Genomic DNA, 115,343 nt, shown 5'->3' with positions numbered 1-115,343 from the left:
ACGACGAAGTCCTCGCCGTGGTTCTTGAACGCCTCGACCGGACCGGTCGCCCCCTTCTTGACGCGACCGAGCAGCAGCCTGAGGTCCTTGCCGGTCATGTCGGGGTTCTGCTCCGAGCCGGAGAGCGCGAACTCCTTCTCGATGATCGACTGGGTCAGGATGTACCAGGTGTGGTCGTGACCGGTGCCGAGGATGTGCTTCAACGTCGCGAGGGTGTCGAAGCCGGGGAACAGCGGTACCGGCAGTCGCCGCCCGGTCGCGTCGAGCCACAGCGACGACGGACCGGGGATGATCCGGATCGCATGGTTCGGCCAGATCGGGTCCCAGTTGACGATGCCCTCGGTGTAGTGCCACATGCGGTCCCGGTTGACGATGTTGCCGCCGGCCGTCTCGGTGATGCCGAGCATCCGGCCGTCGACGTGTGCGGGCACGCCGGTGATCATCCGCTCCGGGACGCGGCCGAGCCGGTCGACGGGCCAGTTCTTCTTCACCAGCTCGGGGTTGCCGCCGATGCCGCCGGACGTGACGATCACCGCCTGCGCGCGCAGCTCGAACTCCCCGGCCCGGTCCCGGTTCGACTTCACGCCACGCGGTTCGGTCGACGGCGCGAGGACGGTGCCGCGCACGCCGACGGCCGCGCCGTTCTCGATGATCAGGTCGTCGACCTGATGCCGGTAGCGGAACGTCACCAGCCCGCGGGCCGCCGCGGCGAGCACCGGTTCGCGGAAGACCCGGACCACCTCGGGTCCGGTGCCCCAGGTGATGTGGAAGCGCGGCACCGAATTGCCGTGCCCCGTGGCGAGCCCGGAGCCCCGCTCGGCCCAGCCGACGTTCGGCATCACCCGCAACCCGAGGTCGTGCAGGTAGGGCCGCTTGTCTCCGGCCGCGAAGTCGACGTACGCCTGCGCCCACTGCCGCGGCCAGTGGTCCTCGCGGTCGCGGTCGAACCCGGCGCTGCCGAACCAGTCCTGCAGCGCCAGCTCGCGCGAGTCCTTGATGCCCATGCGGCGTTGTTCCGGGCTGTCGACGAGGAACAGGCCGCCGAGCGACCAGAACGCCTGGCCACCCAGGTTCGCCTCGTTCTCCTGCTCGACGACCACGACGGACCGGCCGGCGCGGGTCAGTTCGTAGGTGGCGACCAGGCCGGCGAGCCCGGCCCCGACGACGATGACGTCGGCTGTCTCGGACATGTGGACCTCATTTCTCTTCGCTGGGACTGCTGTTCTCGCTGTAACTGCGCAGCACGTGCACGTACAGGTCCGTGCGTGCCTCGAGAATTCGGGGGTCGTCCGGTTCCATCAGCACCTGGACGGCGGTCCCGTCGTGGACGGCGACCAGCGCGCGGCCGAGCGCCTGCGGGTCGGTCATCCGCCGGCCTGCCCGCGCCAGCGCGGACGCGACGATCGGCAGGATGGTCGCCTGGATCGCGGCTTCGCGGGCCGCCATCACCGACCGCAGCTCGGGGTTGCGCAGTGCGTGCGCGGTGAACTCGGCCGTCACGCGGTACCAGCGGTCCTCGACCGGGATGGCGGCGAGGATCCGGGTGGCGGCCCGGCGGAGGTCGAACGGTTCGACGTTCGCGGCGGCCTCGGCGGCGCCGACGGCCTCGCGGATCCCGGCGAGCATCGCCCGCGACCGCTGCTCCCACATCGCGAGGAACAGCTCGTCGAGCGAGGCGAAGTTGGAGTAGAACGCACCCCGCGTGAATCCCGCACGCTCACAGATCTGTTCGACGGTCGAGCGGCCGAACCCCTCCTCCGCGAACACGTCCAGCGCGGCCGCCAGCAGTCGCTCCCTCGTCTGCGCTCGACTCCTGGCCACGTTCGATACATTAATGTATCGAACGTGGCCGTGGGTGGGATGGCGACAATGTCGCGCGGACTCAGCGCGGGGTGAGGACCACGATCGGGATCGCGCGGGTGGTGTGCCGCTGATACGCGCTGTACCGGTCGCCGTTGTTGGCGTCGGCGGCGGCGAACAGCCGCGCGTAGTCCGGGTCGCCGGGGCCGAGCAACCGGGCGGTGACCGGAATCCTCGTCGTGCCGACCCGGATCGACGCCTCCGGGTGCGCCTTCAGATTGAAGTACCACCCCGGCGACTGCGGGGCACCACCCTTGGAGGCCACGACGACGTAGTCCGCGCCGTCGCGCGCGTACGTCAGGCTGCTGACGCGCGGCTGCCCGGTCTTGGCGCCGACGGTGTCGAGCAGCAGGCACGGCACCCCGAGGATGCGGTGACCGATCCGGCCGTTCGTGCGCTCGTACACCCACTGATGGAAACGCAGCACCTGCACTCCGGCCCTCTTGACGATCGGGTTCTCCTCGATCTTCACGACACCACCTCCGCATTGTGTATGTGACCGAACGGAACGGACTCATCCGGCGCCGACGGTACGCGGCTGCCCTGCCCGACATTGTCCGTCCGCGCGACGACCCGACGCCCCGGACGCGGCGTCCCTCCGTCCGAGATGACGGGCATTCCTGCCGGCGGGGGCGCGGCGTGCTGCACACTGGGGCGATGAAAGCCTGGTTCGCCGTCGGCGCCACCACCGCGTTCACCGGTCGCTACGTCCTGCTCCGGGTGCTGCTGCGCAAGTTCCAGCGGGACGTCGCCGCGCTCAACGCCGGCGACCACCGGCCGCTGCTGCGTTCCTATCGCAGCGACGCGGTGCTCCGGTTCGCGGACGGCGACCACCGCTGGGCCGGGCTGCACGTGGGGCGGGACGAGATCGACGCCTTTCTGCGCAGCTTCGTCGACGCGGGCCTGCAGGGTGAGATCACCGAGGCGTACTTCGGTGGCCCGCCGTGGCGGATGACGGTGCTGGTGCGCTTCAACGACCACGCCACCGGACCCGACGGGGAGGTCGTGTACCGGAACCGGACGGTGCTGCTGGTCCGCACCCGGTGGGGACGCATCGTCGAGCAGGAGGACTTCTACGAGAACACCGCCCGCATCGAGGCGTTCGACGCCCGCCTGCGCGAACTCGGGCTGGGGAAGTAGGCGAAAACGCCGGTGGGCGCGGGAACCTCGACAGGTTCACGCGCCCACCGGCGTTCGTGCGGCGATCGTCAGATCACGGGAGCGGGCCGCCGGCCGCGATCGCGGACAGCGTCGCGAACTCGTCGGCCTTGAGCGAGGCCCCGCCGACCAGACCGCCGTCGATGTCGGGCTGAGCGACGAGCTCGCCGACGTTCTTGGCGTTGACCGATCCGCCGTAGAGCACGCGCACGTCGGCCGCGACTTCCGCGGACGCCAGCTCCGCGAGCGTGGCACGCACGGCCTTGCAGACCTCCTGCGCGTCGGCGGCGGAGGCGACCTTGCCGGTACCGATGGCCCACACCGGCTCGTACGCGATCACGAGCTTGCCGATCTGGTCCGCCGACAGGCCCGCGAGGGAGCCCTTCAGCTGTGCGACGTTGTACGCGACGTGGTCGCCGGCCTCGCGGATGTCGAGGCCCTCACCGATGCACACGATCGGGGTCAGCCCGTTCGCGAGCGCCGCCTTCGTCTTGGCGAGCACGACCTCGTCGGTCTCGGCGTGGTACTGGCGACGCTCCGAGTGCCCGACCACCACGAAGGTGCAGCCGAGCTTCGCGAGCATCGACCCGCTGACCTCACCGGTGTAGGCGCCGGACTCGTGAGCGGAGACGTCCTGTGCACCGTAGGTGACCAGGAGCTTGTCGCCCTCGACGAGGGTCTGCACGCTGCGGATGTCCGTGAACGGCGGGATCACCGTCACGTCGACCTTCTCGAAGTACTTCTCCGGCAGCGAGAAGGCGATCTTCTGCACCAGCGCGATGGCCTCGAGGTGGTTGAGGTTCATCTTCCAGTTGCCGGCGATGAGCGGCTTGCGTGCCATCTGTCAGGCCTCCAGAACGTCGAGGCCGGGCAGCGTCTTGCCCTCGAGGTACTCGAGGGAGGCGCCGCCACCGGTGGAGATGTGCGAGAAGCCGTCCTCCGGCAGGCCCAGCAGCCGCACGGCGGCCGCGGAGTCGCCACCGCCGACGACGCTGAACGCGCCCTTGCCGGTGGCCGCGATGATCGCCTCGGCGACACCCTTGGTGCCTGCGGAGAACTTCTCGAACTCGAACACGCCCATCGGGCCGTTCCAGAACACCGTCTTGGCGCCGGACAGGATCGCCGCGAAGCGCTCCACCGACTCCGGTCCGATGTCCAGACCCATCCAGCCGTCCGGGATCTCGAGCACCGACACCGTCCGGGACTCCGCGTCGGCGGAGAACGAGTCGGCGATCACCACGTCCTGCGGGATGTGGATCACGTCGGCGTACCGGTCGAGCAGCGACTTGCAGGTCTCGATCATCGACTCCTCGCACAGCGAGTTGCCCACCGAAACTCCCTGCGCGGCAAGGAAGGTGTAGTACATGCCGCCGCCGATGACGAGGGTGTCCGCGCGCTGCGCGAGCGCCTCGATCACGGCCAGCTTGTCGGAGACCTTCGAGCCGCCGAGCACGACCGCGTACGGCTTCTCGGAGTCCTGCGTCAGCTTCTGCAGGACCTCGACCTCCGTCGCGACGAGGGTGCCTGCGTAGTGCGGCAGCAGCATCGCCACGTCGTAGACGGACGCCTGCTTGCGGTGCACGACCCCGAACCCGTCGGAGACGAACGCCCCACCCATGTCGGTCAGCTCGACGAGCGCCTTGGCGAGCGCGAGCCGCTCCGCGTCGTCCTTGCTGGTTTCGCGCGGATCGAACCGGATGTTCTCGAGCAGCAGCACGTCACCGTCGGTCAGGCCCTCGGCACGCGCCAGTGCGTCCTGGCCGACGACGTCGCCGGCGAGCTGGACGTTGCGGCCGAGCACCTCACCGAGCTTCGCGGCGACCGGCGCCAGCGACAGCGCCGGATCCGGCTCGCCCTTCGGGCGGCCCAGGTGCGCCATCACGATGACCTTGGCGCCGGCCTCGGCGAGCGCCGAGATGGTCGGCGCCGAGGCGATGATCCGACCCGGGTCGGTGATCGTGTCGCCGTCCAGCGGGACGTTGAGGTCCGAACGCACCAGCACGGCGCGGCCCGCGACCCCCTCGTCCAGCAGGTCCTTCAGCGTCTTGACTGCCACCGCTATCAGAGGGACTTCGAGACGAGACCGATGAGGTCCGCGAGACGGTTCGAGTAGCCCCACTCGTTGTCGTACCAGGAGACGATCTTGACCTGGTCGTCGATCACCTTGGTCAGGCCCGCGTCGAAGATCGACGAGTGCGGGTCGGTGACGATGTCGGAGGAGACGATCGGGGCCTCGGTGTACTTCAGGATGCCCTTGAGGGTGCCCTCGGCGGCCGCCTTCATCGCGGCGTTGATCTCCTCGACGGTGGCCTTCTTCGCCAGGTTGGCGGTCAGGTCGGTGACCGAACCCGTCGGGATCGGCACGCGCAGGGCGTAGCCGTCCAGCTTGCCGAGCAGCTGCGGGAGCACCAGGCCGATGGCCTTGGCGGCGCCGGTGCCGGTCGGGACGACGTTCAGCGCGGCGGCGCGGGCGCGACGCAGGTCGCTGTGCGGGCCGTCCTGCAGGTTCTGGTCCTGGGTGTAGGCGTGGACCGTGGTCATCAGGCCCTTGACGATGCCGAACTCGTCGTCGAGCACCTTGGCGATCGGGCCGAGGCAGTTCGTGGTGCACGAGGCGTTCGAGATGATGTTCTGGCTGCCGTCGTACTTGTCGTCGTTGACACCCATCACGATGGTGATGTCCTCACCCTTGGCGGGCGCGGAGATGATGACCTTCTTGGCGCCGGCCTCGAGGTGACCCTTGGCCTTGGCGGCGTCGGTGAAGATGCCGGTGGACTCGACGACGACGTCGACACCCAGCTCGCCCCAGGGCAGCTCGTTCAGCGGGCCGCGGTGCGCGAGGGCCTTGATCTTCTGGTCGCCGACGACGATGGTGTCGTCGCCCTCGAGCGAGACGTCGTGCGGCAGCCGGCCGAGGATCGAGTCGTACTTGAGCAGGTGTGCGAGGGTCGCGTTGTCGGTCAGGTCGTTGACCGCCACGATCTCGATGTCGGTGGTGCCGAGCGCCTTCTGCGCATCGACCGCCCTGAAGAAGTTACGTCCGATACGACCGAAGCCGTTCACGCCTACCCGGACAGTCACAATTCGCTCCTTTTCGACCATTCTCGTGTGCATGGATCAGATGTGTGCCCCAGCCTAGTGGGCGGGCCCGGGGACCCCCACATCTCCCCCACCGGCCGGGACCTCGAGGTGCAGCGGCGGCGCCGACCGCCCGCCCGCCCGGCTCAGGCCTCGTCGAGCAGCTCCGCGGTGACCGCGGACTCGGTGTCCGGGATCCCGGTCTCCTTCGCCTTGCGGTCGGCCATCGACAGCAGTCGCCGGATCCGGCCCGCGACCGCGTCCTTCGTCATCGGCGGGTCCGCGAGCTGTCCGAGTTCCTCGAGCGACGCCTGCCGGTGCTGCACGCGCAGACTGCCTGCCGCGGCGAGGTGGTCGGGCACCTCGTCGCCGAGGATCTCGAGTGCCCGCTCCACCCGGGCCGCGGCCGCGACCGCGGCCCGCGCGGACCGGCGCAGGTTGGCGTCGTCGAAGTTGGCGAGCCGGTTCGCGGTCGCCCGCACCTCCCTGCGCATCCGGCGTTCCTCCCAGGTCAACCGCGTGTCCTGGGCACCCATCCGGGTCAGCAGTGCGCCGATCGCGTCGCCGTCGCGCACGACCACCCGGTCGGCGCCGCGCACCTCGCGGGCCTTCGCCGCCACACCGAGACGGCGGGCCGCTCCGACGAGCGCGAGCGCCGCCTCCGGACCGGGGCAGCTGATCTCGAGCGCCGAGGACCGGCCCGGTTCCGTCAGCGATCCGTGCGCGAGGAACGCCCCCCGCCACGCGGCCTCCGAGTCGACGACGCTGCCACCGACGACCTGCGCCGGCAGTCCCCGCACGGGCCGGCCGCGCAGGTCCAGCAGTCCGGTCTGACGGGCGAGGGCCTCGCCGTCCTTCGAGACGCGGACGATGTAGCGGGCACTCTTGCGGAGTCCGCCCGCACCGAGGACGTGCACGTCCGCGCCGTAGCCGTAGAGGTCGTGGATCTCGCCGCGCAGGCGGCGGGCCGTGGAGCCGAGGTCGACCTCGGCTTCGACGACGACCCGGCCGGCCACGATGTGCAGGCCGCCGGCGAACCGCAGCAACGACGACACCTCTGCCCTGCGTGCGGACACCTGGGTCACGACGAGCCGACTCAGCTCGTCCTTGACCTCCGCTGTCATTGCCACGAAGTGGGCTCCCTTCCCGTGTGTGACGATTCCGGCGTCACGGACGCGATGCGGTCGATCGCGGCCGCGAGCTTGCCGGGGTGGTGGGTGGCGGTTCCGGTCCGCGCGACGTCGGCGTACCCGACCGTGGCGCCGAGGCGGGCGGCGGCGCGACACAGGTGGTCGCGTTCGCGTCCCTCAGGGACCGAATCCGAGTCGACCAGGACGTCGTCGACGCGCAGGTCGGGCGCGTGCTGCGCGAGGACGTGCAGGTGTCGTTCGGCGGAGAACCCCGCCGTCTCCCCCGGCTCCGGCGCCAGGTTCAGGATCAGTGCCTTGCGCGCGGAGGTGTTCTGGAGGGCGGCCGCGAGGTCCGGCACCAGCGCGTGCGGGATGACGCTCGTGAACCACGACCCGGGACCGAGCAGCACCAGGTCGGCACGTTCGATCGCGGCGACCGCGTCGGGGGTGGCCGGCGGATCCGGCGGCAGCAACCGCACCCGGCGCACCTGCCCGGGGGTCGTCGCGACGGCGACCTGCCCGCGGATCGTCCGGCACACCCGCGGGTCGGCTTCGAGTCCGGCGACGTCCGCCTCGATCGCCAGCGGTATCGGCGACATCGGCAGCACCCGGCCACGGATGCGCAGCACGCGGGCCACCTCGTCGAGGGCACTGACCGTGTCCCCGAGCACCTCGGTGAGTCCGGCCAGGATCAGGTTGCCGACCGTGTGCCCGGCGAGCGCGCCGGTCCCGCCGAAACGGTGCTGCAGAGTCGTCGTCCACGTCTTCACGTCCGCGTCCTCCGCGGCGAGCGCGGCCAGTGCCATCCGGAGGTCACCCGGCGGGATGACACCCAGTTCGGCCCGCAACCGGCCCGACGATCCCCCGTCGTCGGCAACGGTGACGACCGCGGTGACGTCGTCACTGAGCCGGCGCGCCGCGCTCAGCGTCGCGTACAGCCCGTGTCCGCCGCCGAGAGCGACGATCGACGGTCCCCGACCGTCGCTGTCCTGCACTGACATTCCCGCCTCCGACCGCGGCGCGGTTCGTCCCGGCTCCGACTGCGACTGCGACTGCGACGCTGTCATTCGCGCCCTAGGTCGCGGTGCACGATCTTGACCGTGATCCCGGTGTCCGCCTCGAGCCGGGCCGCGAGGGCCTCCGTCATCGCGACGCTCCGATGTTTGCCACCGGTGCATCCGACCGCGATCGTCATGTAGCGCTTGCCCTCCCGGCGGTAGCCGTCCGTCGTCAACTCGACGACGTGGTGATACGTGTCGAGGTAGTCCTGCGCGCCCTCCTGGGAGAGGACGTAGTCGCGTACCGGCGCCTCGCGCCCGGTGTGGTCCCGCAGCCCCGGAATCCAGTGCGGGTTGGGCAGAAACCGTACGTCGCAGACCAGGTCCGCGTCCATCGGCAGCCCGTACTTGAAGCCGAACGACTCCACCGTCACCGCCACCGACGGCACCGAGCCGCCACCGAACGCGTCCTCGACGCGGTGCCGCAGTTCGTGCACCGACAGCGACGAGGTGTCGATCACCAGGTCCGCGTCGGCCCGGACCGCGGCCAGTCGCGCCCGCTCGGCGGCGATGCCCTCGATCAGGGTGCCGTCGCTGCCCTCACCCTGCAGTGGGTGGCTGCGCCGGTTCTGCTCGAACCGCCGCACCAGCACCGGGTCGGCGGCGTCGAGGAACAACACCCGCGTCTGCGGCGCCTTCTCCTCGACCTCCGTGACGACGGTGGCGAGGTCGCCACTGAACCGTCGGCTGCGCATGTCGATGACGACGGCCAGTTTCGGGATCCGCGACGACTCCTCCGATCCCAGGTCCACCATCCGGGTGATCAGCTCCGGCGGCAGGTTGTCGGCGACGTACCAGCCGAGGTCCTCGAGGACCTTCGCCGCGGTGCTGAGGCCGGCGCCCGACAGTCCGGTCACCAGCGCGACCTCGATGTCCGGCTGGACGTCAGCGCGTTCGGTCACCAGGCGCCCGCCTTCCTCGACTCGATTGCATCCGATTCGGCCCCATCATCCCCCATGCGGACCGAATCGTCGGTTTCATCGGCCTGGGTGTCCTCGGTGCGGCCCGCCGCGGTCCCTTCGGCGAGGGCCGCGAGCACGGCCCGAGCCGTCGCGACCCCGATCCCCGGCACCGCGGTGATCTCCTCGACCGTCGCCTGCTTCAGCTTCGCGACCGACCCGAAATGGGTGACGAGCGCCGTGCGCCTCGTCTCCCCCAGGCCCTTGACCGAGTCCAGCGCGGACGCGGTCATCCGGCGGGAGCGTTTGCTGCGGTGGAAGGTGATCGCGAACCGGTGCGCCTCGTCGCGGACCCGCTGCAACAGGTACAGCGCGTCGCTCGTGCGCGGCAGGATCACCGGGTCGTCCTCGCCCGGCACCCACACCTCCTCGAGCCGCTTGGCGAGACCGACGACCGCGACGTCGGTGACGCCGAGTTCGTCGAGGACCGCCGCCGCGGCGGTCACCTGCGGCTTCCCGCCGTCGACGACGAACAGGTTCGGGGGGTACGCGAACCGTCGCGGCCGGCCGGTCTGCGGGTCCAGTGCCGCCGCCTGCGCCGGATCCCCGCCGTTCGACACGGCAGCGACGTCCGCGTCGCCCGACTCCCCCCGATCCGCGTCGCCCGGCTGCCGCCCCGCGTCCTGGGCGTGCCGCAGGAACCGGCGCCGGGTGACCTCCGCGATCGACGCGACGTCGTCGGAGCGACCCTCCCCCGCCGCCTCCTTGATCGCGTAGTGCCGGTAGTCGGACTTGCGCGGCAGACCGTCCTCGAACACCACCAGCGAGGCCACCACGTCGGTGCCCTGCACGTGACTGATGTCGATGCACTCGATGCGGAGCGGCGCCTCGTCCAGGTCGAGGGCCTCCTGGATGCCCTGCAACGCCGCCGACCGGGACGTCAGATCCCCGGCCCGCTTGAGCTTGTGTTGGGCGAGGGCCTCTTTCGCGTTGCGTTCGACGGTCTCGGCGAGGGTCTTCTTGTCCCCGCGCTGCGGCACCCGCAGCGACACCGCCGAGCCGCGCAGTCCGCTGAGCCACTGCTGCAGGTCGGCCGCGCCGTCCGGCAGCACCGGCACCAGCACCTCGCGCGGCACGACGGTGCCGCGGTCGGCCTGCAGCCCCGGCTGATCGGCCATCGCAGCCTGTTCGCCGTAGAACTGGGTCAGGAACTGCTCGACCAGATCGGCGGTGCCACCGTCTCCGGAGTGTTCGACCACCCAGCCGCGCTGGCCGCGCACGCGGCCGCCGCGCACGTGGAACACCTGTACCGACACCTCGAGTTCGTCGGCCGCGAACGCGACGACGTCGGCATCGGTGCCGTCCCCGAGGACGACGGCCTGCTTCTCGAGGGCCTTGCGCAACGCACCGAGGTCGTCGCGCAGGCGGGCGGCGCTCTCGAAGTCGAGGTCGTCGGAGGCGCGTTGCATGCGGGCCTCGAGTTCGCGGACCAGCTTGTCGGTGCGGCCGGCGAGGAAGTCGCAGAAGTCCTCGACGATCAGCCGGTGCTCGGCGGCGCTGACCCGGCCCACGCACGGGGCGGAGCACTTGTCGATGTAGCCGAGCAGGCAGGGGCGGCCGATCTGGTTGTGCCGCTTGAACACCCCGGCCGAACAGGTACGGGCCGGGAACACCCGCAGCAGCAGGTCGAGGGTCTCGCGGATCGCCCAGGCATGCGAGTAGGGGCCGAAGTAGCGGACCCCCTTGCGCCGCGGTCCGCGGTACACGAACAGCCGCGGATACTCCTCGTTCAGCGTGACGGCCAGGACGGGGTAGGTCTTGTCGTCGCGGTAGCGGACGTTGAACCGCGGGTCGAACTCCTTGATCCAGTTGTACTCGAGCTGGAGGGCCTCGACCTCCGTGCCGACCACCGTCCACTCGACGCTGCCGGCCGTGGTGACCATCTGCCGGGTCCGCGGATGCAGCGACGCGACGTCCGCGAAGTACGAGTTCAGCCTGCTGCGCAGACTCTTCGCCTTGCCGACGTAGACGACCCGGCCGTGCGGATCGCGGAACTTGTACACGCCCGGTTCCGTCGGAATGGTTCCGGTGGCGGGACGGTAGGTGGCGGGATCGGGCACCCCACCAGGCTAGTCGCCCCCACCGACCGGTCCGCCGGGAGCAGCGTCGCGGGTTGCCCGCACTGTTAGCGTGGGTGTGGCGCGGCACACATGGACCACTGGCGAGGTGATCGCGGTGCGGACGGGCGGGGCGGGACGGGCGGCGGCGGCCGCGATGTCGGTGACGCTGGCGCTGGCCGCGGGATGTGCGACCGATCCCGGGTCCGGCCCGGCCGCGGCATGTTCCGTCGCACCCAACGGCACCCCGATCACGACGGCGCCCACCGCACCGGGGGGCCGCGACATCGCCACCGCCCCGGAGATCCCCACCGGCTACCGCACCGGGATGACGCCGGTGCGCACGGCGACGTACGCCGCCGCCACCGCCAACCCGGTGGCCACCGAGGCCGCGTGCCGGGTGCTCGCCGACGGCGGGTCCGCGGCGGACGCCCTGATCGTCGCGCAGACGGTGCTCGGCCTGGTCGAGCCGCAGTCCTCCGGCATCGGCGGCGGCACCTTCCTGCTGTACCGGGACGGTGCGACGGGGTCCGTACAGGCCTACGACGGCCGCGAGACCGCCCCGGCCGCCGCCACCGCCGACTATCTGCGCCGCATCTCGCCCGCCGACCCCGCGCCGCCCGCACCCTCCGCCCGGACCAGCGGGCGCTCGATCGGGGTGCCCGGGGTGCTACGGATGCTCCAGTCGGCGCACACCGAGCACGGCCGGATGCCCTGGGACGAGTTGTTCGATCCGGCGATCCGGCTGGCCGACAACGGGTTCGAGATCAGCCCACGGATGGCGGCCGCGATCGCCGACGCCGCCGCCGACCTCGCCCGCGACGAGCAGGCCCGCGACTACTTCCTGCGCCCGGACGGGAGCGCGAAACCGGAGGGCACCGTGCTGGTCAATCCGGCGATGGCGAAGACGCTCGGCGCGGTGGCGAGCGAGGGCGCCGACGCCTTCTACACCGGTGCCGTCGCCGAGGACGTCGTGGCGGCCACCGCCGACACCTCGGGCGGGCGCACGGCGGGAGCGCTGAGCACCGCCGACCTGGCCGGCTATCGCGCGATCGAGCGCACCCCGGTGTGCACCGGCTACCGCGACCGCGAGGTCTGCGGGATGCCGCCGCCGTCGTCGGGCGGGATCGCGGTGGCCGCGACGCTCGGCATGCTGACCGGCACAGACCTGGCCGCGCTTCCCCCACGCGACGTCGATGCCGACGGCGGGGTCCCGGACCCGCGGGCCGTGCACCTGATCAGCGAGGCGGAGCGTCTCGCCTACGCCGACCGCGACGCCTACGTCGCCGACACCGACTTCGTGCCGCTGCCGGGCGGCTCACCGGACGCGCTGGTCGATCCCGGCTATCTGGCGGGGCGGGCGGCGCTGATCGACCCCGGCCACAGCATGGGCACCGCGCGGCCGGGCGAGTTCGCCCCGGCCGCCGCGCGACCCGGCGAGGAGCACGGGACCAGTCAGATCACCGTCGCGGACCGGTACGGCGACGTCGCCTCGATGACCACGTCCATCGAGTCGGCGTTCGGCTCGTTCCACATGGTCGACGGGTTCCTGCTCAACAACCAGCTCACCGACTTCTCCGCGGAGCCGGCCGCGCCGGACGGCACGCCGGTGGCCAATCGCGTCGAGCCCGGCAAGCGCCCGCGCAGTTCGATGGCCCCGACGCTGGTGTTCGAACGGAACCCCGACGGTGGCCGCGGCGCGCCGGTGCTCGCCACCGGTTCGCCCGGCGGCGCGGTGATCATCCAGTTCGTGGTCAAGACCCTGGTCGCGCTCCTCGACTGGGGCCTCGATCCGCAGCAGGCGGTGTCGCTGGTCGACTTCGGCGCGGCCAATACGCCGCGCACCAACGTCGGCGGCGAACACCCCGGCATCGACGGCGCCGACAACGGCGCCCACGATCCGCTGGTGCAGGCGCTGACCGCGCTCGGACACCAGGTGTCCACCGCGCCGCAGTCCAGCGGGCTGAGCGTGTTGCTGCGCGGCACCGACGGCTGGATCGGCGGGGCCGATCCGCGCCGCGAGGGCGCGGTGACCGGCGACCTGCGGTGAGTGGTCAGCCGGCGGTGCCGGAGTCGCCGTGCGCGTACCGCGACTCCAGAGCGCGGAACCTGCGCACCGCGTCGACGGCGTGGCCGCGGTCGTTGGCCTGGATCGCCATCACCGGGATGTACTCGTCGTCGGGCAGTTCGATGCGCGCCCAGGCGGCGCCGTCCGGGAAGGACAGCCCCTGGACGAGGTCCCAGTCGACGCGCCGCTCGCCGAACGCGTTGCGCACGAGCACGCCGTCCGCGTTCGCCCGCAGCCGCGGCCGGGTCAGCAGCAGGACGCCGCCGGCGAGGGCGATGCCGATGCCGATCATCGAGAGCTGATCGACGAGCCGGAAGTACACGCCCGTCGGGGTGTTCCGCAGCAGCACGCCGAGCACCACGAACAGCGCGACGCAGACGACCGCCACGCCGATCGCGTACCGGGCGGACTTGTGCGAACGGACGTCCAGCTCCCAGGCGGTCACCGCCCGGCCGCCCGCTCACGCAGCGTCTTGAGGGTGACGGCGGTGTCGATCGCCGCCGCGCACGCCTGCCCGCCCTTGTCCTCCACCGAACCCGGCAGGCCGGAGCGGTCCCGGGCCTGCTGTTCGGTGTCGGTGGTCAGGACACCGTTCGCGACGGGGGTGCCCTCGTCGAGCGACACCCGGGTCAGCCCGTAGGTGACGGCGTCGCACACGTACTCGAAATGCGGTGTGCCGCCGCGGATCACGACACCGAGCGCGACGACGGCGTCGTGGGTGCGTGCCAGCTGCTGCGCGACGACCGGCAGTTCGATCGCGCCGGCGACCCGAACGAGCGTGACGTCGTCGATCTGCGCCTGCTTGGCCACCCGCTTCGCCCCGGCGATCAGCGCCTCCGAGATCTCGGGATGCCACGATCCGGCGACGACCGCGAGCGAGAGGTCCTTCGCCTGACCGAGTTGCAGGTCGGGCAGTCCTTCGCCGCTCACACCGCACCGCCCTTCTCGAACTCGTCCAGACCCGCCAGATCGTGACCCATCCGATCCCGCTTCGTCCGCAGATACGTCAGGTTCTCCGCATTCGCCCGCAACGGCATCGGCACCCGCTCGAGAATCTGCAAGCCGTACCCGTCCAGACCCACCCGCTTCGCCGGATTGTTCGTCAACAACCGCATCGACGTCACACCCAGATCCACCAGGATCTGCGCACCGATCCCGTAATCCCGGGCATCCGCGGGCAACCCCAACTCCAGATTCGCATCCACGGTGTCCGACCCCGCGTCCTGCAACTGGTACGCCTGCAGCTTGTGCATCAGACCGATACCGCGGCCCTCGTGACCACGCATGTACAGCACCACACCACGACCCTCGGCCGCGACCATCTCCAACGCCGCGTCCAACTGCGGACCACAGTCGCACCGCAACGACCCGAACACGTCCCCGGTCAGGCACTCCGAATGCACCCGCACCAACACATCCGAACCGTCCCCGTCCGGACCCGCCAGATCCCCCCGCACCAGCGCCACGTGCTCGACCTCGTCGTACACGCTCTGATACCCGACGGCCTTGAAATCGCCGTGCGGGGTCGGGATCCGCGCCTCCGCGACCCGCACCACATGCTTCTCGTGCTTGCGCCGCCACGCGATCAGGTCCGCGATCGAGATCATCGCCAGATTGTGATCGTCCGCGAACACCCGCAGCTCGTCGGTCTGGGCCATGTGACCCTCGTCCTTCTGGCTGACGATCTCGCAGATCACACCCGCCGGACGCAGGTCCGCCATGCGCGCCAGGTCCACCGCCGCCTCGGTGTGCCCCGGCCTGCGCAACACGCCCCCCTCCTTCGCCCGCAGCGGCACCACGTGACCCGGACGGGTGAAATCGGCCGCCCCGGTCTCCGGGTCCGCCAACAGCCGCATCGTCGCGGCCCGGTCGGACGCCGAGATCCCCGTCCCGATGCCCTCCTTCGCGTCCACCGTCACCGTGTACGCCGTGCCGTGCTTGTCCTGGTTGGACGAATACATCGGCGGCAACCCGAGCCGGTCACAGTCCTCACCCGCCAACGGCACACACAGATACCCCGAGGTGTACCGGACCATGAATGCCACCAGCTCCGGCGTCGCCTTCTCGGCCGCGAAGATCAGGTCACCCTCGTTCTCCCGGTCCTCGTCGTCGACCACGACGACCGCCTTGCCTGCCGCGATATCGGCGACTGCGCGCTCGATACTGTCGAACCTGGTCACGTGCTGCGCTCCATCAGTCTTGAATGTCCGTACACCCACGAGGTGCACCTCAACAGTACGACCCCACGATTGTGAGGCCGCCACCCTGCCCTACCGGACGGCACCCACGGGGCCTACCGGCCCGCGTTCTGCAGTCGCTCCACGTACTTGGCGATCACGTCGACCTCGAGGTTGACGAGGGTGCCCGGGGTCGCGGTGCCGAGCACGGTCAGCGCGAGGGTGGTCGGGATCAGCGAGATCTCGAACCACTCCTGCTCCCCCTCGCCGCCGAGCGCCGACACGGTCAGCGAGACGCCGTCGACCGTGATCGACCCCTTCTCCACGACGTACCGCGAGATCGAGGCGGGCAGGGAGATCCGCACGACCTCCCAGTTCTCCGACGGCGACCGGCTGACGATCGTGCCGGTGCCGTCGACGTGACCCTGCACCAGGTGTCCGCCGAGCCGGCTGTTCAGCGCCGCGGCACGTTCGAGGTTCACCTTGCTGCCGACCTGGAGGTTGCCCAGGCTCGACCGGTCGAGCGTCTCGGCCATCACGTCGGCGGTGAAGCTGTCACCGTCGACGACGTCGACGACGGTCAGGCAGACACCGTTGACGGCGATCGAGTCGCCGTGCCCGGCGTCGGAGGTGACCAGCGGACCGCGGACCGTGAAGCGGGCCGCGTCGGCCAGGTCCTCCTTGGCGACGATCTCGCCCAGTTCTTCGACGATGCCGGTGAACACTGTCTCTTCTCTCCTCTGTCGGGTGGTTCTTCGATGATCAGGATCGGACGGGGACCAGGTTCAGCAGCAGGTCGGGTCCGACGGTGTCGACCGATTCCCGCTCGAACCGCAGTGCGTCGGCGATGGTGCCGACACCAGCATCCTCCACCGCGGCGGCGCCCGCGCCGAGGAGTACCGGTGAGAGGAACGCCTGGACGCGGTCGATCAATCCCGCCGCGAGGAAGGCCCCGGCCAGGCGCGGGCCGCCTTCGAGCAGGACGTCGGGGCGGTCGGCCAGAGCGGCGACCACCTCGTGCGGGTCGCGGGTGCGCAGCACCAGGGTCTCGGCGGCGTCGTCGAGGATCCGGGCGGACGCCGGGATCTCGCGCTCGCCGACGACGACGCGCAGCGGCTGGCGCGCCGCGAGGGTGCCGTCGGGGCGGCGGGCCGTCAGCCACGGGTCGTCGGCGAGGACGGTGCCGGTGCCGACGACGATCGCGTCCAGTTTCGCCCGCTCGGCGTGCACCCGGGCCCGGGCCTCGGGGCCGGTGATCCACTGGCTGGTGCCGTCGGCGGCGGCGCTGCGCCCGTCGAGACTCGCCGCGAACTTCCAGGTCACGTGGGCGCGGCCGGCGCGCTGCCGATGCAGCCACGCCCGCAGCGGACCCCGTTCGACGAGATCTGCGCCGACGCCCGCGACGACGTCGACCCCGGCCGTGCGCAGCGTCTCGGCGCCGCCGGCGGCCGACGGGTTGGGGTCGCCGACCGCGTACACGACACGGGCGATCCCGGCCTCGAGCAACGCCAGCGCGCACGGTCCGGTGCGGCCGACGTGGTTGCACGGCTCGAGGGTGACGACCGCGGTGCCGCCCCGGGCTCGGGGGCCGGCGGCGCGCAGCGCCAGCACCTCGGCGTGCGGCCCACCGACCGGGCTGGTGGCGCCGATGCCGGCGATCGCGCCGTCCGCGTCGAGGATCACGGCGCCCACCGGCGGGTTCGGGCTGGTGGTGCCGCGGACCCGCTCGGCGGCGTCGACCGCCATCCGCAGCGCGGTCAGCTCCTGTGCCGTGTCCGGCACGTCACACGGCCAGGGTCAGGTGCGGCGACACCGCCGCGGCCTGCGCGCGGAGCTTGCGCACCGCCTCGGCGGGGTCGGCGGCACCGTAGACGGCGGAGCCGGCGACGAAGCAGTCGACGCCGGCCTCGGCGGCGGCCTCGACGGTGTCGGTGTTGATGCCGCCGTCGATCTCGACGATCAGGGTCAGCTCACCGGAGTCGACGAGCTTGCGGACGGCGCGCGCCTTGCTGAGCACGTCCGGGATGAAGGACTGGCCGCCGAAGCCGGGCTCCACGCTCATCACGAGCAGCGTGTCGAACTCCTTCAGGATCTCGAGATACGGCTCGATCGGGGTGCCCGGCTTGACCGACAGGCCCGCCTTCGCGCCGGCCGCGCGGATGTCGCGCGCGACGGAGATCGGGTCGTCGGTCGCCTCCGCGTGGATCGTGACGTTGTACGCGCCTGCCTCCGCGTACGGCGGCGCCCAGCGACCCGGGTTCTCGATCATCAGGTGGCAGTCGAGCGGGATGTCGGTCGCCTTCAGCAGCGACTCCACGACCGGCAGCCCCAGTGTCAGGTTCGGAACGAAGTGCGCGTCCATCACGTCCACGTGCAGCCAGTCGGAGCCGGCCACGGCGGCGGCCTCGTCGGCGAGTCGAGCGAAATCGGCGGACAGAATGGACGGAGCGATCATCGGGTGAGCCACACCCGCGAGTTTAGAGGGTGCCCGAGGTGCCCCGACCGAGGCTGGCCTGCAGTCGCTTCGGTGCCTTCCGGCGCCACGACTCGGTCAGCAGTTCGGCGAGCTGGTCGCGCTCGACCCGCTCGAGGTCCACCAGGATCGCACCGTGTCCGTCGTAGTGCGGGGTCGTGTAGAAGGCCGGGTCACCCGACGCGAGCAGAGCCTGCTTCTCGTCGAGCCCGCACATCAGCACCAGCCCGCCCTCCGCCTCCGTGCGCAGCCTCGCGAAGCCCTTTCCCGCGACCTTCAGCGCGGGGGTCCGGTACCAGGTCGATTCCTCGACTTCCGGCAGCCGGCTCGCGACCGCGACGACGTCCTTCCAGGTGTGCACGAGTCGAGTGTGCGCCGACCCGTCCAAGTCCGCCTTGGACGAACGGGAAGCCGGTACCGACCCGTCCGCTGCGGTCGGCCTCCCCGGCACCACCCACCGGTCGTCATCGTCGTTCGGGCGGCCCGGTGCCGGGTGACGTCTCCGGCCCCGCCTCGATCGGTCCGACGACGAGGATGTAGGTGCTGATCAGCAGGACCCACGTCGGGAACGCCAGGGTGGCCCACAGGCTGAGACTGACGACCAGCAGCAGGGCGAGGGCGACCAGATACGTGACGGCCACCATCACCCGCGGCATGACGCCGGTACGCCACCAGATCGTCGCGAGCGAGATCATGAACACCGCCGCCATGCGGACGGCGTACACGTTGCCGATCTGCAGCATCACCTCGCGACCGAACGACACCACCGGGTCCGTATCCGTGTCGATGTGCCGGGAATAGGCCAGCACCGCGCCCGCCGTCGCCGACGACGCGAAGAACAACGCGAGGAACAGCAGGCCGCTGCCCAGGACCACGGTCGCGAAGAACCGGTCCTCGAGATCACCGAGCCGGTCCCGGACCACGCCGACGAACCACAGGAACGCGATCCCCGCCAGCGGCGCCAGGACCAGGGCCGTGGTGATGCGCGACTGGCCGCGCCACGGCGCGAACGGATTGTCCGGCAACGACACCCGCAACAACACCAGGCTGGTCCCGAACAGCACCGCGAACACGATGCCGGCGACGGCCGCGGCTCTCGGCGTCGTCAGCGGACGCAGGCGCGGTGCGCCCCGTCGGTCGGACATACCTCGATGATGACCCACGCCGGGGCTTCGCATCCACCGAAACGTGCAGACGACGCGACGGTCGCCGTCGGATGATGGAAGGGCGTGGACGGGAGGCAGCCATGAAGCGCGACATCCACGGCGACGCGCGGCCGAACGCCGGCAGCGTCGCTCGCGACCACCTCGCCAACGAACGCACCTACCTGGCGTGGCACCGCACCGGGATCAGCGTGGCGGCACTCGGTGTGGCGGTCGCGAAGTTCGCCCCCGATCGGGGTGGCCACGCGGTGGCCGCCGGGCTGATCCTGGTCGCCGCGGGCGTCCTCGTCTCCGCGTACGGGACCTACCGGTACCGAACGATCGGCAGGCTGCTCGACGCGGGGGTGTACGCCCCCGCGTCCTTCGGTGCGATCGCGGCCGCCAGCGTCGTGACCGTGCTCGCCCTGCTCGCCGTTCTGGTGCTGGTCTGACCGCTCGCGGCTGCTGGTCTGACCGCTCGCGGCGCGAGGTCAGTCCGGCTTGCGCAGCGCCGCCATGAACATCGCGTCGGTGCCGTGCCGGTGCGGCCACAGCTGCACCCCGGGTCCGTCGCCGAGGTCCGGGACGCCGGGCACGAATTCGCGGGTGTCGAGGGGCTGGACGCCGTGCCTGCGCACCGCGTCCGCGACGACGGCGACGGTCTCCGACAGGTGCGGCGAGCAGGTCGAGTACAGCACGACCCCACCGGGCCGGAGCAGGGAGATCGCGGAGGCGAGCAGTTCCCGTTGCAGCGCGACGAGCCCGGTGACGTCCTCGGGCCGGCGGCGCCACCGCGCCTCGGGGCGGCGCCGCAACGCACCGAGCCCGGTGCAGGGGGCGTCGACGAGGATCCGGTCGAAGCCGGGTTCCAGTCCGGGGTCGCGGCCGTCGGCGACATGCACGTCGACGGGCAGGCCGCGGGTGGTCTTGCGGACCAGGTCGGCGCGATGCGCGGCGGGTTCGACGGCGTCGACGCGGGCGCCCTCGATGTCGGCGAGCGCGCCGAGCAGTGCCGCCTTGCCGCCGGGTCCGGCGCACAGGTCGAGCCAGCGGCCGCCGTCGGCGCCGGTGACGGGGGCCAGGGTCAGCGCGCGGGCGACGAGCTGGCTGCCCTCGTCCTGCACCGCGGCGAGCCCCTCGCGGACGGCGTCGAGTTTGCCGGGGTCGCCGCCGTCGAGGTGCACCGCGTACGGCGAGTACGGGCCGACCTCGCCGCCGGTGATCAGCGCGAGTTCCTCCGCGGAGATCTCCCCCGGACGCGCGACCAGATGCACCGCCGGGCGGGCGTCGTCCGCGGCGAGGACCTGTTCGAGTTCCCCGGCGCCTGCGCCGAGGGCGTCCGCGAACGCCTGCGCGATCCAGAGCGGGTGCGCGTATCGGAACGCGAGGTGCCCGATCGGGTCGCGGGAGGCGTCGGGGGCGAGTTCGGCAACCCACTCGTCCTCGGTCCGCTCGGCAACACGACGCAGTACCGCGTTGACGAATCCCGCTCGGCCCCCACCGAATTCGGTGCGCACCAGGTCGACGGAGGTGTCCACCGCGGCGTGCGGCGAGATCCTGGTCCGCAGCAACTGGTAGGCACCCAGGCGCAGCACGTCGAGGAGCGGGCCGTCGATCTCGTCGACGGGCCGGCCCGCACCGGAGGCGATCACCGCGTCGAGCAGTCCCTGCGCGCGGCACGCGCCGTAGGTGAGTTCCGTGGCCAACGCGGCGTCGCGGCCGTCGAGGCCGCGTTCGCGCAGCAGGGCGGGCAGGACCAGGTTCGCGTAGGCGTCGCGCTCGCGGACCGCGCGCAGCACGTCACGGGCCGCGAGCCGGGCCCGGTCGACGCCGGCGCCGTCGGGCCGCTTCGGTTGCCGCGGGCGGGTGTTGGGCCGCTTGGAGTCTCGGCCTGCGGCACCGGCGCGGGCGGTACCCGCATCCGGACGCGGGCCGCCACGGTGGCCGCGCGAGGGTCGACGGGACTCGGTCACTGTGCACGCACCTCGTGGTCGAGGCGCGCCCCGCGCGCCCAGTCTGCTGCCGCCATGAGTTTCTTCCCCTGGGGCTGAACCTGACTCAGCCGGACCGCGGCGGTCGCGGTGCCGACGTAGCAGCCGTCCTTGCGGACCAGCAACTGTCCGGGTTCGAGCGGCTCCGGCAGCACGCCGTCGCCGACCGGGGTGACCGGCCCGACCTTCAGGCGCAGGTCCCCGACCTGCGTCCACGCGCCGGGCGCGGGGGTCACCGACCGAACGAGCCGGTCGATCACCTGCGCCGGGTGGTCCCAGCGGATCCGCGCCGACTCGACGGTGACCTTCGGGGCATGCGAGATCCCGTCGAGCGACTGCGGCACCGCGGTCAGCGCGCCGTCCTCGATGCCGTCGAGCACCGATTCGAGCAGCACGGCCCCGCTGTCGGCGAGCCTGCCGAGGAGGGTGCCCGCGGTGTCCGTGCCCTGGACCCGTTCCGTGGTGACGCCGAACACCGGCCCGGTGTCGAGGCCCTCCTCGAGTTGGAAGACGCTGGCGCCGGTCATGTCGTCGCCGGCGGCGACCGCGGCCTGCACCGGCGCCGCGCCGCGCCATGCGGGCAGCAGCGAGAAGTGCAGGTTCACCCAGCCGTGTTTCGGCACGTCGAGCACCGGACGCGGCAGCAGCGCCCCGTACGCGACCACCGGGGCACAGTCCGGCGCGATCTCCCGTAGCCGGGCCAGGAAGTCGGGGTCGGACGCGCGAGTGGGCGTGAGCACCTCGATGCGGTGTTCGTCGGCCAGGGCGCCGACGGGCGAGCGGGAGACCTTGCGACCGCGGCCCGCGACGGCGTCGGGGCGGGTGACCACCGCGACGACCTCGTGCCGCGGCGAGGCGAGCAGCCGGGCCAGGGACGGCACGGCGGGGTCCGGGGTGCCGGCGAAGACGATCCGCATGTCAGCGACCTCCCGCGGCGACACCGGCGCCGAACCAGTCCGATTCCCGGATCGTGCGCATCGCCTCCTTGCGGTCGGCCGGCGCCATCCGGGACAGGAACAGCACGCCGTCGAGATGGTCGGTCTCGTGCTGGACGCACCGGGCCATGATCTCGGCGCACTCGAACGCGACCGGCTCGCCGTGCACGTCCACACCGCGCACCCGCACGTTCATCGCCCGCCCGATATCGGCACGCACACCCGGAATGGACAGGCAGCCCTCGGGGCCGATCTGCTCCTCGGTTCCGACGACCTCGTACGTCGGGTTCACCAGGTGCCCGGCCATCCCGCCGCACTCGTAGGCGAAGACCCGCAGCGACACCCCGATCTGCGGAGCCGCGATCCCGGCTCCGCCGCTGTCGCGCATCGTGTCGGTCAGGTCGGCCACCAGCTGCTCCAGCTCGCGGTCGAAGGTGACCACCTCGTCCGCTCGGGTCCGCAGGACGGGATCGCCGAACAGGCGAACGGGCTGGATGGTCACGAGGCGGCTCCGGCTTTCGATGGGTGAATGCGGGTGCCCGCGGTCGCCGCGGGTCGGTGCACGAACAGTCTGTCGGTTCACGAACAGTCTAGGGAAGCCGACGTGCCACCCCGCCCGGACCCGCCCGCGTGAATCGTCGGCGAACACGGCGCGGCGGTCCCACACCTCGGCCGGGTCCCGGTGTTGACTGGCACGTGTTGTTCGACCGGCGGTGCGCGGGACTCGAATCGCGGCCGTCGGCCCGAGAGAAGTCACGCACACACCTGGAGGTTTGCATGGCCGGCACCGACAACAAACTGATCAAGGCCTGGGAGGGCAAGTCCGTCGAGGAGATCGCCAAGGCGCCGGTCACGGCGCTGCAGGGCGTCAGCGACGGCGACGCCGAGAAGCTCGCCGCGGCGTTCAACATCAAGACGGTCGGCGACCTCGGCACCAACAAGTTCTTCCTGTGGGCCCAGGCCTTCACCAAGCTCGCCGAGTAGACGCGGGGCCTCAGCGCCCGACCATCCCGATCATCCCCGTCCCGAGCGGCACCGGTGTGCACGCGGGGGCGGGGATGTTCGCGTCGCCGGTGTCCGGGTCGGTGGTGCCCGGGTCGAGGGCCTGCATCACCAGCCCGAGGGTGAACGGGTCGTAGACCATGTTCATGTGCCCGGTCATGTCCTGCGGGCACCGGTCCTGGACCAGGACGTTCGTCGCACCCGGGCCGTGCAGGGCGACGTTCGTCCAGGGCTGGATCATCTCGTCGTATCGGGTCCCGATCGTCGTGTACCGCACCCCGGCGACCGTGTCGCCGCCGCCGTTGAGGTCGGCGAGGAAGTCCGAGCCCTGGGCCTGTTGGGCCACCGCGGTCGTCGTGAACAGACTCACCACGTCCCGACCCCCGGGCACCGCGTCGGCGGCCGGGACCAGCCCGTAGAAGATTCCGCCGTAGCTCGGCGAGGCCACCCCCACCCACCGGTCCACGACGGCCGCGCCGCCGAGCTTGTTGACGAAGTACCGGGTCACCGTCGCACCCTGTGAGAAGCCGACGAGGTCCACCTTCGCCGCGCCGGTCCCGGCGCGGACCCGATGCACGAAATCCGCGATCTGACCGGCGCTGAGGTACATGTCCTCGGTGCCGAACGTCGTCGATCCCGGTGTGCCGCCGTAGTTCACCGCGAAGACGCAGTATGCGGCGGCCTTCAGCCGCGGTGCGAGGTCGGCCCAGTCGGAGTACGCGTTGGAGTCACTGCCGTGCGCGAGCACCACCGGGTTCGGGTGGTCCGCGGTCGGCCGGCAGGTGAAGTCGTTGGCACCGGGCGGGACGCTGCCCGGGTGGGCGTCGCCGTAGTCGGCGGCGGCCGCATGGGTGGCCTGCGGCGGGCCGGGCAGCATCGGCGTCTCGGCGACGGAGGCGGTGCCGACCGTGGACATCCTGGCGGTGCCGACCGGGGACACCCTGGCGGTGGCGACCGTCGACGACCCGGCGCCACCGGGACCGGGCGCCGCTCCCACGGTGCCCGCGGCGGGTCCGGCCAGCAGCGTCAACGATGCCGCCCCCACCAGCGCGATCCTCCTGATCCCCATCCCCGCCTCTTCGATTTCTCCGGTGCGCAGGCGTCCATCATCGCGCAAATTCGGGCGCGCACGCGGTGTTCTGTCACTCCGCCCTGTTCGCGTCGTCCGCGCGGTCGGTGGCGATGGGCTCGTCGGCGAGTATCCGATAGATCGACCGTCGCGCGGAGGTGAGCACCTCACCGGCGGCCGCGGCCTGTTCCGGGGTGCCCACGGCCGCGACCTGGCGGACCGCACCGGTCAGCTGGGTGAGCAGGGCCCGCAGTTCCTGTTCCGGCCTGCCGACGGCGGCGCGGACCTCGTCCCAGGGGTTGCCGAGTTCGTCGCGGTGTTCGTCGACGTAGGCCGCTCCGGCCTCGGTGAGGCGGGCGGTCTTGCGGCCGGCGATCTTCTCGATCAGCACCAGCCCCTCGTCCTCGAGTTGCGCGAGCGCCGGGTAGATCGAGCCGGGGCTGGGCCGCCAGACCCCGTCGCTCCGCTCGGCGATCTGCTGGATCAGCTCGTAGCCGTGCATCGGGTTCTCGCCGAGCAGCAGCAGGACGGCGGCCCGGACGTCACCGCGCCGCCCGCGTCCCCCGCGCCCGCGACCTCGTCCGAGGTGCGGCCCGCCCCGATGACCCGGCCCGAGGTCCGGCCCGAAGTCCGGCCCGAATCCTTCCCGCCTGCGGTCGCGCCCGACCCGCCCGGGCCGTCGCGCTCCGCGTCCGTGTGCTCGCTGGTGGTTGTCCATTCGAATTCCTCTGATCTCTCGTCAGCCTCCTGTGGCTGATCCAATCGATGACAGTTCAACGATATATCGGCAATAGGTCTACGACACCACCGTCGAGACATCTGAGGTCTGATCTCTGCTAGGGTCGCCGAGACGACGGGAGTGGAGATGAACGCGACACTGGGCCGCGGCCCGCTGGTCCCCCAGCTCGAGAGGCTGCTGCGGGACCGCATCGCGACGGGCACCTGGACCGCCGGGCAGCGCCTGCCGCGGGAGGCCGATCTGGCGGCCGAACTCGGCGTCGGACGCTCCTCGTTGCGCGAGGCCATCCGGTTGCTCGTCCACGACGGGGTGCTCGACGTGCGTCACGGCGTCGGCACGTTCGTCGCCGAGGCCGCTCCGGCCCCCGACGTCGAGACCGTGCTCCGCCGCGCCCGGCTGCTGGAGGTCTTCGAGGTCCGCCGCGCACTCGAGGTCGAGGCGGCGCGTCTGGCCGCCGCGCGCGCCCGCCCCGACGCGCTCGACCCACTGCGCGAGGCCCTCCGGGAGCGAGATCACCGCCGGGGCGGTGATCTCGCCGAGTTCGTCGCGGCCGACCTGGATTTCCACGCCGCGGTCGTGGCGCTGTCGGGCAACCCGATCCTGGTGTCGCTGTTCGCCTCCGTGCGCCCCCAGCTGCACGCAGCGCTCGTCGAACTGGAGCGGCACGAGAGAGAACTGCCCGACACCTCCGCCGCACACGACGCGCTGCTGCACGCCGTCGAGGCCGGGGACTCCGACGCCGCGATCGCGGCCACCACCGCGAACATCGACGTGGTGATCGCGGCGCTGCGCCCGGAGGCGGACCGGTGAGCGCGCCGATCCTGCGGACCGACTCGGTGTCGGTGGTGCGCTCCGGCCGGGCCCTGATCGCGGACGTCTCGGTGTCGATCGAGCCGGGCCAGCACTGGGTGTTCCTGGGCCCCAACGGCGCGGGCAAGAGCACCCTGCTCGGTCTGCTCGGCGCCCACACCCACCCGACGACCGGCACCGTCGAGGTGCTGGGGCACCGCCTCGGCCGGGTGGACATGCGCGCGCTGCGCTCGTCGATCGGCCACGTGAACCCACGTCACCCGCTGGACTACCCGCTGCGGGTGCGGGAGGTGGTGCTGACCGGACAGCCGGGCACGGTCGACCTGCCACCGCGGTGGACGCCCGACCCGGAACACCTGGAGCGGGCCGCGGCGCTGATCGACGCGTTCGGCATGACCGCGCGCGCCGAGGCCCGCTGGGACACCCTCTCCCAGGGCGAGCGGGGCCGGGCCCTGATCGCCCGCGCGCTGATGCCCGAGCCACGGCTGCTGCTGCTCGACGAGCCGGCCACCGGCCTCGACCTGACCGCGCGCGAGCAGCTGCTCATCGCGCTCGACCAGGTCCGCCGGGACCATCCCACGCTCGCGAGTGTGCTGGTCACCCACCACATCGAGGAGATCCCGGCGTCCACGACCCACGCGATCCTGCTCCGCGACGGTCGCGTGCTCGCGCAGGGCGCGGCCGAGTCGGTGCTGTCCACCGACAACGTCAGCGAGTGTTTCGCGCACCCGATCCGGATCACCCGCGACGGCGGCCGGTGGAGCGCCCGCACGGCGATGCCCGTCTGACCGGACCGTCACCACGGCACTCACCGCCGCCCGCACCAGCCGATATCTCATATTCGAGATACCCTCGGTGCCATGTCGACCGAGTCTCGCCGCACCCCGCCTCCGGGCCTCGACCAGCGACGCCGCGACCTGATGGACGAGCTGAGCGCGGCCCGCCGCGCACACGGCCTGAGCCAGACCGCGATCGCGGCGCGCATGGGCACGTCGCAGTCCGCGGTCGCACGGCTCGAACGTGGCGACCTCGACCCGCGGCTGTCCACCCTCGAGCGGTACGCGGCCGCGGTGGACCGCACGGTCGACTGGCACGTCCGCCCGCACAGCACGATCAGTGAAACCGGTGAGTCCCCATGACCATCTGGCCGCCCCCGCAGATTCCTCCGTTCCCGCCGGTGCGCACCCCGTGGCGCACGGAGCCGCGGCCGTCCGCCCCGGCCCCGATGTCCACGCAGGTCGCCGCCGCGCCCGGCCCACTGGCCGACCGCCTCCTCGACCACCGCATCATCGCCCTGACCGGGAACCTCGACCGGGACGCGTCGGGGCGCACGGTCGCCGCCCTCGCCCTGCTCGACGCGTCCGGTGACCAACCCGTCCGGCTCCGGCTGACCGACGTCGCCGCCGACCTCGACACCGCGTTCACCGTCCTGGACGCACTCGACCTGATGCGGGCCGAGATCCATGTCACCTGCCTCGGCACGGTGGCCGGCGGCGCCCTCGCCGTCCTTGTGCCCGCGCGACACCGGATCGCGTCCCCGCACAGCCTCTTCCACCTGTGCGAGCCCGACGCCGTGTGCATCGGGGTCGGGATCGAGGCGGAGGCGGCCCGGCACCGCGACCGGATGCGGACGCTGACGGCTCGGATCGCGGACACCTGCGGGCGCCCGGAGTCCGACGTCGCCGCCGACATGCGAGCACACCGCATCCTGACCGCCGACGAGGCGCGGGACTACGGCCTGATCGACACCGTCACCGGCGCGCACCCGGCCTGACCCGCGCCGTCACCCGCCCCGCGCCACCGGTCCCGGTCACTCACCGGTGTCGGTCAGCGCCGCCTGCACCCGTTCCGTGTCCGCCCGCGTCCAGCCGTCGGTGGGCAGGATCTGCGCCCACATCTGCGCGGCCTCCGGGCCGTAGGCGTGGCCGTGCCCGGCGGGCACGTCGGCGGAGAACACCATGTCGAGCGTGACCTGCCAGAAGGTGACCAGCGGCAGCCACCGCATGTCCGGGTCGACGTCCCGGCCCCGCGGCTCGGTGAGCCAGTCGGGTTCGTTCAGCAGCAGCGAGGGTGACCACCACACGATCGGGTCGCTGGCGTGCTGCCAGTACACGATCCGGCGCGGGCCCCATTCGGTGCCGAGATCGAGATCCACCGGGTCGGCCGCGAACCGCACGGACCGGCCGGCGTCGACCACGGGCCGGATCTCGCTCGATCCGGGGTCCCGGTCGGCCGTCACCTCCTGCCACTGCGGCGTGAAGTTCGGAGTCCCCACCCACAGGCCGCCGTCGACGCGGGTGGCCATGTCCTGGTAGCCGGCGAACGCGTTCTGCCCGCCGTACGAGCCGAGGCTCTCGCCGAACACGACCAGCTTCGGCCGGCTGTCGGTCGGCAGGTCGATCCAGCGGGCGAAGACCGCGTTGAACAACGCCCGGCCCGCGACCTGCGGGGTCTCGCGATCGGCGATGAAGGCCAGCGGACTCGGCAGGAACGAGTACTGCATCGACGCGATCGCGGTGTCACCGCCCTCGAGGTACTCCAACGAGGAGGCGACGTCCTGGTTCACCCACCCGCGGCCGGTCGTCGTGTTGACGGCGAGCACCTTGCGCTCCCACGCGTGGGTGCGATCCAGTTCCGCGACCACCTCGTCCGCGACGCCGGCGACGGTGTCGGCGGCCTCGCGGCCGGCGTAGACGCGAATCGGCTCGATCGCCGGGCGGCCGGTCACCGCGGTGATCGCGGCGGCGTCGGGCCCCATTCCGACGAACGTCCGCCCCTCCTTCCCGAGCGTGTCCCAGGCCTGCGCGGACGCCGGAGATCCGCTGCGCTCGGGCGCGGTCGGCGCCACCACGCCGGGCGCCGTGTCGTGGTCCGCACCCGAGAAGGTCCAGTTCGCGAACGCGACGAGCCCGTTGTAGAGGGCGCCGTTGACGAGCAGCACGCCGAGCACCACCGCGATCACCAGCCCGGTGACGTTCGCGGCGGGCCGGGGCACGAACCGGCCCACGAACGCGCTGACGCGGCGGGTGCCGGACCGGATGCCGCGCGCCGCCGCGAGGAGGACGAACCACACCGCAACCGCGATGGCGAACACCAGCAGCACGTTCGCCTCATTGGTCTGCTCGACCGACACCAGATCGCGAATGTGGTTCTGCCACACCGCCCCGAGCACCAGGAACACCGGCACCAGGACGGCGGCCGCGACCCCCAGCAGCCACCAGCCGATCCGCCGGGTGCGGGCCGACCAACGCGGCGTGACGCCACACGAGCGGACCAGCCAGGCACCGGCACAGCCGAGGCCGTAGCCCAGCGCGACCGAGATCCCGGTCGCGACTCCCTGCAGGTACCAGACCCGCGGGAGCAGAGAGGGACTCATCGACCAGGTGAAGAACAGGAGCGCCGTCGCGAGCCCCACGGGGTGGAGCCGACGGGCGTAGCCCCGCAGCCGTACTCGCAGCCGCCTGGTGTCCGTCGTGGTCGGGGTCGGGGCGCTCGGGTCGTCGCGCTCGAGGACTGCCGTCATGGATGACACAGTAGGGGGTCGGGCGCGGGTCCGGCGGTCAACCGTTCGGCGGTGGATCCGTCGGCACGGGAACCGATCCCGGCGTCCGATGCGCGCGGCGTTCGGTCACGGTCGCAGCCCGGACAGCAACTCGAGGATCACCCGGGCCGCCTGCTCGCGCGCGAGCGCGGGATCGGCCGCGCGCACCGCGGCGAGGGAGATCTCGGTGATCGCACCGAAGACGGCCGCGGCGACGAGCTCGTCGGGGTGTGGGCGGATCGCCCCGGACTCGCGCAGGGCCCGCACGTCGTCGAGAACCAGTCCGCCCAGGTGCCGCCGATCCAGCTCGCGCCACCTGTCCCACCCGAGCGCCACCGGACCCTGCAGCAACACGATCTCGCGGTAGTCGGGCTCGGCACAGATCGCCAGGAACGCGTCGAGGCCGGCCGAGTGTCGCCGCCACACGTCCTGGTGCGCGGCCATCGCGGCGACCACCCGTTGCGCCGCGCGTTCCTCCTGCTCCTCGAACACGGCCTCGAACAGGCCCTGCTTGCCGTCGAAATGGTGGTACAGCGCACCCCGGGTGAGCCCGGCGGTCGCGACCAGCTCCTCCGCCGACACCGTCCCGTAGCCGCGCTCGACGAACAGCGCGACACCGGCGTCGAGCAGCGCCCGACGGGTGCTCTCCGCGTACTGCGCGCGCCGCCCGACCTTGACATTCGCCATGCACCTTGTATAACACATACAGACTGTATGTGACATGCACCACGCATGAGAGGAGTGGACGAGATGAATCACACCGAGGTGGACGTGGCGATCGTCGGAGCCGGCGTGGCCGGCCTGGTCGCGGCCCGCGACCTGGTGCGCGACGGGCACGACGTGACCGTGCTCGAGGCGCGGGACCGGGTCGGCGGACGACTGCTCAACGAGCGGCTGCCGGACGGCCGACCGATCGAGGTCGGCGGACAGTGGGTGGGCCCCGGGCAGGACCGGGTGCTCGCACTGCTCGCCGAACTCGGACTCGACACGTTTCCCACCCACGACACCGGCCGGCACATCGCCGAGTTCGCGGGCACCAGCACCACGTACACGGGCCGCGTCCCGAAGCTGAATCCGATCGCGCTCGCCGACATCGCGCAGGCGCAGTACCGCATCGACCGCGCCGCGCTCCGGATCGTGGTGGACGCGCCCTGGTCCACCCCCGGCGCCGCCGGCCTCGACGGCCAGACGTTCGGCACCTGGCTCGGGCGGCGGGTGCACACCCGCGCCGGCCGCTCGTTCATCCGGTTCCTCTCCCAGGCGGTCTTCTCGGCCGACCCGGAGGACCTGTCCGCGCTGTCGGCGCTGTTCTACATCGGGGCGGCCGGAGGCCTGGATCCGCTGATCAACACGCGCGGCGGCGCCCAGCAGGATCGGGTGGTCGGCGGCACCCAGGCCCTGCCCCTCGCGCTGGCCGCCGAACTCGGGGACCGGGTGGCGCTCGACTCACCGGTGACCACGATCGACTGGGACGAGTCGGGCGCACGCCTGCACACGGCCGGCGGCACCGTCGTCGCCGCGCGGCGGGTCGTGGTCGCGGTGCCACCCCCGCTCGCCGCCCGGATCCGCTACACCCCCGGACTGCCCGCCGATCGCGACCAACTCCTCCAGCGCATGCCGATGGGCCGGGTGATCAAGATCAACGTCGTCTACGACGAGCCGTTCTGGCGGTCCGAGGGGCTCAGCGGACAGGTCACCAGCGATCGGCGTGCGTTCGGACTCGTGTTCGACAACACCCCGCCGTCGGGATCGCACGGTGTGCTGGTCGGCTTCCTGGAGGGCACCCACGCCGACGAGGCCGCGCGCCGCACGCCCGCCGACCGCCGCGCGGCCCTGCTCGACGACCTGGTGGCCTACTTCGGGCCGGCCGCGGCCCACCCGATCGACTTCATCGAAAAGGACTGGGCCGCAGAGGAGTTCTCCCGCGGCGGGTACGGCGCGTTCATGACGCCGCGCGCCTGCACGCGGTTCGGCGCGGCCCTGCGCGCGCCGGTCGGGCCGCTGCACTGGGCCGGGAGTGAGACCGCCACCCGATGGTGCGGCTACATCGACGGCGCCGTGGAGTCCGGCCACCGCGCCGCGCGGGAGGTGCACCGGGCCGAGCGCCCGGCGACCCGCTCGGCCGCAGGCTAGCCGATCCGGAGCGGGTCGATCTGGATCCGCACCGTCCCGGGCTCGCGTCGGGCGCTGCGCACGGCCTGTGCGGCGGCGAGCGCCCGCGCGAGCGCTCCCCCGGCCGCCCGCGGTGCCCGCAGCAGCATGCGCTCGACCTCGCCGGATTCGACGCCCTCACCCGCGGACGGAGGCCGTTCCCCCGGAGGCAGCGGCACCGGGCCGAGGAGCTCGACGTCGCCGGGCAGCTGGGCGGCGGCGAGCAGGGACTCGATCGCGGCGTGGTCGCCGTCGACCGCGGCCATGTGCACGGTCGGCGGGAACCGGACCTCGGCGCGCTGCTCGAGCTGGGCTCGCGCCGCCCCGACCGGGTCCCAGCGCACCAGCGACTGCACGACCGGAATCGACGACTCCGCGACCACGACGACCCGCCCGCCGTCCGTCGCCGGGCGCACCAGCGCGCCGGCGGTCATCCACCGCCGCAGCGTCTCCTCCTCGGCCCGCAGGTCGGCGCGGCCGAGCAGCGCCCAGCCGTCGAGCAGCAGCGCGGCGCCGTAACCGCCGGGCATCACCGGTTCCGCACCGACGGTCGACACCACAAGGGCCGCACCGGGTTTCACGGTCGTCAGGACCTCGCCGCCGCCGGAGGTGCGCACCGGGAAGCTCGGGAACGCCCGGCCGAGCTCCTCGGCGGTGCGGCCCGCACCGACGACCACCGCCCGCAGTTGCCGGGACCCGCACACCCCGCACCGGTGGGTCGCGTCCGCGACACCGCACCAGCGGCAGGCGGGTGTCCCGGCACCGTCCGGCCCGGCCGCGGACGGCAACGCGAGCGGACCGTTGCAGCGCCGGCACCGCGCGGGGGCACGGCACTTGCCGCACGCCAGCGACGGCACGTACCCGCGGCGCGGAACCTGCACCAGGACGCCGGCCCCGGCGGCCAGCGCCTCCCGCGCGGCGGCGAACGCGATCGCAGGCAGCCGCGCCGCGCGGGCGCCGGGGTCGCGGGCGAGGGCGTGGTCGCTGTCGGCGAGCGCGGTCACCTGCGGGGCTCGTTCCCGGACCGTCGCCCGCTCCGCGACCAGGTCGTTCGCCCACCCCGAGTCGACCAGCGCCTGCGCCTCGACGGTGCGGGCGTGGGCCCCGACCAGGGCCGCGCATCCGGTCGCGTGGGCGCGCAGCAGCGCCACCTCCCGGGCGTGCGGGTACGGCGCCCGGGGCTCGGCGTACAGGTCGTCGCCGTCGTCCCACACCGCGATCAACCCGAGGTCGGGGACCGGCGCGAACACGGCACTGCGCGTTCCGACGACCACCTTCGCGGTGCCGCGCAGGGCGGCCAACCACCGGCGGTACCGCACCGCGGGCCCGAGACCGGCGGCGAGCGGGGCCACCAGGGCGTCGCCGAGGACGTCGGTGCACGCCTGCGCGACCCGGTCGAGGTCCTTCTGGTCGGGTACGACGAGGACCGCCGACCGTCCCCGGTGTGCGACCGCGGCAGCCAGCTCGGCGAGCCGGCGGGGCCAGTCCTCGCCCGGCAGCGCCTGCCACACCGCGCGTGGGCCGCGACCGGCCGTCACCGCCGACAGGTAACTCTCGCCGTACCGGTACGCCGCCCACGGCTGCGGGTCGATCTCGCCGGCGAGGGCCTCCGCCGGGACCGGCGGCGGCTCGGCCTCGACGCGGGCGTGCCGGGGCGGGATCGCCAGGCGCAGGACGTCCGCGCGGGTGCCCGCGTAGCGGGCGGCGACCGCGTCGACGAGCACGACGAGTTCGGGCGTCAGGACCTGCTCGGCGGACACCACCCGGTCCAGCCAGCCGAGCTTGCCGGTGTGGGTGCTGGATTCGGCGCGGGCCAGCAGGTACCCGTCGACGAGCCGTCCGGCGAACCGCACCCGCACCCGCACGCCGGGCCGGGCCTGCTCGTCCAGTTCCCGCGGGATCAGGTAGTCGAACTCCCGGTCCAGGTGTGGGAGCGGCAACAGCGGCAGGACCCGCGCGACCGGCAGCTCGGCGGCGGCCTCGCGGGCCGCCGTCACCCGGCCCACCCGGCGGAATGACGCGAGCCGCCCACCGGTTCCGGTGGGCGGCTCGACGCGCGCTGCATCTACCTACAGACCGGCGGCCGCGCGCAGCTTCTCGGCGCGGTCCGTGTGCTCCCACGGCAGGTCGACGTCGGTGCGGCCGAAGTGGCCGTACGCCGCGGTCTGCGCGTAGATCGGACGCAGCAGGTCCAGGTCGCGGATGATCGCGCCGGGCCGCAGGTCGAAGATCTCCGAGATCGCGGACTGGATCCGGGCCGGGTCGGTCTTCTCGGTGCCGAACGTCTCGACGAACAGGCCGACTGGGGCGGCCTTGCCGATCGCGTACGCGACCTGCACCTCGATGCGGTCCGCGAGACCCGCCGCGATCGCGTTCTTCGCGACCCAGCGCATCGCGTACGCGGCCGACCGGTCGACCTTCGACGGGTCCTTGCCGGAGAACGCGCCGCCACCGTGACGGGCCATGCCGCCGTAGGTGTCGACGATGATCTTGCGGCCGGTCAGACCGGCGTCACCCATCGGTCCGCCGAGCACGAACTTGCCGGTCGGGTTGACCAGCAGGCGCACGTCGGAGGTGTCGAGGGTCTCGCTGGCGAGGTCGGTGAGCACCGAGCCGAGAACCTTCTCCCGGATGTCCGGGGTGAGCAGGTTGTCGAGATCGATGTCGGCGGCGTGCTGGGTGGACACGACGACGGTGTCGAGACGAACCGGCCGGTCGCCGTCGTACTCGATCGTCACCTGGGTCTTGCCGTCGGGCCGCAGGTAGGGCAGGACCCCGGTCTTGCGGACCTCGGTCAGCCGACGCGAGAGCCGGTGGGCCAGGGCGATCGGCAGCGGCATCAGCTCCGGGGTCTCGGTGCAGGCGTACCCGAACATCAGGCCCTGGTCACCGGCGCCCTGCCGGTCGATCTCGTCGTCGGCGCTGCCCTCGACGCGGGCCTCGTGCGAGTGGTCGACACCCTGGGCGATCTCCGGCGACTGCGAACCGATCGCGATGTTCACGCCGCAGGAGTTGCCGTCGAACCCCTTCGCGGACGAGTCGTAGCCGATCTCGAGGACCTTGTCCCGCACGATCTTCGGGATGTCCGCGTAGGCGGAGGTGGTGACCTCGCCGGCGACGTGGACCTGGCCGGTCGTGACGAGGGTCTCCACCGCGACACGGCTGTGCGGATCCTGCGCGAGCAGCGCGTCGAGCACGGAGTCGCTGATCGCGTCACAGATCTTGTCCGGATGCCCCTCGGTCACGGACTCACTGGTGAATAGCCGACTACCGGACTTGCTCACAGAACTCCCTCTCACCCACTGACGATGTGTACCGGACACGACCCTAGCGTCTGCTCGGTCTGATACGAACAATTCGAATCGGACAGCCGCGAAGGCCGTTGCCCGATCACGACTTCACCCTACGAGTTTCCGGCGTGACCGGCACCCGCGACCCGCCCTAGGACCCCGCCCCGGCCCGAGCGATCAGGTCGGTCACCGCATCGAGCACCCGGCTGGCCATCAGCGCCTTCGACCCGTGCGCGAGCGCGTGCTCGGATCCGTCCGCGGCGAGCAGCCAGCCGTCGTTGCTGTCCACCTCGAACGCCTTGCCCTCCCCGACCGCATTGACGACGAGCAGGTCGCACCCCTTGCGAGCGAACTTCTCGCGGGCGTGGGTGAGCACGTCGCCGTACTCGTCGCCGGTCTCGGCGGCGAACCCGACGATGCGGGTCGCGGCGGGCAGGCCGCCGTCCCGGCGGGCCTGCACGAGGCCGGCGAGGATGTCGTCGTTGCGCGTGAGCGGGATGGTGTCCGGCTCGCCGGCACCCTTCTTGATCTTGCTGGTGGCGACGGTGACCGGCCGGAAGTCGGCGACGGCCGCGGCCATCACGACCGCGTCGGCGCCGTGCGCGGACTTGTCGACCGCCTCCTTCATCTCCTGTGCGGTCCGGACCCGGATCACGTCGACGGCGGCCGGATCGGCCAATTCGGCGGTGTAGCCGGCGATCAGGGTGACCCGGGCGCCGCGCTGGGCGGCGAGCCGCGCGATCTCGTACCCCTGCTTGCCGGAGCTGCGGTTGCCGAGGAACCGGACCGGGTCGAGGGGTTCGCGGGTGCCGCCGGCCGAGACGACGATGCGACGGCCGTCGAGGTCCCGGGGCAGCGCGTCGGCGCGTTCCATCAGCAGGTTCGCCAGCCCGGCGATCTCGTCGGGTTCCGGCAGCCGGCCCGCGCCGGTGTCCTTGCCGGTCAGCCTGCCGGACGCCGGTTCCATGACGACGACGCCGCGGGAGCGCAGCGTGGCGACGTTCGCGACGGTCGCGGGATGCTCCCACATCTCGGTGTGCATCGCGGGGGCGAACAGGACCGGACAGCGGGCGGTCAGCAGGGTCGCGGTGAGCAGGTCGTCGGCGCGGCCGTGCGCGGCCCGCGCCATCAGGTCGGCGGTGGCAGGCGCGATGACGACCAGGTCGGCCTCCTGCCCGAGGCGCACGTGCGGAACCTGCGGCACGTCGGCGAACACACCGGTCTGGACCGGGTTGCCGGACAGCGCCTCGAAGGTGGCCCGCCCGACGAACTCCAACGCCGAGTCGGTCGGCACCACACGGACGTGATGCCCCGCCTCGGTGAAGCTGCGGATGATCGAACAGGCCTTGAAAGCGGCGATACCGCCGCTCACCCCGACGACGATGCGTCGCGGTGAGCCGGCGGTATCGGAATGCGAATCCGTCACGGACGTCACAGTATCCGTCCGGTCGGGGTCGGGGTGGAGCGGGTCACTCGCCCTCGGTGTGCTCGAGCAGGTCGGAGTGGATCTCGCGCATCGCGATCGACAGCGGCTTCTCCTGCAGGCCCGGCTCGACCAGCGGGCCGACGTACTCGAGGATGCCGTCGCCGAGCTGGTTGTAGTAGTCGTTGATCTGGCGGGCCCGCTTGGCCGCGTAGATCACCAGCGCGTACTTCGAGGAGGTGCGCTCGAGCAGCTCGTCGATCGGCGGGTTCGTGATGCCCAGCGGGGTGTCGTACGCCGGGATGCCGTGACGATCGGTCGCGACTGCGGTGGTTGCGCTCACTGGCAGGTCTCCTACGGTTGAGAATCGAGCGGTTGAGAATCGAGTAGCAGCGACAAGCGGTGTTAGTTCGGGTTGCCGACCAACAAGGATACCAACTCGTCGCAGGCGAGGTCGACGTCGTGGTTGACGATGACCTCGTCGAACTCGCCCTGGGCGTCGAGTTCGGTCCGTGCGGTCTCGAGTCGTCGGGCGACGGCGTCGTCGGATTCGGTGCCGCGGGAGGTCAGCCGCGAGACCAGTTCCTCCCAGCTCGGCGGCGCCATGAACACCAGCACCGCCTCCGGCATCGCCTGCCGCACCGCGCGGGCACCGGCCAGGTCGACCTCGACCAGGACCGGGTGTCCGGCCGCCATCGCGGCCCGGACCGGTGCGGCCGGGGTGCCGGACCGCTGCAGTCCGCCGTGGATCTCCGCCCATTCGAGCAGCTCGCCGTCGGCGATCATCCGGTCGAACTCGGCCGCGGAGACGAACCGGTAGTCGCGTCCGTCCACCTCACCCGGCCTGGGGGCTCTCGTCGTCGCAGACACGCTGAAGACCAGGTCGGGCAGTCGGTCGTGCAGTTTGCGCACCACGCTGGACTTCCCGACGGCGGAGGGGCCGGCCAGTACCACCAGCCGGCCCCTCCGCACTGCGTCGCTCCCGGCCTGGACGGCCGGGTCGGTCTCGCGGTCTGACACGTTGCGTGCGTCAGCCACCTGTGATCTCAGGCCTCGAAATCGAACCTGGTCAGCAGGGCCTTGCGCTGGCGGTCGCCGAGGCCGCGCAGGCGGCGGGTCGGGGCGATCTCCAGCTCGGTCATGATCTCCTGCGCCTTGACCTTGCCCACCTTGGGCAGGGCCTCGAGCAGCGCCGAGACCTTCATCTTGCCGAGGATCTCGTCCTCTTCGGCATCCTTGAGGACCTGCTTGAGGTCGGTGCCGCCGCGCTTGAGGCGCTCCTTGAGCTCAGCCCGGGCCTTGCGGGCGGCAGCCGCCTTCTCCAAAGCAGCAGCGCGCTGCTCATCGGTCAACTGGGGAAGGGCCACGGTTCCTCCGTCTCGTCGTGTGCAATGTCTACAACCCCCGGATAACCAGGGGCGATAGCGACCGTACTCACGCCGGGCGCCGATTGCTAACCCACCCCCGAACTGCGGCGGCAAATCCGGTCGGCTATGCGAGCGCGGCCTCGACGTCGTCGCGAACCCGCCGCGCGGCGTCCCGCAGCGCCTGCACCGCCGGACCGTGCCGCAGAACGTCACGAGAAGTGTTGGGCAACAACAGTTCTCGTGAGTCGGAAAAAATCTCTGCGAGATCGGACACGGTCGCACCCTGGGCGCCGAGCCCCGGCGCGAGGATCGGACCGGTGAACTCCGACAAATCCAGGCCGTGTCCGCGTGTCGCACCGACGACCAGGCCGATCGTGTCGTTGCCGTCCCGATTCTGCGCGACGGCGGCGTCCACGATCGACTGCGCCACCGTCGGCCCCGGCCGGGCAGCGGTGGGCCCCTGCCCAGTGGAAACGCCGTCAGCGGCGGTCCTGGCGGCCTGCAATGCACCACCCTCGGGGTTCGAGGTCCGCGCCAGCGCGAACAGCCCGCGGCCCGTCTCACCCGCCAGCGTGACGGCGGGTTCCAGCGCGCCGAACCCGAGGTACGGCGACACCGTCAGCGCGTCCGACCCCAGCGGCGAGCCGTCCCCGAGCCAGGCCTGCGCGTACGCCGACATCGTCGACCCGATGTCGCCGCGCTTGGCGTCCGCGACCACCAGGGTCCCGGCCTCCCGCAGGGCCGCGATCGTGCGTTCGAGGACGGCGTAGCCGGCGGACCCGTACGACTCGAAGAACGCCACCTGCGGCTTGACCAGCGCCACCTCACCGGCGAACGCCTCGACGCAGATGTCCGCGAAGCGCGCGACCCCGTCCGCCGTCTCGGGCAGGTCCCACGACCGCAGCAACGGCGGATGCGGGTCGATGCCGACGCACAGCCGGCCCCGGCTCCGGACCGCGGTCCGGAGCCGGGTACCCCACGCGGTCCGGCTCACTGTGCCGCTTCGCGCTGCGTGGGCTCGCGCAGGACGGCGTGCAGGTCCTGCAGGGAGCGCACCCCGATGTCGCCGCGGATCCCCGCCTCGATGCCCTGCACGGCCGCCGAGGCGCCCTGCACGGTGGTGATGCACGGGATGCTGGCGGACACGGCCGCCGCCCGGATCTCGTACCCGTCGACGCGCGGACCCGAGTTGCCGTACGGGGTGTTGATCACCATGTCGACGTCACCGGCCTTGATCCGGTCGACGATCGTGACGGCCCCCGCAGGCAGGTCCTCACCGGACTGCTTGTACACCTGCTGGCACTCGATTCCGTTGCGGCGCAACACGTCCGCAGTGCCGACGGTCGCGAGGATCTCGAAGCCGAGGTCGGCGAGCCGCTTGACCGGGAAGATCAGCGACCGCTTGTCCTTGTTCGCGACCGAGACGAAGACCCGGCCGCTGGTCGGCAGCGACCCGTACGCGGCGGTCTGGCTCTTGGCGAACGCGGACCCGAAGTCGGCGTCGATGCCCATCACCTCGCCGGTCGACTTCATCTCCGGGCTGAGCAGCGTGTCGATGCCGGTTCCGTCGGCGCGGCGGAACCGGTTGAACGGCAGCACCGCCTCTTTGACCGCGATCGGCGCGGACATCGGCGCCTCGCCGCCGTCGCCGGTCGCGGGCAGGATGCCCGAGGCCCGCAGCTCGGCGATCGACTCGCCCAGCATCACCCGGGCACACGCCTTCGCCAGCTGCACCGCGGTCGCCTTCGACACGAACGGCACCGTCCGGGACGCGCGGGGGTTGGCCTCGAGGACGTAGAGGACGTCGTCCTTGAGCGCGTACTGAACGTTGAGCAGGCCCTTGACCCCGATGCCCTTCGCCAGCGCCTCGGTGGACCGGCGCACGTTCTCCAGGTCGGCGCGCCCGAGGGTGATCGGCGGCAGTGCGCACGCCGAGTCGCCGGAGTGGATGCCGGCCTCCTCGATGTGCTCCATCACGCCGCCGAGGTACACCTCGGTGCCGTCGCACAGCGCGTCGACGTCGATCTCGACGGCGTCGTCGAGGAACCGGTCGACCAGCACCGGGCGGTCGTCGGAGATCTCGGTGGCCCGGGAGATGTAGTCCCGCAGGGACGTCTCGTCGTAGACGATCTCCATGCCGCGGCCGCCGAGCACGTACGACGGTCGCACCAGCACCGGGTAGCCGATACCGGCGGCGATGTCCCGGGCGCCGTCGAACGTGGTCGCGGTGCCGAACTTCGGCGCGGGCAGGCCGGCCTCGGTCAGGACGCGGCCGAACTCGCCGCGGTCCTCGGCCAGGTCGATGGCCTCGGGGCTGGTCCCGACGATCGGCACCCCGGCCTCCTCGAGCCGGCGGGCCAGGCCGAGCGGGGTCTGGCCGCCGAGCTGCACGATCACCCCGGCGACGGTGCCCGACGCCGACTCCGCGCGGTACACCTCCAGCACGTCCTCGAACGTCAGCGGCTCGAAGTACAGCCGGTCGGCGGTGTCGTAGTCGGTGGAGACGGTCTCCGGGTTGCAGTTGACCATCACGGTCTCGTACCCGGCCTCGGACAGCGTCAGCGCCGCGTGCACGCACGAGTAGTCGAACTCGATGCCCTGGCCGATGCGGTTGGGGCCGGAACCGAGGATCAGCACCTTGGGCTTCTCCCGCTGCTCGGCCACCTCGGTCTCCGCCGCGGGGTCCAGCTCGTACGTCGAGTAGTGGTACGGCGTCCGGGCCTCGAACTCGGCGGCGCAGGTGTCGACGGTCTTGTACACCGGGTGCACGTCGAGCTCGTCGCGCAGCGCGCGCACCGCGTCCTCCGCCGCCCGCTCGTCGCTGCCGAACTGCTGCGGGCGCAGCGCCGCGATCTGGCGGTCGGAGAAGCCGTGGTGCTTGGCGAACCGCAGCTCGGTCTCGCCGAACGTCTCGGCGGCGCGCAGCTTCTCGCCCAGCTCGACGATCTGCTGCATCTGGTCGAGGAACCACGGGTCGATCGCGGTCGCCTCGAACACCTGCTCGACCGTCGCGCCGAGCTCGAGGGCCCGTGCGACCTGGTAGATGCGGCCGTCGGTCGGGACCGTGATCGCCTCGAGCAGCTCGTCGAGCGTGCCCTCCACCTCCGGGCCCGTCCAGTAGCCCGCCCGCTTCGTCTCGAGCGACCGCAGCACCTTGCCGAACGCCTCGGTGAAGTTGCGGCCGATCGACATCGCCTCGCCGACCGACTTCATCGTCGTGGTCAGTGTGCCGTCGGCTCCGGGGAACTTCTCGAACGCGAACCGCGGGGCCTTGACCACGACGTAGTCGAGCGTCGGCTCGAAGCAGGCCGGGGTCTCCTTGGTGATGTCGTTGACGATCTCGTCGAGCGTGTAGCCGATCGCCAGCTTGGCCGCCATCTTCGCGATCGGGTAGCCCGTGGCCTTGGACGCCAGCGCCGACGAGCGCGACACGCGGGGGTTCATCTCGATGACGACGAGACGGCCGTCCTTCGGGTCCATCGCGAACTGGATGTTGCAGCCGCCGGTGTCGACGCCGACCTCGCGCAGGATCGCGATCGAGAGGTCACGCATCTTCTGGTACTCGCGGTCGGTCAGCGTCATCGCCGGGGCGACGGTCACCGAGTCGCCGGTGTGCACGCCGACCGGGTCGACGTTCTCGATCGAACACACGATGACCACGTTGTCGCGGCCGTCGCGCATCAGCTCGAGCTCGTACTCCTTCCAGCCGAGGATCGACTCCTCGATCAGGACGTTCGCGGTCGGCGACGCGGCCAGGCCGCCGCCGGCGATGCGCTCGAGGTCGGCCTCGTCGTACGCCATGCCGGAGCCGAGGCCACCCATCGTGAACGAGGGCCGCACGACCACCGGGTAGCCGAGCTCGGCGACGGTGTCGCGCACCTCCTCCATCGTGAAGCAGACCCGCGAGCGGGCGGACTCGCCGCCGACCTTGGCGACGATGTCCTTGAACTTCTGCCGGTCCTCGCCGCGCTGGATCGCGTCGAAGTCGGCGCCGATCAGCTCGACGTCGTACTTCTCGAGGATGCCGCGCTCGTGCAGCGCGACCGCGGTGTTCAGCGCGGTCTGCCCGCCGAGGGTGGCGAGCACGGCGTCGATCTTGTTGCCCTGCTCGGCTTCCCGCGCGATGACCTTCTCGACGAACTCGGCGGTGATCGGCTCGACGTAGGTGGCGTCGGCGAACTCCGGGTCGGTCATGATCGTGGCCGGGTTGGAGTTGACGAGGGAGACCCGCAGGCCCTCCTCGCGGAGGACACGGCACGCCTGGGTGCCGGAGTAGTCGAACTCACAGGCCTGGCCGATGACGATCGGTCCGGAACCGATCACCAGGATGTGCTGGAGATCTGTGCGGCGTGGCATTACTTCGTGGCTCCTTCGAGCAGGCTGGTGAAGCGGTCGAACAGGTATGCGGCGTCGTGCGGTCCGGCCGCCGCCTCCGGGTGGTACTGCACGGAGAAGGCCGAGCCGTCGAGCAGGCGCACGCCCTCGACCGCACCGTCGTTGGCGCAGGTGTGGCTGACCTGCGCACGACCGAACGGGGTGTCGAACTCCTGGCCGGCCTCGCCCTCGAGCGCGAACCCGTGGTTCTGCGCGGTGATCGCGATCCGGCCGGTCTCGTGCTCGACCACCGGGATGTTGATGCCGCGGTGACCGAACTTCATCTTGTAGGTCCCCAGGCCCAGTGCCCGGCCGAGGATCTGGTTGCCGAAGCAGATGCCGAACAGCGGCAGCCCCTGTCCGAGCACCTCCTTCGTCAGGTGCACGGCACCGTCGGCGGTGGCCGGGTCGCCGGGACCGTTCGACAGGAACACCCCGTGCACGTTCAGGTCCAGGATCTGTTCGAGGCTCGCCGTCGACGGCAACACGTGCACCCGGATGCCGCGCTGCGCGAACATCCGCGGGGTGTTGGTCTTGATGCCGAGGTCGATCGCGGCGACGCTGAAGCGGGCCTCGCCGCCGACCGGCTCGATCACGTACCCGGCGTCGGTGCTGACCTCGCGGGCCAGGTCGGCGCCGAGCATCGACGGCTGACCCTTGACGTCCGCGAGCATCGACGCGTCGTCGACGAGTGCGGACCCGGAGAACACGCCGGCGCGCATCGACCCGCGCGTGCGCAGGTGCCGGACCAGCGCGCGGGTGTCGATGCCGGCGATCCCGACGACGCCCTGCGCGACCAGTTCGTCCTGCAGCGAGCCGGTGGCCCGCCAGCTGGAGGTGGTCCGCGACGGGTCCCGGACCACGTACCCGGCGACCCAGATCTTGTTCGACTCGCCCGACGCCTGCCTGCCTGCGGACAGCGCCTCGCCGTCCTCGCCGTTCCAGCCGGTGTTGCCGATCTGCGGGGCGGTGGCCACCACGATCTGGCGGTGATAGCTGGGGTCGGTGAGGGTCTCCTGGTAGCCGGTCATGCCGGTCGAGAACACCGCCTCGCCGAGGGTCCTGCCGACGGCGCCGAACTCGACGCCACGGAAGATCCGTCCGTCCTCGAGGACCAGGGCCGCGGGCCCACCTTGCACGATGCTCACGCTTTCTCTCCGTTCACCCAGATCGGGTACACACTCTTGTCGTCTCCGCGGAATCCGGTGTCGATCTCCGTTCCGGTGGGCAGTTCCCACCGGATCACCAGGACTGCGTCCTTGCTCATGACCTTGCCCGCCAGGCCGCGTTCGGTCCGGATCGCGCGGATCGACTCCTGCGGGATCCAGATCGCCGCCGCCCCGTCGCGTTCGAGCAGCACGCCCTTCTCGTAGCGGCTCAGGTCGCAGGTCGCGCGAAATCCGAGGTCGCCGACCGCGATCCGGTCCTGCCAGCTCGGGGCGATCGTGCTGCCGACGTAGAGGCCGCTGCTCGGGGCGATCAGCTGTGCACCGAGCACGTCGGGGACGGCGGGCAGCTGCCCGATCCGGTCCCGCTGCCGCTTCGCCCGGCCCCTCCAGCCCCAGTACATCAGCGCGACCATCGCCACCCAGAACAGGACGAAGACGAGGGTCAGCACCGGTCTGCTCATCGCTGCACCACCGAGCCGAGGACCGTGGGACGGCCGCGCAGCAGCGTCGCGGTGACCTTGGCTCCGAACGTCATCGCCTCGTACGGCGTGTTGTTCGCGATCGACGCGAGCGCGGGCCCGTGGACGGTCCATTCGTGGTTCGGGTCCACGAGGGTCAGGTTGGCGGGCTCCCCGACCGCGATCGGGCGGCCCTGGTCGGGCAGTCCGACGATCTCGGCGGGCCGCTCGCTCATCACCCGGGCCACTCCGCGCCAGTCCAGCAGACCGGGCTCGACCATCGTCTGCGCGATGATCGCCAGCGCGGTCTCGAGACCGAGCATGCCGGGCCGGGCCTGCGCGAACTCGCAGCACTTGTCCTGCTCGGCGTGCGGGGCGTGGTCGGTGCCGACGCAGTCGACCGTGCCGTCGGCGAGGGCCGCGCGCAGCGCCTCGACGTCGGAGCGCTCCCGCAACGGCGGGTTGACCCGGTTCACACCGTCGTAGGTCTCGAGCCGGGAGTCGTCGAGCAGCAGGTGGTGCGGGGTGACCTCCGCGGTGATCGAGATGCCTTGCCCCTTGGCCCATTTCAGCAACTCGACGGTCCCCGCGGTCGAGGCGTGGCAGATGTGGACGCGGGCGCCGGCGTCCCGGGCGAGCAGCGCGTCGCGGGCGACGATCGACTCCTCGGCCGCGCGGGGCCAGCCACCGAGCCCGAGCCGTGCCGCGGTCGGGCCCTCGTGCGCGACGGCGTCGACCGTCAGCCGCGGCTCCTCCGCATGCTGGGCGATCAGCACGCCGAGCGCGCTCGAGTACTCGAGCGCCCGCCGCATCATCAGCGGGTCGTGCACGCAGTGGCCGTCGTCGGAGAACATCTTGACCTGCCCGACACCGGCGGCCATCGTCGCCATCTCGGCGAGCTGGGTGCCCGCGAGACCGACGGTGACGGCCCCGACCGGGTGCACGTCGACGAGTCCGACCTCCTGGCCGCGGCGCCACACGTGGTCGGTGACGACGACCGAGTCGGCGACCGGGCTGGTGTTGGCCATCGCGAACACCGCGGTGTAACCGCCGGCCGCGGCCGCGGCCGAACCGGACTCGATCGTCTCGGTGTCCTCGCGACCGGGTTCGCGCAGATGGGTGTGCATGTCCACGAAGCCGGGCAGCAGGATCTGGCCGGCGGCGTCGACGACGGTCGCGCCCTCGGCCGCGGCCGGCCCGGATCCGATCTCGACGATCTCGCCGCCGCGGATCAGCACGTCGGTCGGGTCGCCCTCGCCGTAGAGCAGGGCACCGGCGATCAGCACGTCACGATCGCTCACAGCACGGCCCCCTCTTCGGTCCCGACCAGCAATCCGAACAACACAGCCATGCGGATGTGAACTCCATTCGTAACCTGCTGCAGCACAGCAGTTTTCGGTGAATCTGCGACGGCGGACGCGATCTCCATGCCGCGCAGCATCGGACCGGGGTGCAGCACGACCGCGTGCTCGGGCAGCAGCGCGAGGCGTCGCTCGTTGAGGCCGTAGGTGATCGAGTACTCCCGCGGGGACGGGAAGAACCCGCCGTTCATCCGCTCGGCCTGCACCCGCAGCATCAGCACCGCGTCCAGTCCGGGCAGTTCCGCGTCCAGCGAGTGCGCGACCGTCACCGGCCAGCTCGACACGCCGACCGGCAGCAGCGTCGGCGGTGCGACCAGCACCACCTCGGCGCCGAGCATCGACAGCAGGAAGGCGTTGGAGCGGGCGACCCGGCTGTGCAGGATGTCGCCGACGATCGCGATCCGCTTGCCTGCGATGTCCCCGAGCCGCTGCCGCAGCGTCAGGGCGTCGAGCAGCGCCTGCGTCGGGTGCTCGTGGGTGCCGTCGCCGGCGTTGATCACGGCCGGTCCCCCACCGTTGCCGTCGCCGGTCCACTCGGCGATCCGGTGTGCGGCCCCCGACGCCGGGTGCCGGACGATCAGCGCGTCCGCGCCCGCGGCGTGCAGCGTCAGCGCGGTGTCGCGCAGCGACTCGCCCTTCTTCACCGACGAGCTGGACGCGCTGACGTTGATCACGTCCGCGCTCATCCACTTGCCTGCGACCTCGAACGACACCCGGGTGCGGGTGGAGTTCTCGAAGAACACGGTCATCACGGTGCGACCGCGCAGCGTCGGCAGCTTGCGGACCTCGCGGCCCAGCAGCGCCTGCTGGAATCGTTCGGCCTCGTCGAGCAGCGCGGTGGCCGACTCCGCGGTCAGGTCGGTGACCGAGAGCAGATGCTTCACTGGGCGGTTTCCTCGTTCTTTCCGCTGCTGAGCGTGACGGCGTCGACGCCGTCGTGTTCGACGAGCAGCACGTGGACGTCCTCGCTGCGCGCGGTCGGCACGTTCTTGCCGACGTAGTCGGCGCGCAGCGGAAGTTCGCGATGGCCGCGGTCGACGAGGACCGCCAGCTGCACGGCGCGCGGGCGACCCAGGTCGCGGAGCGCGTCCAGCGCGGACCGCACCGAGCGGCCGGAGAAGAGCACGTCGTCGACGAGGATCACCAGCGTGTTGTCGACGCCGCCCTCGGGAACCGAGGTGCGTTCGAGCGGCCGGTGCGGCTTGGTGCGCAGGTCGTCGCGGTAGAGCGTGATGTCGAGCGAGCCGACCGGCGGGCGGACCCCGGAGAACTCCTCGACCTTCGCGGCGAGACGGTGCGCGAGGATGGTGCCGCGGGTCGGGATGCCGATCAACACCACCCGAGGTGGATCGGTGTCCGCGTCCAGCGCGGTCTTCTCGATGATCTGGTGCGCGATCCGGGCGACCGTGCGACCGACGTCGGCAGCGGAGAGCAATTCCCTGCCGGAGGGTGTGGGTGCCGAGGAGTCGGCAGGCGTGGACAAGCTGGACCTCCTTCTCCGCCTCTCGGGACGGATCGTTAAAGGATGTCTGACGCCGCTCAGCCTATCAGCGTGGCCCGGGCCGACCCGCACCCACGCGGGGTGTGATCAGCCACATCCCGGGCCCCGGGACGACGAACGCCGCGGACCATTCGGTCCGCGGCGTTCGGTGCCTGCGTCGGCGCTCAGGACGCGCCGGACTCGCCCTCGGCGGCCGGGTGCGGCTGCGCGGTCGCGGCGGCCGCGGCCCGCACCTGGGGCGCGACCAGGACCACCTGGCCGAGGATGCCGTTGATGAACGACGGCGATTCGTCGGTCGACAGCTCCTTCGCCAGCTCGACCGCCTCGTCGACGGCCACGACCGGCGGCACGTCGGTGGCGTGGAACAACTCCCACACCGCGATCCGCAGGATCGCGCGGTCGACGGCCGGCAGCCGGTCGAGGGTCCAGCCCTGCAGGTGGTCGGCGATGACCCGGTCCAGCCGGTCCAGGTTCTCCGCGACGCCGGTCACGACGGTGACCGTGTACGGGTTCACCGGCGCCACGGTGTCGTCCTTGCCGGACAGGTCGACCCGTTCGGCGGCGAGGTTCACCGGGTCGAGGTCGCGCGCCTCCGCCTCGAACAGGAAGTCGACGGCACGCTTGCGGGCCTTGTGCCGGGCCCCGAGCTTCTTCTGGCTACCGGACACGCTACGAGTTCACGCGACCCAGGTAGTTGCCGTCACGCGAGTCGATCTTGAGCTTGTCGCCGGTGTTGATGAACAGCGGGACCTGCACCTCGGCTCCGGTCTCGAGGGTGGCGGGCTTGGTGCCGCCGGTGGAGCGGTCGCCCTGCAGTCCGGGATCGGTGTGCTGGACCACGAGCTCGACGGTGACCGGGAGCTCGACGAACAGCGGGGCGTCCTCGTGGGTCGCGACCTGGACCTGCATGTTCTCCAGCAGGAAGCGTGCGCCCTCGCCGACCGTCGCCTCGCCGATCGAGATCTGGTCGTAGGTGGCGCCGTCCATGAAGACGTAGTCACTGCCGTCGTGGTACAGGTACGTCATGTCGCGGCGGTCGACGGTCGCCGTCTCGACCTTCACGCCGGCGTTGAAGGTCTTGTCGACGTTCTTGCCGGAGAGCACGTTCTTGAGCTTGGTGCGAACGAACGCGGGGCCCTTGCCCGGCTTGACGTGCTGGAACTCGATGATCTGCCAGAGCTGGCCCTCGATCTTCAGCACGAGCCCGTTCTTGAAATCACTGGTGTCAGCCACTGGCTTCGCGTCTCCTTGTCAGACGATTGTCAAATCTTTGCTGGTGAGCGTCAGGAGCTCGGGCTCCTGCTCACGAACCACGAGGGTGTCCTCGATCCGCACGCCTCCGCGCCCGGAGAAGTACACCCCCGGCTCGACGGTCACCGCAGCACCGGCTAGCAGTGTACCGGTGCCCGCCTTGCCGATCCCCGGCGCTTCGTGGATCTCGAGGCCGACGCCGTGTCCGAGACCGTGCAGGAACAGCTCCCCGTAGCCCGCGTCCTCGATCACCGACCGGGACGCGGCGTCCACGTCACCGACCGGGACCCCGGGTGCCAGCGCGGCCCGCCCGGCCGCCTGCGCCCGGAGCACGAGGTCGTACAGGTCGCGCTGCCACTGCTGCGCGGCACCGAGCACGTAGGTGCGGGTCATGTCGGAGTGGTACCCGGCGACGGTGGCACCGAAGTCGAGTTTGACGAAGTCCCCGGACGCCAGCACCGCGTCGGTCGGGCGGTGGTGCGGGATCGCCGAATTCGGCCCCGCCGCGACGATCGTCTCGAACGAGATGCCGTCGGCGCCGTGTTCGAACATCAGGAACTCGAGCTCGCGGCCGACCTCCCGTTCGGTGCGGCCCGGGCGCAGGCCGCCGCGTTCGATCAGCACGGCCAGCGCCAGGTCGGCCGCCGCGCACGCCCGGCGCAGCAGGGTGACCTCGTGCTCGTCCTTGACCTCCCGCAACTGCTCGACCAGGGCGGGACTGCGGGTCAGGGTCAGGTCGGGGGTCGCGGACTGCCACCCGGCGAGCGCGTCGACTGTGACGACGTGGCTCTCGAACCCGACCCGGAGACCGGGCCGCTCGGCCGCCCTCCGGATCAGTGCCCCGGCACTCGCGCGGTCGATCACGGCGGGCAGGTCCGGGACCTGCTCCCCCACCTGGATCAGGTACCGGCCGTCGGTGCAGATCAGGGTGCGCTCCTCGGCGCCCTGCTGGTCGGCCGCGTCGACGAGCAGGGCGGCGTTCGAGCCGGTGAAACCGGTCAGGTACCGGATGTTGAGCAGGTCGGTGACCAGCAGGGCGTCGAGGTCGCGGTCGGCGAGCAGACGGCGCAGGGCCGCCCGCCGGGCCCCGTGATCGGCAGTGGACATGGGACCAAACTACGACAGCCCACCCGTGCGCGGCCGCCCGAATCGGCGGTGTCTGTCACTGCTGGTGTCGGTTGAGTCACAGCGGCAGCGTGACGCTCGTTACGCTGTGCGCATGAACCCCTGGATTGTTCGTGGACTCGGTATGACATTCGTGCACGTCATGACGCGCGTCGTGCTCGGTGTCGCCATCACCGCGTGGCCCCTGCACGGCTCGCTGATGCGCTGGCTCGGCATCGTCGTCGTCGTCCTCGCGGCACTGATCTGGGCGGGTCTGGACGGTATCCGTGACGCCCGGGCGCACCCGTCCGAGCGGGAGGAGGCCGACCTGACGATGACCTGGCTGAAGGCCGGTGCGGTCGCGGGCCTGCTCTCCGGCGCGATCTGCTGGGTGATCGGCGCCGTCTCGGATGTCGCTCTCGGCGAGAACACGCTGTTCTTCGAGCTCACGTCGGGTGCGGCGTTCACGCTGCTGCTGGTGTTCGTGCCGGCGATGGCAGCGGTGGCGGTCGGCCGCTTCATCGTGCACCGCGAGACGGACAAGGCCGAGCAGGCGGCCGTCGCCGCTCCGGTGCCGGTCGCGGTCGGCGCTGCGGGCGCCGTCTCCGACGTCGAGGCGACCGAGCAGTGGTCACACGAGACCGGCGACGACGGGTACGCCTTCGCCGAGGGCCCCTACTCGGACGACGCGCCCACGGAGGTGTTCCGGGCCCACGACGCCGGCCAGGCCGGCCACCGCGCCGACGACGACGCCGCCGACACCGAGGTGTTCCGCGCGGTCCAGCCGCCGAAGGAGTAATTGCCGCTGCGCCGACGGTGAGTGATGTTCCCCCACCGGGGTGAACATCACTCACCGCGTCGTCAGCGCTCGGCGAGCAACCTCAGCGCGAGGGCGTAACCCTGAACGCCGGCACCCACGATCACCGCGGTCGCGATCGGGCTCAGGTACGAGTGGTGCCGGAACTCCTCGCGGGCGTGGACGTTCGAGATGTGCACCTCGACCAGTCCCGCGGTCAGTTCCGCGCAGGCGTCGCGCAACACGACCGAGGTGTGGGTGAGGCCGCCGGCGTTGAGGATCACCGGTTCGCCGGCGTCGGCGGCGTCGTGGATCCAGCCGAGCAGCTCGCCCTCGTGGTCGGACTGCCGGACCTGCACCTGCACGCCCAGGTCGGCGGCGGTCCGTTCGCACAGCGCCACCAGGTCGGCGTGCGTCGTGGCGCCGTACACCTCGGGCTGGCGTTTGCCGAGCCGACCGAGGTTCGGCCCGTTGACGACCTGGATCCTCACAGCAGCACCGTACCGGCGGTCCCGCCGGGCTCGCGCGAGATCGCCGCGTACGCGGCGGCGAGCAGCGTCGGGTCCGGGCCCTCCAGCCGGCTCGGCTTCGCGAGACCGTCGAGGACGACGAACCGCAGCATCCCGGCCCGGTTCTTCTTGTCGGTCTGCATGCCCTTCATCAGGTCCCCGAACGCGTCCGCGTCGTAGCCGGTGGGCAGCCCGATGAGCTCCAGGATGCTCTTGTGCCGGTCGGCGGTCGCGTCGTCGAGACGGCCCGCCAGGCGGCCGAGTTCGGCGGCGAACACCAGGCCGACGGACACGGCGGCGCCGTGCCGCCACCGGTACTTCTCGCGGCGCTCGATCGCGTGCCCGAGGGTGTGGCCGTAGTTGAGGATCTCCCGCAGGCTCGACTCCTTGAGGTCGGCGGCGACGACCTTCGCCTTCACCTCGACGGAGCGGCGGATCAGTTCGGGCAGCACGTCCCCGGTCGGGTCGAGGGCGGCCTCCGGGTCGGCCTCGATCAGGTCGAGGATCTCCGGGTCGGCGATGAACCCGGTCTTGATCACCTCGGCCATTCCGGCGACGATCTCGTTGCGCGGCACCGACTCCAGCGTGACCAGGTCGATCAGGACCGCGGCGGGCTCGTGGAAGGAGCCGACGAGGTTCTTGCCTGCGTCGGTGTTGATGCCGGTCTTGCCGCCGACCGCGGCGTCGACCATCGCGAGCAGCGTCGTCGGGACGTGCACGACCGTGACGCCGCGCATCCACGTCGCCGCGACGAAGCCGGCGAGGTCGGTGGCGGCGCCGCCGCCGAGACTGATGATCGCGTCGCTGCGGGTCAGGCCGATGCGGCCGAGCACCTCCCAGCAGAACCCGGCGACCGCGAGGTCCTTGCCGTCCTCGGCGTCCGGGATCTCGATGCTGTGCGCGTCGACGCCCTTCGCGGCGAGTGCGGCCTTGAGGACGTCCGCGGTCTGCGCCAGCGTCGGCTGGTGGATGATCGCGACGGTGCGGGTGCCGAGGACCTGCGCGACGACGTCGTCGAGGAGTCCGCGCCCGATGATCACCGGGTAGGGGCTCGCGCTCTCGACCTGCACGCGGACGGGTTCGGTCACTGTCTGCCTCTTTCCTTCGGTGGTTCGAGTTTCGCGACGAGCTGCTGCACGACCCGCGCCGGGCTGCGGCCGTCGGTGCGCATCCGGATGGTCGCCACCTGCCGGTACAGCGGCCGGCGCCGGCGCATCAGGTCGCGGTACTTCTGTCGCGGGTCGCCGCCGTTGAGCAGCGGGCGGGTGTTGTTCGCGCCGGTCCGCTTCAGCCCTTCCGCGACGCTGATCTCGAGGTACACGACCGTGTGCCCGGCCAGCCGTTTGCGGGTCGTGTCGGAGAGGATGGCGCCGCCACCGAGCGAGACGATCCCGTCCTGTTCGAGGAGGGCGCGGCGGACCACGTCCTCCTCGATCGTCCGGAACACCGGTTCGCCGTCCTCGGTGAAGATCTCCGGGATGGTGCGTCCGGTCTCGCGTTCGATCGCGGCGTCCGTGTCGTAGATGTCCACGTCGAGCGCCCGGGCCAGGCGACGTCCGATCGTGGACTTGCCTGCGCCGGGCGGTCCGATCAGGACCGCGCGGGGACTCACCGCGCCAGCCGCTCCCGGACGGCCGCGAGGTACCCCTCGACGTTGCGCTGGGTCTCGGCCACCGAGTCGCCGCCGAACTTCTCGAGCGCCGCCTGCGCGACGACGAGCGCGACCATCGACTCGGCCACGACACCGGCCGCCGGGACGGCGCACACGTCGCTGCGCTGGTGGATCGCGACGGCCTCCTCGCCGGTGGCCATGTCGACGGTGGACAGCGCACGCGGCACCGTGGAGATCGGCTTCATCGCGGCCCGCACCCGCAGCGCCTCACCGTTGGTCATGCCGCCCTCGAGGCCGCCGGCGCGGTTCGTGGACCGCAGCACGCCGTCGGGGCCGGGTCGCATCTCGTCGTGGGCGGCGCTGCCGCGGCGGCGCGCGGTCTCGAAGCCGTCGCCGACCTCGACACCCTTGATCGCCTGAATTCCCATGAGCGCGGCGGCAAGTCGCGAATCGAGACGGTTGTCACCGCTGATGAACGAGCCGAGGCCGACCGGCAGGCCCTCGATGACGACCTCGACGACTCCGCCGAGGGTGTCGCCGTCCTTCTTCGCGGCTTCGATCTCGGCGATCATCGCGGCCTCGGCGGTCTTGTCGTAGGCGCGCACCGGGCTGGCGTCGACCGCCGCGAGGTCGTCGGGGCACGGGCCGGGGCCGACGTAGGGCTCGGACGCACCGATCGAGATGACGTGCGAGAGCACCTCCACGCCGAACACCTGGCGCAGGAAGTTGCGGGCGACGGTGCCTGCGGCGACCCGGGCCGCGGTCTCCCGGGCGCTGGCACGCTCGAGAACCGGGCGGGCGTCGTCGAAGCCGTACTTGAGCATGCCGGAGAAGTCGGCGTGCCCGGGACGCGGCCGGGTCAGCGGCGCGTTGCGGGCCAGGTCCTTCAGGAGTGCCTCGTCGACCGGGTCGGAGGCCATCACGGTCTCCCACTTGGGCCATTCGCTGTTCGCGACCTCGATCGCGACGGGGCCGCCCATGGTGCGTCCGTGCCGGACGCCACCGACGACGGTGACGACGTCCTTCTCGAAGCTCATCCGGGCGCCACGACCGTAGCCGAGCCGACGGCGGGCCAGTTGGGTGGCGATCTCGTCCGAGGTGACCTCGACCCCGGCGACCATTCCGTCCAGCATCGCGACCAGGGCGGGTCCGTGGGATTCTCCGGCAGTTATCCAGCGCAGCACGCCGACCATCATTCCACGTGGCAACCACCACAATGCACACCGGTCACATCATGCACCGGCGGCGAGCGCGAGCACCGTGGCCAGGCACATCGACGGCCCGTGCGGCAGGCTCCGGACCCGCCGGCCGAGCACCGGCGCGCCCACCCCCGCCGCCGCGGTCAGCGCGAACGCCCCGACCGCCGCCGCCAGCCACACCTGCGCGCCGGCCACCCCGGTCACCGCGCCGAGCCCGATCGCGAGCTTGACGTCCCCGCCACCCAGCGCCGCGGGCGCGACGAGGTGCGCGACCAGGTACAACCCGGCGAGCAGCACCGCCCCGGTCACCGCCGCCCGCGGATGGCCGGCGACCGCGGCGACCGCGAGGATCACCGCCGCGCCCGGCAGCGTCAACAGGTTCGGCAGCCGCCGCGTCCGCACGTCGATCACGCTGAGCCAGCCGCACCAGGCCACCAGCGCCGTCCACCCGCACATCTCCCCCATGGCGTGCACGCTGCCACAGGACGGCCCGGCCGCCCGGGCAGCGACCTGCGGTTACGCGTCGCCTGTGGATGAACGCTGCAGCGCCTCGGCCATCGCCTCGCGGGGGGCGGGTCGGCCGGTGAACTGCTCGACCTGCCCGAACGCCTGGTTGAGCAGCATCCGCAGTCCGTCCACGACGGTCCCACCGGCGGCCTGCACCGCGGCCGCGAGCGGCGTCGGCCAGGGGTCGTAGATCGCGTCGAGCACGACCGGCGCCTGGGCGACCGCGGTCGCGTACGGGGCGACGGCATCGGCGGGCACGGTGCTGACCACGACCGCCGCCTCCCGGCACACCGCGGTCAGCGCGCCCGGGTCGAAGTCCTGGTGCCGGGCCCGCAGACCCATCACACGGGCGCACTCGAGGGTCTCGGCGGCGCGGTCGGCGGAGCGGGCGACGACGGACACCTCGACGACACCGAGGTCGGCGAGCGCGCGCAACGCGGGCCGGGAGGTGCCCCCGGCCCCGATCACGACCGCCGTCGAACCGCTCAGGTTCACGACCCCGACCTCGGCGAGGGCGCCGGCGACGCCGTCGACGTCGGTGCAGTCGGCGCGCCACCCTCCCCCCGCAGCGCCGTCACCGATGCGGACGAGGGTGTTGGCCGAGCCGACCTGCACGGCCCGCTCGGTGCGTTCGGTGGCGTAGGCCAGGGCGGCGACCTTGCCGGGCATCGTGACCGACAGGCCGACCCATTCCGGACCGAGCGCGTCCACGAAACCGGGCAGCTGGTCACCGGTGCACTCGATGCGGTCGTACGTCCAGTCGGTCAGCCCGAGCGCCCGGTAGGCGGCCAGGTGCAGCTGCGGGGACCGGGAGTGTTCGATCGGCTTGCCGAGCACCGCCGCCCTCCGCGGAGTGTCGGCACGCCCCTGCTGTTCATCGCGCACTGTCGAGGATCCCGCTTTCCTTGGCCTTCTCGATGTTCTTCAGGTGTTCGGCGTAGTCCCGGGTGAACAGGGTGGTGCCCTGCTTGTCGATCGTCACGAAGTACAGCCAGTCTCCGGGCGGCGCGGTTTCGACGGCCTGTACGGCGGCGATGCTCGGCGCCGAGATCGGGGTGGCAGGCAGTCCTTCCTTGGCGTACGTGTTCCACGGGGTGACCCGGGCGCGGTCGGCGTCGGTCGTCGCGACCTCGGTGGTGTCGAGGGCGTAGTTGACGGTCGAGTCGAACTCGAGCTTCTGGGGCACCGCGAGCCGGTTGACGATCACCCGCGCGACCTTGCCGAAGTCGGCCGGGAGGGACTCGCGTTCGACGAGGGACGCGGCGATCAGCACCTGGTACGGGTCGAGCCGGACGCCGGTGCCCGCGGTGCGGATGCCGGTGGACTCGTACTTGGCCGCGCTGCCGCTGACCAGGCTGCGCAGGATCTCGGTGGGACCGGCGGCGGGGTCGAAGTCCCAGCTGCCGGCCGCGATCAGCCCCTCGAGCTGACGGGTCCTGTCGGGGACGCTCCGCACCTGAGCGAGTGCCCAGTCGGGGACGCCCAGGCCGGCCAGGTCCGCACCCGCTCCGGCGGTTTCCAGGTCGGCGACGCTGACGCACTTCGGCAGGCCGTCGCCGCCGGGCAGGCAGCTGGCCTGCGAGATCAGGGTGTAGATGCCGCGTTTGACCGCGCCCGTGCTCGCGTCGCGGGTGTCGTGCAGCTGCCGACCCTCGGAGATCACCAGCGATCCCACGCGGGACGCGGGGTCGACCAGCGCGGACACCGCGTCCGCGGCGGGCAGTTTGGAGGCCAGGTGGTAGTAGCCGGGCTGCAGCGAGTTCATCGCCGTGCTCCGCACGGCCGCGTTGTAGAACGCGGAACTGCTTGCCACGACATCCTTTTCGGCCATCTGCTCGCCGATCTGGGTGGCGGTGTCGCCGGGATTGACGACGACCACCACCTCGGGCCCGGCCTCGCCGGCCTCGTAGTCCGGCGGCAGGTCGTCGCCGAGCAGCCCCTTGACGAGGTAGCCGACGCCGCCGAGCACGGCGAGCCCGATCACCGCGGCGACGGCGACGAGCACGTGACGTCCGCGTTTGCGCCGAGCAGCCGCGGCCTCCCGGGCCTCCCGCGCGCGGCGGGCCTCCGCCCGGCTCTGGTACTCCCGCCCCTGATGGGTCACTCGTGGTCCTCCGTCGACGACTCGGGGGCGTGCGCCGAACGCAACACCTCGGCCCGCTGGTCCAACCATCCCTGCAGGATCGCGACGGCCGCGGCCTGGTCGATGACCGACCGCTGCCCCTTGGCCTTGACCCCGCTCTCCCGCAACGCGCGGGACGCGGTGACCGTCGTGAACCGTTCGTCGGTCATCCGTACCGGCACCGGCGCGATCCGTTCCCGCAGCTGGTCGGCGAAACGGGACGCCAGCCCGGCGGCGGAGCCGCGCTCCCCCTTCAGGGTCTGCGGCAGTCCGACGATGACCTCGACCGCCTCGTACTCCGCGACGATGGCGGCGAGTCGGGCGAGGTCAGACGTGTCGGCTCGGGACTTGGCTCGCGGCACCGTTTCGACCGGGGTGGCGAGGATGCCGTCGGGGTCGCTTGCGGCGACCCCGATCCGGACGCTGCCGACGTCGACGGCGATCCGCCTGCCCCGCCCGGGATCGTCGACACCGGGACGATCGACACTGGGACCGTCCGGCGCCGGCCGGCCGGGGTGACTCACCCGGCGATCTCGGCGACGCGGGCGCGGACGGCGGACAGTGCCGCCGGAATGCCGTCGACGTCGCTTCCGGAGCCCTGCGCCATCTCCGGCTTGCCGCCGCCGCGGCCGCCGATCGCGGGACCGAACGCGGCCACCAGGTCACCGGCCTTGACGCCGAGCTCCTGCGCCGCCTTGTTGGCGCTGACCACGAACGGCACCTTGCCGTCGGTCGCGCCGAACAGGACGACGACCGCGGGATCGGTGCCGAACCGGCCGCGGACGTCGGTGACGAGGGTGCGCAGGTCTCCGCCGGACACGCCGTCGGGCGCCTGCTCGGCGACGAGCAGCAGCCCGCCGATCCGCTGCGCCTTCTCGACGAAGCCTGCCGCGGACGCGAGCACCGCGGCGGCCTTGGTGGCCTCGAGTTCCTTCTCCGCGACCTTGAGCCGCTCGACGAGCTGCTCGACGCGGCCGGGCACCTCCTCGGACGGCACCTTCAGCGCGGTCGCGACACCGGCGAGCAGCGCGCGCTCCTTCGCCAGGTAGCGGTAGGAGTCGAGCCCGACGAACGCCTCGACGCGGCGCGCCCCGGAGCCGACCGACGACTCGCCGAGAATGGTGATCTGGCCGATCTGCGCCGAGGACTGCACGTGGGTGCCGCCGCAGAGTTCCATCGAGAACGGTCCGCCGATCTCGACGACGCGGACCTCGTCGCCGTAGTTCTCGCCGAACAGGGCCATCGCGCCCATCGACTTCGCCTTGTTCAGGTCGGTGACGAACGTGTTGACGGTGTGGTTGGCGGCGACGGCCTCGTTGGCGACGGCCTCGATGTCGGCGAGCTGATGCGCCGACAGCTGGTTCTGCCAGGCGAAGTCGAACCGCAGGTAACCGGGCTTGTTCAGCGAACCCTTCTGCGTCGTGTTCGGGCCGAGGACCTGCCGCAGCGCGGCGTGCACCATGTGGGTGCCGGAGTGCCCCTGGGTGGCGCCGGACCGCCAGGCCGGGTCGACCTGCGCGAGGATCGCGTCGCCCTCGGTGAGCTGCCCCTCCTCGACGGTGACCTTGTGCACCCAGACCTTCTTGGCGATCTTCTGCACGTCCCGCACCCGCACCCGGAGGCCGGGACCGGTGATGACGCCGATGTCGGCGATCTGACCGCCGGACTCGGCGTAGAGCGGGGTGCGGTCGAGGATCACCTCGACCTCCTGCCCCGCCGTCGCGGTGGGCACCCGGACGCCGCCCGAGATCAACGCGAGAACCGTTGCCTCCGAGGTCAGTTCGACGAAGCCGGTGAACTCGGTCTCACCGCGGTCGACGAACTCCTTGTAGATGGTCAGGTCGGCGTGCGCGTGCTTGCGGGCCTGCGCGTCCTCCTTGGCCCGCTTGCGCTGCTCGGCCATCAGCGAGCGGAAGCCGTCCTCGTCGACGGTCAGGCCGGCCTCGGCGGCCATCTCGAGGGTGAGGTCGATCGGGAAGCCGTAGGTGTCGTGCAGGACGAACGCCTCGTTGCCGCCGAAGACCTTCTTGCCCGCCGCCTTGACGTCGTCGGCCTCGGCCTCGAACATCTTCGACCCGGACGCCAGGGTGCGCAGGAACGCGGTCTCCTCGCCGACCGCCACGCCGAGGATCCGCTCGAAATCGGTGTCGAGGACCGGGTAGGACGGCGACATCGTGTCGCGGACGACGGTCACGAACTCGCTCATGCTGGGCTTGTCGGCGCCGAGCAGCTTCGCGGAACGAACGATGCGGCGCAGCAGCCGGCGCAGCACGTAGCCGCGGCCCTCGTTGCCGGGGTTGACGCCGTCGGCGATCAGCATCACCGCGGTGCGGGCGTGGTCGGCGATCACCCGGAACCGGACGTCGGACTCGTGGTCGGCGCCGTAGGCGCGGCCGGTCAGATCCTCGGCCTTGGTGATGACGGGGCGCACCAGGTCGGTCTCGTACACGTTGTCGACGTCCTGCAGCAGGAACGCGACCCGCTCGACGCCCATGCCGGTGTCGATGTTCTGCTTGGGCAGCGGGCCGAGGATCTCGAAGCTATCCTTGCCGGTGCCCTCGCCGCGCTCGTTCTGCATGAACACGAGGTTCCAGATCTCGAGGTAGCGGTCCTCGTCGGCCTCGGGCCCGCCCTCGACACCGTATTCGGGGCCGCGGTCGTAGTAGATCTCCGAGCAGGGGCCGCAGGGGCCGGGAATGCCCATCGACCAGTAGTTGTCGGCCATGCCGCGGCGCTGGATCCGCTCCTCCGGGATGCCGGCCTCTTCCTTCCAGATGTCGCGGGCCTCGTCGTCGTCGAGGTAGACGGTGACCCACAGCCGCTCGGGGTCGAAGCCGTAGCCGCCGTCCTCGACGCTGTTCGTCAGCAGCGCCCACGCGTGCTTGATCGCGCCGCGCTTGAAGTAGTCGCCGAAGCTGAAGTTGCCCGCCATCTGGAAGAAGGTGTTGTGCCGGGTGGTGACGCCGACGTTCTCGATGTCACCGGTGCGCACGCACTTCTGGACGCTGGTGGCGGTGGCGTAGGGAGGGGTCTGCTGGCCGAGGAAGAACGGCTTGAACTGCACCATGCCCGCGTTGACGAACAGCAGGTTCGGGTCGTCGAAGATCAGTGAGGCGCTGGCCACCTCGGTGTGACCCGCCTTGACGAAGTGGTCGAGGAATCGCCTGCGGATCTCGTGGGTCTGCACCTGGTTGCCCTTCGCGTGTGAACGGTGTCGTTCCGTGTCTCGTCTGCCCGTCGATGTCACCGCGCACGGCGAATCGACCCTTCACAAGCTTAACGTCCGCGTCAGGTCGGCTTCTCCCGCCGCCTCCGCGCGCCGACCGGCGCCACTCAGCCTCGGACGATCCGCCGCAACTTGGTGACCCGCGCGGCGATCTCGCGTTCGACCCCGTGGGTGGTGGGGTCGTAGTAGTCGACGCCGACGAGTTCGTCCGGCGGGTACTGCTGGGCGAGCACCCCGTCCGAGGTGTCGTGCGGGTACTTGTAGCCGATCGCGTTGCCCAGCTTCTGCGCGCCCGCGTAGTGGCCGTCGCGCAGGTGCGCCGGCACCGCACCGGCCTTGCCGGCGCGGATGTCCGCCATCGCGGCGCCGAGCGCGGCGGTCACCGCGCCGGACTTCGGAGCCGTCGCGACGTGAATCGTCGCCTGCGCGAGCGCGAGCTGCGCCTCCGGCAGGCCGACGAGCTGAACCACCTGCGCGGCCGCGGTCGCGGTCTGCAGCGCCGTCGGGTCGGCCATGCCGACGTCCTCGCTGGCCTGGATCATCAACCGCCGTGCGATGAAGCGCGGGTCCTCGCCCGCGACCAGCATCCGAGCCAGGTAGTGCAGGGCGGCGTCGACGTCGGATCCGCGCAGCGACTTGATGAACGCACTGGTGACGTCGTAGTGCTGGTCGCCGTCGCGGTCGTATCGGACCGCGGCCTTGTCGACGCTCGACTCGACGGCCTCGAGGTCGACCACGTCCCCTCCTCGGTCGAGGACGGTCCCCGACGCCGCCTCGAGCGCGGTCAGCGCCCGCCTCGCGTCGCCCCCGGCGAGCCGGATCAGGTGGTCGGTGGCCTCCCCGGTCAGGGTCACGGCGCCGCCCAGTCCACGCGGATCGGCCGCCGCCCGCTCGAGCAACTGGCGAATGTCCTCGTCCGTCAGGGACCGCAACTGCAGGACCAGCGACCGGGACAGCAGCGGCGACACCACCGAGAACGACGGATTCTCGGTGGTCGCGGCGACCAGGAGCACGATCCGGTTCTCGACGGCGGCGAGCAGCGCGTCCTGCTGGGTCTTCGAGAACCGGTGCACCTCGTCGATGAACAGCACGGTCTGTTCGCCCGCCGTGAGCCGGCGGCGGGCGAGATCGATGACGGCGCGGACGTCCTTGACCCCCGCGGAGAGTGCGGAGAGCGCCTCGAACCGGCGTCCGGTCGCGCGGGAGATCAACGACGCGAGGGTGGTCTTCCCGGTGCCGGGCGGTCCGTACAGCAGGACGGACGCCGCACCCGACCCCTCGACGAGGCGTCGCAGCGGCGCGCCGGGTCCGAGCAGGTGGTCCTGGCCGAGCACCTCCCCGAGTGTCTCCGGGCGCATCCGCACGGCCAGGGGCGCGTCGGGCCGGGAGGGCGGCAGCGCCCCGGCCATGGGTTCCGGATCGGCGCCCGCACCCTCGAGCAGGCCCGCGGCCTCGAACAGGCCCGCGGCCGTGTCCGCCGGGGCCGGATCACCGAAGAAATCGCTCACGCCCCGACGCTACCGGCCGCCGCCGACGCATCACCGGGCCGCCGGGGCGGGCCGTGCACCACGCGGAGTCGGCCGGCCGGCGACCGGCGGCCGAACACTGCGTGAACTCGGAGTCCGTCCGCCCCGCCGGGATTGAACGGTCGTCCAGCTTCGGGTGTCATCGCAGCCATGCCCGAGTCTCGTCTGTCCCGCCGCGCCCTGTTGCGCGGCTCCACCCTCGCCGCCGGTGCCGCGCTGCTGCCCGGCCGGGCGGTCGCCGCGACCCCCGGCGCCGTGTTCGCGCACGGGGTCGCGTCCGGGGATCCGCTGCCGGATGCCGTGATCATCTGGACGCGCATCACCCCGGCCCCCGACGCCACCGCCGGTTCGGGTGTGGGACAGCCCGTTTCCGTGCGCTGGGAGGTGGCCACCGACGCCGGGTTCGCGGCGGTCGTGCGGTCCGGCGCGGCCGCGGCGACCGTGGATCGCGATCACACGGTCAAGGTCGACGTCACCGGCCTCGCCGCGGCCACCACCTACCACTACCGGTTCACCGCGCCGGACGGCACACGGTCTCCGGCGGGCCGGACCCGGACCGCCCCGGGGCCCGACACCGACGTGCCGCGACTGCGGTTCGGGGTGGTGTCGTGTTCGAACTGGGAGGCGGGGTACTTCGCCGCCTACCGGCACCTCGCCGCACGCGAGGACCTCGACGCGGTCGTCCACCTCGGCGACTACATCTACGAGTACGGCCGCGGCGAGTACGGCGCCCGCGGCGGATCGGTTCGGCTGCACGACCCGGCGCACGAGATCGTCTCGCTCGCGGACTACCGGATCCGGCACGCGCAGTACAAGACCGACCCCGACCTGCAGGCCCTGCACGCCCGGGTGCCGTTCATCGCGACGTGGGACGACCACGAGTCCGCCGACAACGCGTGGCTCGGCGGTGCCGAGAACCACACCCCGGGAGTCGAGGGCGACTGGGCGACCCGGCGCGCGAACTCCGCCCGCGCCTACCTCGAGTGGATGCCGGTGCGGGTGAGCGGAACCGGGCCCGACGTGACGCTGTACCGGCGGTTCCGGTTCGGCCGCCTCGCCGAACTCTCGATGCTCGACCTGCGCAGTCACCGCGACGCGCAGGTGCCCGCGACGTCGAAGGCCGTCGACTCCCCCGACCGCACCATCGCCGGACGCGCCCAGCTCGACTGGTTGTCGTCGGGTCTCGTGTCGTCGCCGACCCGCTGGAAACTGGTCGGCAATCCGGTGATGATCGCGCCGATCCTGCTGCCCCCGCTGGACGTGCACACCACACGGGCCCTGACGGACGCCGTCGGGATGCCGAGTGCCGGGGTTCCGTTCAACGCCGATCAGTGGGACGGCTACACCGCCGACCGGCGGCGGCTGTTCGACGCGCTGGCCGCGAACGCGGTGACCGACACCGTGTTCCTGACCGGCGACATCCACTCCTCGTGGGCGGCGGAGCTGCCGCTGGATGCGGCAGCCGTGCCGGTGAGTCCGACGGTGGGCACCGAGTTCGTGGTGCCGTCGGTCACGTCCCCGAACATCGACGACTCGCTCGGGGTGCCGCCGCGGACGGCGTCGCCGGCCGCGGAGTCGGCGCTGCTGGCGACGAACCGGCATCTGCGCTACGTCGAGCTGGACTCGCACGGTTTCGGCATCCTCGACGTCGACCCGGAGCGCACGCAGATGGACTGGTGCTTCGTCTCCGACCCGGTCGACCCGCGTGCCGGGGTCCGGGTCGGCGCGAGCATGGCGACCCGCTCCGGTACCCAGCGCCTGGTCCCGGCGCCGCCGCTCACCCCGTAGGCGTGAGCGGCGGCGCGGTCAGCCGAAGAGGTCAGTGAGCCGTTCCGTGGTCTCGCGGGCGTGGTCGGCGACGACGGACACCTGTGCGCGTTCGGCGAAGTCGCCGAGCGCGCGCCACCGCGCGACCAGCGCCGTCGACCGCGGTGCGGACAGCTGGTGTTCGCGGACCGCGGCGATCCGGGCGTGGTCCTCCGGCAGGAACCAGAGGGTCGACAGCCACACCCACACCAGCTGCGCGTCGAGGAGGCGGGAGTACAGGGTCCGGTCGTCGGCGAGCTGCGGCCACATGCCCACGACCTCGGCGCGCCAGGCCTCGATCATCGCCTGGGCTCGCTGCGTGGACAGCTCGAAACTGCACAGGCAGCCGGGGAACGAGATCAACGCGTAGGCGAGGTCGAGGGTGGCGTCCCGGAAGCCGCCCCACTCGTAGTCGAGGAACCGGACGCCGTCGTCGTTGACGATGATGTTGTCGGGGCACAGGTCGGACGGACTGAAGGCACGGTGCCTGCCGCCGCTGAACAGCGTCGTCGCCCGTTGCGCGATCTGCGCGACCTCGGGCCGCGTCGCGACGCCGAGGTCCCGCTCGAGCAGGTCGGGCACGTCGGGGATCGTGGTCGCAACCTGGTCGGCGACGACGTTGCCGAGGTGCCCGACGCCGGAGCGGCGCAGCAGCGCGGTGAAGTCCTCCTCGCGGCCGACGGTGGCGGCGTGCATCCGGCCCATCGACTGCGCGAGCGCCATCAGCGAGTTGGTCACCGCCGCCTCGTCCGGCCGCTGCAGCAGCCGGGCGATCGGAGTCGCGTCGCCGAGGTCGGTGAGGATCAGCAGCCGCTCGGGCAGGTCGTACGCGATCAGCGACGGCCCGGGCCGGCTGTCCGTCGCGAGGGCGGTCGCGAACTGGTAGGACACCGCCTCACGGAGGAACGCGGTGTCGGCGACCTCGCCGGGCAGCGCGTCACCACCGCTGAAGGTTTCCTCCGGGTAGACGGCGACGCTGCGGGCGTGCGCGACCTCGGACAACTCGCGGACCTGCTTGATCACCAGGGTCCGGGGCAGGGAGAAGGGGTTCGCCGCGCACCGGACCCGCAGGACCACGGTGCGCCCGCTGCCTCCGAGATCGACGGGATCGACGAGGGTCACCGGGGCTCCGGTTCGTCGCTCGAGCAGCCGTTCGGCTGCGGCAACCACCTCTGAAACTGGGTCGGCCAATAGTGCGGTCATAGCGCCACACAACCTACCTGTCGTATCTGACGAACAAGGCGCGGTCGAGGTTTCCCACGGCCCCGACTATACCGCCGACCCCGGGGCCGACCAGCGAAAACAGACCAATACGTACGGAATGTTGCGAATAGGTCACGGTCGACTCCGGGGCGTGGCGGTGTGCCGGTCTCCGCAGCTCAGGCCTGCGGGGGCTCCGGCGTGAAGTCGATGCCCGACTCCTTGCGCTGCAGCTCGGTGATCGGTGCCGGCGCCTCGGTGAGGGGGTCGACGCCACCACCGGACTTCGGGAACGCGATCACCTCGCGAATCGAGTCGACGCCCGCGAGGAGCGCGGTGATGCGGTCCCAGCCGAACGCGATGCCGCCGTGCGGCGGCGCGCCGAACGCGAAGGCGTCGAGCAGGAAGCCGAACTTCTCCTCCGCCTCCTCGTGTGAGATGCCCATCACCTTGAACACCCGCTCCTGGACGTCCTTGCGGTGGATACGGATCGAGCCGCCGCCGATCTCGTTGCCGTTGCAGACGATGTCGTAGGCGTACGCGAGCGCCGAGCCCGGATCGGTGTCGAAGGTGTGCAGCGACTCCGGCTTCGGCGAGGTGAACGCATGGTGCACCGCGGTCCACGCGCTGTAGCCGAGTGCGACGTCGCCGCTGGCGGTCGCCTCGGAGGTCGGCTCGAACAGCGGCGCGTCGACGATCCACACGAACGCCCACTCGTTCGGGTCGATCAGCTCCTGCTTGCGGGCGATCTCGCCGCGCGCGGCGCCGAGCAGCGCCCGCGACGACTTGGTCGCGCCGGCGGCGAAGAAGATGCAGTCGCCGGGCTTCGCGCCGACGTGGTCGGTCAGCCCCGCCCGCTCGGTGTCGGTCAGGTTCTTCGCGACCGGCCCGGTCAGCTCGCCGTCCTCGCCGACGAGCACATACGCCAGACCCTTCGAGCCGCGCTGCTTGGCCCACTCCTGCCAGGCGTCGAGCTGGCGCCGCGGCTGGCTCGCGCCGCCGGGCATCACGACCGCGCCGACGTACTCGGCCTGGAACACCCGAAACGTGGTGTCCTTGAAGAACTCCTTGCACTCGACGAGCTCCACCCCGAACCGCAGGTCCGGCTTGTCCGAGCCGTACCGGCGCATCGCGTCGGCGTACGTCATCCGCTTGATCGGCGTCGCGATCTCGTAGCCGATCAGCTTCCAGACGTTCCGGAGGATCTCCTCGGCCAGGAGGATCACGTCGTCCTGGTTGACGAAGCTCATCTCGATGTCGAGCTGGGTGAACTCGGGCTGACGGTCCGCGCGGAAGTCCTCGTCGCGGTAGCAGCGCGCGATCTGGTAGTACCGCTCGATGCCACCGACCATCAGCAGCTGCTTGAACAGCTGCGGCGACTGCGGCAGCGCGTAGAAGTTGCCGGGCTGCAGCCGCGCCGGAACCAGGAAGTCGCGCGCGCCCTCCGGGGTGGAGCGGGTCATCGTCGGGGTCTCGACCTCGACGAACTGGTGGTGCGCGAGCACTTCCCGGGCGGCGGCGTTGACCTTGGACCGCAGCCGGATCGCGCGGGCCGGACCCTCGCGGCGCAGGTCCAGGTAGCGGTGCTTGAGGCGCGCCTCCTCGCCGGGGTTGTCGTCGAGCTGGAACGGCAGCGGCGCGCTCTCGTTGAGCACCTCGAGATGCGTCGCGTTGACCTCGATCGCACCGGTGGGGATCTCGAAGTTCTGGTTGCCGTCGGGGCGCACCTCGACGACGCCGACGACCTTGATGCAGTACTCGGCGCGCAGCTTGTGGGCCTGCTCGAGCACGTCCTCGCTGCGGAACACCACCTGCGAGACCCCGGACGCGTCGCGCAGGTCGATGAAGATGACGCCGCCGTGGTCGCGCCGCCTCGCGACCCAGCCGGTGAGGGTGACGGTCTGGTCGGCCTGCTCGGCTCGCAACGAGCCGGCGAGATGGGTGCGCAGCACGGGGTTCCTTTCACACACTACGAATCGCTCGGGTTTTCCGGGACTTCTGACCTGTGATCCTACGAAAGCCGCCCGGTCGGCGACACAACGCATCGGTGCAACGCGAACCGGTCACCAGCGTGCCAAGCTGAACCGTCGGACAGGCACGTCGAGAGCACAAGGGGTGGAGATGACCTTCGACGACGGCGCTCGCATGGATCCGGGCCGGGTCCAGGTCGGCGGCGGAGGCGGCGGCCGGGGCGGAAAGTTCGCCCTCGGCGGCGGCGCCGGCGGCCTGATCGTGCTGGTCCTGGCGCTGCTGTTGGGCGGCGATCCGGGTTCGCTGCTCGGCGGCCTGTCGAGTGCCACCGACAACCCGCGGGTCGGCACCGGCGCGGCCGACACACTGGCGAACTGCGAGACCGGCGCCGACGCCAACCGCGACGTCAACTGCCGGGTGGCCTTCACCGCCGCGAGCCTGGACTCGGTCTGGGGTCAGCAGCTGCGCGCCCAGACCGGCACGAAGTACGCCCAGCCGGGCATCATGCTGTTCTCCGGCGCGGTCAACACCGGGTGCGGCAACGCCACCAGCGACGTCGGCCCGTTCTACTGCCCCGCCGACACCACCGGCTACTTCGACACCAGCTTCTTCCAGCTCCTCGTCGACCGCTTCGGCTCCTCGGCCGGCCCCCTCGCCCAGGAGTACGTCGTCGCGCACGAGGTCGGTCACCACATCCAGAACCAGCTCGGTGACATCGGGCGCGCGCAGGCCGACCCCCGCGGTCCCGCGTCCGGCGCGGTGCGCACCGAACTGCAGGCCGACTGCTACGCCGGTGTCTGGGCCCACTACGCCGACAACCAGCCGAGCCCGGACGGCGGCGCCCCGTTCCTGAAGCCACTGACCGAATCGGACATCCGGGACGCGCTGTCCGCGGCGTCCGCGGTCGGCGACGACCGGATCCAGAAGGCCGCGACGGGCCGCGTGAACCCGGAGGGCTGGACGCACGGGTCGTCCCAGCAGCGGATGAAGTGGTTCCTCACCGGCTACCGGACCGGTCAGGTCAGGGCGTGTGACACGTACTCGGCGCGCGACCTGGACAACCCGCCGGCGCTGCAGCGCTGACCTCCCCTCCCCCGCACCGACGCGTGGGCGCCGCTACGGGGCCGGCGGTACGTCCGGATTCTCGTGCCGCTCGTGGACGAGTTCGTAGCGGCGGCCGTAGGTTTCGACGATCGCCTGGATGACGGCGACGACCGGGACGGACACCAACGCACCGATCGCGCCGAACAGGGACGCGCCGACGATGACGGACCCGAACGCGACGGCGGGATGGATGGACACCGTCCTCGAGGTGATCCTCGGGTGCAGCACGTAGTTCTCGACCTGCTGGTAGGCGGTGCCGAACGCCACCACCCACACCCCGTCGATCGGTTGCGAGGCGGCGGCGATGATCGCGGGCAGCGCGATCGCGAGATACGTGCCGATGGTCGGGACGAACTGCGAGACGACGCCGGTCCAGATCGCGAGCGGCAGCCAGTACGGCACCCCGATGATCATCAGGAAGACGCCGGTGCCGACGGTGCTGACGGCCGCGAGGATCAGCCGCGAGACCACGTAACCGCCGGCCTTGTCGACCGAGATCCCCCACACGGTCGCGATGATCTCCTGCTGCCGAGCCGGGAACCAGCTCGAGATCGTCCGCCGCAGCTGCGGACCTTGCGCGGACATGTAGAACACGAACAGCAGCAGCGTCATCGCCTGGAACACGACGCCGACCAGTGACGACACCACCCCCAGGACGCTCGGGGTGTACCGCTGCGCGAGGTCCTTGACGGTCTCGGGCGTGATCTTGATCAGATCCTTGCCGGTGGCGAAGTCGGTGCCGAAGGTGCGGTTGGCCCAGTCCGCGACCCGGGACAGGGCATCGGGCAGCGCGGTGAGGAGTTGGGCGAGCTGCTCACCGAGCAGGGCACCGAACAACGCGATGAAGGCGACCGCGAACACGAGGAGCGCGAACAGCACGATCCCGGTACCGGCGCCGCGTCGCATTCCCAGTCCCTCGAGCCGATCGACGACCGGTTCGATCGTGACGCTGGCGAGCCACGCCAGGAACAACATGCCGAGGAACCCGCGCAGATTGTGGAAGAGCCAGCCGGACATCTGGTACGCGGCGACCGCGAGCACCACGTAGAGGAGCGCGATGCGCAGCCAGCGCAGACCGGCCTTGCGGCGCTCGTCGCTCGTGGCGGGCTCCTCGCTCGCGCCCTCCGGTTCCGGAACATCCGGCGCCCGCGCCGCGTCGTCCTCACTCATCGCACCCTCCGCGTCCGGATGGTTCGTGCCGTTCCCGCCGGAATCTACCCGCCCGCACCGCGGTCGGCGCGGGAGCACCCGGCTGCGACGAGGGCACTCAGAACAGCGTCAGCGTCGGCGCCGCACCGGCGCCGACGAGTTCCCGCGGCGACGGAGCGGGTTCGCGCTGCCGCGCGGCAGCGCCGCCGAGCCCGTGCTTCTCGACCAGTGGCGTCACCCGTCGACGCAGCCACGCCTTGTATTCGGGGGTGACGTAGGCACCCCGCCCGTAGAGCTGGCGGTACCTGCGGATCAGCGCGGGGTGATGCTCGGCGAGCCAGTTCAGGAACCAGCCGCGAGTGCTGCCGCGCAGATGCATCGGGAACACCGTGACCCCGGTCGCGCCGGCGTCCGCGAGGTCGGCGAACAGCGCGTCCAGGTGGCCCGCGGAGTCGGTGAGGTACGGGATGACCGGAGCGACCATGACGGTGCAGTCGAATCCGGCGGCGGTGATCGCGCGGATCAGCTCCAGTCGCGCCCGCGGCGACGGGGTGCCGGGCTCGATCGCCTTCTGCAGCTCGGGATCTCCGATCGCGAGGGACACGGCGAGCGACACCGGCACCTGCCGGGCCGCGAGACCCAGCAGCGGCAGGTCGCGGCGCAGCAGCGTGCCCTTGGTCAGGATCGAGAACGGCGTTCCGGATTCCGCGAGCGCTCCGATGATGCCGGGCATCAGCCGGTACCGTCCCTCCGCCCGCTGGTAGGGGTCGGTGTTGGTGCCGAGCGCGACCGGCTCGCGCTTCCAGGACCGCCGGGCCAGCTCGCGGCGCAGGACCGCGGCGACGTTGGTCTTGACGACCACCTGGGTGTCGAAGTCGGCGCCCGCGTCGAGATCGAGGTACTCGTGGGTCGGCCGCGCGAAACAGTAGCGACACGCATGGGTGCAGCCACGAAAGGCGTTGACGGTGAACCGGAACGGCAGCGTCGACTCCTCGGGCACCCGGTTCAGGGCGGACTTGCACAGCACCTCGTGGAAGGTGACACCCTCGAACTCGGGGGTCTGTACGCTGCGTACGAGCCCCGCCCGGGCCAGCCCGGGAAGGGCGCCGTCGTCGATCTCCGACTGCACGGCCTCGAGAGTCTGCCCCTGCCAACGCATGCGCACAGTCGAACACTTGTTCTAGCCATAGTCAAGCCTCGACGTCGACGCCGCGCCGGACCGGCGCCCGCTGGGTACCCTCCGCCAATGCGCCCACCCCGGCTCGCCACCCTCGCCCTGACGTTGCTCGCCGGACCGGCGCTCGCCGGTGCGGTCGTCGCCCCGACCGCCACGGCCGCCACGGTCCTGCCCGCCGCCTGCGGAACCCCGCTGTCCGACAGCGAGATCGACACGATCGTCCGGCTGTCGGACACGAGCGCGATCACCGGGACCGACCCGATGGACCGACTCGAGGACGAGGTGGACCGGCAGCACCGGATCGCCACACTGCTCGTGGCGCACCGGGACCGACGCGGTCTGTTCGCGATCGGTCTCGACGCCGTCGTGGACCGGGCGGTGATGCCGCTCCAGCGCACCCGCGGCGCGCTCACCACCCCAGCGTGGGCGCACCTGCTCAGCACCGACCTGCTGCGCCGCTACCTGGACAACGTGCACGCCGAATTCACGGGCGCGCCAAGCGAGCCCGCATGGCAACGGTACTTCGCCCTCAGTCACGACTGCACCCGCTCGCCGGCCCGGACCGCGATGGTCGGATACAACGCCCACCTGACGGTCGATCTCGCCCGGGCGGCCGCGGCGACCGGCACGACGCAGCAGAACGTGCCCGACTTCTACACGATCGTCGACGCGATCGCGTCGGACGGTGCCGCGATCGTCACGAGGACCAGGGACGTGTACGGCGCGGACCTCGGCCCGCTCTGGCGGTTCTACTTCCTCGGCGAGGGCCTCGACCGCCTCGCCGGGCAGGGCGTGGCCTCGGGCCTGCTGCTGCGGGCCGCCGACAGCGGGTACAACACGCTCACCCTCGCCAACGGCTTCGCACTGCAGAATCCGCAGACGGCCGCGGCCGCCGCGGCGGAGATGGACGCCCTGTGGGCGACGGCGGACGGCGCGATCGACGTCCTCGCCCAGCTCGGCGGCCTCTGATTGTCCCGGTTGTCGCCGGAACCTCCCCGGGCACAGGGACCGTCTGCGACAATCCATGGCATGACCTCGGCAGTCGACCCGAAGGTTCCACACACCAGCACCGACGTCCTGATCGTCGGGGCGGGCCCGGTCGGACTCACCCTGGCCGTGCAGCTGCGGCGCCGCGGCATCGACGTCCTGGTCGTCGACCGGCTGACCCAGCGGGCACCGTACGCGAAGGCGGTCGGGGTGTCCCCACGCACGATGGAGGTCTTCGACTCCCTCGGCGTGGTCCGGGCGGCACTCGACGCGTCGGTGCGGATGCGCGGCCAGCTCCTCTACTCGGACGGCGCGCCGCCGGTGCGCATGGAGATGCCGCTGCCCGACGAGGTCCCCTACCGGTTCGTCGCGATGCCGCAGTACGAGACCGAACGAATCCTCGCCGACGCCCTCGCCGCGCACGGTGGGCACGTCACCCGGGGCGTCGAGTTCACGGGCTTCACCCAGCACGACGACACGGTCACGTCCACGCTGCACGGGCCGCGGGGCGGGTCGACGGTGTCGTCGCGCTACCTGGTCGGGTGCGACGGTGCGCACTCACTGGTCCGCAAGGGGCTCGGCGTCGAGTTCGAGGGGGACGCGTTCCCCGAGGAGTACATGCTCGCGGACGTCGAGGTGGACTGGAATCAGCCGGTCGGATACGGGATCCGGGCGATGCACCACACCGGCGGCGCCGTGGACGACCTGCTGGTCGCGATCCCGCTGCCCGGCGACCGCCGGTACCGGATCTCGATGCTGGTGCCGGACGAACTGGCGACGACCGCGAAGCCGGGCGAGCTCGCACACGGTCTCGAAGGCGGCCGTGCCCCCGAGCTGCGCCACGTGCAGGCGGTCCTGGACCGCCTGGCGCCCGAGCCGACGACCGCGTCGTCGATGCGCTGGTCGTCGGTGTTCCGGATCAGTCACCGCCTCGCGCAGCGCTATTCGCACGACCGGGTCTTTCTCGCCGGCGACGCCGCCCACATCCACCCGCCGACCGGCGCGCAGGGCATGAACACCGGAATCCAGGACGCCACGAACCTCGGGTGGAAGCTCGCGTTGGCGGTGCAGGGCCACGCCGCCGAGGATCTGCTCGACAGCTACCACCTCGAACGGCACCCGGTCGGCGAGGAGGTGGTCGGGCGGACGGTGCGGCACGCCCGTCAGGGCATCGGCGCGGGCGAATCCGACCCCGGGGTGGCGATTCTCCGGGAGGCGCAGCTGCTCGTCGCCTACCCCGACAGTCCACTCGTCGCGGCGGACGGGCCGGCCGACACCGGTCCCGGCCCCCGTCCGGGCGACCGCGCGCCGGACGCGACGGGGCTCACCCAGGACGGCGCCGCTGTGCCGACCCGCGTCCACGAGTTGTTGCGGCACCCCGGGCACACGCTCCTGTTGTGTGCATCGGACACCGGCGAGCTCGACGCACAGTGCACCCTCGCCGCGGCCGCCGCGGACCGACACGGTTCGGCGGTGCGGTGCCAGGTGATCGTCGATCGCGGCGCCCAGATCGCCGACGCGTCGGGAATCGTGTTGCGCGACACCGATGGCCGGTTCTCCGCCGCGTACGGGACCCGGCCCCGCGCGGCGTACCTGATTCGCCCGGACGGCCACCTAGGGTACCGGTCCGACTCGGCGTCCGCGGCGCGGATCGACGCCTTCCTCTCCCGGACGATGCGCCTCGGGTAACGATGCGTCAGGCGAAGAGCATCGCCTTCTGATGAGTCACGCTCTCGATGTCGGACGCGGTGGCCTCGATCAACTGGTGGGACAGGTCCGCGAGCGCGCGGGCGATCGCCAACTCGTCACCGATCGCGGGCACGTCCACGTCCGTCGGGTTGAGTCTGGCCAGTCCGATGCCCACGAGCTCGGGCTTGCCTTCCATGTTCATCCGGGCCTTCGCCCGGGTCCGGCCTTCGTGCTCGTCGACGACGATGGCCACGGACCACTTCTTCTCATCCATTTCGGTCGCCTCCTCGGGTTCCCACCGTCAACGATGGCAGCCCGTCGGCTCCGCGTCGAGGGGGTCGTCGACGAGCGTCTGCAGCACCGTTCCGTAGCGCAGGATCAGGTCCTCGCGGGCGACGACGTCGGGACCGAGCAGCCCGACGGTCCGGAGCCCGCCGGCGAGTCCCAGCAGCGCGGCGAGCACGAGGTGGGCCCGTACCCGGCCCTCCGTGGTGTCGCCGATCCGCTCGGCGATCGCGGCGACGTACCGCCGCCGGATGTCGTCGCGGGCGGTGACGGGGTCCTCGGCTTCGTGAATCAGCATGGGCGCCATCGCCAGCGGCTCGGGGTCGTCGTTGTCGTACCGGTCGAGCATCCGGCGCACCAGCTGGTACCCGATCCCCTCCTCGGCGGCGGGCGCCTCGTCGAGAACGGTCGCCGACGGGTCCGCGGCCGCGAACAGGGCGGACTTGCTGCCCATCAGCTTCATCACGAGCGCCGGCGAACACCCGGCCGCGGCCGCGACGTCCTTGATCGTGGTCGCCGTGTAGCCACGCCGCGCGAACAGGTCACGCGCGGCGGCGACGACGGTGTCGCGGGTGGACGGCGCGGTCACCGCACACCCGCGGGCACGACGTCGGGACCGAGGTCGAGGTCGATCTCGGCGGGCCGCGCGAGCACCATGATCTGCCGGGTCGCGGTGCACCGGTCCGCGCCGAGCACGGTGATCAGGTACCGCCCGGTCGGAGGTTGCACGAGTTCGTAGTGGCCGTCGGCGTCGGTCACCGTGGAGGCCACGTACTCGCCACTCGCCTTGACCAGGCTGACGACCGCGTCGGCACTCGGCACACCCGACGTCGTGACCCGTCCGGTCAGGCGCAACCGCCGGGCGAGGACCACGGACTGCCGGGTGTCGGACCCGTCGAAGTCGACCACCTGCGATTGCGGCGCCCACCCGTCGGCGCTGGTGACGACGAGGTACGGCCCGGGCGCGGGCAGCACGACCGAGAACTCGCCGCTGTTGTCGGCCCGGCTCCAGTCGACCGGCCGGCCGGTGACCGTCAGCACCGTGACGACGGCCTGCCGGATCGGGCGCAGCCCGGAATGCAGCACCGACCCGGTGACCACGACCTCGTCGGGCGCCTGGTCGTCGCTCGGTGCGACCGGGGCCGGCCGCGGGGCGGCCGGCGCGGCGGGCGGCGGGATGAACGCCGCGACCGCGGTCCCGACGAGCGCGGCCAGTGCCGCGATCGCGAAGATCAACTGGAACGCGCCCAGCGACGGCAGCATGTGCCCGCCGACGTTCATCGTGACGGTCGTCAGGATCGCCGAGATGACTGCACTCGACACCGAGGTGCCCACCGACCGCAGCAGCGCGTTGAGCCCGTTCGCGGATGCGGTCTCGGTGATCGGCACCGACCCCATGATCAGCATCGGCATCGTCGCGTAGGCGATCGCGGTGCCGGTGGTGACGAACATCGCGCCGAGCACGATCAACGGCACGGATCCGGTCAGGAAGATGCGCGCGGTGTACGCGGCGGCGAGGACGATCGTGCCGATCACGAGGGTGCGCTTGGCGCCGATGCGCCCGATGAGCCGTCCGGCCACCGGTGCGACGACGACCATCATCAGTCCGGCCGGCATCATGCACAGCCCGGCGACGAGCACCGACTGTCCGTGCCCGTAGCCGGTGCCTTCCGGCATCTCCAGCTGCTGGGTCGTCGACATCATGTTGGCGTACATGGAGATTCCGACGAGCAGCGCGGCGACGTTGGTCAGCAGCACCGGGCGACGGGCGGAGGTGCGCAGGTCGACCATCGGCTGGTTGACCCGCAACTCGAACGGGAACCAGATCGCGAACGCGACGACCGCGATCACCAGCGCCAGGATCGTCGGCTCGCTCACCCAGCCCCAGGTGCCGCCCTTCGAGATGGCCAGCAGCAACGCCGCCAGGGCCACGGAGAGCATCAGCGCGCCCCCGATGTCGAAGCGGCCGGGCGTGCGGACCGGCGATTCCGGGACGACGGCGAGCACCGCGCCGAACATCGCGACACCGGCGACGCCGGACACCCAGAAGATCGCCTCCCAGCCGAGGTGCTGGTACACCAGCCCGGCCAGGGGCAGACCGAGCGCGGACCCGATGCCGAGGGTGGCGCTCATCGTCGCGGTCGCGCCGGCAACCTTCTTCTTCGGCAGCTCGTCGCGGAGGATGCCGATGCCGACCGGGATCAGCGACGACGCCAGCCCCTGCAGCCCGCGACCGACGAGCAGCGCGACGAAGGTGCCGCCGACCGCGGCGATCACCGACCCGAGCACCATCGTCGCCAGCGCCACCAGCATCATCCGGCGCTTGCCGAACATGTCCGCGAGCCGGGACACGATCGGGGTGGCGACGGCCGCGGTCAGCAGCGTGATGGTGACCAGCCAGGACGCACTGGCGTAGTCGATCCCCAGGATGCCCGGGAAGTCCGCGAGCAGCGGGATGACGAGGGTCTGCTGCAGCGCGACGAGGGTGCCGGACATGCACAGCACGGTGGTGAGCACCCCGGTGGACACCCGGGTCGACGGCGAGGAATGACTGGACAAACGGGCTGCCCTTTCTGGTCGGGCATGGCGATCAGGAGGGGTGAACCAACATTCACCCCTTAGGGAGTGAACACCCGTTCACCCCTCCCGTGCAACTCGGACAATCCGAGCGGTCGCCGTTCGCTCAGGTCAGGCCGCCTTCTCCCCCGCCTGCCTCGCGAACTCGCCGGCCGATGCCCATGCCTCGCGTTCGGCCGCGAACGCGGCGGACTGGGAGGTCCGGAACGCCGCGATCGACTCGGCGTTCGCGGCGAGGAACGCCTCGTGCTCGGCGAGCGCGAAGCTGCCCTCGCTGATCCGCACCCCACCGGGGCCGCCGGCCGCGACGTCCGCCCGCAGCTCGAGCAGCTCGTCCGGCTCGACCGGGTACCAGGAGATCCGGTCGAAGAACCGCAGCAGCCACGGCGTGCCCTCCTCGAACGCGGCCGACGCACCCGGGAAACGGTGGTTCCACACCTGCGTGGTGCGGCCGACGAACTGGTATCCACCCGGCCCCTCCATCCCGTAGATGCACAGGTAGGCGCCGCCGATCCCGACCGCGTTCTCGGGGGTCCAGGTGCGGGCCGGGTTGTACTTGGTGGTGACCAGCCGGTGCCGCGGGTCCAGCGGGGTCGCGACCGGCGCGCCCAGGTACACGTCCCCGAGGCCGAGCACCAGGTACTCGGCGTCGAAGACCGTGTCGAACACGTCGGCGACGGAGTCGAGTCCGTTCATCCTGCGGATGAACTCGATGTTCCACGGGCACCAGGGCGCGTCGGCGCGCACGCCGCGCATGTACCGCTCGATCGCCTCCCGCGTCGCCGGGTCGTCCCACGACAGCGGCATCCGCACCTCCCGGCTCGGCACCACCAGCCGCGACGAATCGGGGATCGCGTCCTCGAGCTCGCCGAGCAGCCCCATCAGCGAGCGCACCGGAAGCACGTCGGGGTCGACGCGGACCTGCAGCGACCGGATTCCCGGCGTCAGGTCGAGCAATCCGGCCGGGCGCTGCGCCGCGAGCTGCTCGTGGAGGGCGTGGACCCGGGCGCGCAGGGCCAGGTCGAGGGTCGGATCGCCGTACTCGACGAGCACGTTGTCGTCGCCGGACCGCCGGTACGTGACGCTGGTCGCGCCGTCCCGCCGGGCGATCACGCCGTCGTCACCGTCACCGCCGGAGGAGAAGACCGCGGGCAGGTGCGCCCGCCGGCTCACCCCGAGTGCACGTGCCGAGGCCGCGCGGTCGGCGCGGACCGGCACGAACCGCACCGCGTCCCCCGGTGCCAGCTGACCGAGTTTCCAGCGCTCGGCCGCGACGACGGTCACCGGGCACACGAAGCCGCCCAGACTGGGTCCGTCGGGGCCGAGCAGGATCGGGGTGTCGCCGGTGAAGTCCAGTGCCCCAACGGAGTAGGCGTTGTCGTGGATGTTGGACGGGTGCAGCCCGGCCTCGCCGCCGTCCGGGCGCGCCCAGTCCGGCTGCGGACCGACGAGGCGGACTCCGGTGCGGTCGGAGTTGAAGTGCACCTCGTAGTCGGTGGCGTACAGGGTGTCGATGTCGGCGCGGGTGAAGAACTCCGGCGCCCCGTGCGGCCCCTCGGTGACCGCGATCTCCCACCGGCCGGCGATGACCGGTCGATGTTCGCTCGGAACCGGCTGCGCCATAACGTGATTCGGGTTCACACCACCCACGGTGAGCTCATCGCCCGCCCGCAGCACCCGACCCTCGTGGCCGCCGAACTTCCCGAGCGTGAACGTCGCGCCGCTGCCCATGTACTCCGGGACGGAGATGCCGCCCTGGACGAGCAGGTAGAACCGCAGCCCGGGACCGGAGGCGGCACCGATGTCGAGCACCCCGCCCGCGGGCACCGTGACGGGCTGCCACATCGGTACCGCACGACCGTCCACCCGCACCGGCACCGGCGCACCGGCGACGCACACGACGGCGGTCCCGGAGAACCGCACCGCCGGCCCGGACATCGCGAACTCCAGCCCCGCCGCACCCTCGGGGTTCCCCACCGCGACGTTGCCGAGCCGGAACGACAGGTCGTCCATCGGACCCGAGGGCGGCACCCCGATCTGCCAGTACCCGACCCGGCCCGGCCAGTCCTGGACGGTGGCGAGCATGCCCGGACGTTCGACGGTGATGACGGTGCTCATCGCTGCTCCTCGGCGGGTCGGGTGACGATCATCCGGACCTCGGTCGGGTCGAAGCCGTTGCAGGGGTTGTTGATCTGCGGGCAGTTCGACACGAGGACCAGCACGTCCACGTCGGCGCGGAGCGCGAGGCGCTTGCCGGGCGCGGACAGCCCGTCGACGATGCCGAGGGTGCCGTCCGCGTCGACGGGCACGTTCATGAAGAAGTTGATGTTGGAGACCAGGTCCCGCTTGCCGAGGCCCCACTTCGCGCCCTCGATCAGGAAGTTCTCGACGCAGGCGTGCTGATGCTTCGTGTGGTGGCCGTAGCGCAGGGTGTTCGACTCCTGCGAGCAGGCGCCGCCGACGGTGTCGTGGTTGCCGACCTCGTCGCCGACGATCGTCATCAGCGCGAACCCCTCGTTTCCGCGCAGCACCGAGCCGGTGGTGAGGAACAGAGATCGCTGCGCCGCGACGGTCGCCGCCGCGTCGTACCGGACGGACGAGTCGGCGGCGGAGTAGATCAGGGTGTCGACGGCCTGGTTGCCGTGCAGGTCGACGATCGTGAGCACGCCTCCGGCGCGGACGACCGCGGACCACGGTCCACGGGCGCCGACGATCTCGTCGAGGACGACGGTGCCGGGTACGAGGGCGAGCGACTCGGGGCTGGTCACGGCGGCGGTCATCGGGCGTCCTTTCCGAACCGCGATGCGGCCCAGGCGTCTTCGGTGTTCAGTACGGCGCGCAGGTATTCGGGGTCGTCGTTCGGCAGGTCCTCGAGGTCCTCCGGCGCCTGCCAGGCGAGCACCTCGAGCGCGGTGGTCGGGTAGTCCGCGGCGACGTCGAGCGGGTGGGCGGTGTTGGCGATCAGCACGATCAGCGGCAGGTGCAGCAGCAGTTCCACGACGGTGTCGGCTCCCGCGTTGCCGGTCGGGGTGAGGGCGCCGTCCGGTTCGACGCGCACACCGTGGAAGAACGACAGCGAGGGCGACAGGTCACGGACGGTGAGATCGTGCTTGGCGCCGGCGAGCACGAACAGCTCCCGCCCCGCCGGTGTGGCGGAGTGGGCAGTGCCGTCGCCGTACCTGGCGGTGTTGCCGGCGAGAGTGGTGACGCCGCAGAAGGTGTCGTGCGCACCGGAGGTGTCGGCGACGACGGTCGCGAGGACGCGACCCTGATCCGACAGCAGCGGGTGTCCGACGCCGAGGTACGCCTGCCACGGCACCTTGACGGTGTCGGCCACGTTGAGTCGCTCGTGCGGGGCGTCGGCCCGGTACAGCAGGACGTGGGCACAGGCGCGCCCGTCGATGTCCCGCAACCGGATCCGGGTGCCGCGGGCGAGGACCTTGCCGGTGTAGCGACCACCCGGCACGGTCTCCGCCCAGGTGAGCCGGCCCGCGTCGACTCCGGCGGGCGGGGTCGGCCACGCGGATGCGGGCAGTACCGGCATCGAGTCCGTGCTCGCGCCGGCCTGGGATCGGGCGTGCGCGCGGGCGGCGGTGGTGTTCGCGGTGCTGGTGGTGGACACTGCTCAGGCTCCAATCGTCACGGGGACCGGGACGGCCTTGCCGCGCGGGTAGCAGAGCGCTCCGAGGAGCACCACCGCGGCGACGGTCAGCGGACCGGCCCACTGCAGGACGGGGTACTCCCCCGTCGGGTTGAAGATCTCGGCGCGCGGCCAGGAGAGGTTGATCACCATGAGCGATCCGTAGGCCACGGCGGCAATGTTGACGGGCAGCGCCCACCGGCCGAGGGAGAACAGCGGCCTGCCCTCGGCGTCGACCTGCGGGCCGCCGTTCGGCCAGCCCGTCAGCCGCCGGACCAGCAAGGGGAGGGTGACCAGCAGGTACGCCAGGTAGATCAGGATGATGCAGACACTCGACAGGGTCGCGAAGATCGCCGAGTTGCCGACGTTCACGGCCAGTACCGCGATGCACAGGACACCGATGAGCACGGACGGGGCGATCGGGGTCCCGGTGCGCGGGCTGACCCTCGAGAGCACGTGCGACGCGGGCAGCCGGCCGTCGCGGGCCATCGAGAACATCAGCCGCGACGCCGCGGTCTGGATCGCCAGGGTGCACACGGTGACCGCGATCGCCACGTCGACCAACAGCAGGGTGCCCCACGGCGACGACAGGATCGAGTTCAGCACGTACGGCAGGCCCTCGGTGGCCAGTCGGCCGTCGGTCAGACTGGGCGCCGCCATCAGTGCCCCGACGATCATCAGCCCACCGCCGAGCGCGGACACCGACAGCGCGAGCCGGATGGTGCGGGGCGCGACGCGGCGGGGATTGCGGGTCTCCTCGGCCAGCTCACCGGCCGACCCGAAGCCGACCATCACGTAGGCGGCCATCAGCCCGGAGACGATCCACGCCCAGATGTAGCCGGGCTGGGCGCCGGCCTCGCCGGTGTCGAACACCACCTGCGGGCCGCGCTGGGCGTGGGTGAAGAACATGCCGATCACCGCGATGACGCCGACGATCTCACAGGTGACGCCGATGTTGTTGATCCGCGACATCCAGTTCACGCCGATGCAGTTGACGGTCGTGGTCAGCACCAGCAGCACCGACCCGAGGAGCACCGCGTTCGCGGCGCCCGACGGCGAGGTGAGCGACGGATCGTCGCCGATGACCTGGAAGCCGCTCCAGACGTTCGGCAGCACCACCTGCAGCGCGATGGCCGCCGCGGAGGCGGTGACGATCTGGGCGAGGATCATGAACCAGCCGGCGAACCAGCCGATCACCTCGCCCGCCATCCGGCGTGACCACTGGTAGATCGCACCCGAGATCGGGTAGCGCGCCGCGAGTTCCGCGAAGCACAGCGCGACCATGAACTGGCCGACGAACACCACGGGCCAGGTCCAGAAGAAGGCCGGTCCGGCGAATCCGAAACCGAGCCCGAACAACTGGAAGATGGTCGTCAGAATCGACACGAACGAGAATCCGGCGGCGAAGGAGGCGAACTTGCCGAGGGAGCGATGCAGCTGTTGCTCGTACCCGAACTCGGCGAGGTCACCGTCGTCGCCGGTCTTTGATGCCACGGTCGTCATGGGCTCTCCTGCGAGGCGCGCGGTCGGGGGTTTCTGTCGGTTGACAGTTTTCGTGGCGACCGTGTTCTCACGGTGTCTCCCGCGTTTCGCCGTGTAGCGGTTGCGTTGCCGCTCGATGACGCGCGTTACGGCCCGATTTCCGGCTGCTCACACAACCGGTTTCGGGTCGACAGCTGTCAGGATGGGCCGCATGAATTCACCGCTGGTGGTCCGCGATCCGGCCATGCGACCGGTCGGCGAACTGCTGCACGGACCCGTCCCGACCTGCACCCCCGAGACCTCGATCGCCGACGCGGCCCGTTTGATGACCGAGGCGCGTCGACGGTGTGCGGTGATTCGCCTGCCCGGAGGAGTGCTCGGCATCCTCACGGAGGGCGATCTGCGTCGGAGAGTGGTTGCGGCAGCGCTGAACCCGCAGGGTCCGGTGTCCACCGTGATGAGTGCGCCCGCCCGCACCGTCGCGGCCGAAGTCCTCGGTGCGGACGCCCTGCTGGAGATGCTCACGCACGGCGTCCGTCGCCTACCCGTCGTCTCCGACACCGGCGAACCGCTCGGGGTGGTCGAGGACGCGGATCTGCTGGCCAACGCGACGCGCGCCGGCTTCCTGATTCGCGGCGACATCGCGCGGGCCGAGGACGCCGGCGCTCTCGTCACTGCGACCGCCCGGATCCCCCGACTGGTGACCGAGTTGACGCGGGCCCGCGTCGCGGCCACCGATGTGAGCGCGATCCTCTCCGTCGTCGTCGACACCGCCGTCGTCCGCGCGGTCGAGATCACCGACACCGAGACGTCCCCCCGCACCGCCTGGCTCGGCCTCGGCAGCGTCGCGCGCCGCGAGGCGATGCCGAGCTCGGACGTGGACAGTGCGACGTCATGGACCGCCACGGTCGCCACCGAGGACGCGCGAGCGCGCGCGGCGCGGGTCCACGACCTCCTCGGCCGCTGTGGCCTGCGCGCCGACGAGAAGGGTGCGGTGGCATCGCGCCCACGGTTCGCACGGCCACGCGAGGCCTGGCACGAGGCGATCGACGGCTGGCTCGCCGACCCCTGGTCCGACCAGGCGCTGGTGATGCTGTCGATGCTCGTCGACAGCCGCGTGATCCACGGCGACCCGGACCTCGACCTGGCAGCGCACACCGCCGCGGCCCTGCGGTCGAGACCCGAGGTGCTCGGACTGCTGCTGCGCGAAGCCGTCGAGGAGAAGGCTGTGCTCGGGTCGCGGCGGTGGAATCTGACCCGCCGCACCGAGCCGGTGGACGTCAAGACGCAGGGCCTGGCGCCGATCGTGAACATCGCCCGGTGGGCGGGCACCGCCGCGGGACTGGATGCCGAGACCACCCCGGCGCGACTGCGGGCGGGGGTGTCGGCCGGCGTGCTGCCGGCGGACGACGGCCGGATTCTCGCGGAGACTTTCGATGTGCTCACCCAGATCCGACTGCGCCATCAGTGCGATCTGATCGAGCTGGGTGAGCCGCCGACGGACGTGGTCGACCCCGACGCGCTGAGCCCCCTGCAACGCAGCCTCCTCGCCGGCGCGGTCCGCGAGATCGCCGGGGTACAGCGCAAACTCGCGTACTCCGGACCGCCGGCATGATCGCGGCGTCCACCGCGTGGCCGGACCTGTTCACCGAACTTCCGCCCGCGACCGCCCACGCCGTCGACCAGACCGTCGCCGCCGAGATCCTGGAAGGGTGGCGGCCGGACCGCACGGACGCCGCGGACCTGGTCGCGCTGGCCAGGGGCGACCTCGTTCACGATCGCTACCTCGAGCACCGCCGGGAGCACGCCTCCACGGCGGCGGTGACCACCCGCCGCCGCCGCTTCGCGCTACCGCAGCCCTACCTGGTGACCGGGACATCGGTGCTGCGCAACAACTTCGGGATCCGGGACGCCGCCCAGCTCCGGGACGTGGAGTTCGCGGCAACCGCGTCGCGACTACTTCAGGCACACCTGCGGGGCACTCCCCCGGTCCGCCGGATCGACGCCGACCACATCCACGACCTGCACCGGCACGTCTTCGGCGACGTGTTCGGGTGGGCCGGCCAGGCCCGGATCGTGGACCTGTCGAAGAACGGTGACGGTTTCGCGCCGGTCGCGACGATCGGCCGGTACCTGCGCGAGGTGGAGATCGCGATCGCGACGGTCGACTGGCCGCGCGCCGATCGCGGCTCTCTCGCGTACGCGCTGGCCGCGGTCTACGTGACCTACAACCACGCGCACCCCTTCCGGGAGGGCAACGGCCGCACCGGAACCCTGCTGCTGCATCAACTGTGCGCCGCGACGGGGTTCCGGCTCGACCTGTCCGGTGTCGACCCGGCGGAGTGGGTTGGCGCGTCGCGGGATTCGGCGCCGTTCCGGCGCACCGGCGCGCCGAGCCCCCGGCCGATGATCCCGCTGCTGCGGCGGGCCCTGGTGTCGACACCGACCGTCAGCGGAACACCGCATCGGTGATGTGTGTGCGGAACGCGGGACGGGCGGAAACACGGTCATCGCACCTCCGAAGTCGGTTACACGGCGTCCCGGCTCGGCCCTGGCAGGATGGAAGCGTGACCACTGCCGGCCCCGGACGCCCCCGCCTGAGCAAGCAACGCCGGCCGGGCGGAACCGCGGCTGCCGAAATCCTCGACGCCGCGGCGGAACTGTTCACCACCAAGGGTTTCGCGTCCACGTCGACTCGTCAGATCGCCGATGCCGTCGGTGTGCGGCAGGCGTCCCTCTACCACCACTTCGCCACCAAGGACGACATCCTCGTGGCGCTGCTCGAAGGCACCGTGTCGGAGGCACTGACACTGGCGAACCGACTGGTCGACCGTCCCGAACCGGCAGCGGTCCGGCTGTACGCGCTCCTGCTGTTCGATGCCGGGCAACTGCTGTCGGGCCGGTGGAATCTCGGTGCCCTGTACCTCCTTCCGGAACTGCGCACCGAACGCTTCACCCGATTCCGGGAGGAGAGGCGGAAGCTACGGACCCGGTACGCCCACCTGTCCCGCCTCGTCCGCACCGATCTCGCACCTCACGAATCCGGCACTGCTGCGCGCGACGACGACGACGTCGCGCGGTGTGGCCTGCCGTTCCGCATCGTCGAGACGGTGATCAACGAACGCAGCGACGCGGAAAGCACCGGCGACGCGAGCGACATCGTCACCGCGACGACCATCGCGACGGCCGGCCTGCTGGTGCTCGGCTGGGCCGGTGTCGACGACCTCCACCCGCAGGCCGAGGCGCTGCTCGAGCAGTGCCGGGAGCAGTGAACGATGCCGGCCGACTGTGTGTTCTGCGACATCGTCGCCGGGCGGGTCGACGCGCACATCGTGCACGAGGACTCGGACACGGTCGGGTTTCTCGACCGTCGGCCCCTGATCAAGGGCCATGTACTGCTCGTGCCGCGAACCCACGTCCACGTGCTGGCCGACCTGCCCGCAGACCTCGTGTCCCCGGTCTTCACCGTCGCACAGCGCCTCTCCGCGGCGATGGTCGCCGGCCTGGATGCACAGGGGTCGTTCGTCGCGATGAACAACGTGGTCTCGCAGTCGGTCGCCCACCTGCACGTCCACGTCGTACCCCGCACCAGGGGCGACGGCCTGCGCGGCTTCTTCTGGCCGAGAACCACATACACCGACTACGCCGAGGCGGCCGACTACGCGGCACGCATCAGGTCGGCCCTCGGCTGATCACCGCCACTACGACCCGCACACCTCCAACATCCTGACGCTCAGTTCGTCGAGGCGACAGATCCGGTGGCCCCACCCACCGCCGTAGGCGCGGACTGTGGGACGGGAGGTCGACCGCGGCGACGTCACGGACCGGGCGCCCCGAAAAGCCGAACCTTCGTCACGGCAGCGGTTTGATGACGCGACACGGGTTCCCGGCGGCGAAGACGTGGGCCGGCACATCCTTCGTCACCACGCTGCCTGCACCGATCACGGTGTTGTCGCCGACGGTCACACCCGGGCACACCGTGACCCCGCCACCCATCCAGACATTGCTTCCGAGGGTGATCGGCGCCGCCGTTTCCCATCGCCGGCGGCGCGCCTCGTGATCGGCCATCGGGTGAAGAGCGATGAGCAGCTGTGCCCTCGGCCCGATCGACACGTCGTCACCGATGGTGATGGGCGCGCAGTCCATCAAGATCGCGTCGTAGTTGAGGAAGCTGTTCGCGCCGATATGGATGTACTGACCGTAGTCGCACTGGAACCGGGGCATGATCCACGATCCCGGGCCCAGTGACCCCAGGAGCTTGTCCAGTAGGTCCCGGCGCAGGGCGTCGTCATCGGCGAGGGTTGCGTTGAATCGATCGAGGAGACGTTGGCACGCCTTGCGATCGGCAACCAGTCCTCGTCGTTGTCGCGGTACAGGTCCCCACGCAGCATGCGTTCTCGCTGTTCGCTCACGAAGCACGACCCTACGGGGCTTCTCCTGTCCCGAAGGTCCCTGCGCCCGGTTCGCAAGCGCGGGAGGGCACTTCCCGTACCGACCGACAGCGCGCCGGCCGCCCAACTGCCGAAGATGTGGATGGCGAATGATGCTCGACAGCGTCGGCGGATCCGCGTAGATTCGTACACATGTTCGATTCGAGGGATTCGACTCAGGCACCGGGGGCGGCGGCTTCCGGTGTCTTGTCGGGTGTCCCGGAGTCGGAGTGGTCGACGGTGTTGCGGGAACAGCACGCGGCGATCTCCCGGGCGCAGTTCCTGGAAGTGGACGCGATCGCGACCGTGTATCTGGCACGGTGCGCGGAGGACGAGCGGCGCGGCTGCAACGAGGCCTTTCAGGGCGAGTTCACGAGCGCGGAGGTCGGGTTCGTCTATCGGTGGCGGAGGTCGCTGCCCAGCGGGTGATCGGTCTGGGCCTGGACCTCCGCTGGCGATTGCACGCGACGTCGACCGAGTTCGCGACGGGCGAGATCGATCAGATTCGCGCGCAGGCGATTTCGGATGTCCTCGCGAACGTGTCCGAGGACAGGGTCGCAACGATCGAGAATCTACTCCTCGACGGCTCGATGCATCTGAACACCTCGCGACTGCGCGCGAAGGCACGTCGGCTCATCGCCCGGCACGATCCCGAGGGCGCGAAGCGACGCCGCGAACGCGCCGACGACGACCGCGACGTTCGCTTCCGCGCCAACGACGACGGGACCTGCGCGATCGAGGGCACCCTGCCGGGACCGGGCGGGCAGGTCGTGGCGATGCGGCTGCGCCGCATGTGCTTCGAAGTGTGCGGTCGCGATCCCCGCACGTTCGCGCAGCGCCGCGCCGACGCCCTGATCGCCCTCGCCGCCGGAGCCGGGCACCTGGAATGCCGGTGCGGTCGACGCGACTGCCCGGCGACCGGACCGCGGCCCGACCCCGCGGCCACCGCAATGAACAGCACCGACAGAGGCGGTGCGCCCGGGCCGGACACCGGCGACACCGCGAGCGGCACAGCGGAACCGAACCCCGACACCGGGTCGGACCCGCCGCCGACCACGGCGACAATGGACGAGGAACGCCGTAGCCCCGCGCCCGCGATCGTGCCCAGCACTGACAGCAACGGCGCAACGAATGCTGCCGGAAAGGCTGCACCGAACCCTGTTGCCGAGCCAGGCCCCTCGCAGACCACGGCGACGACAGCCGCGGAACCCGGCGGCCCCGCGCCCGCACTCGCCACGCTGCCGCCCGCGACGATCCACGTCAGGGTGAACGTGACCACCCTCCTCGGACTCGACGACCTACCCGGCTACCTCGCCGGCCACGGCTGGATAGATGCCGACCTCGCCCGCGAGATCGCGGGCGACGGAACCTGGCGGAAGGTCCTCACCCTCACCGAAGCCGACCGTGAAGCGGTGCTCGACGCCCTCTGTGGTCACACCGGACCCGGAGTTGCGCCGCCACGTCGGCGGTCGACGCGACCCACGAGCGCGGCCTCGAGAACAGCGGTGCCCGAACCCGAACCCGATCCCGCCCGGGCCTGGCTCGCCGGCCGTCGCGTCGACGTGCTCCCACACGGCGCCATCGTCGGGATCGGCCGAGCGCTCCGGGCCGCAGGCATCACACCGGCCGCGATCCACGAACGCAGCAGAGCCCACCGCGAACAACTCACCTACCGGCCCTCCACGCGGCTGGCCGAGATCGTCCGCGCCCGTGACGGCATCTGCCGGTTCCCCGGCTGCAGCGCCCGCGCCATCACCTGCGACATCGACCACACCATCCCGTTCGACCACGCCCAGCCCGAACGGGGTGGCCTGACCGTCGAGCAGAACCTCGCGTGCCCTGTGCCGCAAACACCACCGCCTGAAGACACGAGGCCTCTGGAAGGTCCGCCAGTTCGGCGGCGGCAGGCTCGAATGGACCACCCCCACCGGGGAACTCGTCGTCACCGAACCCGCAGGCGCATTCAGCGACACCTGCCGGGCAGCGGAGGAGGCGCTCGCTGCCACACACGGCCTGACCCTCACCGACCCTCTGACCCTGGCGCGACTTTTCGACCCCCACCGGGGCCGCGGCATCGAAGCAGACCCGCGGTACGTCGTCGACGTCCACACCCCGCCGATCGCGGTGATCGACTCCTCGACGCCGATCACCGTCGTGGACGGGAACGATTCCTCCTGGCCACCGGATATCGGCGACCGCGGCAGGCAGGACGAACCGGCACCCTTCTGATCGCACGCCTAAGTGGAACGATATCGGTCGACGGGCCCTCCGTTCCTGAGCTGCATTTCGCTGCCACATGCTTGGTCCCGAGCGGCGGCCGCCAGCGACGATCAGGAGCGACCGGAGACCCTCGGACCACGCAGCGTGTGCCGGACCCAACCACGGTCTATGCGTACGAGGCCGCCCGGGTCGAGCCCCGATCCTCGGGGTCTTGACCGTCGCTCAGCGCCTCCGGAGTCTCCGGGTTCTCGCTGCGCCCGCGGTAGGTGCGGTCGAGGGCGAACATGAACACTCCGGCGACGACGAGGACGCCAGCGAAGAGGTAGTAGAGCTTCTCCGGCGTCCACCCACCGTCGAGCAGATACCCGGTGAGGATCGGGGCGACGATCGAGACCAGCCGGCCGACGCCGATCATCAGCCCCACGCCGGTGCCGCGGACCGCGGCCGGGTAGACCGACGGGCTGATCGCGTAGTAGCCGGCGACGCCGCCGTTCGCCGCCATGCCGACCAGTACGCACAGCGCCATGCCGAGGGCGACCATCTGGAATCCGGTTGCGTACGCGGCGAACACGACCGCGCCACCGAACATGAGCATCGTGTTGACGATCCGCGGCCGCACCACCATGGTCAACGCGGCGAACACCAGGGCACCGATCACGCCCCCGACGTTGATGAGCACACCGGCCACGGTGCCGGTACCCGCGTTGCCGGTGACGTCGGTGAGCAGTTTCGGGGTCCAGGTGTTCGCGAAGTAGAACGCCGCCATCAGGCAGGAGTAGCCCAGCCACAGCATCACGGTGCGCCGACCCATGATGCCGGTGAACAGGCCGCCGCGAACACTGCGCACCTGCGCGGCGGCCACCGGCTGCGGAAGGTGCTCCGACGTCTCGTAGCCGAGCCTGGTCGCGATCGCGTTGTACTTCCCGAGTGCGTTCCTCGGCCGCTTCTCGATCAGGAACTCGGTGGACTCGGGCAGCGATCGGACGACGACGAGCAGCAGGATCGCGGTGACGACCGTGCCGAACACGAACGCGGAACGCCACCCGAACTGGGCGATCAGCACACCGGAGATCGCGCCGCCGAGGGCGACACCGGCGGGGAGCCCGGCACCGTAGATGCCGAGCGCGAGGCCCCGCCTCCTGTCGCTGCTGTTCTCCGAGACGAGGATGTTCAGGCCCGCGACGAGACCGCCGATGCCGAGTCCGGCGAACGCGCGGAAGGCGATCAGCTGTTCGGGGCCGGGCGCGATCGCCGACAATCCCATGCCGATGGTGACGAGCACCAGGCACGCGATCGTCATCGTGCGCCTGCCGAACCGGTCGCCGAGGGGAGAGAGGCCGAACGCCCCAACCGCCATACCGATCAGTCCGGCACTGAGCAGGTACCCGATCTGGACGGAGTCGAGACCCCAGTCCTTGCTCAGGTGCGGCGCGACGAACGCCATGATCAGGATCTCGAATCCGTCGACCATGCACAGCAGGAAGCAGATCACGATGGTGGTGATCTGATAGCGGCGCATCGGTTGGGTGCGAATCGCTTCGCGGATGTCCATGGTGGGCCTTTCGCAGGAGGTGAGGATCCCCCAGCGCGTCGGCGAGACCGTCGACGACCGGTCGCGGGCATGTTCACGCGAACGTCGGGTCGACTCGGTTGGAGTGCAGACTCGGGGGATTGAACGCGAGGGGCGGCGGGGCTCCGGAACACTCGCGGCGGAGCCAAGAGTGACAGCGCTCACGGCCGATGTCAATTGTCGATTCGTGTGAGCGACGCCCACCCACGGGGACTTAGAGTGAGCTGTGGCCACTCCGGAGACGAACGCCCTGTCGACGCGTGCCGCGGGCACCCAGACCCTCGCTCGCGGCCTGAGCGCGCTCGAGTTGGTCGCGTATTCCCCTGGGGGACTGACGATTCAGGACGTCGCGGAACGGCTCGGCGTGCACCGCAGCATCGCCACCCGCCTGTTGTCGACCATTGCGGACCATCGGCTGATCAACCGCGGACCCGACGGGCGATACCGCGCAGCCGGCGGCCTCGCCGCGCTCGCCAGGGAGGTCTACTCGGGACTGCGGGAGCAGGCGACTCCCGCGATGCAGGACCTGGCGAACCGCCTCGGCGCGAGCGTCGCCCTGTTCGTCGCCGAGGCGGAGGACGCCGTCGCGGTCACCGTCACCGAACCGGCCAACTCCACCGTCCGGGTGTCGTTCCGGCAGGGTGGGCGGCACCCCCTCGGCCGGGGCGCGGCGGGGTACGCGCTGCTCGCGGCCCTGCCACCACGCCCCGACGAGGATCCACGAGTGACCGAGGGCCGCCGGACCGGCTACGTGGTGAGCTTCGGCGAGGTCGAGGCGGGTTACTGGGGCCTGGGAGTCCCGTTGACCCGCCCGGCGAACGAACCCGCCGCCTGCCTGACGTTGATCAGCGCCTCGAAGGACCTGATCGACGACTCCGTCGAGGCCACCCTCGCGGCCGCCGCGGAACTGAGCCGATACGCGATGTGACCTGCTGGTTCACCTGAATTCCCCACCCCGACACGAGACCCGCCCGGCGCCACGCCGAGGCGGGTCTCGCCGTTTCGCGCTGCGCCGAACCTTGACACCCCCGATGCGACCGTGCTCACATAGTGGACATCAGCGTGCAACTAACGATTGTTAGTGTGCAAATAACGAACATACTTGGGATTGTCGGTGTCACGGGGCGACGTCGACACCCCGCGAAAGCACAAAGGGCAGGGAGCGATGAACACCACCGAAGACAGTGACGTCGTCATCGTCGGCGCAGGACCGGTCGGTCTGATGCTCGCGAACATCCTCGGCATGTACGGCCGCTCGGTCACCGTGCTCGAAGCCCTCGACGACCTGATCGACTACCCGCGCGGGGTCGGCCTCGACGACGAGTCCTTCCGCACGATCCAGACCGTCGGCCTCGTCGACGCCGTCCGACCACACACCAACCCGCAGCACGTCATGCGGTTGGTCAACGGCGCCGGGAAGGTCATCCTGGTCAACAATCCGCAGACCGACGAGTTCGGCTGGGAGCGCAAGCACGGTTTCATCCAGCCCGAGGTGGACCGCGCGCTGTACCAGGGCCTGAGCCGCTGGGACACCGTGCGGGTGCTGTTCGGCCACCGCGTCGAGGAGGTCGTCGAGGACGCCACGTCGGTCACCGCCATGGCCCGGGTGGCCGGCGCCGACGGCGAGGTGTCCGAGCGCCGCTTCCGCGCGCAGTACCTCGTCGGCTGCGAGGGCGGCAAGTCCCCGACCCGCAAACGCCTGGGTGTCAAGTTCGAGGGCGAATCCCCCTCCACCCGTTGGCTTGTCGTCGACGTGAACAACGACCCGCTCGGCACGCCCAACGTCTTCCTCGGAGCCGACCCGAAGCGCCCGTACGTCTCGATCGGACTCCCCCACGCGGTGCGCCGCTGGGAATTCATGCTGCACGACGACGAGTCGGAGGATCAGGTCACCGACCCCGCCTTCGTCAATTCTCTACTCGCCGAGCATGTTCCGGACCCGTCGACGCTCGAGTACATCCGGCGCCGCGTGTTCACCCACCACGGCCGCGTCGCGTCCCACTTCCGCGAGGGCCGTCAGCTCATCGCGGGCGACGCCGCGCACCTGATGCCGGTCTGGATGGGACAAGGCTGGAATTCCGGCATGCGCGACGCGACCAACCTCGGCTGGAAACTCGCCACGGTGCTGTCCGGTCAGGCCGACGACGCCCTGCTCGACACCTTCACCGACGAACGCAAGGAGCACGCGAAGGCGATGGTCGACCTGTCCCTCACCTTCGGCAGGTTCATCAAGATCACCAACCCGGTCGCGGCCGCCGCCCGCGACGCAGCATCGACCGCGTTGAATCTCTTCCCGCAGGTGAAGAGCTACTTCGCCGACATGCGGTTCAAACCGATGCCGCGCTACACCCGCGGTGTCCTCGCCGATCCGACCACCCGGACCGCGGGACGCGCCGCAGCCACCCTGACCAGCCGCCTCATCCCGGTCCGGACGGCCAACAACAAGGTCTCCCCCGTCGGCGTCCAGTTCCCGCAGCCGCGGGTCACCACCACCGATCGGTCGGACATCCTGCTCGACGACGCGATCGGCAACTGGTGGTCGGTCATCGTCTGGGGCAACGACCCGACCAGGATGCTGCCGACGAAGTCCCTGGACACCCTGGCCACGCTCGGCGCCCGGCTCGTCGCCGTGGTACCCGAAACCCAGCGCGACTGGGCCCAGCAGTACATGGATGCCGGCGTTCTGGTGCTCGGCGACCACACCGGACGGCTGAAGAAGTGGTTCGACGACCGGCCGACGCCGATCGTGTTCCTGCGTCCCGACCGCTTCGTGGCGGGCGCCTGCCTCGCCCAGGACGCCCCCGCCACCCTCGACGCCATCCTCGAGGCCATGCATTTCGTCGGCAGTCCAGCGGAAACCGCTGTGCCCCAGGGTGACCGCACCCCCGCCGCCCAGTCCGCCTGATCTCGAAGGAGCACACCATGACGAGCACCGTCGCCGTCCCCGACTACACCACCGACGCGTTCTTCGGCCTGGAGGACAAGTGGCTCCCCACCGCCGACGGCGAACTGACCCACTACCACGAACTCGGCGAGGGCACCCCGATCCTGTTCCTGCACGGCTCCGGCACCGGCGTCACCGCCGCCGCCAACTGGTGGCTGAATCTGCCCCGGCTGAGCGAGCAGGGCCGGTGCATCGCGATCGACTCCATCGGCTACGGCCAGACCGTCGTCCCCGACGGCACCGAATACGGCATCAGGGAATGGGTCCGGCACGCGGTGCGGGTGCTCGACGCTCTCGGCATCGACAAGACCTGGATCGTCGGGAACTCCCTGGGCGGCTGGCTGGCCTTCCAGTTCGCGATCGACTTCCCCGAACGTCTCCTCGGCATCGTGTCGATGGGAACCGGCGGCGCGAAGCTGACCGGCGCCCTCGCCGGGCACTCCAACCCGACGCTGACCGAGGAGGGGATCCGCACGACCCTCGAACTGTTCGTCGTCGACAAGACCCTGGTCACCGACGAACTCGTCTCCCTGCGCTACGCCTCCGCGCTCAACGACACCGCTTCGGACCGCCTCGCCGAGGTCGTCGCCGCCCGTGACCGGGATCGCCACGCACTGCCGCTCGACTTCGACGTGCTCGCCCGCCTCGACATTCCGGTCCTGCTCGTCCACGGAGTGCAGGATGTGGTCATCCCCGTCTCCCGCACCTGGGACCTGCTCACCGTGATCCCGAACGCCGACGCGCACATCTTCAGCCAGTGCGGACACTGGTCGCAGGTCGAGCGGTCCGACGAGTTCAACGCCGTGATCGCGGACTACCTCTCCCGCCACGGCGTCACCGGGAAGTAGGGGGCAAGCCATGACACAGGCACTGCTGTGCATGTCCCACAGCCCGCTGCTCGACCACGCCGATCCCCCGGACGAGGTGAAGGCGGCGGTCGAGGCGTCCTTCGAGCACGCCCGCACCTTCGTCCACGACTTCGCCCCGGACCTGGTGGTCAACTTCGGCCCGGACCACTTCAACGGCTTCTTCTACGACCTGATGCCGCCGTTCTGCCTCGGCTACCGGGCACACGGCACCGGCGACTACGACTCGTACGCCGGCGACCTCGACGTCCCGGCGAGCCGCGCGGAGGACCTGGCGCAGTTCGTCATCGACCGCGGCATCGACCTCGCGATCTCCCGCCGCATGGAGGTCGACCACGGCGCCGTCCAACCGATGGAAATCCTCTACGACGGCGACGCGGCGGCGAAGCCGGTGCTGCCGGTGTTCGTCAATTCCGTGGCGCGGCCCTTCGTTCCGATGTCCCGGGTGCGCGCCTTCGGCCGGGCTGTCGGCGAGTACTTCCGCGCCGTGGACGAGCGGGTGCTGTTCATCGGGTCCGGCGGCCTCTCGCACGACCCCCCGGTCCCCCAGTTCGCGACCGCCACCGACGCGCAGCGCGAGTTCCTCACCGCCGGGCGCCATCCCACCGCAGAGGCCCGCGCGGCTCGGCAGGCGGGCACCATCGAGACCGCCCGAAAGTTTGCCGCGGGTGAGGCCGACATCATGGACCTGAACCCCGACTGGGACCGGGAGTTCCTCGCGGTCTGCCGCTCCGGCCGGGTGGAAGGTTTCGACCGGTACACCGCCGACGAGATGGACGCCGTCGCCGGGCACTCGTCCCACGAGGTGCGCACCTGGGTCGCCGCCTACTCCGCCCTGCGCGCCTGCGGCGCCTACGAGGTCACCTACGAGTTCTACCGTCCCATCAGGGAATACATCGCCGGCTTCGCCGTCACCACCGCAATTCTGAACGGCGGCTGACCGGGGCGTCCCGGTTGCCGGGGCCCCGCGCCCCACACTGCCGGCGTGACCGCGATGCGGTCACGCCGGCAGTGTGGGTTCGACGCGGTCCGGCATCCGTACCCGCACGCCGACTCCCACCCGTTCCCCGGTCAGGGCTGGTCCACCGGACGTGCCCCCGTCGGCCTCGCCGGTGTTCCCTGCGTCGGCGCCACGGCCTGTGCGCCGCGGCGCCCCGGCCACGCATGAACTGTGATCCTCCACTCGGTGCGATGTCGGCAACAATTCCGAGCCGCCCGCCGCCCGGCATGGCAGACTGGTCGACCGAACACGCCAGCCCACGACCGGAAGGGAACGCCCGATGCACAGCAGCTCGCACCAGCAGCGCACTCCGCAGCCGGCCCTCCGGTATCGGGCAGGCGAGAGTCCCGACACCGGGATCCGTTTGGCCTGACGCCCCCTCGGGGCGTGCGCGCCCCGGGACCGCGGTCACCGCTGAGGTGGCCGGTCGCCCACGGGCCGATCACGTCGCGAGAACCCCCGCCCCACCGAGCGGACGAGGTTGTCGACCGCCGGTCCCACCTGCGCCGCCACCCCGCCGCGAATCGACCGCGGGTCCGCCCCTGCCGACTCGCACCGAAAGGACACCCCCGATGACCCTCACCCTCGCCGACCTGTTGCCGCTCAGCGACAACCCCGCCGACTGGGACACCGCGGCCTGCCGCGGCGACGAGCACCCCGACCGCTGGTTTCCGGACCCGTCCGAGAGCTTCGAGTACGCCGCCGGCGTCTGTGGGCGCTGCCCGATGATGTCCGAGTGCGCGGCGTTCGCCGCCGAGACCGCGCAGAGCGGTGTGTGGGGTGGCCACGAGTACCGGCGCGGCAAGGCGATCCGCTGACGGGCGGTCACACCCGACCGGTCCCTCGGCCCGCACTCGGCCGCCGCGCGCATCACCGCCGCGGCGGCCACCGACTCGGACGCGGTGCGCGCCGTACCGGCACCCGGCGGGGTACTGCCGGCTAGTCGGTGAGCCGGACGACCTCGTCGTCGGTCAGCACCGTCCGCGGCACCCGGTTCGCGTCCCGGGCGAGCCGGACGGCGCGGTACAGCGGACGTTCCTCGAGGCTCGCGCCGCGAGCCTCCGCCCGCAACTGCGCGATCAGCGCCGTCGACATCGCCACCGCCGGGGCGAGCTCCCCGGAGACCAGACCGTCGGCGAGCGACCGCAGCGCCAGCACTTCGAGTTCGCGACCGCCGTCGTCGGTGTACAGCGCCAACGGGACCGTGACGGCGCGGCTGCCGTCACCGACCTTCAGCGCCACCTGCGACACCCGTCCACTGCGCACCAGCAGTTCCGCGCTGACCGCCTGCGCGACGTCCACCGACACCGTCCGGACACCCGAGTGCGCGTGAATCACCGTGCCGGTCATCCACATTCGCCGCCGCGTCGCGAGAAGGGCCGACACGGCGGTGGGCACGGCGATGAGGGCGCCGACGACCAGCGCCACCGTCAGGGACGTGAACAGGCCGACGACCGCCCCGACCACGACACCGAACACCACCGCACCGACGGCGAGGCGCCGCAGCCGGGGCGCGATCAGGTGCGTGGGGACGAGATCCAGGTCGACGGAACCGGCGTCACCGGCCCGCAAGGACCGCACCCACCTCCGCGACAACGGAATCCAGCGGAACCTGACGCTGATCACCGGTCGACAGGTCCTTGACCCCGATCACGCCGTCGGCGAGGTCACGCTCACCGAGCACCAGGGCCAGTTGCGCACCGGACCGGTCGGCGGCCTTCATCGCTCCCTTGACGCCACGGCCGCCGTACGCCATGTCGACGCGGATCCCCGCCGCGCGCAGCTGCGCGGCGACCACGACCAGCCGGCTCTTCGCCTCGTCGCCGAGCGGCACCCCGAACACCTCGCAGCGCGCCGGCGTGCCCGCCGACTTGCCCTCCGCCTGCAGCGCCAGGATGGTGCGGTCCACACCGAGACCGAACCCGATGCCGGACAACGGCTGACCGCCGAGTTGTGCCATCAGGCCGTCGTAGCGGCCGCCACCACCGATACCGGACTGCGCCCCGAGACCGTCGTGCACGAACTCGAACGTCGTCTTCGTGTAGTAGTCCAGGCCGCGCACCATCCGCGGATTGATCGTGTACGCAACACCCAGCGCGTCCAGGTGCGCGAGCACCTCGTCGAAATGGGCCTTCGCCTCCTGCGACAGGTGGTCGAGCATCAGCGGCGCGCCGGCGGTCATCTCCTTGACATGGGGACGCTTGTCGTCGAGCACGCGCAGTGGGTTGATCTCCGCGCGGCGCCGCGTGTCCTCGTCGAGGTCGAGACCGAACAGAAACTCCTGCAACAACTCCCGGTACTGCGGACGGCAGGTGTCGTCGCCGAGGGAGGTGATCTCCAGCCGGAAGCCCTCCAGGCCCAACCCGCGGAACCCGGCGTCCGCGATCGCGATCACCTCGGCGTCGAGGGCCGGGTCGTCGACGCCGATCGCCTCGACACCGACCTGCTGCAGCTGCCGGTACCGGCCGGCCTGCGGTCGCTCGTACCGGAAGAACGGGCCCGAGTAGCTCAGCTTGACGGGCAGCTGGCCGCGGTCGAGCCCGTGTTCGATCACCGCGCGCATCACGCCGGCGGTGCCTTCGGGCCGCAGGGTCACCGACCGGTCGCCGCGGTCGGCGAAGGTGTACATCTCCTTGCTGACGACGTCGGTCGACTCGCCGACACCGCGCGCGAACAGTCCGGTGTCCTCGAAGATCGGCAACTCGATGTGCCCGTACCCGGCCAGGCGGGCCGCACGGGTCAGACCGTCGCGGACGGCGACGAACTCGGCCGACACCGGGGGAACGTAGTCGGGAACCCCCTTGGGGGCGGAGAAGGCGGTGGTGCTGGGCTTGCTCACGTCTCTACCTTTCCTCACCGCTCGTCGGACAGTCCAACCAGGAACGGGTTCGAGGCCCGCTCCTGACCGATCGACGTGGCGCCGCCGTGGCCGGGCAGCACCGCCGTCCCGTCGTCGAGGACGAGCAGCTTCGCCGCGATCGACGCGAGCAGCTGCTCGTGGTTTCCGCCCGGCAGGTCGCTGCGGCCGATCGAACCGGCGAACAGGGTGTCGCCGGTGAGGGCGATCTGCACCGGCCCCTGGTCGGTGTCGGCGGTCGTCCGCAGGACGACCGATCCCTGGGTGTGCCCCGGGGTGTGGTCGACGGTGACCGTGATCCCGGCGAGGTCGAGGACGCCACCGTCGGCGAGCTCGATCACCTCGGACGGTTCGCGGAACTCGGCGTCACCGATCATCGCGGACAGCGCCGACCCCGTCCCCCGCAGCGGATCCGACAGCATGTACCGGTCGTCGGGGTGGATGTAGGCCGGGACGCCGAACTTCTCGCACACCGGCTCCACGGACCAGGTGTGGTCGAGGTGGCCGTGCGTCAGCAGCACCGCGGCGGGCGTCAGCGACTGCTTGCCGAGGAACTCGAACAGCGGCTCCGCCGCGTTCTGGCCGGGGTCCACGACGAGGCACTCGCTCGCGCCGTCCTGCGCGAGGATGTAGCAGTTCGTCTGAAAGGCGCCGGCCGGGAATCCGGTGACGAGCACGGGCGTCGCTCCTGAGGGTGGTGGGGTGAGTGGTACCCGCACAGCCTATGCGCCCGGGTGTGAAGGTGTTTCACAGGTTCGAATGGCACACTCGTTCACCGACTATTTCGACGTCGGAGCCCGGCGTCGTCGTGTGGGCACAGAAACCGGAGGTAAGCAGCAGTGCCAAGCAATGAGCAGCGTCGGCAGGCCGCGAAACGCAAGCTCGAGCGGCAGCTCGAGCGCCGCGCCGAGCGGGCCCGCAAGCACAAGCAGATGACGATCGGCGCGGCCGTGCTCGGCGTGGTCCTCGTCGTCGCGGCCGGCGCTCTCGTGTACGGCCTGACCGGCTCCGACGACAGTTCGGACGCGTCGACGGAGGCTGCCGCGACCCAGGAGTCGACCGCAGGCACGATGCCCACCGGCCGTGCGCAGGCGCTGCCCGCGTCCGTCGACTGCACCTACATTCCGGACGGCCAGACCCCGTCCAAGCCGGCCACCCTGCCTGCGGCGAGCGCGGTCTCCGCCGAGGGCACCGTCACCGTGAACATGGTGACCAACCAGGGTCCGATCGGTCTGAACCTCGATCGCGCCGAGTCGCCGTGCACCGTCAACAGCATGGTCAGCCTGGCGCAGCAGGGCTACTTCAACGACACCCCGTGCCACCGCCTGAGCACGACCGGCCTGAAGATCCTGCAGTGCGGCGACCCGTCCGGTCAGGGCACCGGCGGCCCCGGCTACGGATTCGTCAACGAGTTCCCGACCGACCAGTACGGCCCGGACGACGCGAACGCCCAGCAGCCGGTGACCTATGCGCGCGGCACGATCGCGATGGCGAACACCGGTCAGCCCGGCAGCAACGGCAGCCAGTTCTTCCTGGTGTACGACGACTCGCCGCTGCCGCCGCAGTACACGGTCTTCGGCACGATCTCCGACGAGGGCCTGGCCACGATCGAGAAGGTCGCCGCGGCAGGCGACGACGCGTCGATGTCCGCCGGCGGCGGAAAGCCGAACACCCCGGTGCAGATCCAGACCGCTACCGTGGCGGCATGATGCGCACCTCCACGATCCGCACGCTCCTCGCCGCGACCGGCGTCGGACTGGCGCTCGTCGCCACCGCCTGCTCCTCGTCCGACAACGAGAGCGGCGGGACGGCGTCCGCGACGCCCTCGGCGACCCGGACGACGCAGCAGGCGCCAGACCTCTCCGCGTACCCGGCGCTGCCCGCCGCCCCCGCCCCGTCCGCGGCGACGGTGTCGTGCGAGTACCCGTCGACACCGCAGCAGCCCCCCAAGCCGGTGAAGGCCCCGACCACCACGGACGTGTCGACCTCGGGCAGCGCGGCCGTCACCCTGACCACGTCGCAGGGCCCGATCGGGTTGCAGCTCGACCGCGGCCAGGCGCCGTGCACGGTGAACTCGTTCGTCTCCCTTGCGCAGCAGGGCTACTTCGACGACACCCCGTGCCACCGACTGGTGACCAGCCCCGGCCTGCAGGTCCTGCAGTGCGGCGACCCGACCGGAAAGGGTTCCGGCGGCCCCGGCTACCGGTTCGCCAACGAGTACCCGACGACGTTGTTCGCCGCGAACGATCCGGCGGGCCAGCAGGGCATGCGGTACCCGCGCGGCACCGTGGCGATGGCGAACTCGGGTCCGGGCGGCACCAACGGCAGCCAGTTCTTCCTGGTGTACGAGGACTCGGTCCTGCCCCCGCAGTACACGGTCTTCGGCACGATCTCCGACGAGGGCCTGGCCACGATCGAGAAGGTCGCGGCCGCCGGTGACGACGGCTCGATGTCCGCGGGTGGCGGCAAGCCGAACACCCCGGTGCAGATCCAAACCGTCACCGTCGGCTAGGGCATGTCTGACAATCTGCGAGTCCAGGCGATGACCGTGTTGAGGACGACCGCTGCTCGGTAGACGATCGCGAGTTTGTCGTACCGAGTGGCCAGGCCGCGCCACTGTTTCAGATGGCTGAACCGGCGTTCGACTACGTTGCGGCCGCGGTAGTCGACCGGATCGAAGGCCGGTGGTCGGCCACCACGCGGTCCGCGTCGACGGCGGTGGCCGGCCTGATCGGACGGTTCGGCGATGACCGCACCGATCCCGCGGCGGCGCAGCAACTCCCGGTTGGCGCGGGATGAGTACGCCTTGTCGCCGCGGACCCGGTCCGGGCGGGTCCGCGGCCGTCCACCACCGACGCGGGGAACGCGCAGGTGGTCGAGCAGGTGCGGGAATGCCGGGCTGTCGCCGGACTGTCCTGGTGAGACGAGCACCACCAGTGGCAGTCCGTGGCCGTCGACGAGGTGATGGATCTTCGTCGACAGGCCACCGCGGGAGCGGCCGATCGCGTGGTCAGGCGGCTCGCTCCGTGGATTCGTGTAATTCGACCCAGCCCCCTGTGTGGCGGGTGACGTTCGTGGCGTGCTGGTGCGCGCGGGCGATCGTCGAGTCGACCGACACCGCCCAGTCGATCATCCCGGCCGCGTCGGCGACGGCGAGGAGCCGTTCCAGAACCTGGTCCCAGGTGCCGTCACCAGCGAGGCGGCGATGCCAGGTCCAGATCGTCTGCCACGGCCCGAACACCTCCGGCACATCGCGCCATGCGATCCCGCACCGGTATCGGTACACGATGCCCTCGATCATCGCCCGCGCATCGGAGAACGGCCGGCCACGTCGGCCCGTCCGCACCGGCAGCAAGTCCGCGATCGACTCCCACTGCTCGTCCGACAGCACCTGAAACCGCGTCATCTGAACAGCTTCACACGCAACGGTTCACATGTTTGTCAGACACGCCCTAGCTGCCGGCCGCACCGGGGAACGCACCAGGTAACGTCGCCGACCTGATCTCCGCGCTGAGGATCTGATGCGTGACGCCCGATTGGACACTCCCGGTCGGGCGTCACGCCTCAGAATTTCCCATTACTAATTGAGTCAGTGCTGCCAGAGCCTTATGTCTCCTGCCGCCAACTCGGCCGCCGCCGAGGCAAGATGCCTGATCACCTGATCTGTGTTGCCCGCGGAACCGCACCAATCCTTCAGCTTCACATCCGCGTCCAGACTTACGGTCCCGATGACCTCACACGTACCGTTTTCATTGATACACACAGGAACAGCAACCACCGACGACAGGTTCTCCCGCACCTTCACGCCGCTTTTCGAATTCACCCGGCGGGTAACATTCGACTTCACAATTCCCCCTTGATTGAATGCCTTCACTATCGCGAAATCAGCGGTAGTTGCATCCCGAAGCGATATGGGTCGGAAATCGTCGAAAAGTTCGGGACCAACGAAGGCCAGAGGCTGCAGTTCGCTACGCTCGGCGTCGACAAGGTGACATCCGCCTCGCACCCGTCCGGTATTCGTGTCGGTCCAATCACACGGGATTGCGAGGGCACGAATCACCGCTTCCATCCCCTCCTCCATTGCCGACCGAATCCGGTCCCGTGATTTCGAGACCGTGGCGGCTCCGACGGAGACCTGAATCACCAGCAGTACCCCGATCGGAACAAGCAACAGCAAGAACCACGCCCCCCGATGCGCCGTGCTCAGCCCACCAAACCACCCGCCGAGCGCGAGGGTAATAATCTGCGTGCACACCAACACCGGCTTCTTGTGGGTGTATGCCCATGTTCGCGTGCCGTCCCATCGTGCTCGCCTACCCATCATCCCTCCTCAGACTGAAGGCGTTCGGCAGAAGTTCCGGGACCGCGAACGAGACCCCGATCTGACAGATCCAAATGCGACAGTCTGGAGCCAGCTCCGCAAGCCACTGCCGACATATCCCGCATGGAACCATCATCGACACCGGGGAACCCTTGGCGACGTCTGGGAAGTAGAGCGCCAGCCCCGTTGCGGGACCCGCGCCCGCGATTCTCGCCGCAGACAATGCGACGCGCTCGGCGCACACACCCGCGGGAAGAGTCGCGTTTTCCATATTCGCGCCCTTAAAGACACGCCCGTCTGCAAGCACGGCGGCCCCAACTCGGAAGTTCGAGTACGGCGCGTACGCGTGCGATGCAGCTTCACGCGCCGCACTGCAGAGATCAGCCCACATCCCGCACCGCCCATGGGGAGATTTGGAGTCGACATTCAGAGTTTCGGAACGCACACCTGCGGCGATACTTGGCCTCTACCCACGTAGATAGACCTGCGTGTCGATAATCGTAACCGTGACGACCAATGCTTCTCAACACATTTCGTTCCGGAACCGATGCCAGGGCAACCGCTTCGACTGCTGCCCGGCCTTCTGGCGAGGAGGTGGGGCTGAGATGGGGTCCGTTGTTCAGGCGGCACTTGTGGTGCGGTACACGTCGTAGACGCCCTCGACGTTGCGCACCACGTTGAGCACGTGACCGAGGTGCTTCGGGTCGCCCATCTCGAACGTGAACTTGCTGATCGCGACCCGGTCCCCGGACGTGGTCACGGACGCGGACAGGATGTTGACCTTCTCGTCGGCGAGGGCCTTCGTCACGTCCGACAACAGCCGGTGCCGGTCGAGGGCCTCGATCTGGATCGCGACCAGGAACACCGACGAGGCCGACGGGGCCCACTGCACCTCGATGATCCGCTCCGACTGGTCCCGCAACGACTTGGCGTTGGTGCAGTCGGTGCGGTGCACGCTGACCGCGCCGCCGCGGGTCACGAACCCCATGATCTCGTCGCCCGGCACCGGGGTGCAGCACTTGGCGAGCTTGGCGACGGTGCCCTCGGCACCCGGAACCAGCACACCCGAGTCGGTGCCGCGCCGCGGACGCATCGGCATCGTCGACGGCGTCGCCCGCTCGGCGAGCTCGTTCTCGACGTCACCGACACCGCCGAGGTGCGCGACGAGCCGCTGCACGACGTGGTGCGCGGAGACATTGTGCTCGCCGACCGCGGTGTAGAGCGCGGAGACGTCGGCGTACCGCAGTTCGTGCGCGATCGCCGCCATCGACTCGGCGTTCATCAGGCGCTGCAGCGGCAAACCGCCGCGGCGGACCTCCTTCGCGATCGCGTCCTTGCCGGCTTCGAGGGCCTCTTCGCGGCGTTCCTTCGCGAACCACTGGCGGATCTTCGCCTTGGCCCGCGGCGACACCACGAACGTCTGCCAGTCCCGGCTCGGTCCGGCGTTCATGGCCTTGGAGGTGAACACCTCCACGACCTCGCCGTTCTCGAGCGTGCGTTCCAGCGCGACGAGGCGGCCGTTGACGCGGGCGCCGATGCACCGGTGCCCGACCTCGGTGTGCACGGCATACGCGAAGTCGACCGGCGTCGACCCGGCGGGCAGGGTGATCACGTCGCCCTTCGGGGTGAAGACGAAGATCTCCTTGACCGCGAGGTCGTAGCGCAGCGACTCGAGGAACTCGCCCGGGTCGGCCGCCTCCCGCTGCCAGTCGAGCAGCTGGCGCATCCACGCCATGTCGTCGACCTCGGCGGCGTCGCCGGAGTGCTTGCCCTTGGTCTCCTTGTACCGCCAGTGCGCGGCGATGCCGAACTCCGCGGTCCGGTGCATGTCGCGGGTGCGGATCTGCACCTCGAGCGGCTTGCCCTCGGGCCCGATGACCGTGGTGTGCAGCGACTGGTACACCCCGTACCGGGGCTGCGCGATGTAGTCCTTGAACCGGCCCGCCATCGGCTGCCACAACGAGTGCACGACACCGACCGCGGCGTAACAGTCGCGGATCTCGTCACACAGGATCCGGACGCCGACGAGGTCGTGGATGTCGTCGAAGTCGCGGCCCTTGACGATCATCTTCTGGTAGATCGACCAGTAGTGCTTGGGCCGGCCCTCGACGGTCGCGCTGATCCGGGACGCGGCCAGGGTCGCGTTGATCTCGGCCCGCACCTTCGCCAGGTAGGTGTCGCGGGACGGCGCCCGGTCCGCGACCAGCCGCACGATCTCCTCGTACTTCTTCGGATGCAGGATCGCGAAGGACAGATCCTCGAGTTCCCACTTGACGGTCGCCATGCCGAGCCGATGCGCAAGCGGCGCAATGACTTCCAGTGTCTCGCGGGCCTTGCGGGCCTGCTTCTCCGGCGGCAGGAACCGCATCGTGCGCATGTTGTGCAGCCGGTCCGCGACCTTGATCACGAGCACCCGCGGGTCGCGGGCCATCGCGATGATCATCTTGCGGATCGTCTCGGCCTCGGCCGCGTTGCCGAGCACCACCTTGTCCAGTTTGGTGACACCGTCGACGAGGTGCGCGACCTCGTCACCGAAGTCGTCGGTCAACTGCTCGAGCGAGTAGCCGGTGTCCTCCACGGTGTCGTGCAGCAACGCCGCGACCAGGGTGGTGGAGTCCATGCCGAGTTCGGCGAGGATCGTCGCGACCGCCAGCGGGTGGGTGATGTACGGGTCGCCGGACTTGCGCTTCTGGTGCGCGTGCCGTTCCTCGGCGACGTCGTAGGCGCGCTGCAGCGTCGCGAGATTCGCCTTCGGGTACAGCTCGCGGTGGATCGCGACGAGCGGCTCGAGGACCGGCTTGATCTGTGCGTTGCGCGTCGCGGTGATGCGCCGCGCGAGCCTGGCCCGGACCCGCCGGGACGCCGACGTCGGGACGGCCGGCGCGGACGCGTCGGCCGGCGTCGCTCCCCCGGATCCCGACCTGTCGAGGTTCTGCGTCATATCCGTCACCTCCCACCGAATCGAACACTCACCCGAGCCAACTTTAGTCCTCAGATGGTGAGCAACGAGGTCACCGGGTGCCCCGCCACGCGGGCGCGCCCGCCGAGTGCCGTGATCTCGAGGACCACCGCGACACCGACGACCGTCGCACCGGCCGCTTCCAGGAGTTCCGTCGCCGCGCCGAGGGTCCCCCCGGTGGCGAGGACGTCGTCGATCACCAGGACCCGCCGGCCGTGCAGGTCGATGCCGTCGGCCGGGATCTCCAGCGTCGCGGTGCCGTACTCGAGATCGTAGGAGCGGCCCAGGACCGGCGGCGGCAGCTTGCCCGCCTTGCGGACCGCGAGCACACCCGCGCCGAGGGACCGCGCGACCCCGGCGCCGAGCAGGAACCCGCGGGCGTCGATGCCGGCGATCAGGTCGGCGCCGGCGCCGACCGAGACCAGCGCGTCGATCACGTCCCGGAACGCGTCCGCGTCGGCGAACACCGGCGTCAGGTCCGCGAACCGGACCCCGGGCTCGGGGAAGTCGTCCGCCCAGCGGATCAGCCGGGCCACGTCGGCGGACGCGGTGGCGAGAGGGTTGTCGGCTGCGGCCGGGGCGGCCGATGTCGGGTCGGTGTTCACCGAAGGAGTATCCACCGGTCCATGTTCCACCCGGCCCCCGCAACGGTCGGATTCGGTACCGCGGCGTGCATGCCGGACGCGATCGACGTCGCGCGCGGGGCGTTGAACAACGGGATCGACGGCAGGTCCGACCAGAGGATGCGCTCGGCCTCGGCCGTCAGGTTCAGCCGGCTGCCGTCGGAGGTGTCCACGGCGAGTTGGTCGGCGATCTCGGTGACCCGGGCGTTGCGGTAGTTGCCGATGTTGGTGCCGTTCCCGATCGCCAGCGAGAACGCAGGCGGCACCACCGAATCCGCCCCGCCTGCACCCTGCACCGAGGCGGTCCCGCCGAGAACGGCGTCGAGCTGGCCGGCGCCCAGCGCCCCCGGTCCGTAACCCGGGGTGCCCGCGTCCTGCACCGTGATGCCCGCCGGCGCGCAGGCCGCGGCGATCGCCGCGACGATCTGCGCCCGCCGCGCGTCGGGCGCCAGGTAGCCGACCCGGACGGTGATCGCGCCCTGCCCGGACGCCGCCAGCGCGCTCTTCGCGGCCCCGACATCGGGCTGCAGGTAGCGGTCGCCGACGACCCCGGCGGCGGTCGGGTAGATCAGCATGTCGGGCTGGGCGATCCGCGAATTCAGCACGCCCGAACCGAGACCCGACGAGTGCTCGTAGCCGGGATGGCCGAACGTGTCGAACAGCTCCTGCCGCGGCACGCACGACGCGAACGCCCGGCGCGCGTCCACGGACGCGAACACCCCGCCGGTGGCGAGGACCAGCTGTTCGCTGCTGCGGGACGGCTGCGTCACGGTCGTGTACCCGTTGCCCGGCTGCAGGCCGTCGATCGCGCCGGCGCCGACGTCGATCACGTCGAGGTCACCGGCGCCGAGACGGGCCGGGAGATCGGAGCCACGCGGCCACACGACGATCCGGTCGGTGCCGGGCTTGTTGCCCCACCACCGCTCGTTCGCGACGAGGACGAGTCCTCCCTCGTCGGTGACGGAGTCCAGACGGTACGGCCCCGAGGACGGGAACAGCGCCGGATCCGCCTGTCCGGGAACGAGATTCCACCCGGTGTTCCAGAACGCGGCGAGCCGGCCGATCGCGTCGGCGTCGCCGGAGCCGATCGCCGCGACCACGTCGGGCACGTTCGCGGCCCGGCCGGCGACGTGCGAGGGCATCAGCGCGGTGGCTCCGAACAGCGCCCGCCACTCCGCGAACGCACGCCCCGGCTTGAACACGACGGTGGCGTCCTTGGTTCCGGTGCGGCAGTCCACCCGGTCGATGTCCGAGTACCCGGCCCGGCTCGCGGACTGGAACTGCGGGAACCGGCCGCTGCCCGCAGCCCAGGTCAGCACGAGGTCGTCGCAGGTGACCGGGACGCCGTCCGAGTAGACGGCGTCGGGGTTGAGCCGGTAGTTGACCGTCAGCGAGTCACCGGGGGCGGTGAGGGCGGTGCCGACGTCACCGTCGGACAGTGCGGTGCCCTCCGGCCCGATGTAGCTGAGCCCGGTGAGCACCCGGACGAAGGCCTGCCGGGCACCGCTCGCCGCACCGTCGACGGTGTTGGCGTTGTAGCTGGTGACGACGTTGTCGATCCCGTACCCGATCGAGGGGACCTGGTCCTCCTGCGACGAACACGCCGCCCCGGCCGCGACCAGTGCGAGCGCGGTGCCGGCTGCCCAGACTCGTCCAACTCTGCTCCGGCCACCACGACCCGCACTGCTCCACATCTCTACTGCCTCTTCTTGTTGCGCTTTCCGGTCGGCCGAACACCCGGCTGGGGCGCCGCACCCGGACGGCGTGCCGCACTGGCCGCCGACTCCGCTCCCGAGCCTGCCAGGGCCGCGGCCGAATCCGCGGCCGACCCGCCGCGCGGGGCGGCCCGGCGCGCGAGCACCTTGCGGGTGTGCGCGGACACCGGTCCCCACCGCTCCTTGATCGAGACGAGCATCGGGGTCGCGAAGAAGATCGACGAGAACGCGCCGACGATGATGCCGACCAGCTGCACCACCGCGAGGTCCTTCAACGTGCCGACGCCCAGCAGGCCGACCGCGACGACGAGGAGGCCGATCACCGGCAGGACGCTGATCACCGTCGTGTTGATCGACCGCATCAACGTCTGGTTCACCGCCAGGTTCGCCTGTTCCGCATAGGTGCGGCGGGTCGTGTGCAGCACACCCCGGGTGTTCTCCTCCACCTTGTCGAACACGACGACGGTGTCGTACAGCGAGAAGCCGAGGATGGTCAGCAGGCCGATCACCGTCGCCGGCGTGACCTCCAACCCGACCAGCGAGTACAGGCCCGCGGTGACCACCATGTCGAAGAACAGGGCCACGATCGCGGCGATCGCCATGTCCCGTTCGAAGCGGATCGCGATGTAGACGCTGACGATCACCAGGAACACCACGAGGGCGATCAGCGCCTTCTTGGTGATCTGACTGCCCCACGTCTCGCTGACGTCCGCGACACTGATCGCGTTCTTGCTCGGTACGCCGTTCTTGTCCTCCGGGTGGAAGGCCTCGAAAAGCGCGTTCTGCAGATCCGCGGTCTGCCGGATGTCGAGAGCCTCCGACCGGATCTGGATCGTGGCGCTGTCGCCGGAGCCGACGGTCTGCACCGACACCGGATCGGTGCCGATGGTGTCGCTGTAGACCTTCTCCACCTGTTCGGTCGTCGCGCCGGTGGCGGCCGGGAACTGGATCCGCGAGCCGCCCTCGAAGTCGATGCCGAGCGAGAAGCCGCGGAAGATCATGCTGGCGATCGAGATCAGCACGACCGCGGCGACGATGCCGTAGTAGACCTTGCGCTTGCCGACGACCTCGAACGCACCGGTGCCGGTGTACAGCCGCGACAGCAGACCGTGCTGCGGCAGCGCCGGCTGGTCGACGGTGCCGGAGATGTCCGTGCTGTTGCTCATGTTCAGGCCTCCTTCGCCTGCGACGCGACGGCACCGGCCGCGGCCTTGCGTTCACGCGCCACCTGGGTGACCGCACCGAGGCCGTTGACGCTCGGCTTCGACCAGAACTCCGACTTCGACGCCAGGTGCACCAGCGGGTGCGTCACCAGGAACACGACGACGACGTCGAGGATCGTCGTCAGTCCGAGGGTGAACGCGAAGCCGCGCACCTGCCCGACCGCGAGGACGTACAACACGGCGGCGGCGATGAAGCTGACCGCGTTGCCGGACAGGATCGTTCGGCGCGCCCGGGTCCAGCCGCGCGGGACCGCGGACCGGAACGTGCGGCCCTCGCGCATCTCGTCCTTGATGCGTTCGAAGTAGACGACGAACGAGTCGGCCGTCATGCCGATGCCGATGATCAGACCGGCGATGCCGGCGAGGTCGAGGGTGAAGCCGATGTAGCGGCCGAGCAGCACCATGATCGCGTAGACCAGGACACCGGACAGGATCAGCGACAGCGCGGTCAGGATGCCGAGCATCCGGTAGTAGACCAGGCAGTACAGCAGCACCAGCACCAGACCGATCGCACCGGCGATCAGGCCGGCCTGCAGCGACGCCAATCCGAGTGTCGCCGAGACGGTTTCGGCCTCGGACGCCTGGAACGACAGCGGCAGCGAACCGTACTTGAGGGTGTTCGCCAGCTCCTTCGCGGTCGAGGCGGTGAAGTTGCCGGTGATCGACGTGGCGCTACCGGCCGGGGTCGCACCCTGGATCACCGGAGCGCTGACCACCTTCGAGTCGAGGGTGAACGCGGCCTGCTTGCCGATGTTCGACGCGGTGAACTGCGCCCACGTGTTGCTGGCGTCCGACTTGAACGTCAGGCTCACCTCGTGGCGGGCCTGCTGCGAGTTGAAGGCCGAGGTCGCGTCCGCAATGTCCTGGCCGTCGATGATGCTCGGGCCGAGCAGGTAGACGGTGGTGCCGTCCGTCGAGCACGCGACCAGCGGCAGCGCCGGGTCGTCGTTGCCCGCCAGCGGGTCGTTCGCGGTGCAGTCCAGCGTCGCCATCGCCTGCTGCTGCACGGCCGGATCGGTGCTCTGCCGGGTCGCCTTCGCGGCCTGGATCTCGGTGGCCGTCTCGTCGGCCTGCGTCCCGCCCTCGCCCGGCGCCGGCGCCGGGGCCGGGGCCGGGGCCGGGGCCTCGGAGGTGGCCGGTGCCTGCGCCGGGAACGGCCGGTTCTGCGGGGCCGGAGCCTCGGCGGCCGGGACGGGTGCCGGTGTCGTCGGGGCCGGGGCGACCGGGGCCGGCGCCTGGCCGGACTGCGCCTGCGTGTTCGCCGACACCTGCGACCCGAGGACCGGACGGATGTACAGACGCGCCGTCTGGCCGAGGGTGCGAGCCTGCGCGCTGTCGTCGCCGGGCACGGTGATCACCAGGTTGTCGCCGTCGACGACCACCTCGGAACCGGACACGCCGAGACCGTTGACGCGGGTCTCGATGATCTCCTGGGCACGACGCAGGCTGTCCTGGCTCGGCCGACTGCCGTCCGGGGTCCGCGCGGTCAGGGTGACCCGGGTGCCGCCCTGCAGGTCGATACCGAGCTTCGGGGTCGGGGACTTGTCCCCGGTGAAGAAGACGAGCGCGTACAGCGCGGCGACGATCAGCCCGAAGATCACGAGCGAACGCGCAGGCCTGACGGCTCCGCTGGGTGATGCCACGATCCGTAGTTCTCCTAGTGCCGGTGCCGTGCGGATTCCCCGCCCGACACGCGACCGCTGCCGAGTGGGCTCACTCGGCAGCGGGTGCGGTCAGTTCATTCCTTGTCGAGGCGATGCTGCGTCTGCTCGGGGGTCTCGTCGATCAGGGCCGACTCGTCTCCGTCGGCGTCGACCACCGCGCCCTCGTCGGCCACGTCGTCGGCGACACGCTCGCGGACGACCATGCGCGCCCAGGTGGTCACGACGCCGGGGGCGATCTCGAGGTCGACCGTGGTGTCGCCGAGCGCGGCCACGGTGGCGTGCAGCCCCGCCGTGGTCATCACGCGGTCACCGATGTTCAGCGAGTCCTGCAGCTCGGTGGTCTTCGCCATCTCCTTCTTCTGACGGCGGATGCCGAGGAACATCGGCACCAGCAGGGCGAGAATCAGGAGCGGGAACAGCAATTCCATCGTTGAAGTCAGTCCTCGGGGGTTGTCCGTGCCTCCGGTCCCGTGCGGACCGGCTCAGTACACAGTGTGCCACTACTCCTACAGGCCATGCTGCGGTTCGTTGACCCGCACGTCGATTCCCCCGGCCGCGGCGTCCGGCGGCGGTGTCAATCCGAGCTGTTCCCAGGCCGCGGCCGTGGCCACCCGGCCCCGCGGCGTCCGGGCGACCAGCCCCGCTCGGACCAGGAACGGCTCGCAGACCTCCTCGACGGTGCTCGACTCCTCCCCGACCGCGACGGCCAGGGTCGACACACCGACCGGCCCGCCACCGAAACTGCGGACCAGCGCGCTGAGCACGGCGCGGTCGAGGCGGTCGAGGCCGAGTTGGTCGACGTCGTACACCGCCAGCGCGGCGCGTGCGATGTCACGGGTGACGACGCCGTCGGCGCGCACCTCCGCGAAGTCGCGGACCCGGCGCAGCAGCCGGTTCGCGATCCGCGGGGTGCCGCGCGACCGCCCGGCGATCTCGGCGCTCGCCTCCTCCCCGAGCCGGACCCCGAGAATCCCCGCCGACCGCAACAGGATTCGCTGCAGTTCCGGCGGCTCGTAGAAGTCCATGTGCGCGGTGAACCCGAACCGGTCCCGCAGCGGACCGGTCAGCGCACCGGACCGCGTCGTCGCGCCGACGAGGGTGAACGGGGCCACCTCCAGCGGAATCGACGTGGCACCCGGCCCCTTCCCGACCACGACGTCGACCCGGAAGTCCTCCATCGCCAGGTACAGCATCTCCTCGGCGGGGCGGGCGATGCGGTGGATCTCATCGATGAACAACACGTCGCCCTCGACGAGGTTGCTCAGCATCGCGGCCAGGTCACCGGCCCGCTCCAGCGCGGGCCCGGACGTCAGCCGCAGCGAGGTGCCCAGTTCGGCGGCGATGATCATGGCCATCGACGTCTTGCCCAGCCCGGGCGGCCCGGACAGCAGGATGTGGTCGGGGGTGCCACCACGCTTCTTCGCGCCCGCGAGCACCAGCTGCAGCTGCTCCCGCACCCGGGGCTGGCCGATGAAGTCCTCGAGGGACGTCGGGCGCAGGCTCGCCTCGATGTCCCCGTCCCCGCTGAGCAGGTTCGCCGAGACCGGCGACTCCGCCGGATCGACGACGTCCTCGTATTCGGTCACCTGGTCTTACCCAACAGGGCGAGAGCGGACCGCAGCGCACGCGAGGTGTCCGCCCCGGGGTCGGCGGCCAGCACCGAGTCCGTCGCCGGTTCGGCCTGCTTGAGCGGGAAGCCGAGGCCGACGAGCGCCTCGACGATCTGATCGCGAATCGGCCCCGCGGTGGCCGCGGCGGCGGGCGAACCGGGCGCGACGGGCACGGCCTCGACCTTGTCACGCAGTTCGACGACCATCCGCTCGGCGCCACGCTTGCCGATGCCCGGTACCCGGGTCAGCGCGGTGACGTTGCCCTCGGCGAGCGCCTTGCGCAGCGCCTCCGGCTCCAGCACCGCGAGGATCGCCATCGCGAGCCGTGGCCCGACCCCCGACACCGTCTGCAGCAGACCGAACAGGTCCCGCGACTCGGTGTCGTGGAAGCCGTACAGCGTCATCGAGTCCTCGCGGACGATCATCGCCGTCACCAGTCGGGTCTCGGTGCCGCGCTGCAGCGTGGACAGCGTCGCGGGGGTCGCGTTGAGCCGATAGCCGACACCGGCGGCCTCGAGCACCACGTGGTCGAGTGCGATCTCGAGCACCTCGCCGCGGACGGACGCGATCATCGGGTACCTGCCTTCTTCAACCGGGTCTTGTTCAGTTCGGCCAGCCGGGACTCGTACCGACGCTTCTGCTCGGCGGCCGCGGCCTCGGCCCGGGCCATCCGCGCCAGCATCGGGGCCCGCCAGCAGTGACAGATCGCCAGCGCCAGCGCATCGGCGGCGTCCGCCGGCTTGGGCGCCTGCTGCAGTCCGAGGATGCGGGTCACCATCGCGGTGACCTGGGCTTTACCGGCCGTTCCGCTGCCGGTGACGGCCGCCTTCACCTCGCTCGGGGTGTGGAAGCAGACCTCGATGCCACGCCGCGCCGCGGCCAGCGCGACCACGCCACCGGCCTGCGCGGTGCCCATCGCGGTGCGGACGTTGTGCTGGGAGAACACGCGCTCGATCGCGACCACCTCGGGCCGGTGCGTGTCCATCCAGTACTCCGCGGCGTCGGAGATCCGCAGCAGCCGCTCGGCGAGCGGCAGGTCCGGGGGTGTGCGGACCACGTCGACGTCGAGGGCCGTCACGGTCCGCCCGGAACCGCCGTCGACCAGGCTGATGCCGCATCGCGTCAACCCCGGGTCGACACCCATCACGCGCACACCCGCCACCTTCCCTCGAAACCGCCCGCCGGACTACGAACAGCTGTTCGAGAGTCTAGCGGGCGGGACCGACAGGACCGGGCTGCGACACGAACGGGCCGGCGGTGCGCCGGGCCGTGGGACGGCGGTGCTCAGCGGGGCACGCTCGTGCGCACCGCGTCGAGTCCGCGACCGCCGGCCAGCGCGGCCCCGATCGCCTCGATCCGGTCCGCCGACGCACGCCAGCCGCGGACCGCCTCCTCGTGCACGACGCTGCCGTCGCGGCGGACGACGACGATCCACGGCGCACCGAAGAGCACCCGAACCACGACCCACACCGGCAGCAGCGCGAGCAGCAGCAGGAACTCGAGGCCCACCACCAGTGCCAGCACCAGGACCGGGAGCATCAGGATCACGAGCACGATCCCGATGATCGCGCTGATCGGGTCGTCGCCCAGGGAGATGCCGTCGAAGTCGGGACCCCAGTCGGGCACCGAGGTCCGCCGCCGCCACGGCAGCCACCGTCGCCGGACGCTCCACCGCACGTCCTGGTCATCGCGGAGTCGCACGGAACCCGCTCAGGCGTCGAGTTCGGCGAGGACCTCGTCGGAGACGTCGACGTTGGTGTAGACGTTCTGCACGTCGTCGGAGTCCTCGAGGGCGTCGACGAGCTTGAACACCTTGCGCGCGCCGTCGGCGTCGACCGGCACCTCGACCGAGGCCCGGAAGTCCGGGTCCGCCGAGTCGTAGTCGATGCCCGCGTCGACGAGCGCGGTGCGCACGGCGATCAGGTCGCCGGCCTCGGCGACGATCTCGAACTGGTCGCCGAGGTCGTTGATCTCCTCGGCGCCGGCCTCGAGCACGACCTCGAGGATCTCGTCCTCGGAGCGGCCCGCCTTGTCCAGCACCACGACGCCCTTGCGGGTGAACAGGTACGACACCGAACCCGGGTCGGCCATGTTGCCGCCGTTGCGGGTCATCGCGGTACGGACCTCACCGGCGGCGCGGTTGCGGTTGTCGGTCAGGCACTCGATGAGCACCGCGACACCGTTCGGGCCGTAGCCCTCGTACATGATGGTCTGCCAGTCGGCGCCGCCGGCTTCCTCGCCGCCGCCGCGCTTGCGGGCACGCTCGATGTTGTCGTTGGGGACCGAACTCTTCTTCGCCTTCTGGATGGCGTCGTACAGCGTCGGGTTGCCGGCGGGGTCACCGCCACCCGTCCGGGCCGCCACCTCGATGTTCTTGATCAGCTTCGCGAACATCTTGCCGCGCTTGGCGTCGATCACGGCCTTCTTGTGCTTGGTGGTGGCCCATTTGGAGTGGCCGCTCATACGTGAATTCCCTCTTCCCGGTGTGTCGTGGTGCGCCCGCAGCAGCGAGGCAGCCACGGCGGGAAGCACACAGTAGCGCCAGTTTACCCGCGGGCAGCGACGGCATCGCGAACCATGCCGACGAACAGTTCGTGTATCCGCCTGTCGCCGGTGACCTCCGGGTGGAACGAGGTGGCGAGCACGGCGCCCTGCCGGACCGCCACCACCCGGCCCGCGGCGGGCCCCCCGGGCACGGTGGCGAGCACTTCGACACCCTCCCCCACCCGCTCGACCCACGGGGCACGGATGAACACCGCGCGCATCGTTCCGCCCTCGACTCCGGTGACGTCGAGGTTCTCCTCGAAGGAGTCGACCTGCCGCCCGAACGCATTGCGGCGGACCGTGATGTCGAGGCCGGACAGGCACTGCGCGTCGGGCCGGGTGTCGAGGATCTCGGACGCGAGCAGGATCATGCCCGCGCACGACCCGTATGCCGGCATTCCGGCGGCCAACCGTTCCCGCAGCGGTTCGAGCAGGTCGAACACGACGAGCAGCCGGCTCATCGTCGTCGACTCGCCGCCCGGGATCACCAAGCCGTCGACGGCGTCCAGTTCGGATCGGCGCCGCACACCGATCGCGTTCACCCCGGACGCCTCCAGCGCGGCGAGATGCTCACGCACATCGCCCTGCAGGGCGAGCACGCCGATGGTGGGGGTCACGGTGACGTCGGTCCGGTCGAGGGTGTCGAGGCTGGTCTGCACAGCCCGAGGATACGGACGGCGCCGCGCCGAGCTCCCGTCAGGATGCTCGGACCTCGTCGAGTTCGCTCGGTTGCCACTCCTTGTCGAACCACGGCTGCAGCGGCCCGTACAACCGGAGCATCGGGAACCAGCTCTTGCCCGGGACGGTCTGGATCCAGTTCGACTCCTTCCCGCTCGGCGCGGTCGGGCCGAACCAGAGCACGGTCGACCCGTCGGGTTCCGTCGCGACGGTTCCGGACAGGCTCATCAGGCTCGGGTACGGGTTGTCGGTCTGGAGCAGTGACCTCGTCTGCGTGTCGTAGACGTCGACGGACCAGAAGTTCTTCGCCGGCGGGTTCGGCGGCAGCGTCAGCCGGTAGGTCTTCCCGCCGTCGAGGATCCGGCCCTGTGCGTCCTCGGCGGTGTACGCGTACGCGGATCCGGCGCCGACCTGTGCGTGGGCCATCGCGGGCGTGATGACGGTGGCGAAGTAGTGGAACCGGGTCCGCGCGTCGAGCAGGCGGGCGTGGCCCGCGAGGAACTCGTGGCTGCCGCCGACGAACGCCTCCTTCCACGAGGAATCCTCGAACACGAAGCCCTCCCGGTTGCGCGGGAAGTACACGAGTGCGCGACTGATTCCGGCGGCGGTTCTCGCGGCGGTGTCGAGGATCGCGCGCAGCCGGTCGTCGGGGGCGAAGGTCCGACCGTGCCGGATGCCGATCGCCGCGAGCTGCCCGGCGCGCTCGGGGTCGATCGCGTCCGCGGGCTCCTCCTGAACCAGTTCGTCGACCTCCTCGAAGAACGAGAAGTCGTTCGCGTGCACCGTGTTGAACGTCAGCTCGGCGAGGTTGACGAAGCGGGGCTCCGGCGGACTCGCCGCGTCCGACAGCCGGTAGACGCGGGTCTGCTTGATCGCCTCGACCCCGCCGAGCGCGCGGAGCACGACCCAGTTGGTGAACGTGGGCGTCCGGTACACGAAGTAGCCCTCCGGTTCCGCACCGTCGTAGCCGGGCGGCAGGAAGAGGTACTTGCCGCCCGCACCGCGGTCGGGACCGGCGATGCCCATGTCGGCGACGTAGCGGAACCAGAAGTCGTCGACCACGCACAGCGACTCCGTCGGCGGCTCGATCACCACGGGACCGTCGTGGAGGTCGATGAACATCGTGGCGTACGTGGTCTCGGTGTTCGGAGTCAGGAAGTAGCTGCCGGAGTTGGCCCGGGGCTCGGTGATCCCGATGACGCCGAGTCCGTCGATACCGACGCTGCGCAGCCCCCGCCGCATCGCGACCAGCGACGCGCCGGGCACGGCATTCAGGAACACCTCGACGCCACGGAGGTGGTCGAGACCGTCGTACAGGTTCCGGGTGGTGTCGGGTCGCGGCACACCGTCGAAGAACTCGAACGTCCCGATCGGTGTGGTGATGCGGTCCGGGACGCCGATGCCCTCCAGCGCCCGGGTCAGGTCGGCGGCGGGTTCGGTCACGTGGATCTCCTCGCGGACAAACGGATCTGGGTGGACGCCACCGACGCTAGGAGATCCGATCGCGGGAGGCCTCACCCGAACGGGGTGAGGGACGCCGGCGAGACGGCGGGGGCGCCTACTCGCGCATCAGGCGGGTCAGGCCCTCCTGCACGACGGCGGCGACGATCACGCCGGAGCGGTCGAAGATGCGACCCTGGGTCAGCGCCCGGCCGAACCCGGCGGACGGCGACGACTGGTCGTACAGCAGCCACTCGTCGGCGCGGAACGGGCGCAGGAACCACAGCGCGTGGTCGAGCGAGGCCTGCTGCACCCGGACGCCGGCGTGCGGCACCTGCGCCGATCCGAGCAGGGTCATGTCGGACATGTACGCCAGCGTGCAGATGTGGAAGACCGGGTCCTCGGGCAGGGTGCCGCGGTACCGGAACCACACCTGCTGTTGCGCAGGCACCCCGGGCCGCCGGGAGATCGACTCCTGCGGGACGAACCGCAGGTCCCAGTCGGACCACTCGCGGAACTCCCAGGACAGCTCCTCGCCGACGGCCTGCGCGGTGTCCGGAAGATCCTCCGGGTCGGGCACCGGCGGAATCCGGTCGGCGTGCTCGATGCCGGCGTCCCCGACGTGGAACGACGCCGACATCGTGAAGATCGCCTGCCCGTCCTGCACGCCGGTGACTCGGCGGGTGCAGAAGGATCGGCCGTCGCGGATCCGGTCGACGAGGAACACGGTCGGGATCGTCGGGTTGCCCGGCCGCAGGAAGTACCCGTGCAGCGAATGCACCCGATACTGGGGTTCGACCGTGCGCACCGCGGAGACCAGGGCCTGACCCGCGACCTGACCACCGAACGTGCGGGTCAGCATCGTGTCCGCCACGATCCCACGGAAAATGTCCTTCTCGAGCTGCTCGAGTTCGAGAATCTCTTCGATCGACGACATGTCGTCACCCCTTCCGGCCGCGGTCAACGTAGCAACGCGACGGCCCCGCGGCCGGGAGGACTCGCGCGCGTGCGCTCGCCTGCCGGTGCGGGGCCGTCGTCGGTCGGTGCTGTGCCGTCACCAGCCGCGTTCGGCGAGCCGGTGCGGCTGCGGGATCTCGTCGACGTTGATACCGACCATCGCCTCACCGAGACCACGGGAGACCTTCGCCAGCACGTCCGGATCGTCGAAGAACGTGGTCGCCTTCACGATCGCCGCGGCCCGCTCGGCCGGGTTCCCGGACTTGAAGATGCCCGAGCCGACGAACACACCCTCGGCACCGAGCTGCATCATCATCGCCGCGTCCGCCGGCGTCGCGATACCGCCCGCGGTGAACAGCGTCACCGGCAGCTTGCCCTCCTTGGCGACCTCGACGACCAGCTCGTACGGCGCCTGCAGCTCCTTGGCCGCCACGTACAGCTCGTCCTCGCTCATCGACGTCA

111 protein-coding genes and 2 pseudogenes (1 of these 113 running past the window's edge) are annotated in these 115,343 nt (G+C 71.0%); 27 read left to right on the top strand and 86 right to left on the bottom strand.

The window, feature by feature from the left end; genetic code table 11:
* From ABD951_RS02885 to ABD951_RS02875, 3 genes are all read right to left on the bottom strand, one after another.
* A protein-coding gene (locus ABD951_RS02885; RefSeq protein ID WP_345341929.1) for an FAD-binding dehydrogenase crosses the window boundary here: on the bottom strand, positions 1–1,190 show its 5' portion. It extends 469 nt beyond the left edge of the window; 1,190 of the gene's 1,659 nt are visible here — the first part of the coding sequence; its start codon is at positions 1,188–1,190; its stop codon lies off the left edge, out of view.
* A gap of 7 nt (positions 1,191–1,197) precedes the next feature.
* Entirely contained in the window at positions 1,198–1,821 is a 624-nt protein-coding gene (locus ABD951_RS02880) for a TetR/AcrR family transcriptional regulator (RefSeq protein WP_345341927.1), read from the bottom strand.
* A 61-nt stretch (positions 1,822–1,882) separates the two neighbouring features.
* Entirely contained in the window at positions 1,883–2,326 is a 444-nt protein-coding gene (locus tag ABD951_RS02875; protein WP_345342020.1) for a nitroreductase family deazaflavin-dependent oxidoreductase, read from the bottom strand.
* 191 nt (positions 2,327–2,517) lie between these two features.
* Between ABD951_RS02875 and ABD951_RS02870 the strand changes: the two genes are divergently transcribed.
* Entirely contained in the window at positions 2,518–3,000 is a 483-nt protein-coding gene (locus tag ABD951_RS02870; RefSeq protein WP_345341925.1) for a nuclear transport factor 2 family protein, read from the top strand.
* A 73-nt stretch (positions 3,001–3,073) separates the two neighbouring features.
* On the opposite strand, the gene tpiA is transcribed toward ABD951_RS02870, so the two are convergent.
* From tpiA to uvrC, 7 genes are all read right to left on the bottom strand, one after another.
* On the bottom strand, positions 3,074–3,859 hold the full coding sequence (tpiA, locus tag ABD951_RS02865) for a triose-phosphate isomerase (RefSeq protein WP_345341923.1): 786 nt from the start codon (positions 3,857–3,859) through the stop codon (positions 3,074–3,076).
* A gap of 3 nt (positions 3,860–3,862) precedes the next feature.
* Positions 3,863–5,074 (bottom strand): phosphoglycerate kinase, encoded by a 1,212-nt coding sequence (locus ABD951_RS02860; protein WP_345341921.1) that lies wholly within the window; start codon positions 5,072–5,074, stop codon positions 3,863–3,865.
* A gap of 5 nt (positions 5,075–5,079) precedes the next feature.
* On the bottom strand, positions 5,080–6,099 hold the full coding sequence (gene gap, locus ABD951_RS02855) for a type I glyceraldehyde-3-phosphate dehydrogenase (protein WP_345341919.1): 1,020 nt from the start codon (positions 6,097–6,099) through the stop codon (positions 5,080–5,082).
* Positions 6,100–6,242: 143 nt separating this feature from the next.
* Complete coding sequence (whiA, locus tag ABD951_RS02850) at positions 6,243–7,226, bottom strand: DNA-binding protein WhiA (RefSeq protein ID WP_345341917.1); 984 nt, start codon at positions 7,224–7,226, stop codon at positions 6,243–6,245.
* A complete protein-coding gene (locus tag ABD951_RS02845) occupies positions 7,217–8,227 on the bottom strand; it encodes a gluconeogenesis factor YvcK family protein (protein WP_345341915.1) in 1,011 nt (336 codons plus the stop codon). The genes whiA and ABD951_RS02845 overlap by 10 nt, the downstream gene beginning before the upstream one ends.
* Positions 8,228–8,289: 62 nt before the next feature.
* Positions 8,290–9,189, bottom strand: a complete 900-nt coding sequence (gene rapZ / locus ABD951_RS02840; protein ID WP_425569761.1) for an RNase adapter RapZ — start codon at positions 9,187–9,189, stop codon at positions 8,290–8,292.
* A complete protein-coding gene (uvrC, locus tag ABD951_RS02835; protein ID WP_345341911.1) occupies positions 9,183–11,303 on the bottom strand; it encodes an excinuclease ABC subunit UvrC in 2,121 nt (706 codons plus the stop codon). Before uvrC ends, rapZ begins: the two co-directional genes overlap by 7 nt.
* Before the next feature lie 154 nt (positions 11,304–11,457).
* On the opposite strand from uvrC, the gene ABD951_RS02830 reads away from it, so the two are divergent.
* Positions 11,458–13,350: a gamma-glutamyltransferase family protein gene (locus ABD951_RS02830; protein ID WP_345342017.1), complete on the top strand. Its 1,893-nt coding sequence runs from the start codon at positions 11,458–11,460 to the stop codon at positions 13,348–13,350.
* Between the two features lie 4 nt (positions 13,351–13,354).
* Here ABD951_RS02830 and ABD951_RS02825 read toward each other — a convergent pair whose 3' ends face one another.
* The 8 genes from ABD951_RS02825 to ABD951_RS02790 form a co-directional block, all read right to left on the bottom strand.
* Positions 13,355–13,813: a PH domain-containing protein gene (locus ABD951_RS02825; RefSeq protein ID WP_345341909.1), complete on the bottom strand. Its 459-nt coding sequence runs from the start codon at positions 13,811–13,813 to the stop codon at positions 13,355–13,357.
* Positions 13,810–14,298 carry a 6,7-dimethyl-8-ribityllumazine synthase gene (ribH, locus tag ABD951_RS02820; RefSeq protein WP_345341907.1) on the bottom strand — a complete coding sequence of 163 codons (489 nt, stop codon included), beginning with the start codon at positions 14,296–14,298 and terminating at the stop codon, positions 13,810–13,812. The genes ABD951_RS02825 and ribH overlap by 4 nt, the downstream gene beginning before the upstream one ends.
* The gene (locus ABD951_RS02815) at positions 14,295–15,548 is read right to left on the bottom strand and encodes a bifunctional 3,4-dihydroxy-2-butanone-4-phosphate synthase/GTP cyclohydrolase II (protein WP_345341905.1); all 1,254 of its coding nucleotides are present in this window, start codon (positions 15,546–15,548) and stop codon (positions 14,295–14,297) included. Before ABD951_RS02815 ends, ribH begins: the two co-directional genes overlap by 4 nt.
* 113 nt (positions 15,549–15,661) lie before the next feature.
* On the bottom strand, positions 15,662–16,270 hold the full coding sequence (locus ABD951_RS02810; protein ID WP_345341903.1) for a riboflavin synthase: 609 nt from the start codon (positions 16,268–16,270) through the stop codon (positions 15,662–15,664).
* 37 nt (positions 16,271–16,307) lie between these two features.
* Positions 16,308–17,327, bottom strand: a complete 1,020-nt coding sequence (gene ribD / locus ABD951_RS02805; RefSeq protein WP_345341901.1) for a bifunctional diaminohydroxyphosphoribosylaminopyrimidine deaminase/5-amino-6-(5-phosphoribosylamino)uracil reductase RibD — start codon at positions 17,325–17,327, stop codon at positions 16,308–16,310.
* 1 nt (position 17,328) lies between these two features.
* Positions 17,329–18,012, bottom strand: a complete 684-nt coding sequence (rpe, locus tag ABD951_RS02800) for a ribulose-phosphate 3-epimerase (RefSeq protein ID WP_345341899.1) — start codon at positions 18,010–18,012, stop codon at positions 17,329–17,331.
* A 10-nt stretch (positions 18,013–18,022) separates the two neighbouring features.
* Entirely contained in the window at positions 18,023–18,379 is a 357-nt protein-coding gene (locus ABD951_RS02795; RefSeq protein ID WP_345341897.1) for an MmcQ/YjbR family DNA-binding protein, read from the bottom strand.
* Between the two features lie 103 nt (positions 18,380–18,482).
* Positions 18,483–19,163 carry a hypothetical protein gene (locus ABD951_RS02790; protein ID WP_345341895.1) on the bottom strand — a complete coding sequence of 227 codons (681 nt, stop codon included), beginning with the start codon at positions 19,161–19,163 and terminating at the stop codon, positions 18,483–18,485.
* 101 nt (positions 19,164–19,264) lie between these two features.
* Between ABD951_RS02790 and ABD951_RS02785 the strand changes: the two genes are divergently transcribed.
* The gene (locus tag ABD951_RS02785; protein ID WP_345341893.1) at positions 19,265–19,612 is read left to right on the top strand and encodes a YidH family protein; all 348 of its coding nucleotides are present in this window, start codon (positions 19,265–19,267) and stop codon (positions 19,610–19,612) included.
* A 39-nt stretch (positions 19,613–19,651) separates the two neighbouring features.
* Here ABD951_RS02785 and ABD951_RS02780 read toward each other — a convergent pair whose 3' ends face one another.
* The 3 genes from ABD951_RS02780 to def are packed head-to-tail and all read right to left on the bottom strand — an operon-like array spanning position 19,652 to position 22,588.
* Positions 19,652–21,133, bottom strand: a complete 1,482-nt coding sequence (locus ABD951_RS02780) for an RsmB/NOP family class I SAM-dependent RNA methyltransferase (protein ID WP_345341891.1) — start codon at positions 21,131–21,133, stop codon at positions 19,652–19,654.
* Positions 21,130–22,068 (bottom strand): methionyl-tRNA formyltransferase, encoded by a 939-nt coding sequence (gene fmt, locus ABD951_RS02775; protein ID WP_345341889.1) that lies wholly within the window; start codon positions 22,066–22,068, stop codon positions 21,130–21,132. Before fmt ends, ABD951_RS02780 begins: the two co-directional genes overlap by 4 nt.
* Position 22,069: 1 nt before the next feature.
* Complete coding sequence (gene def / locus ABD951_RS02770; protein ID WP_345341887.1) at positions 22,070–22,588, bottom strand: peptide deformylase; 519 nt, start codon at positions 22,586–22,588, stop codon at positions 22,070–22,072.
* A gap of 275 nt (positions 22,589–22,863) precedes the next feature.
* On the opposite strand from def, the gene ABD951_RS02765 reads away from it, so the two are divergent.
* Positions 22,864–23,070, top strand: a complete 207-nt coding sequence (locus tag ABD951_RS02765; protein WP_345341885.1) for a hypothetical protein — start codon at positions 22,864–22,866, stop codon at positions 23,068–23,070.
* 10 nt (positions 23,071–23,080) lie between these two features.
* On the opposite strand, the gene ABD951_RS02760 is transcribed toward ABD951_RS02765, so the two are convergent.
* Together ABD951_RS02760 and ABD951_RS02755 are read right to left on the bottom strand one after the other, a co-directional pair.
* The gene (locus ABD951_RS02760; protein WP_425569760.1) at positions 23,081–24,004 is read right to left on the bottom strand and encodes an esterase/lipase family protein; all 924 of its coding nucleotides are present in this window, start codon (positions 24,002–24,004) and stop codon (positions 23,081–23,083) included.
* A 226-nt stretch (positions 24,005–24,230) separates the two neighbouring features.
* The gene (locus ABD951_RS02755; RefSeq protein ID WP_345341883.1) at positions 24,231–24,875 is read right to left on the bottom strand and encodes a PadR family transcriptional regulator; all 645 of its coding nucleotides are present in this window, start codon (positions 24,873–24,875) and stop codon (positions 24,231–24,233) included.
* Between the two features lie 147 nt (positions 24,876–25,022).
* Here ABD951_RS02755 and ABD951_RS02750 point away from each other — a divergent pair, with 147 nt between their 5' ends.
* The 4 genes from ABD951_RS02750 to ABD951_RS02735 all read left to right on the top strand — a co-directional run bounded on the left by ABD951_RS02750 (position 25,023) and on the right by ABD951_RS02735 (position 27,480).
* On the top strand, positions 25,023–25,706 hold the full coding sequence (locus tag ABD951_RS02750; RefSeq protein WP_345341881.1) for a FadR/GntR family transcriptional regulator: 684 nt from the start codon (positions 25,023–25,025) through the stop codon (positions 25,704–25,706).
* Positions 25,703–26,494 carry an ABC transporter ATP-binding protein gene (locus ABD951_RS02745; RefSeq protein WP_345341879.1) on the top strand — a complete coding sequence of 264 codons (792 nt, stop codon included), beginning with the start codon at positions 25,703–25,705 and terminating at the stop codon, positions 26,492–26,494. Before ABD951_RS02750 ends, ABD951_RS02745 begins: the two co-directional genes overlap by 4 nt.
* Positions 26,495–26,566: 72 nt before the next feature.
* Entirely contained in the window at positions 26,567–26,845 is a 279-nt protein-coding gene (locus ABD951_RS02740; protein ID WP_345341876.1) for a helix-turn-helix domain-containing protein, read from the top strand.
* Entirely contained in the window at positions 26,842–27,480 is a 639-nt protein-coding gene (locus tag ABD951_RS02735) for an ATP-dependent Clp protease proteolytic subunit (protein WP_345341874.1), read from the top strand. Before ABD951_RS02740 ends, ABD951_RS02735 begins: the two co-directional genes overlap by 4 nt.
* Before the next feature lie 36 nt (positions 27,481–27,516).
* Here the strand turns inward: ABD951_RS02735 and ABD951_RS02730 are convergent, their stop codons facing one another.
* Both ABD951_RS02730 and ABD951_RS02725 read right to left on the bottom strand, forming a co-directional pair.
* Entirely contained in the window at positions 27,517–29,229 is a 1,713-nt protein-coding gene (locus ABD951_RS02730; RefSeq protein ID WP_345341872.1) for an alpha/beta hydrolase, read from the bottom strand.
* A gap of 105 nt (positions 29,230–29,334) precedes the next feature.
* Complete coding sequence (locus ABD951_RS02725; RefSeq protein ID WP_345341870.1) at positions 29,335–29,934, bottom strand: TetR/AcrR family transcriptional regulator; 600 nt, start codon at positions 29,932–29,934, stop codon at positions 29,335–29,337.
* A 63-nt stretch (positions 29,935–29,997) separates the two neighbouring features.
* Between ABD951_RS02725 and ABD951_RS02720 the strand changes: the two genes are divergently transcribed.
* The gene (locus ABD951_RS02720) at positions 29,998–31,380 is read left to right on the top strand and encodes a flavin monoamine oxidase family protein (protein ID WP_345341868.1); all 1,383 of its coding nucleotides are present in this window, start codon (positions 29,998–30,000) and stop codon (positions 31,378–31,380) included.
* Here ABD951_RS02720 and ABD951_RS02715 read toward each other — a convergent pair.
* From ABD951_RS02715 to ABD951_RS02640, 16 genes are all read right to left on the bottom strand, one after another.
* On the bottom strand, positions 31,377–33,395 hold the full coding sequence (locus ABD951_RS02715; RefSeq protein WP_345341866.1) for a primosomal protein N': 2,019 nt from the start codon (positions 33,393–33,395) through the stop codon (positions 31,377–31,379). The genes ABD951_RS02720 and ABD951_RS02715 overlap by 4 nt on opposite strands.
* Before the next feature lie 72 nt (positions 33,396–33,467).
* Positions 33,468–34,682 carry a methionine adenosyltransferase gene (gene metK, locus ABD951_RS02710; RefSeq protein WP_345341864.1) on the bottom strand — a complete coding sequence of 405 codons (1,215 nt, stop codon included), beginning with the start codon at positions 34,680–34,682 and terminating at the stop codon, positions 33,468–33,470.
* Positions 34,683–34,839: 157 nt separating this feature from the next.
* Complete coding sequence (gene coaBC, locus ABD951_RS02705) at positions 34,840–36,114, bottom strand: bifunctional phosphopantothenoylcysteine decarboxylase/phosphopantothenate--cysteine ligase CoaBC (RefSeq protein WP_425569757.1); 1,275 nt, start codon at positions 36,112–36,114, stop codon at positions 34,840–34,842.
* 43 nt (positions 36,115–36,157) lie between these two features.
* Positions 36,158–36,454 carry a DNA-directed RNA polymerase subunit omega gene (rpoZ, locus tag ABD951_RS02700; RefSeq protein WP_050066003.1) on the bottom strand — a complete coding sequence of 99 codons (297 nt, stop codon included), beginning with the start codon at positions 36,452–36,454 and terminating at the stop codon, positions 36,158–36,160.
* A gap of 62 nt (positions 36,455–36,516) precedes the next feature.
* Complete coding sequence (gene gmk, locus ABD951_RS02695; protein ID WP_345342013.1) at positions 36,517–37,065, bottom strand: guanylate kinase; 549 nt, start codon at positions 37,063–37,065, stop codon at positions 36,517–36,519.
* 92 nt (positions 37,066–37,157) lie between these two features.
* Positions 37,158–37,478: an integration host factor, actinobacterial type gene (gene mihF / locus ABD951_RS02690; protein WP_142101778.1), complete on the bottom strand. Its 321-nt coding sequence runs from the start codon at positions 37,476–37,478 to the stop codon at positions 37,158–37,160.
* 124 nt (positions 37,479–37,602) lie between these two features.
* On the bottom strand, positions 37,603–38,472 hold the full coding sequence (gene pyrF, locus ABD951_RS02685; protein WP_345341854.1) for an orotidine-5'-phosphate decarboxylase: 870 nt from the start codon (positions 38,470–38,472) through the stop codon (positions 37,603–37,605).
* The gene (gene carB / locus ABD951_RS02680) at positions 38,469–41,834 is read right to left on the bottom strand and encodes a carbamoyl-phosphate synthase large subunit (protein WP_345341852.1); all 3,366 of its coding nucleotides are present in this window, start codon (positions 41,832–41,834) and stop codon (positions 38,469–38,471) included. The genes pyrF and carB overlap by 4 nt, the downstream gene beginning before the upstream one ends.
* A complete protein-coding gene (carA, locus tag ABD951_RS02675) occupies positions 41,834–43,000 on the bottom strand; it encodes a glutamine-hydrolyzing carbamoyl-phosphate synthase small subunit (protein WP_345341849.1) in 1,167 nt (388 codons plus the stop codon). Before carA ends, carB begins: the two co-directional genes overlap by 1 nt.
* The gene (locus ABD951_RS02670) at positions 42,997–43,482 is read right to left on the bottom strand and encodes a PH-like domain-containing protein (RefSeq protein ID WP_345341847.1); all 486 of its coding nucleotides are present in this window, start codon (positions 43,480–43,482) and stop codon (positions 42,997–42,999) included. Before ABD951_RS02670 ends, carA begins: the two co-directional genes overlap by 4 nt.
* Positions 43,479–44,780, bottom strand: a complete 1,302-nt coding sequence (locus ABD951_RS02665) for a dihydroorotase (RefSeq protein ID WP_345341845.1) — start codon at positions 44,778–44,780, stop codon at positions 43,479–43,481. The genes ABD951_RS02670 and ABD951_RS02665 overlap by 4 nt, the downstream gene beginning before the upstream one ends.
* Positions 44,777–45,724 carry an aspartate carbamoyltransferase catalytic subunit gene (locus tag ABD951_RS02660; RefSeq protein WP_345341843.1) on the bottom strand — a complete coding sequence of 316 codons (948 nt, stop codon included), beginning with the start codon at positions 45,722–45,724 and terminating at the stop codon, positions 44,777–44,779. Before ABD951_RS02660 ends, ABD951_RS02665 begins: the two co-directional genes overlap by 4 nt.
* Positions 45,721–46,323: a bifunctional pyr operon transcriptional regulator/uracil phosphoribosyltransferase PyrR gene (pyrR, locus tag ABD951_RS02655; protein ID WP_345341841.1), complete on the bottom strand. Its 603-nt coding sequence runs from the start codon at positions 46,321–46,323 to the stop codon at positions 45,721–45,723. The genes ABD951_RS02660 and pyrR overlap by 4 nt, the downstream gene beginning before the upstream one ends.
* A gap of 182 nt (positions 46,324–46,505) precedes the next feature.
* On the bottom strand, positions 46,506–47,009 hold the full coding sequence (gene nusB, locus ABD951_RS02650) for a transcription antitermination factor NusB (RefSeq protein ID WP_345341839.1): 504 nt from the start codon (positions 47,007–47,009) through the stop codon (positions 46,506–46,508).
* 1 nt (position 47,010) lies between these two features.
* Positions 47,011–47,574 (bottom strand): elongation factor P, encoded by a 564-nt coding sequence (gene efp / locus ABD951_RS02645; RefSeq protein WP_345341837.1) that lies wholly within the window; start codon positions 47,572–47,574, stop codon positions 47,011–47,013.
* A gap of 18 nt (positions 47,575–47,592) precedes the next feature.
* Positions 47,593–48,699, bottom strand: a complete 1,107-nt coding sequence (locus ABD951_RS02640) for an aminopeptidase P family protein (protein ID WP_345341835.1) — start codon at positions 48,697–48,699, stop codon at positions 47,593–47,595.
* 112 nt (positions 48,700–48,811) lie between these two features.
* Here ABD951_RS02640 and ABD951_RS02635 point away from each other — a divergent pair, with 112 nt between their 5' ends.
* Positions 48,812–49,495: a B-4DMT family transporter gene (locus tag ABD951_RS02635; protein ID WP_345341833.1), complete on the top strand. Its 684-nt coding sequence runs from the start codon at positions 48,812–48,814 to the stop codon at positions 49,493–49,495.
* 62 nt (positions 49,496–49,557) lie between these two features.
* Here ABD951_RS02635 and aroQ read toward each other — a convergent pair whose 3' ends face one another.
* The 10 genes from aroQ to ABD951_RS02585 all read right to left on the bottom strand — a co-directional run bounded on the left by aroQ (position 49,558) and on the right by ABD951_RS02585 (position 60,175).
* Entirely contained in the window at positions 49,558–49,983 is a 426-nt protein-coding gene (gene aroQ, locus ABD951_RS02630; protein ID WP_345341831.1) for a type II 3-dehydroquinate dehydratase, read from the bottom strand.
* Positions 49,980–51,089, bottom strand: a complete 1,110-nt coding sequence (aroB, locus tag ABD951_RS02625) for a 3-dehydroquinate synthase (RefSeq protein WP_345341829.1) — start codon at positions 51,087–51,089, stop codon at positions 49,980–49,982. Before aroB ends, aroQ begins: the two co-directional genes overlap by 4 nt.
* The gene (locus ABD951_RS02620) at positions 51,086–51,613 is read right to left on the bottom strand and encodes a shikimate kinase (RefSeq protein ID WP_345341827.1); all 528 of its coding nucleotides are present in this window, start codon (positions 51,611–51,613) and stop codon (positions 51,086–51,088) included. Before ABD951_RS02620 ends, aroB begins: the two co-directional genes overlap by 4 nt.
* Positions 51,610–52,797 carry a chorismate synthase gene (gene aroC, locus ABD951_RS02615; RefSeq protein ID WP_345342011.1) on the bottom strand — a complete coding sequence of 396 codons (1,188 nt, stop codon included), beginning with the start codon at positions 52,795–52,797 and terminating at the stop codon, positions 51,610–51,612. Before aroC ends, ABD951_RS02620 begins: the two co-directional genes overlap by 4 nt.
* Before the next feature lie 48 nt (positions 52,798–52,845).
* The gene (locus tag ABD951_RS02610) at positions 52,846–53,277 is read right to left on the bottom strand and encodes a prepilin peptidase (RefSeq protein ID WP_345341825.1); all 432 of its coding nucleotides are present in this window, start codon (positions 53,275–53,277) and stop codon (positions 52,846–52,848) included.
* A 51-nt stretch (positions 53,278–53,328) separates the two neighbouring features.
* Entirely contained in the window at positions 53,329–54,204 is an 876-nt protein-coding gene (locus ABD951_RS02605; protein ID WP_345341823.1) for a shikimate dehydrogenase, read from the bottom strand.
* Positions 54,194–55,492 (bottom strand): endolytic transglycosylase MltG, encoded by a 1,299-nt coding sequence (locus tag ABD951_RS02600; RefSeq protein ID WP_425569756.1) that lies wholly within the window; start codon positions 55,490–55,492, stop codon positions 54,194–54,196. The genes ABD951_RS02605 and ABD951_RS02600 overlap by 11 nt, the downstream gene beginning before the upstream one ends.
* A complete protein-coding gene (ruvX, locus tag ABD951_RS02595; RefSeq protein WP_345341820.1) occupies positions 55,420–55,965 on the bottom strand; it encodes a Holliday junction resolvase RuvX in 546 nt (181 codons plus the stop codon). The genes ABD951_RS02600 and ruvX overlap by 73 nt, the downstream gene beginning before the upstream one ends.
* Positions 55,962–58,628 carry an alanine--tRNA ligase gene (gene alaS / locus ABD951_RS02590; RefSeq protein WP_345341817.1) on the bottom strand — a complete coding sequence of 889 codons (2,667 nt, stop codon included), beginning with the start codon at positions 58,626–58,628 and terminating at the stop codon, positions 55,962–55,964. The genes ruvX and alaS overlap by 4 nt, the downstream gene beginning before the upstream one ends.
* Positions 58,629–58,774: 146 nt before the next feature.
* A complete protein-coding gene (locus ABD951_RS02585) occupies positions 58,775–60,175 on the bottom strand; it encodes a replication-associated recombination protein A (protein ID WP_345341815.1) in 1,401 nt (466 codons plus the stop codon).
* Positions 60,176–60,343: 168 nt separating this feature from the next.
* Between ABD951_RS02585 and ABD951_RS02580 the strand changes: the two genes are divergently transcribed.
* The gene (locus tag ABD951_RS02580; RefSeq protein ID WP_345341812.1) at positions 60,344–61,981 is read left to right on the top strand and encodes an alkaline phosphatase D family protein; all 1,638 of its coding nucleotides are present in this window, start codon (positions 60,344–60,346) and stop codon (positions 61,979–61,981) included.
* A gap of 18 nt (positions 61,982–61,999) precedes the next feature.
* On the opposite strand, the gene ABD951_RS02575 is transcribed toward ABD951_RS02580, so the two are convergent.
* Both ABD951_RS02575 and aspS read right to left on the bottom strand, forming a co-directional pair.
* Positions 62,000–63,202 (bottom strand): phosphotransferase family protein, encoded by a 1,203-nt coding sequence (locus ABD951_RS02575; RefSeq protein ID WP_345341810.1) that lies wholly within the window; start codon positions 63,200–63,202, stop codon positions 62,000–62,002.
* Between the two features lie 176 nt (positions 63,203–63,378).
* Positions 63,379–65,151 (bottom strand): aspartate--tRNA ligase, encoded by a 1,773-nt coding sequence (gene aspS / locus ABD951_RS02570; protein WP_345341808.1) that lies wholly within the window; start codon positions 65,149–65,151, stop codon positions 63,379–63,381.
* Between the two features lie 169 nt (positions 65,152–65,320).
* On the opposite strand from aspS, the gene ypfJ reads away from it, so the two are divergent.
* Positions 65,321–66,253, top strand: coding sequence for a KPN_02809 family neutral zinc metallopeptidase (ypfJ, locus tag ABD951_RS02565; RefSeq protein ID WP_345341806.1), 933 nt, complete (start codon positions 65,321–65,323; stop codon positions 66,251–66,253).
* A gap of 33 nt (positions 66,254–66,286) precedes the next feature.
* On the opposite strand, the gene ABD951_RS02560 is transcribed toward ypfJ, so the two are convergent.
* Positions 66,287–67,444, bottom strand: a complete 1,158-nt coding sequence (locus ABD951_RS02560; protein WP_345341804.1) for an AI-2E family transporter — start codon at positions 67,442–67,444, stop codon at positions 66,287–66,289.
* Positions 67,445–67,541: 97 nt separating this feature from the next.
* Positions 67,542–68,582: an Rv2578c family radical SAM protein gene (locus tag ABD951_RS02555; protein WP_345341801.1), complete on the bottom strand. Its 1,041-nt coding sequence runs from the start codon at positions 68,580–68,582 to the stop codon at positions 67,542–67,544.
* 87 nt (positions 68,583–68,669) lie between these two features.
* Between ABD951_RS02555 and ABD951_RS02550 the strand changes: the two genes are divergently transcribed.
* Together ABD951_RS02550 and ABD951_RS02545 are read left to right on the top strand one after the other, a co-directional pair.
* Complete coding sequence (locus tag ABD951_RS02550) at positions 68,670–69,569, top strand: DUF5995 family protein (RefSeq protein ID WP_345341799.1); 900 nt, start codon at positions 68,670–68,672, stop codon at positions 69,567–69,569.
* Between the two features lie 60 nt (positions 69,570–69,629).
* Positions 69,630–71,276, top strand: a complete 1,647-nt coding sequence (locus ABD951_RS02545) for an FAD-dependent monooxygenase (RefSeq protein ID WP_345341797.1) — start codon at positions 69,630–69,632, stop codon at positions 71,274–71,276.
* Positions 71,277–71,283: 7 nt separating this feature from the next.
* On the opposite strand, the gene ABD951_RS02540 is transcribed toward ABD951_RS02545, so the two are convergent.
* The 7 genes from ABD951_RS02540 to ABD951_RS02510 all read right to left on the bottom strand — a co-directional run bounded on the left by ABD951_RS02540 (position 71,284) and on the right by ABD951_RS02510 (position 79,281).
* On the bottom strand, positions 71,284–71,550 hold the full coding sequence (locus tag ABD951_RS02540; protein WP_345341795.1) for a DUF1876 domain-containing protein: 267 nt from the start codon (positions 71,548–71,550) through the stop codon (positions 71,284–71,286).
* 27 nt (positions 71,551–71,577) lie between these two features.
* The gene (locus tag ABD951_RS02535; RefSeq protein WP_345341793.1) at positions 71,578–72,150 is read right to left on the bottom strand and encodes a TetR/AcrR family transcriptional regulator; all 573 of its coding nucleotides are present in this window, start codon (positions 72,148–72,150) and stop codon (positions 71,578–71,580) included.
* On the bottom strand, positions 72,147–74,120 hold the full coding sequence (locus ABD951_RS02530; protein ID WP_345341791.1) for an MFS transporter: 1,974 nt from the start codon (positions 74,118–74,120) through the stop codon (positions 72,147–72,149). Before ABD951_RS02530 ends, ABD951_RS02535 begins: the two co-directional genes overlap by 4 nt.
* 129 nt (positions 74,121–74,249) lie before the next feature.
* Positions 74,250–76,256: a 5-oxoprolinase/urea amidolyase family protein gene (locus tag ABD951_RS02525; RefSeq protein ID WP_345341789.1), complete on the bottom strand. Its 2,007-nt coding sequence runs from the start codon at positions 76,254–76,256 to the stop codon at positions 74,250–74,252.
* Positions 76,253–76,918 carry an urea amidolyase associated protein UAAP2 gene (locus ABD951_RS02520; RefSeq protein WP_345341787.1) on the bottom strand — a complete coding sequence of 222 codons (666 nt, stop codon included), beginning with the start codon at positions 76,916–76,918 and terminating at the stop codon, positions 76,253–76,255. Before ABD951_RS02520 ends, ABD951_RS02525 begins: the two co-directional genes overlap by 4 nt.
* On the bottom strand, positions 76,915–77,760 hold the full coding sequence (locus ABD951_RS02515; RefSeq protein ID WP_345341785.1) for an urea amidolyase associated protein UAAP1: 846 nt from the start codon (positions 77,758–77,760) through the stop codon (positions 76,915–76,917). The genes ABD951_RS02520 and ABD951_RS02515 overlap by 4 nt, the downstream gene beginning before the upstream one ends.
* A gap of 3 nt (positions 77,761–77,763) precedes the next feature.
* On the bottom strand, positions 77,764–79,281 hold the full coding sequence (locus ABD951_RS02510) for an amino acid permease (RefSeq protein ID WP_345341783.1): 1,518 nt from the start codon (positions 79,279–79,281) through the stop codon (positions 77,764–77,766).
* A 190-nt stretch (positions 79,282–79,471) separates the two neighbouring features.
* On the opposite strand from ABD951_RS02510, the gene ABD951_RS02505 reads away from it, so the two are divergent.
* From ABD951_RS02505 to ABD951_RS02490, 4 genes are all read left to right on the top strand, one after another.
* Positions 79,472–80,875 carry a putative nucleotidyltransferase substrate binding domain-containing protein gene (locus tag ABD951_RS02505; RefSeq protein ID WP_345341781.1) on the top strand — a complete coding sequence of 468 codons (1,404 nt, stop codon included), beginning with the start codon at positions 79,472–79,474 and terminating at the stop codon, positions 80,873–80,875.
* Positions 80,872–81,732, top strand: a complete 861-nt coding sequence (locus tag ABD951_RS02500; protein ID WP_345341779.1) for a Fic family protein — start codon at positions 80,872–80,874, stop codon at positions 81,730–81,732. Before ABD951_RS02505 ends, ABD951_RS02500 begins: the two co-directional genes overlap by 4 nt.
* A gap of 95 nt (positions 81,733–81,827) precedes the next feature.
* Positions 81,828–82,532 (top strand): TetR/AcrR family transcriptional regulator, encoded by a 705-nt coding sequence (locus tag ABD951_RS02495; protein WP_345341777.1) that lies wholly within the window; start codon positions 81,828–81,830, stop codon positions 82,530–82,532.
* Between the two features lie 3 nt (positions 82,533–82,535).
* The gene (locus tag ABD951_RS02490; protein ID WP_345341775.1) at positions 82,536–82,952 is read left to right on the top strand and encodes an HIT family protein; all 417 of its coding nucleotides are present in this window, start codon (positions 82,536–82,538) and stop codon (positions 82,950–82,952) included.
* A gap of 160 nt (positions 82,953–83,112) precedes the next feature.
* Here the strand turns inward: ABD951_RS02490 and ABD951_RS02485 are convergent.
* A pseudogene (locus ABD951_RS02485) lies at positions 83,113–83,651 on the bottom strand (sugar O-acetyltransferase).
* 192 nt (positions 83,652–83,843) lie between these two features.
* On the opposite strand from ABD951_RS02485, the gene ABD951_RS02480 reads away from it, so the two are divergent.
* A complete protein-coding gene (locus tag ABD951_RS02480; protein WP_345341773.1) occupies positions 83,844–84,119 on the top strand; it encodes a hypothetical protein in 276 nt (91 codons plus the stop codon).
* A pseudogene (locus ABD951_RS28610) lies at positions 84,011–84,556 on the top strand (DUF222 domain-containing protein); the annotation flags it as partial. The gene ABD951_RS02480 and the pseudogene ABD951_RS28610, both read left to right, overlap by 109 nt.
* A gap of 432 nt (positions 84,557–84,988) precedes the next feature.
* On the opposite strand, the gene ABD951_RS02475 reads toward ABD951_RS28610, so the two are convergent.
* Together ABD951_RS02475 and ABD951_RS02465 are read right to left on the bottom strand one after the other, a co-directional pair.
* Positions 84,989–85,126 carry a hypothetical protein gene (locus tag ABD951_RS02475; RefSeq protein ID WP_345342024.1) on the bottom strand — a complete coding sequence of 46 codons (138 nt, stop codon included), beginning with the start codon at positions 85,124–85,126 and terminating at the stop codon, positions 84,989–84,991.
* 950 nt (positions 85,127–86,076) lie between these two features.
* On the bottom strand, positions 86,077–87,462 hold the full coding sequence (locus tag ABD951_RS02465; RefSeq protein WP_345341771.1) for an MFS transporter: 1,386 nt from the start codon (positions 87,460–87,462) through the stop codon (positions 86,077–86,079).
* 244 nt (positions 87,463–87,706) lie between these two features.
* On the opposite strand from ABD951_RS02465, the gene ABD951_RS02460 reads away from it, so the two are divergent.
* The 5 genes from ABD951_RS02460 (at position 87,707) to ABD951_RS02440 (ending at position 93,108) form a co-directional block, all read left to right on the top strand.
* A complete protein-coding gene (locus tag ABD951_RS02460) occupies positions 87,707–88,408 on the top strand; it encodes a helix-turn-helix domain-containing protein (protein WP_345341769.1) in 702 nt (233 codons plus the stop codon).
* A gap of 237 nt (positions 88,409–88,645) precedes the next feature.
* On the top strand, positions 88,646–90,385 hold the full coding sequence (gene mhpA, locus ABD951_RS02455; protein ID WP_345341767.1) for a bifunctional 3-(3-hydroxy-phenyl)propionate/3-hydroxycinnamic acid hydroxylase MhpA: 1,740 nt from the start codon (positions 88,646–88,648) through the stop codon (positions 90,383–90,385).
* A 17-nt stretch (positions 90,386–90,402) separates the two neighbouring features.
* Positions 90,403–91,272, top strand: coding sequence for an alpha/beta fold hydrolase (locus ABD951_RS02450; protein WP_345341765.1), 870 nt, complete (start codon positions 90,403–90,405; stop codon positions 91,270–91,272).
* A gap of 10 nt (positions 91,273–91,282) precedes the next feature.
* On the top strand, positions 91,283–92,230 hold the full coding sequence (locus ABD951_RS02445; protein WP_345341763.1) for a 3-carboxyethylcatechol 2,3-dioxygenase: 948 nt from the start codon (positions 91,283–91,285) through the stop codon (positions 92,228–92,230).
* Between the two features lie 632 nt (positions 92,231–92,862).
* Positions 92,863–93,108 carry a WhiB family transcriptional regulator gene (locus ABD951_RS02440; RefSeq protein ID WP_345341761.1) on the top strand — a complete coding sequence of 82 codons (246 nt, stop codon included), beginning with the start codon at positions 92,863–92,865 and terminating at the stop codon, positions 93,106–93,108.
* Between the two features lie 121 nt (positions 93,109–93,229).
* Here the strand turns inward: ABD951_RS02440 and ABD951_RS02435 are convergent, their stop codons facing one another.
* From ABD951_RS02435 to ABD951_RS02425, 3 genes are read right to left on the bottom strand one after another with little or no spacing between them, the layout of a single operon-like run.
* Positions 93,230–93,862, bottom strand: coding sequence for a hypothetical protein (locus tag ABD951_RS02435; RefSeq protein WP_345341759.1), 633 nt, complete (start codon positions 93,860–93,862; stop codon positions 93,230–93,232).
* Positions 93,849–95,129: a histidine--tRNA ligase gene (hisS, locus tag ABD951_RS02430; RefSeq protein ID WP_345341756.1), complete on the bottom strand. Its 1,281-nt coding sequence runs from the start codon at positions 95,127–95,129 to the stop codon at positions 93,849–93,851. Before hisS ends, ABD951_RS02435 begins: the two co-directional genes overlap by 14 nt.
* A 14-nt stretch (positions 95,130–95,143) precedes the next feature.
* Complete coding sequence (locus ABD951_RS02425; protein WP_345341754.1) at positions 95,144–95,824, bottom strand: MBL fold metallo-hydrolase; 681 nt, start codon at positions 95,822–95,824, stop codon at positions 95,144–95,146.
* 162 nt (positions 95,825–95,986) lie between these two features.
* Here ABD951_RS02425 and ABD951_RS02420 point away from each other — a divergent pair, with 162 nt between their 5' ends.
* A complete protein-coding gene (locus ABD951_RS02420; protein WP_345341752.1) occupies positions 95,987–96,856 on the top strand; it encodes a peptidylprolyl isomerase in 870 nt (289 codons plus the stop codon).
* Positions 96,853–97,659: a peptidylprolyl isomerase gene (locus ABD951_RS02415; protein WP_345341750.1), complete on the top strand. Its 807-nt coding sequence runs from the start codon at positions 96,853–96,855 to the stop codon at positions 97,657–97,659. The genes ABD951_RS02420 and ABD951_RS02415 overlap by 4 nt, the downstream gene beginning before the upstream one ends.
* Here the strand turns inward: ABD951_RS02415 and ABD951_RS02410 are convergent.
* The 18 genes from ABD951_RS02410 to ABD951_RS02325 all read right to left on the bottom strand — a co-directional run.
* A protein-coding gene (locus ABD951_RS02410) for an IS5 family transposase (RefSeq protein ID WP_345341748.1) occupies positions 97,656–98,553 on the bottom strand; the annotation gives its coding sequence in 2 pieces (ribosomal slippage) (positions 97,656–98,208 and positions 98,207–98,553; 900 coding nt in all). The two genes, ABD951_RS02415 and ABD951_RS02410, sit on opposite strands and share 4 nt — an antisense overlap.
* Before the next feature lie 183 nt (positions 98,554–98,736).
* Positions 98,737–99,402, bottom strand: coding sequence for a hypothetical protein (locus tag ABD951_RS02405; protein WP_345341746.1), 666 nt, complete (start codon positions 99,400–99,402; stop codon positions 98,737–98,739).
* Positions 99,403–99,460: 58 nt separating this feature from the next.
* Positions 99,461–99,859 (bottom strand): cytidine deaminase, encoded by a 399-nt coding sequence (locus tag ABD951_RS02400; protein WP_345341744.1) that lies wholly within the window; start codon positions 99,857–99,859, stop codon positions 99,461–99,463.
* Between the two features lie 228 nt (positions 99,860–100,087).
* Positions 100,088–102,409 (bottom strand): RelA/SpoT family protein, encoded by a 2,322-nt coding sequence (locus tag ABD951_RS02395; protein WP_345341742.1) that lies wholly within the window; start codon positions 102,407–102,409, stop codon positions 100,088–100,090.
* 50 nt (positions 102,410–102,459) lie between these two features.
* Entirely contained in the window at positions 102,460–102,963 is a 504-nt protein-coding gene (locus ABD951_RS02390) for an adenine phosphoribosyltransferase (RefSeq protein WP_425569759.1), read from the bottom strand.
* A gap of 65 nt (positions 102,964–103,028) precedes the next feature.
* Entirely contained in the window at positions 103,029–104,744 is a 1,716-nt protein-coding gene (locus ABD951_RS02385; RefSeq protein ID WP_345341738.1) for an ABC transporter substrate-binding protein, read from the bottom strand.
* Between the two features lie 2 nt (positions 104,745–104,746).
* Positions 104,747–105,931 (bottom strand): protein translocase subunit SecF, encoded by a 1,185-nt coding sequence (gene secF / locus ABD951_RS02380; protein WP_345341735.1) that lies wholly within the window; start codon positions 105,929–105,931, stop codon positions 104,747–104,749.
* Between the two features lie 2 nt (positions 105,932–105,933).
* A complete protein-coding gene (secD, locus tag ABD951_RS02375) occupies positions 105,934–107,631 on the bottom strand; it encodes a protein translocase subunit SecD (protein WP_345341733.1) in 1,698 nt (565 codons plus the stop codon).
* 95 nt (positions 107,632–107,726) lie between these two features.
* Positions 107,727–108,080, bottom strand: coding sequence for a preprotein translocase subunit YajC (gene yajC / locus ABD951_RS02370; RefSeq protein ID WP_345341730.1), 354 nt, complete (start codon positions 108,078–108,080; stop codon positions 107,727–107,729).
* Between the two features lie 78 nt (positions 108,081–108,158).
* Positions 108,159–109,238: a Holliday junction branch migration DNA helicase RuvB gene (ruvB, locus tag ABD951_RS02365; protein WP_345341728.1), complete on the bottom strand. Its 1,080-nt coding sequence runs from the start codon at positions 109,236–109,238 to the stop codon at positions 108,159–108,161.
* Positions 109,235–109,834 carry a Holliday junction branch migration protein RuvA gene (gene ruvA / locus ABD951_RS02360; RefSeq protein ID WP_345341726.1) on the bottom strand — a complete coding sequence of 200 codons (600 nt, stop codon included), beginning with the start codon at positions 109,832–109,834 and terminating at the stop codon, positions 109,235–109,237. Before ruvA ends, ruvB begins: the two co-directional genes overlap by 4 nt.
* A complete protein-coding gene (ruvC, locus tag ABD951_RS02355; protein WP_345341724.1) occupies positions 109,831–110,415 on the bottom strand; it encodes a crossover junction endodeoxyribonuclease RuvC in 585 nt (194 codons plus the stop codon). Before ruvC ends, ruvA begins: the two co-directional genes overlap by 4 nt.
* A gap of 131 nt (positions 110,416–110,546) precedes the next feature.
* Positions 110,547–110,963, bottom strand: a complete 417-nt coding sequence (locus ABD951_RS02350; protein WP_345341722.1) for a hypothetical protein — start codon at positions 110,961–110,963, stop codon at positions 110,547–110,549.
* Positions 110,964–110,972: 9 nt separating this feature from the next.
* Positions 110,973–111,725 (bottom strand): YebC/PmpR family DNA-binding transcriptional regulator, encoded by a 753-nt coding sequence (locus ABD951_RS02345; protein ID WP_345341720.1) that lies wholly within the window; start codon positions 111,723–111,725, stop codon positions 110,973–110,975.
* 83 nt (positions 111,726–111,808) lie between these two features.
* Positions 111,809–112,465 (bottom strand): pyridoxal 5'-phosphate synthase glutaminase subunit PdxT, encoded by a 657-nt coding sequence (gene pdxT, locus ABD951_RS02340; RefSeq protein ID WP_345341719.1) that lies wholly within the window; start codon positions 112,463–112,465, stop codon positions 111,809–111,811.
* A 37-nt stretch (positions 112,466–112,502) separates the two neighbouring features.
* Positions 112,503–113,927, bottom strand: a complete 1,425-nt coding sequence (locus ABD951_RS02335) for a DUF1254 domain-containing protein (protein ID WP_345341718.1) — start codon at positions 113,925–113,927, stop codon at positions 112,503–112,505.
* Between the two features lie 115 nt (positions 113,928–114,042).
* Positions 114,043–114,861, bottom strand: coding sequence for an acyl-CoA thioesterase (locus tag ABD951_RS02330; protein WP_345341716.1), 819 nt, complete (start codon positions 114,859–114,861; stop codon positions 114,043–114,045).
* A 117-nt stretch (positions 114,862–114,978) separates the two neighbouring features.
* A partial coding sequence (locus ABD951_RS02325) for a beta/alpha barrel domain-containing protein (RefSeq protein WP_486374947.1) occupies positions 114,979–115,343 on the bottom strand: 365 nt, incomplete at its 5' end.

It is taken from the genome of Rhodococcus olei (genome assembly GCF_039540555.1).
In the GTDB taxonomy this organism is placed as follows: Bacteria; Actinomycetota; Actinomycetes; order Mycobacteriales; family Mycobacteriaceae; genus Rhodococcus_G; species Rhodococcus_G olei.
Note: the sequence above shows the minus strand (reverse complement) of the source record. Positions and strands in the feature narration are given on the sequence as shown.

Bases quoted from the DNA above. Each gene is read 5' to 3' on its own strand.
- ABD951_RS02490 (WP_345341775.1), top strand. From the start codon at position 82,536: ATGCCGGCCGACTGTGTGTTCTGCGACATCGTCGCCGGGCGGGTCGAC.
- ABD951_RS02330 (WP_345341716.1), bottom strand. From the start codon at position 114,861: ATGTCGTCGATCGAAGAGATTCTCGAACTCGAGCAGCTCGAGAAGGAC.
- ABD951_RS02830 (WP_345342017.1), top strand. From the start codon at position 11,458: ATGTCGGTGACGCTGGCGCTGGCCGCGGGATGTGCGACCGATCCCGGG.
- ABD951_RS02635 (WP_345341833.1), top strand. From the start codon at position 48,812: ATGAACCCCTGGATTGTTCGTGGACTCGGTATGACATTCGTGCACGTC.
- ABD951_RS02555 (WP_345341801.1), bottom strand. From the start codon at position 68,582: ATGCGTTGGCAGGGGCAGACTCTCGAGGCCGTGCAGTCGGAGATCGAC.
- ABD951_RS02415 (WP_345341750.1), top strand. From the start codon at position 96,853: ATGATGCGCACCTCCACGATCCGCACGCTCCTCGCCGCGACCGGCGTC.
- ABD951_RS02395 (WP_345341742.1), bottom strand. From the start codon at position 102,409: ATGACGCAGAACCTCGACAGGTCGGGATCCGGGGGAGCGACGCCGGCC.
- ABD951_RS02725 (WP_345341870.1), bottom strand. From the start codon at position 29,934: ATGGCGAATGTCAAGGTCGGGCGGCGCGCGCAGTACGCGGAGAGCACC.
- ABD951_RS02400 (WP_345341744.1), bottom strand. From the start codon at position 99,859: ATGTGGGCTGATCTCTGCAGTGCGGCGCGTGAAGCTGCATCGCACGCG.
- ABD951_RS02765 (WP_345341885.1), top strand. From the start codon at position 22,864: ATGGCCGGCACCGACAACAAACTGATCAAGGCCTGGGAGGGCAAGTCC.
- ruvA (WP_345341726.1), bottom strand. From the start codon at position 109,834: ATGATCGCGTCCGTCCGCGGCGAGGTGCTCGAGATCGCACTCGACCAC.
- ABD951_RS02845 (WP_345341915.1), bottom strand. From the start codon at position 8,227: ATGTCAGTGCAGGACAGCGACGGTCGGGGACCGTCGATCGTCGCTCTC.
- ABD951_RS02785 (WP_345341893.1), top strand. From the start codon at position 19,265: ATGAAGCGCGACATCCACGGCGACGCGCGGCCGAACGCCGGCAGCGTC.
- ABD951_RS02790 (WP_345341895.1), bottom strand. From the start codon at position 19,163: ATGTCCGACCGACGGGGCGCACCGCGCCTGCGTCCGCTGACGACGCCG.
- ABD951_RS02440 (WP_345341761.1), top strand. From the start codon at position 92,863: ATGACCCTCACCCTCGCCGACCTGTTGCCGCTCAGCGACAACCCCGCC.
- ABD951_RS02500 (WP_345341779.1), top strand. From the start codon at position 80,872: ATGATCGCGGCGTCCACCGCGTGGCCGGACCTGTTCACCGAACTTCCG.
- ABD951_RS02385 (WP_345341738.1), bottom strand. From the start codon at position 104,744: ATGTGGAGCAGTGCGGGTCGTGGTGGCCGGAGCAGAGTTGGACGAGTC.
- ABD951_RS02640 (WP_345341835.1), bottom strand. From the start codon at position 48,699: ATGTCCACTGCCGATCACGGGGCCCGGCGGGCGGCCCTGCGCCGTCTG.
- ABD951_RS02730 (WP_345341872.1), bottom strand. From the start codon at position 29,229: ATGACGGCAGTCCTCGAGCGCGACGACCCGAGCGCCCCGACCCCGACC.
- secF (WP_345341735.1), bottom strand. From the start codon at position 105,931: ATGAGCAACAGCACGGACATCTCCGGCACCGTCGACCAGCCGGCGCTG.
- ABD951_RS02575 (WP_345341810.1), bottom strand. From the start codon at position 63,202: ATGACCGCACTATTGGCCGACCCAGTTTCAGAGGTGGTTGCCGCAGCC.
- ABD951_RS02560 (WP_345341804.1), bottom strand. From the start codon at position 67,444: ATGAGTGAGGACGACGCGGCGCGGGCGCCGGATGTTCCGGAACCGGAG.
- ABD951_RS02600 (WP_425569756.1), bottom strand. From the start codon at position 55,492: ATGGTTGGACCAGCGGGCCGAGGTGTTGCGTTCGGCGCACGCCCCCGA.
- carB (WP_345341852.1), bottom strand. From the start codon at position 41,834: ATGCCACGCCGCACAGATCTCCAGCACATCCTGGTGATCGGTTCCGGA.
- ABD951_RS02450 (WP_345341765.1), top strand. From the start codon at position 90,403: ATGACGAGCACCGTCGCCGTCCCCGACTACACCACCGACGCGTTCTTC.
- ABD951_RS02525 (WP_345341789.1), bottom strand. From the start codon at position 76,256: ATGAGCACCGTCATCACCGTCGAACGTCCGGGCATGCTCGCCACCGTC.
- ABD951_RS02750 (WP_345341881.1), top strand. From the start codon at position 25,023: ATGAACGCGACACTGGGCCGCGGCCCGCTGGTCCCCCAGCTCGAGAGG.
- ABD951_RS02540 (WP_345341795.1), bottom strand. From the start codon at position 71,550: ATGGATGAGAAGAAGTGGTCCGTGGCCATCGTCGTCGACGAGCACGAA.
- ABD951_RS02520 (WP_345341787.1), bottom strand. From the start codon at position 76,918: ATGACCGCCGCCGTGACCAGCCCCGAGTCGCTCGCCCTCGTACCCGGC.
- ABD951_RS02510 (WP_345341783.1), bottom strand. From the start codon at position 79,281: ATGACGACCGTGGCATCAAAGACCGGCGACGACGGTGACCTCGCCGAG.
- ABD951_RS02345 (WP_345341720.1), bottom strand. From the start codon at position 111,725: ATGAGCGGCCACTCCAAATGGGCCACCACCAAGCACAAGAAGGCCGTG.
- fmt (WP_345341889.1), bottom strand. From the start codon at position 22,068: ATGCGGATCGTCTTCGCCGGCACCCCGGACCCCGCCGTGCCGTCCCTG.
- ABD951_RS02480 (WP_345341773.1), top strand. From the start codon at position 83,844: ATGTTCGATTCGAGGGATTCGACTCAGGCACCGGGGGCGGCGGCTTCC.
- ABD951_RS02670 (WP_345341847.1), bottom strand. From the start codon at position 43,482: ATGAGCAGACCGGTGCTGACCCTCGTCTTCGTCCTGTTCTGGGTGGCG.
- ypfJ (WP_345341806.1), top strand. From the start codon at position 65,321: ATGACCTTCGACGACGGCGCTCGCATGGATCCGGGCCGGGTCCAGGTC.
- ABD951_RS02445 (WP_345341763.1), top strand. From the start codon at position 91,283: ATGACACAGGCACTGCTGTGCATGTCCCACAGCCCGCTGCTCGACCAC.
- ABD951_RS02505 (WP_345341781.1), top strand. From the start codon at position 79,472: ATGAATTCACCGCTGGTGGTCCGCGATCCGGCCATGCGACCGGTCGGC.
- mhpA (WP_345341767.1), top strand. From the start codon at position 88,646: ATGAACACCACCGAAGACAGTGACGTCGTCATCGTCGGCGCAGGACCG.
- ABD951_RS02735 (WP_345341874.1), top strand. From the start codon at position 26,842: ATGACCATCTGGCCGCCCCCGCAGATTCCTCCGTTCCCGCCGGTGCGC.
- ABD951_RS02465 (WP_345341771.1), bottom strand. From the start codon at position 87,462: ATGGACATCCGCGAAGCGATTCGCACCCAACCGATGCGCCGCTATCAG.
- tpiA (WP_345341923.1), bottom strand. From the start codon at position 3,859: ATGGCACGCAAGCCGCTCATCGCCGGCAACTGGAAGATGAACCTCAAC.
- ABD951_RS02580 (WP_345341812.1), top strand. From the start codon at position 60,344: ATGCCCGAGTCTCGTCTGTCCCGCCGCGCCCTGTTGCGCGGCTCCACC.
- yajC (WP_345341730.1), bottom strand. From the start codon at position 108,080: ATGGAATTGCTGTTCCCGCTCCTGATTCTCGCCCTGCTGGTGCCGATG.
- ABD951_RS02545 (WP_345341797.1), top strand. From the start codon at position 69,630: ATGACCTCGGCAGTCGACCCGAAGGTTCCACACACCAGCACCGACGTC.
- ABD951_RS02550 (WP_345341799.1), top strand. From the start codon at position 68,670: ATGCGCCCACCCCGGCTCGCCACCCTCGCCCTGACGTTGCTCGCCGGA.
- ABD951_RS02610 (WP_345341825.1), bottom strand. From the start codon at position 53,277: ATGGGGGAGATGTGCGGGTGGACGGCGCTGGTGGCCTGGTGCGGCTGG.
- ABD951_RS02720 (WP_345341868.1), top strand. From the start codon at position 29,998: ATGAATCACACCGAGGTGGACGTGGCGATCGTCGGAGCCGGCGTGGCC.
- ABD951_RS02740 (WP_345341876.1), top strand. From the start codon at position 26,567: ATGTCGACCGAGTCTCGCCGCACCCCGCCTCCGGGCCTCGACCAGCGA.
- ABD951_RS02870 (WP_345341925.1), top strand. From the start codon at position 2,518: ATGAAAGCCTGGTTCGCCGTCGGCGCCACCACCGCGTTCACCGGTCGC.
- ABD951_RS02760 (WP_425569760.1), bottom strand. From the start codon at position 24,004: ATGTCCACGGTCGGCACCGCCTCCGTCGCCGAGACGCCGATGCTGCCC.
- ABD951_RS02755 (WP_345341883.1), bottom strand. From the start codon at position 24,875: ATGGACAACCACCAGCGAGCACACGGACGCGGAGCGCGACGGCCCGGG.